Consider the following 115,343-nt stretch of genomic DNA (forward strand, 5'->3'; position numbering starts at 1 on the left):
CGGGCCGCGGTGTGCGGCACCGCGGCCCGACGGTTGGAAAGGACACCCCATGCGCATCCTCCTCGCCTGGACGGATGAGACCTCACCGAACCTCGGCGTCCGCGCCCTCGGGCGCGGGTCGAAAGACCTGCTCCGCCGCATCTGGCCGCAGGCGGAGTTCGTGTACATGAACTACGGCTCGAAGCCCGAGGCCGTCACGTGGTCCCCGCGTGGTCTCGTCCGCGAGTGGGTGACCGGCCGCCGCGGCATGCGCGACTGGCTCGACGGGTTCGACCTCTACTGGGACACCCGGTCCGGCGACAGCTTCTCGGACATCTACGGCCTCCCGCGGCACACGACGATGTCGATGATCCACGAGTTCGCGGCGCGTCGACACGTCCCGACGGTCCTGGCGCCGCAGACGATCGGCCCCTTCGGTTCGCGCCGGTCGCGGCTGCTCGCTCGGCGTGACGTGCACCGCTCCCGGCTCGTGCTCGCCCGCGATCCCTTGAGCGCCGCAGCGTCGGCGACGCTCGGGCGACCCGTCGACCTCACGACGACGGACCTCGTGTTCGGCATCGACCAGCCCGTGGCCGAGCGGGGTCACGACGTCCTGCTCAACGTCTCGGGACTGCTCTGGCGGTCGACCCGTCACGGAGACCCCGAGGCGTACCGACGCCAGATCCGCGCGGTGATCGACGGACTTCTCGTCCGCGGCCGCTCCGTCACCCTGTTCCCCCACGTCCTCGACTCCGCCGACCCCGACAACGACGTCCCGGTGGCGACCGAGCTGCACGCGGAGTACGAAGGGCGCCTGGGGCTGGTCGTGCCGCGCGACCTCGAGCACGCCCGGGCGGTCATCGCCGGGGCATCCCTCGTCATCGGGGCGCGCATGCACGCCTGCCTGAACGCCCTGTCGACGGGAACCCCCGCGATCGCGATGGCCTACTCCCGCAAGTTCGCGCCCCTCATGGGTGAGCTCGGCTGGCCGCACGTCGTGGACGCGAGCGGCTCCGAGGAGGTCGCCGACCGGATCCTCGCCGCCGTCGACGACCCGTCCCTGGCCGACCAGGCACGGCAGGCGCAGCAGCGGGGGCAGCGGCTCCTCGCCGACGTACAGCACCTCGTCGAGGCGACCCGATGATGTCGCCCCTCACCTTCGTGACCGTCGTCTTCGAGGCCGAGGTCCCGCTTCTCGAACTACAGGCCCGCTCGATGGCCCGCTATCTCGACCCCGCCAGCGTCGAGGAGATGCTCATCCTCGACAACAGCGTCCTCGGACTGAGCGGGCCCTCCCGTCGCCGCCTCCTGCGGGAGTACGGAGCTCTGCAGGACAGGGTGCGCATCGTGCGCACGCGGGAGCTGATCGACCCCGGCGCCACCGGGGGCTGGCGGAGCCAACAGGCAGCCAAACTCGCGATCGCCCGGCGGATCCGGACTCCTCATTACGTGGTCCTCGATGCGAAGAACCATTTCACGCGCGCGGCGAGCGCCGCGGATTTCGTCGACCTCACCGGTCGCGCGTTCGGACGCTCGCATCCGTACACGACGCATCCGCTCCGCGAGTCACTCGTGAGGACCCTCACCTACCTCGGCGCAGATGCGCACCAGACCGAACGGGCGGTCGCCGCGTTCCCGCCCACCGCCACGCCCTTCGTCTTCGACACCGACACCGTCCGCGCTGTCATGGACGACATCGAGCGGCGGTCGGGCCGCACGTTCCCGGAGGAGTTCGAGCGCCGCAAGCTGCTCGAGTTCTTCCTCTACGCGGGCTGGATCGATACGCGGGGTCCGGGCCTGGCCGCGCTGCGCAACAACCGGTCGCTCCCGGCACCCGCAGTGTGGCCGAAGGCGGCATCCATCGACGGCGTCCGCGCCGCGATCGCGGAGCACCGCCGAGAGGACGCGGCCGTGTTCGCCGTGCACCGCCAGGTGCTCGCCGCAGCAGACCCCGCCACCCTCGCCCGCATCGCCGAGGCGTGGACCACCTTCGGCCTGTTCCCGGATGCCGCCGCCGCAGGCACGTTCATCCGGCGCTTCCGCCGACGGTATCTCCCGGCGATCGTGTGGACCCGCGGAATGGAGCGCGTCCGTCGCGCCGTGGGTCACCGGAAGCGCGCGCCGAGGCTCACCTCACCCGTCGTCAGGTCGGAGACGCCCGCGATCTGAGCGGGGACGGGTACCGCGATCGAGGTCTGCCGCGAAGCCGTCGCCGATCGCAGCGAGTAGTCGTCGTGAACCGGGGATGCCGCTTGCTCGACCAGCACCGACCGCTTGTCCCGCCCGGTGGCGGACGTGAAGTCGGCGAGCGTCGCGAAGCCTTCGGAGGATCCGGCCGCGCCGCGCGAGTAGATCGCGAACCAGCGGGTCGCCGTGGGCGATGCGCGGTGATAGAAGTTGCCCTCCGCTCGCGTCACCATCTGCCCGCCCACGAGGGACCGCGAGAAGTCGTCGACGCACACCAGGCACGTTCCCTTCGGTTCAGCGGAGACGTTGTTGGCGATCACGATGTTCTTGCTCATCCACGGGATGGTTGGATTCTTCGAGCGTCGCGCGTCCTGAGTGACGGCGATATTCCGTTCGTTCCCGACCGCGGTGTTGTTCCAGATCGACGCGGAACCCGCGTTCACGATGTAGATCCCGTTGATCCCGTTGTCAGCCACGAGATTGTCCGCGATGACGGCGCGCTCGGAGAGCTCGAAGACGAGGCCGTTACCCGTGTTGCGGAGACTGTCATTGCCGGCGAACACCACGCCGTCATTCGACTCATCGAACCACGGTCCTTGTCCGTAATTGTCCGCGAAGACGCTGTCGACCACCCTCACACCCGAGGAGCTGTGGATCTTCAATGCACCCGAGACGGGCGCCCTATTGAATCGTTCTCGATTGTTCCCCGAGGACAGCATCCCGCGGATCTCGAGCCCGTCAGCCTGGGCTGCGCCTGCACCGAGGAGCCCATTGCCGATGACCGACACATGCGAGAGCGTGGTCTGCGTGGACCAGGTGTAAAGCCCCGTGGTCGAATTGTCCCGAATGGTGACGTTCGACAGCGTGACGCCCTTCGCCGCGATGATGACGGTGCCCATGTCCGGAACGCTCGTGGCGTACCTGCGAACGCCAATTCCCTGGACGACCGAACCTTCGGAGCGGACGGAAAGAGCACTGACGAGGGTGCTCGCCTCCACCCTCCTCCCGTTCGGGTCCGACCCCACGACGAGCTGGTCCGCCGCAGGGTCGACGAAGAAGCTGCCCGGAGTCACTTTGGATCGCGATGACACCTGTGTCAGCTGCTTCCCGTCGATCCACAGTTGATCCGGATGAGCCGCCATCGGATGAGCGGGGTCGATGAACTTCCATCCCTCCGCAGCACCATCAGGTGCCCCTCGAACGAACGTCGGGCTGGCATCCAGCTGCTGGGTCCATCCGGAGCGAACCCACACATCGCCGGATGCGCGGAAGCCTGTCACTGTCTCCGCGCCGTCCAGCCAGACTGCTTCGGAGCCGTAGGGCTGAAGGGTGACGCGCTTTTGAGGCGGGACGATGACGCTCTCGTGGTAAACGCCGCCGCGGAGTGCGACGGTTCCTCCATTGCGAACCTTCCGCAGAGCAGCGGTTATCGTACGGACCGGTGCCGCAGCCGTACCGACCGCGGAGTCGTTCCCCTTGGGCGAGACGATTACCGCGTTCGCCGGCACCTCGTAAGCGACGGAGCCTGGAGCGCTCGCCCCGGCTGCTGACCGCGCGCCGGCGATCACTTGTCCGGCCCCAGGCACGGGCCCCGGTGCAGGGATGGGCTCCGGCGCAGGGGTCGGCCTCGGCGGCACGACCCCGGGCGCCGAGATCTTCAGATCGTCCACTCCCAGCGGGAGCGTCGCGCTCGATGACGACGTATACAACGAGAAGTCCGCCCCTCCGGCGCCTGCGATCCGCTTCGCGGATGAGTCGGAGTACGTCAGGGTTCGCCCCGCAGCGTCCGCGGAGCCTGCCACCCGGGCGGAGGCGACGAGGGCGACTGTCGTCGACCCGATCGCCTGGATACGGACATCGACAGTTCCGCCTGGCCGGACCCTCTCCCGCAAGCGCCCCGACGAGAAGGTACCGACTGTGACTCCGGACCGCTTTTGGACGCTCAGTTCGACGACACCCCCCACCATGATGCGGACCCCGACGACGTAAGCGCCGCCTGACGTCGCGCGAACACCGTGGGAGAGGTACAGACCGGTGCCCGATGTCGGCACGCTGGGAACCGAAAGCGAGAAGGTGGAGTCGACATCCCGCATCGTGCCGCCGAGGGACATTCGTGCTGTGCGTCCGGGTTGCGGGCTCGAGATCCACCCCCGGCCATCACGAACGGATGCCACGGCTCCGGGCCCCGTCGTCCAGGAACCCCCGAGGTCGGAGATGCCCCATCCCTTCCCGACGGATCGCGCCATGGCGTCCTTCACGTACACCGCGGTCGCGGCCGCGGCGGGCTCACCGGACCCACTCGCGACAGCCATGCCGAGGAGGAGAGCCAGGAGCAGTGCACCCGTTCTTGTGGGCCGGGAGCGTCGGGACATGAGGTCTCTCTTCGAGCAGGGGTGTCGGGGCCGTCAGCAGGGCAGGTCGGGTGAACCTGCTGGGGAGAATCCGCTGACGGTATCAGGGCACTTAGACCGACTCTCTCCGCATGAGAACTCCCTCATCAGGGGATCATCACTCGAGGGGTTCCGGCACCGACCGATACGCCAGCGCACCGGCGTCTCGAGACCGGCGTTCGCTGTCGTGAAGGGCTCTGCGCCGGTAGAGTGGGAGGACTCTGGGGGAGGGGGAGCCATGGCGGACACAACGCCTCGGTCCGGTCATTGGCTGCTGAACGCGCTGCGGAAGTTCTGGTGGGGGATCGCCGTCTTCGCCGTCGTCGGCGGCGTATCGGCGTTCGGCGTGTCCGCGCTCGAAACCCCTCAGTACCAGTCGACGTCCTCGCTCTACTTCGCGCTCAACCAGGGGGCGAGCGCGTCCGATCTCAATCAGGGTTCGACGTACACGCAGAATCAGATGCTGTCGATCGCTCAGCTCGCGACGACGTCGCGGGTCCTCGAGCCGGTCATCCAAGAGCTCGGAATCGACACGACTCCACGTGACCTGGCTCGCTCCATCGACGTGACGATCCCGCAGGACACCGTGATCCTGCGCATCACTTCCACCACCACGAACGCCGAGCGGGCGGCGGCTCTCTCGAACGCGATCGCCGCCGAACTCGCCGACGTTGTGCTGGAGATCTCCCCGAAGGGGGCCGCGGGCGCCCCCACGATCGTGGCCGAAACCATCGACGAGGCTGTCGTGCCCACCTCGCAGTCGTCGCCGAACAAGCCGCGCGACGCATTGGTCGGGCTGCTCGTCGGTGGCATCCTCGGGATCGCCGTCTCCCTGATCATCAGCGCAGCCGACACACGCGTCCGTAACGAGGACATCCTGGCGCGCGTGAGCGGCACACCCGTCCTCGGCGTCATCACCCGAGCCCCTCTTCTCTCTCATCGCGCCGCCGGCATCGCTCAGGAGCCCTTGGGCCGATCAGCGGAGGAGTTCCGCCGCCTGAGGTCTGCGCTCACCTATGCCAATGTCGGCTCTCGCGTCTCGACACTTCTCGTCACGTCCAGTTCTCCCGGAGAGGGCAAGTCGACAGTCGCCGTGAACCTCGCGTTGACTCTCGCTGACCTCAATCATCGGGTCCTGCTCATCGACGCCGATCTCAGACGCCCGCAAGTGCACACGTTCTTCGGCATCGAAGATGCGGTCGGATTGACGTCCGTCCTGTTGAAGGTGCACGACTTCGACACCGCGAAATACCCCTTCCGGTCATCGACCCTCGACGTCCTTCCGTCAGGCGGCACTCCCCCGAATCCTGCGGAGATCCTCGCCTCTGAAGCGCTGGCGAATCTCCTGGAACAGTCGGCCAGTCGCTACGACTTCGTCGTCGTGGACGCCCCTCCGGTACTGAACGTGGCGGACGCGAGCCTCCTCGCCCCCTCCGTCGATGGCGTGCTGTTCGTCGCCGACGCGACGAAGACCCGCAGGCCGAATGCGGCGAAAGCGATCAAACTGCTCGAGGGCGCCGGAGCCCGCGTCCTCGGAAGCATTCTGAACCGCGCCCGGCACGACAAGAAGGCCGGCGAGTACTACGGTCCGGTCAGCCCGGTCCGCGCCGCAGGCGTCGAGAAGTCCGGCTGAGGACCAGTCGCGCCGACCGGCTGATGCGCGCGGTCAGGTGGCGAGGTGTTCGTGGTGTTCTGCGAACTGCGACAGCTGCCCGTGCAGCGCTCTGGCCTGAGCCTGAACGATGCTCAGCACCTTGTGATGATCACGAGGACGCCGGTTGTGCGCATCAGCGATGTCGAGATCGAAGTTGGTCGCACCCCCGCGCCGGCGCGACCAGCGGCGGCGAGGCGAAATCTGCTCTGCACGGACGCTGCCGCGATGTCGGTCGAGTGACTCGGCGAAGGCAGCCAGAACATCGTCGGCGTTCACCCCTGTCTGAACCGGGACATAGTTGGGCTCGATGCGAGCGAGTGCGACGGCCTCACGGAGTGTGAAGGTACGAGACCGCATCGTCGGGTCGAGGAGCGCAACCTCCGCGCGCTCCGCTCGAGTGGCAGTGATCACGAGTCCGGCCGTCTGCAGAGCATCGCCGTCGAGCTGCACGGCGCCTCGGTCCGCCCGTCGCGACCGCGCACCAAGGGGCGAGCCAAGGCCCAGCTGAAGCACCGCCTCACAGGGGGGATGTCCCCCCACGGCAGCCACACCCGCGCTCGATGATCGCCACCGCTCCGGGCCGACTTCCTTCTGTGCAGCTCGGAACTCATGCTCCATCAGTCGCGATCGGCAGACGTTGGCGTGGCAGACGAAAAGTACTTCTGCGCTCATCCGGCCCTCCTCGTGAGCCCTCGGTCGCATCGCGACTGCTCGTGAGACATGCGGCTCACGCGGTCACCCCCGTTTCGACTGACGCGCAGGGCCCTGAACGGCGGCGCGGCTCGAGATCTCGCTGACCTCTCTGAAGTAGGTGTTGTCGTCCATGAGGTTCTCTGCGCTGTCCAGCCCGACGATCGTGCCGTCCGCGATCACCATGACCCGATCGCAGATCGCGAGCGTCGACAGACGATGAGCGACCAAGAACACCACGGTGTCCCCCGCCAGGTCCTGCAGCGATCTTTGGACGGATTCCTCCGACTTGACGTCCAGAGCGCTCGTCGGCTCATCGAGGATCATGACCGCCGGGCGAGCGGCGAGGGCACGCGCGAGGCAGATCCGCTGCTTCTGACCACCGGAGACCAGGGACGCCCTGGCTCCGACGATGGTGTCGTAACCCTGGGGAAGTCGGAGGATGTCCTCGTGAAGGTGAGCGCGGCGCGCGGCATCCTCGACGGCCGCGTCGTCGACGTCCTCACGGAAGAACCGGATGTTCTCGCGCACCGTCCCGTAGAAGAGCTGAGGCGACTGCGGGACGTACGTCACCATCCGTCGCCAGTCCTCGCGATCGATGTCAGACGCATCGATACCGTTGACCGAGAATGTCCCCTCTGTGGGCTCCCGGAGCCGGAGGAGGAGCTGCACCAAGGTCGACTTTCCGGAACCCGAGGGACCCACGATGCCGATCGTCTCACCACGCCTCACAGAGAAGGAGACGTCACGGAGCACATCCGCGCCCCCCTCGTAGTGGAACCCGACGCCGCTCATCGTCAAGTCACCGATGTGATCTGCGCCCCGTCGACCAGGATTCTGCGGCTGTGACTCGTAACGCTCGATCGCATCAGCCAGGTGATGCACGAAGGGTAGCTTCTCGTCGACGGAGGAGATCACCGTCTGTACTCGCTGTCCATAAGTGACGGCGCGGACCAGGATCAGAACGACGGCTCCCAGCGTCGCGACGTTGCCGGCTCCGACGAGTGCGACCACACCGAGCGCCAGGACCAGGACCAGAAGCGCCACGCTCTGGTACAAGGACGGAACCGCTGCTGAGAGGAAGCGCACGCGCTGGGACGGGATCTGCACCGCTCGCAGCTGGGCGTAGAACCGACCTCGGTAAGCGGCGCCGGCTCCGAACACCTCCGTCTCTTCGGCAAGCGCTGCGGCTTCTTGCGTGGTCTTCGCGTACTCGATGTTCTCCGAGCTCAGGACGGTCGCGCTTTTGCGCAAGGAGTTCGAAAGCGGGCGGAGGGCGGCGAAGAGCACCAACGACACGACGGTGATCACCACAGCCGCGACGGGGCTCATCACGACCGCAGACACGAGCAGACTGGCGAACATCAACGCAGCGGAGATGATGCCGGCGATGAGGACGATCGTTTCGGACGTCGCGCGCACCTGGTTCAGCATGACGGATTGGAAGCCACCGTCGCGCTCGGACGCCTTCGACCGCCACGCAGCGCCGACGAAGGCATCGAAGAGCCGAGTCCGCAGGTCCACCATCGCCTGCCCGCCCATGACGGCGGGCAAGTAGACGACCCAAAGCTGCAGGATGCCGCGCAGAACCGCCAGGGCGATGCCCAGTCCCAAAGCCACAGGAGTCGCCAAATCCCAGGTGATTCCACCGAGGCCCACGCGCACGTCGCGATCGTCGGCGAGAGCGAGGGCGAGGGCCGCTATCAGCGTGAGCAGCACAGCCTCGAGGAGCCCCGCGACGACGGAGGCGGCGGAGATGAGGGCGATCTTTCCCCGAGATTTCGAGAAGAACGGGGCGATGCGTCGCCACGCCGCCAGCGATTCCCTCGCGGTCGCCATCGGGGACCTTCTGGATTTACTTTCCGGACGTCGCGACACTTCTTCTCCCCTTTGCGGACGTGCCGAGAGCGGCACCATCCATGATCATGAACTTCGGACGCGGCGCTTCGTCTGATGGTGTGGGCCGTCCACTCGCCGTGATTTGCCCGACGGTCACACCGACGATGAACCAGAGCAGGATCCCGTACTGAGTGATGAACGCGACCGCGAACAGACCCGGAACCTGCGCGACGATCGCCACGAGCCCCGGCGACAGAGCTCTGGACCGCACCGCGAGGACGACGGCGGCGGCGTAGACCGCGAAGAGAGCCGCCGTCGGCAGATAGCCGTATCGCAGCAGGAGAGCGATGAACGCATTGTCGATGGATGCCCGGAAGTTGCCCAGATAGACATCGCCGACGACGAGGCTCTCCCACTCGGAAGCACCGCCGATGAGTCGCACCTGACTCAGCAGAACCGTCAGACCACCGCGATAGTCCGCGCTCCCCCCCGCCTCACCGCCCGCGTCGGCGAAGACGGTGTCGAGGAACGGAACCAGGATCGCCGCCGCGACGATGAGGAGACCGCCCACCGCCCACCGCGTCGCTGCGCCCACGGTACGAAGGAGGATGAGCGAGAGAACCACCGTCAGGACGAAGGTGACGATGCCGATCCTGCTGAAGGTCAGGACGACCGCGAGGCCGACGATCGCCAGACCCAACGCCTTCATCCATGCCTTCGCCCGCGACGCCAGCACGAACGCCGCTGACATGGCGAGTGCGCCACCCAACGCGATGGAGTGTCCGAAAGCGCCCTCGACGCGCACGAATCCCGCGCGTGGCTGGAGCTCTGCCCATGTCTCCTTGAGCGGCTCGGAACCGGGGATGGCCACGAACAGATTCGTCCCCGTCACAAATTCGACGATGGCCAGCGCCGCCACGCCCACCGCTACCCCAGCCACCCACGCGGTGACGGTAGCCGAACCGACACGCTCGTAGACGATCCGCCCCCAGAAATAGGGCAGGACCAGCTCCAGGATCCCCGAGACCGCATACGTCAGTTCCACCTGCTTCGCCGCGAAGAGCAGCACGACGAGCCCGGTGAAGAGGAGCATGAAAGCGTCGGGCCCCGACAACCGGAATCGTCCGCTGTGGAGGGCGACGAAGAGGACTGTCAGGAGGGTGATCGCGGACATGAAGAAGCCGACGTTCACACCCACCCACACGGGCAGGAAGAACACAGAGAGGATCCACACGACGAAGCTGAGTCGCGCCGCGCGGATGAGGAAAACGGCGGCGAGGCCCGCGGCGATGCACGCCGCCAGCCCCGCGGAGATGACTATCGCGCTCGGCATGTGCTCCCCTCTCCCGTGTTCGGTCCTGCCTGCCGAGCGGGCTTCCGCAGCCCGGCCGGCCTCCGTTGCGTCAGTCGATCGGCGAGATGCGGAACTCATCGAAGGAGACGGTCATCGCACTGGTCGATGACGACGCACGCGAGGCACGCAGACCGGCTGGTGCCGCCGCCTGCAGCGCTGCGTCCGTATCTGAAGCGACGAGCTGCCACGCGGTGGGCTCCGTCGCCCCCTTCTGCCACAGCTTCGCCCGGAGCCCGGTTGTGCCCGACGCTCCGGAGGCCTCCACCTTGAGCGAGAAGCTGTCCCCCGCCTTGTAGGTGAGACCGGTGGTCGTCGTCGTCTGGAGGACGGTCGAGCCGCGCTGAGCGACGAGCCAGATCTTGCCGTCCGATCGGAGCCACGCGCTCACCGCGTAGAAGTTGCTGCCGGATCGCCGCGGAACGATCCCGGCGTAACCCGATCCGCTCGCAGACGACACGTCGACCGTGAAGTCGGCAGTGGCTGTGAAGTTGCGGACCGGTGTCTGGGACAGCAGCGCGGTGCGCGTACTCCCGGCGTTGAGAGCGAACCTCCCGACTCCGCCGCCCACGCTTGCCGCGCTCACTGCGCCGTCGCTGATCGTCCAGCTGCCGCCGAGGTCGGACGATCCCCATCCGTTCGACGCAGTCCGTTCGAACGCGTCGCGCGCGAGCACGTGGGCCGGAGCAGGGGCAGTGACCGTCACGGTCCTCTTCACCGAGTTAGTCGCCCCGTCGTCATCGGTGACGGTCAGGGTCACCTCGTAGCTTCCCGCTGCCGAGAAGGAGTGCGAGGTCTTCGCGCCGAGTCCGTCCTCGGACGCGTCACCCCACGCCCAGGAATATGTGGCGATCGAACCATCCGGATCCGACGATGCTGAAGCGTCGACAGACAGGGTCAGATCCGAGGCGGACGAAGAGAAACTCGCGACCGGTGCCTGATTCGGTGCGGGCGAGCTGGTGGTCACCGTCTTTGTGGCGGTGTGGGACGCACCGTCGTCGTCGACGACCGTCAGAGTGATCATCCGGTCACCCGCCGACTCGTAGATGTGCGACGCTGTCTTTCCCGTCGAAGCCGGGGAGCCATCTCCCCAGTTCCACGAGTACGAAGCGATCGATCCGTCGGCATCCGACGACGACGATGCGTCCACAGAAGCCGTCAGATTTGCGACCGAAGACGAGAAGGCGGCGACCGGTGCTTGATTGGGTGCAGGCTCACTCTGAGTGTCGCGGACCGTCAGGTTGTCGAACTTCACCGTCCCGGGGACGGTCGCCGTTCCCGCCATCGCATAGTGCAGGAGGGGCGCACCGGCCTCTTGCATGCCCGCCGTGGAGTCAGTCGTTTCCAACTGCCACGCCGTCGGCTCAGAAGCGTCCTGCTTCCATACCTTCGCGCGGATGGACGTGGGATTGGTGCCGGTGACATCGACTCGGAGCGAGAAGCTGTCTCCTGCCTTCCAGGTGAGACCACTGATCAGCTTCGACGTGATGACTGTGGTGCCGCGTTGTGCAACGAGCCACACCGCCCCTGTGTCTCGATGCCACACCCGGAGGTTGTAGAAGTTCGATCCGATACGACGAGCGCCGAGGCCGACGTAGCCGGCGCCCGCGGAGGGGGCATTGACCAGCGTGTAGTCGGCCCTGCTCTCGGAGTCGCGCACCGTCGACGTCAGCGCCAGAGTGCGTGTCTGGCCGGCCGGCAGGGTCAGCTGTCCCTTGCCGTCCTGGACCGAGGCTACCGATGCGCTGCCGCTGAGGAGCGACCATGTGCCGCCGACATCAGCGGTTCCCCATCCGGACGAGGCGGTGCGACCGAAGGCGTCCGCTGCCACGAACGCAGCCGCCGGAACCTTGGCGACCGAGACGGAACGCTCCGACGTCGACGTACCTCCGAGGCTGTCGGTCACCGTGAGGGTGATCGTGTAATCACCGTCCTCCTCATAGACGTGCGACGCGGTCACGCCGGTCGAGTGCGCGGACCCATCCCCCCAATTCCAGTCGTAGATGAGGGTTGCGTCGTCGGATGCCGAAGTCGTAGAGGCATCCGTCGTCACTTCGAGTTCGTCGGACGCGGACGTGAACTTCGCGACCGGCGCCGCGTGGGTGACCGTGATGTCTTCGGCGCGCTGCGTGGAGCCGCCACGCTCGTCGGTCACGGTGAGCGTCACCCGGTACGTGCCGGCGGCAGCGAAGCGATGCGAGACCGTCGCACCGGAATCGGAGGTGTCGTCCCCGAAATTCCACTGGTAGGTCAGAGGGTCCCCGTCGGGATCGGTCGCCGTACCGGCGAAGGCGACGGTCAGACCTGTCGCGTCGGCGGTGAACGCCGCATCCCGCGGCTCTCCGTTCGGGGGCTGCAGCCCGGAGCCGGTGCGGAAGTGATCCGTCACCTGCGCGGCGGTCAGCGCCGTCGGATACACGGCGGCTTCATCGAGGGAACCGGTCCAGTACGTCGCTCCTTCCCAGCCGTTGTCGCCGCCGATCCGCCAGTATCCGCTGTAGTTCTGGGCAGTCGCGATGTCGTTCTGGTCGACCAGCTGGCCGTCCAGGTAGAGACGCATACCGGCGGACGACTGCGTGGCCACGACGTGGTGCCACTCGCCGTCGTTGAACCCCGGACCGCTCTGGATGATGCCGGCCCATCCGTTCCACACGCCGAACTTGATCGCTCCGTTACCGCTCATGTAGACGTGGCGGTCGTAACTTCCGCTTTCGCCCGTGCGGCTGCTGCCGAAGCCGATCAGCTTGCCACCGTCGGTGCTCGTCGTCTTGAACCACGTCTCCATCGAGTACGTGGTCGGGTTGAAGACCTGCTTGTCGCCCGTGACGCCGGTCTGCCCGTTGGGGCTCAGCGTGATCGAGGAGCCCGCGCCGGTGGCGAGCGCGCTCGGAGCTCCCTTGGTCACCCCACCGAAGTAAGTACCCGGGTAGATGTAACCCGCACCGCTCGAATCCGCCGCGGCGGAACCGGACGTCTCATCGAGGCGCCAGTAGACCGACGGGTTGAGCGCGTAGACGGACTTGCCGTACGTGTCGGACGGTGCCGCAGCGGGCGTCGTCCCGCGGCCGCTCGCGGCGTAGTGGCGAGCCACGGCGTCGAGGCTCAGCGCCGTCGGGTAGACCGCGACGTCGGCGATGGTGCCCGACAGGTAGTTGCTGCTGCCACGGTTGGGCCACCCGCCGGTGTTGTCGCCACCGACCTTCCAGTAGCCGTTGTACCCCTGCGCGGACGTGATGTCCGATCGGCCGCCGACGAGGGCGCCATCGACGTAGAGCCGCATCCCCTCGGGCGACAGGCTGGCCACCACGTGGTGCCAGGCGCCGTCGTTGTAGCCGGGCCCGCTCTCGAGCGTCTGGACGCTGTTCGGGTACACGCCGAACGTCAACCGACCATCGTTGCTGAGGTAGACGTGCCGGTCGTAGCTGCCGGAGGTCCCGCCGGCGTTGTTCCCGAATCCGACGATCTTGCCGCCGGACGTGCTGGTGGTCTTGAACCAAGCCTCCACGGAGAAGGTGTTCGGGCCCGCCTCGGACGTGGCGGTCGAGGCGAAGGAGCTGTCCCCGCCGGCGAACTGCGTCGCCTTCGTGGGCGTGGCCTGGTTCTGTCCCGTGACGCCGCGCGTCGCGCCGTTCACGGTGAGGTCGTCGCTCCCGGCCCAGTCGAAGCCGGCGGTGCCGGAGTCCTCGCCCAGGGGCCAGTAGTGGGTCGCGCTGTCCTCGATGACCGCCGTGGCGTACGCCGATGCGGATGCGGACGTGATCGTGACGGTCGCGGGAGAGCTCTGGACGGTGTTGCCGTTGCCGTCGCGAGCCACCACCGTGTAGGTGTAGGTCTGCCCGGCGACGACGTCGGTGTCCTTCATCACGATGCCCGGCCGCTGCCACCACGTCGAGGCGACGGTGGTCGTCGCGACGGGGGTGGAGCGCCCGCTGCGGCGGAGCTCGTAGGTGAGGTTCATGTCATCGCGGTCCCAGTTCGCCTGGATCTGCACGCGGGCTTCGCCGGCCGCGATCGATCGCGCGCTCGGCGTCCAGCTCGCAGTCGCGATGCGCGGACCCTGCTTGGCTCCCGTCGACGGCTTCGTCGAGAAGCGCACGATGCCCTGGTACCGCTGGTTGTTGACGCTGCCGAACTCACCGGCGACGGAGATGTAGTCGCCGGTTCCCGTGATCGAGAGGCCCGCCTGCCCGAGCCCGGAGGTGTTGCCCACGGTGAAGTCGGGGTACCAGGCGTACGCGGACGGGGACGGTGTACCCGCCCAGTTCTTGTAGATCGAGCTCTCGCTCGGCGTGCGGGGCAGCGTGCCGCGAGCATCGGCCGTGTACGCCTCGAGGTAACGGAACTGTCGGGTCGGCTGCTCGGGCCAGAGGCTGACCGTGTCGCACTGATGGGTGTGGCTCGTCGAATAGACGACTTTGCCCGTCGACCAGACGCCGTAGTGGTCACCGTGGCAGTCCGCGAGCCAGCGGAGGTTCCCCGCGCCGGCGTCGACCGCGAACGTGCCTTCGATGTTGCCGGTCGCCGCGTCGGCGAAGGTCCATCCGGTCCCGTAGACGCCACCAGCATCCGTAGCCAGCGTGAAGATGCCGCTCTTCCCGGCGTTGCCACCCTCGGCCCACCCGTTCTTGATGATGGACGTCACCGCCCACGGGACGGTCGCTCCCGTCGCGGGGTCGAGCGCGCCGATGCCGCGCTGCTCGCCACCGACGCCGTTGACGGTGTAGAAGCGACCGCCGATGATCACTTTCTGGTTGCCCGGCTCCATGACCATCGCGTCGACCTGGAGGTCGGTGGTGGGCGCCCAGGACATCAATGCGCCGTTGCTCGCGCTGAAGGCGGCGAGGTTGGCGCGCGCGACGCCGTTGCCCTGCGTGAAGCGGCCGCCGACGTAGACGGTGCTGCCCGTCGCGGCGACGGCGTAGACGCCGGTCCCGCCGACCGACGGAGCGAATCCGGGCACGAGAGCGCCTGTCGTGGCGTCGAGGGCGGCGAAGTTGAAGCGGGTCGAGCCGTTGACGGAGTTGAAGGACCCGCCGATGTAGATCCGGCTGCCGTCGGGCGAGGCGGTGATGGCCTTGATGACACCGTTGACCTGCGGGGCGAACGGCTTCAAGGCGCCCGTGGTGATGTCGTAGGCGAGGATGTTGGACCGCGGCGTCAGGCTCGTGCCGGGAGCGGCGAGCGGTGCCCGGGCGTTCGTGAACGAACCCGCGGCGTAGACCGTGTTGCCGACCATCGTCTGCGCCCACACGTAACCGTCGTCGATCTGCACCGTCGGGAGCGCGTCGGCGGTGGCGACGTCGGCGTCGCGCTGCAGGAGCGGAGCCGGGTCGGGCGAGAGGGGTTCCGCGGCGTGGGCGGCCGGCGACACTGCCAGCATCCCGGTACCGATCAGCACCGCAGCCGCGAGGATGCTAACGGCGCGCGTCAGCTTCGACGGCTTCCGAGTCGTTGCGTTGTGGATCATCAGTCCGTCTTTCCCGAGAATTCGGCGACGGGCTCCCCGGCCGAGTAGTTGACGCTCACGGTCACGGAGCGATCCGCCGCCGGGTCGAGCATGAAGACATACGAACCGGAGGCGGAGTCGCCCGGCTCGAGGTCGCCGGCGAGAGGCGTGTTGGGCCCGGCGGTGGTGCCGATGCCGTATTCGCCGTCGGCGGCGGTGAGGGTGACGACCGCGGAGTCGAGGTCGGCCGTCTCGCGCGAGTCGTTGCGCGCGGTGAGCTTCACGACCACAGCGGGGCCGGACACCTCGCCCGGGGTCGCCGCCGTCACAGAGGTGGCCGAGACCGAGTCCAGTTCGATCACCAGACCCGTCGACAGTTCGATCGGCTCGTCGATCGGGCCGGTCTCGACCTCGGCGGCGGGAGCCTTCGTCGGCGCATCCGCCTCGACGGACGGCGTCGGTGCCGGCGCATCCGGGTCGATCGGCGTGGGAGAAGGACTCTCCGACTCCTGTACGGCGATCGGCCGTACCGCCGCCTCTACGGCGCTGCAGCCGGCGAGCAGCACCATCCCCGAGAGCGCGATAAGCGTCCCCCATCGCAGCCGGCGTATGCCACGCCCAGCATCAATCGTCCCCACGCGGATCCGACCCCCAAAGTCGTTTCTCGTTCCCCAACGAGAGATCCCGCCCCCAGCAGGATCGTGCACAACATACGTCCCCCCGCTCTTCAGCGCAAGTGCGATCTTCGCGGGCGCTCCGCGGCGGCCTCGTATGATGACCCCGGGGGGCGACGATGCGAGTCATGTTCGATGCGTTCTGGTGGAGCCGGGGACCCGGGGCGAACCGGACCGTGCAGCGGGAGTTCATCCGCACCTGGGCCGAGGTGTTCCCCGGCGACGAGCTCATCCTCGCGCTGCGGCGGGATGCCGACGCCTCGGACGTCCCCGCGGGCGCCGAGGTCGTGCGCACGAGGCTCTGGCCGCACGCCGTCTCGAACCGCTGGGAGCTCCCGCGGCTGTCCCGCGCCGCGCGCGCCGACGTGAGCGTCGTGCACAACTACGCTCCCCGGTCGGGACGCTCCGTCGTGTTCGTCCACGACGCGATGTTCCACGACAACCCCGAGTGGTTCTCGCGCCGCGAGCGGCTGTATTTCGCCCCCATGCTGCCGTGGGCCCGCCGCGCCGCGGTGGTGTCGACGTCGACCGAGACCGAGGCCCGCCGGATCGCGCGCCTCGCGCCGCGCCTCGCGCCGGTCGCGGTGGGGCTGGGGGTGCCCACGGCTCTGACGGATGCCGCTCCGCGCCGCCCGCGCGCCGTCCCGGAGGGCGCGGAGTTCGCCGTCACGGTCGGGCGCTTGAACGTCCGCAAGAATCTCGCCGCGGTCATCGACGGCGCCCGTCTCGCCGCCTCGGTCACGCCGCGGACGCCGCTGTACATCGTCGGCGGCTCCGCCCACTCCGGGGTGAGCACGGAACTGCCCGAGGGGCTCCGCACCGCCGTCGCCGAGGGACGGGTCGTGTTCCTCGGCTCCCTCGACGACGATGAGGTCGCCTGGCTCTACACGCACGCGGCCCTGGCGATCAGTCTGAGCCTCGACGAGGGGTTCGGGCTTCCCGCCGTGGAGGCGGCGTGGTTCGGTGCGCCGCTCCTCGTCAGCGACATCCCCGTCTTCCGCGAGACCGTCGGCACCTACGCCCGCTTCGTGTCGCCGACGGCGACCGCCGGGGACGTCGCGGCCGCGATCGACGGCACCTGGGGAGGACGAGCGGATGCCGCGGCCCGCGACGCGGTCGTCGCGCGACACACGTGGCGGTCGGCCGTGGAGCGCCTGCGCGGCGCGGCCCGCAGCCGCTAGCCGCGGCCCTTCGCGGGTGCGCCGGCGAGGGCGCGTCGTCCGTCGCGGATGCCGCGTGCGAGGGCGCGCCACGGACGGATGGAGCGCAGCTGCGCGCGTCCGCCCTGCATCAGGATCAACCACGACACCCGGAGGGTCGCCCGCGACCACCGTCGGACCGTCTCCGCGTCGCCGTGCTTGGCGGCGTAGAGGAGTCGGTTCCGGATGTTGAAGTAGTAGTACGTCTCCGACTTCGCGCGCCCCCGCACGGCGTCGAGATGGGTCTGGCCCTCGTCGTGGACCGCGGTGACGGGGAGGGTGCGCAGCGAACCGCCGAGGTCCAGCACACGCCGCGAGAGGTCGACGTCCTCCCAGTACAGGAAGTACTCCTCGTCGAATCCGCCGACCCGCGACCAGAGCTCCGCGGACATCGCGAAGCAGGCGCCGGTCGCCCACTCGTGGCGGGGCCTTCCGGCCCGTTCGGCGCGGCGCCGGGCGCCGGCGATCGACCCGTCGTCGAGGTAGAGATCGCTGCCGCCGAACCACACGCCGCCCGCTCCGTCGAGGATCGTCGGCGAGACGAGCGCGAGCGGGTCGTCGGCGGCCGCCTGCACGAGTTGCGCCAGGCTCTCGCGGTCGATCGTGGCGTCGGGGTTGAGCGCGACGACGACCTCGGCGCCGCGTTCGAGCGCGAGAGCCGCTCCGGCGTTCGTCCCGCCGCCGAACCCGGCGTTGCGTTCGAGCAGCACCGGCACCCAGCCGTGGCGCCGGCAGGCCGCGTCGATGCGCGCGCGTTCGTCCGTCGAACTGAAGCAGTCGACCACGACGACGAATCCGTCCCCGGGCGGCTGCACCGTCGCGGCGTTCGGCTCGAGGATCGCGCTGGCGCCGTAGTTCACGATCACCACCGCCGCGCGGGGCGTCACGGCGCCAGGACCCCTGCGGCCGGTACGGCGGGCTCGTCGGGGGTCGCGACGTCGAGCGCGCGGATCTCGCGGTGCCACTTCACGGCGGCCGCGGCGAGGAAGACCGCGTTCGCGACGAGCAGCAGCGTGTAGGCGGCCAGGAAGAGCGGCGGGGCGCCCCACAGCACGAACACGAGGCACAGCAGGCCGAAGTCCGTCGGCACGAGGACGAGCGAGCGCAGCGCCGTGCCGCCGCCGCGGGCGTGCGTCGACGGGACGCCCTTCTTGCCCTTGAGCAGGTCGTTGAGCAGCATCCCGAAGAAGGTCACGACCGCCACGACGCAGTAGGCCAGTGGCACCACGAGCCACAGGGTGTCGCGTGCGTCGGTGTGCCACCACAGCGCGACGAGGACGCACAGGTGGAGGGATGCCGTCTTGAAGGCGTCCACGAAGTGGTCGAGCCACTCCCCGGCGAGGCTGCCCCCGCCGCGCAGGCGGGCGAGCTGACCGTCGGCCGAATCCCACGCGTAGCCGAGGACCAGGAGTGCCGCGACGAGGCATCCGGTCCACCACTGCGCGGGCGCGACCACCAGCAGGACGAGCGCGCCGAAGGTGTGCAGCGCGCTGATGCCGGTCGCACCGTCGGGAGTGATCCCCCACTGGTGCGCGGCGGCGGCCAGGGCCCTGCCGATGCGCCGGTTGATGTACACCGAGTACGCCGGCGCGCCCCGTGCGTGGCCCTTCTGCGCCGCGGCCAGCCGACCGTACGAGTCCCCGAATGCGCTCATCGCTGTATGCTCCGTCCCCCGACTAGATGCATCGTCCCCGGTCTGAGCATAGGGGATGCGTCAACCTGCCAGACTGTCGGCTATGTCGACCGGTGACCGCCCGCGCGTGATGCAGTCCTTCGGCGCCCCCCGGCCCACATCCAACCCGTACGTCCACATGCTGGACGCCGCCCTGGCCGCCGACCCCGGGCTGGAGCACCTGCGCTTCGACCGGCGGACGGCCCTGTTCGGCCGCTACGACGCCCTGCACTTCCACTGGCCCGAGACGCTCTTCGGCGGCGCGACCCCGCTCAAGCGATTCGTCCGGCGGCTCTTCGGAACCGTGCTGATCGCACGCCTGCGCCTCACGCGGGTGGCGATCGTCCGCACGCTCCACAACGTGGAGTTGCCCGACGTCGACTCGCGATGGGAGCGTCTGTTGCTGCGCTGGGTCGACCGCCGCGCGGACTTCCACATCCGTCTCAACGAGTCCTCGCCGGTGCGCGCGGGCGTCCCGTCCGCCGTCATCCCCCACGGGCACTACCGCGACTGGTTCGCCGACGTCGATCCCGTTCCGGCGGAGCCGCGCACGCTCGGGTTCGTAGGGCTGGTCCGCCGGTACAAGGGCGTCGAATCCCTCATCGCCGCCTTCCGCGCGACCGCGGCGGGGCTCGCCGACTGGAGGCTCCGGATCTCCGGCAACCCGTCGAACCGCGAGCTCGCCGACGAGATCCGCACGCTGGCATCCGCCGACGACCGGATCTCGCTCGACCTCCGCTACCTGTCCGAGGACGACTTCGCGCGCGCGGTCATGTCGACCGTCGGCATCGTCCTGCCGTACCGGTTCATGCACAACTCGGGAACGGCGCTCGCGGCGCTCTCGCTCGGCCGCCCCGTGCTCGTCCCGCGCAACGAGGTCAACACGGCGCTCGCCGACGAGGTCGGGCCGGGCTGGGTCTCGATGTTCGACGGCGACCTCACCGCCGGCGACCTCGAGGAGTTCGCGCAGACCGCGGCGACACCGCCCGCCGCCGGCCCGGACCTCGACGATCGCGGCTGGTCACTCGTCGGCATCCGTCATCGCGAGGCCTACCTCCGCGCCATCCGCTCCCGGCGGAGCGGAGCGTGAGCGGGACGGCGTCATTCGTCCTGATCGCGGTGCCGTCCTACCGGCGGCCCGAACGCCTCGGCAGGCTGCTCGCGGCGCTCGGCGGTCACCGCAACGACGTGGCGCCCCTGCGCGTCGAGGTCCTCGTCATCGACAACGACCCCGAGGGCAGCGCGGCCGGTGTCGCGGATGCCGCGAAGGCGGCGTACGTGCCCGAGCCGCGTCCCGGACTCGCCGCCGTCCGCAACCGTGCGATCGACGAGGCCCTCGCCCGCGGCGCGGACGCCCTCGTCTTCATCGACGACGACGAGGTCCCCGAGCCGGGCTGGCTGCGGACCCTCGTCGCACCGTGGGCGGCGGGCGAGGCGGACCTGGTGTCGGGCCGCGTGGAATCGACCTTCGACTCCCCGCCGTCCGCGTGGATCACGGCGGGCGGGTTCTTCCGGCGCGTGCGGTTCGCCGATGGTGAGCGGATGCCGGTGGCTCCGACCAACAACCTCCTGATCAGCTGCGCGATCCTCCGGACCACCGGCATCCGCTTCGATGAGGGCTTCGGTCGTACGGGCGGCGAGGACATCCACTTCACGTCCGCGCTCCACCGTCGCGGCGCGCGGATCCTCGCGGCACCGGACGCCCTCGTCATCGATCACGTCCCCGACGAGCGTGCGACGGCGTCGTGGGTCCTGCGGCGAGCCTTCCGCGTGGGCACGACGACCGCCCGCGGCGACATCGTCCTGACGGGCGGCGCCGCTCGCCGCCTGACCCGCCGCGTCCGGTGGGTCCTCGTCGGCACCGCCCGAGCGCTGGCGGGCGCCGGCCGATGGCTCGTCGGCGCCGTCTCCCGATCGGTCTCGCACCGCGCCCGCGGTGCACGGCTCATCGCCCGCGGGGCGGGGATGGCCGCGGGCGGCGCGGGATTCCGTTACCTCGAGTACCGGCCGCGGAACGAGTCGTGACGCCCCACCTCGCCGTGGTGTAGTCTCCCCCCATCGGGCTTTGGGGGCCCGGTTCGAGTTGGGGCTCGATCTGTCTGCTTGCTGGGGAGCTTGCGATGACTGTGCGTATCGGTTACGCCGCGGGGGCGTTCGACCTGTTCCACGTGGGACACCTGAACATCCTTCGGCATGCCAGGGACAACTGCGATCTGCTCATCGCCGGGGTGGTCAGCGACGAGATGCTGCACCAGGTGAAGGGTGTCGATCCGTTCATCCCGACGTCGGAACGCGCCGACATCGTGCGCGGCATCCGCTTCGTCGACCACGTCCACATCGAGACGGTGCCGAACAAGCTCGACGTGTGGCGGGAGGTCGGTTTCACGCACTTCTTCAAGGGTGACGACTGGCGCGGCACCGAGAAGGGCGACCGCCTCGAGCGCGAGTTCGCGGAGGTCGGCGTCGAGGTCGTCTACTTCCCGTACACCGTCCACACCTCGAGCACGCAGCTGCGTCGTGCGCTCGAGGTCGCCTCTTCCGATCGCGAGCTCGTCCGTTCCGAGTCGGCGTGAGCGTGGCAGCGTCTGACGACGCTGCATCCTCGACGGGGCCCGACGACATCATCGAGCTCTTCGTCGGACAGGTGATCGCTCTGTTCCCGCTCCGGATGAAGAGCGGGCAGATCCCGGGCCGGCCGCAGCCGACCGTGCGGCGGATCTTCCCGCGCTCCCCCGAGCCCGGCACCCCCGTGGACGGCGGTCCGCCGATGCGGGCGCGCACGTACTCGCTGTTCGTCGATGCGCCCGGTCACGGCATCCTGACCGTCGGTGACCATCGCGTCGAGGTCGTCATCCTGCCGCTCGACGTGTCGACGCCGCGCCAGGCGACGGTGTTCCGCATCTCCGCCATCGCCGGTCGGACGATCGACGTCACCGGCGTCGTGATCCAGCCGCCGACGGATGCCGCGGGCTGAGAGACGTCCGACCCGAACGGACGACGAGAGCCGCACCCCGGTGGAGGGGATGCGGCTCTCGGCCTAAATCCTGCGGGTCAGCGACCGCCGCGGCGGCCGGCGCCGTTCTGGCGCACGACCGAGCCGACGGTGAGCGACCCGCCCCCGGTGGCGCGACGGCCGGTGCGGCGCGCGCCGCCGGCCGGAGCGGCCTTCGGGGCGCCGTGCGAAGCGGCCTGGCCGTGACCGGCCGTGCGCGCGGGCTGAGCATCGCGACGCGGCGCGTCGGAGGTGCGACGCGACGCCTCCGCGCTGCGACCCTGGCCGCGCCCGCGGCCCCCGCCTTGACCCTGGCGACCGCGGTCGCCCTGGCCCTCGCGGGCGGCGCGCTTGCGCTGCGCGTTGGCGCCCTGGCTCTGCCCACCACCGCGGACCTGCGGCTGCTCGGGGGCCGGCGTGACGTGGGGGGCGACCTCGCCGACGAGCTCGACGACCGACGCGGATGCCGCGGTCACGGTCTCGGGCGTGACCGAGATCGACGCCTTGCGCAGCAGCTCGTCGACGTCGCGACGCTGCTCGGGGAGGACGATCGTGACGACGGCGCCCTCGGCGCCGGCGCGCGCGGTGCGACCCGAGCGGTGCAGGTACGCCTTGTGCTCCATGGGCGGGTCGACGTGGACGACGAGCTCGACGTTGTCGACGTGCACACCGCGGGCGGCGACGTCGGTCGCGACGAGCACGCGGGCGGTGCCGGCCGAGAAGGCGGCGAGGTTGCGGTCGCGCTGCGGCTGCGAGAGGTTGCCGTGCAGGTCGACCGAGGGGATCCCCTGCGACGTCAGCTGCTTGGCGAGTTTCTTCGCGGCGTGCTTGGTGCGCAGGAACAGGATGCGGCGGCCCGTGCCCGAGGCGAGGAAGCGCACGAGCTCCTTCTTCTCGTCGGAGCCGGGCACGTGGAAGACGTGGTGGGTCATCGCGGCGACGGGCGAGTGCGCTTCGTCGACGGAGTGCAGCACCTCGTTCTGCAGGAAGCGGTTCACGAGCTTGTCGACGCCGTTGTCCAGCGTCGCGCTGAACAGCATGCGCTGCGCCCCCTGCGGGGTCGCGTTCAGAATGCGGGTGACACCCGGCAGGAAGCCGAGGTCGGCCATGTGGTCGGCCTCGTCGATGACGGTGATCTCGACCGCATCCAGGCTCACGAGCTTCTGCTGCATGAGGTCCTCGAGGCGGCCGGGGCAGGCCACGACGATGTCGGCGCCGGCGCGGATGGCCTCGACCTGACGGTTCTGGTTCACACCGCCGAAGACCGTGGCGGTCTTCATGCCGTAGGCCGCGGCGAGCGGCGCGAGGGTGCGGTCGATCTGGGTCGCGAGCTCGCGCGTCGGAGCGAGGACGAGACCGAGGATGCGGCCGCGGCGGCGGGTGCCGCCGGCGAGACCCTGGCCGAGGCGCGCGACCATCGGGATCGAGAACGCGAGCGTCTTGCCCGAGCCGGTGCGGCCGCGGCCGAGGACGTCGCGCCCGGCGAGGGTGTCGGGCAGGGTGTCGACCTGGATGGGGAAGGGGCTGGTCTTGCCCTCCGCGGCGAGCGCGGCGATGAGGGGAGCGGGCACGCCGAGCGTGCCGAACGTGGGTTCAGTCATGAGAGAGCTAACTCGGGCGTGATCGCCCGGATCGGTGTCCCGGGTGCGAGTGCGCAGACGGGTTCGCCGTGAGAAGGAGTCGCCGGCGACGATCGATGGATCGGCAGCGGATGATGCGTTCTACGACGCGAGGGGCACCAGGGAAGGATGCCGCAACCCGCCCAGTCTAGCAGTCGGGGCCTCCGGCGGCCCTCAGAGCTCCCCCGCCGGGACCGCGAACGTGTCGCACGCGGTGCTGCCGCCCTCGTACCCGGCCATGAACCACCGCTGTCGCTGCTCGCTCGATCCGTGCGTCCAGCTCTCGGGATTCACCTGCCCGGACTGCTGCTGGATGTGGTCGTCGCCGACGGCGGCGGCTGCGTTCAGCGCATCGTCGATCTGCGCCTGCGTGGGTTCGAGGAGGAACGGCCGACCCTCGGCATCCGTCTGGTCGGGAGCGGCGGCGGTCCAGGCGCCCGCGAAGCAGTCGGCCTGGAGCTCGGTGCGGACGGCGTTGCTGTCCTCGCCGGTGCCGTCGCGCGGGTACTCCTCGAAGACGCCGAGGAGGTTCTGCACGTGGTGCCCGTACTCGTGGGCGAGCACGTACAGCTGGGCGAGGTCGCCGCCCTCGGCGCCGAGCTGTCCGCGCAGGATGCTCCAGAACGTGGGATCGATGTAGACGGTGCGATCGGTCGGGCAGTAGAACGGACCGGTCTGATTGGATGCCGTGCCGCACGGCGTCTGCGCCTGCTGCTCCACGAGCACGAGCTGCGGCTTCTCGTAGCCGTCGAGCTCGCTCTGCCAGTACGTGTTGATGACCTCTTCGCCGGCGTCCAGGCGGCAGTCGTCGTTCGCGTTGGCGTCCGCCCCGCTGTCGCAGTTCTCCACGACGCCCTGGTCGGGGGACGTGCCACCCCCGACGCCTCCGCCGAGGAAGCCGCTGAAGTCCTGCCCCGTGAACATGAACAGCAGCAGCACGACGACGGCTCCCGCGCCGCCGGCACCGCCGGCGATCACGGCGCCGCGGCCGCCGCGGCGGGTCGCGCGCGAGCCCCGTACGTCCGCATCCGGGTTGAAGGTCATACCGGAACGGTACGCCCGCCGATCCCGCGCGCGGAACGGGTTGCGGCGACGGCCTCGACCGTGCTCGGATTCGCGGCACCGCCCTCATCGGACACAATGGGAGCGAGCGAGGAGATCACCGTGGACGCACACGCCGACCAGCCGACACCCGGCGACTACGCCGAGTCGCGCACCATCGCGATCCCCGACGACCCGATGACGGATGCCCCGGGGTTCGCCGCGGTCGATCCGAGCCCCGAGTGGTGGCTCGCCCTGCCCGCCGGATCCCGGCTCGTCGGTCTCGTCGTCTCGCGCCCCGACATGCCGAGCATCGTCGCGCAGCGCGAGGCGCTCGCGAAGTTCGGGGTGCCGATCGCCGGGTTCCGGCATCCCGCCCCCGAGACCGGCGAGACGTGGGAGGACCGGCTCACGCGACTGTTCGGCCGCCTCGGCGCCGGGGACGTCCTCGTCGTCACGGACGTGAAGGCGCTCGGGCGCGACGCGCACGAGGAGACCCGGACGATCGCGGAGCTGCGCCGCCGGTCGGTCATCGTGAAGGTGCTCGACCGGGGCTGATCCGCCCTCTCAAGACGAGGCGCAGAGGCGTGTCGCGTCGCTCGTCGCGCCGTTCTCGCGCCGCACGCTGACATCGATGCAGACCTGCGTGTCGCCGTCGAGCGGGACGACGACGCTCGTCTCCGCGACGTTCTCGGCGGCCGCCTCGCCGCCGTCGAGCCGCACCCGCTGCCAGACGTAGGTGTCGCCCTCCTGCGGATCGGGGTTGACCCAGCGGAAGATCACCTCGCCGCCTCGGATCGTGCTGGCGCTCTTCTCCGGCGCGGCGATGAAGTCCGCCACCGGGTCCTGCGGCTCAGGGGCGGTCGTCGCCGTCTCCTGCGGGTCCGCCACCTCGGCGGGCGGCGCCAGTGCCGAGGCGACGAGCACCGCACCGACCACGACGACCGCGACGACGGCCGCCGCGATGATGCCGATCCACAGCCCCTTGCGCGAGCGCGCCGGCGGCGCGGTCGTGGCAGTCACGGGCGCAGGTCCCGTCGCCGCGGGGGTGGCCGCTGTGCGCTGGGGGGCACGCAGCATCGTGCCCTCGTCGACCTCGCTCGTCACCGGCGCGGCCGGCGGGATGGCGGTCGGCGGTCGCAGCACGGTGGCGTCCGCCCCCGTGTCGGCGGGCGCGCCGCCGGGCGCCCAACCCGAGGTGTCGCGCTGGACCGTCGCGTCGGGGCCCGTCCCGAAACCGGCGGCGAGAGCCGAACGCTCCCACGTGGGGCCTGCGGCCGGAGCGGTGTGCGGATCGATGCTGACGATGCCCCGCACGCGCGTGAGCTCGCCATCCTCCTCCTGCTCCTCGACGGGCGGCGCATCGTCGAGGATGTCGATCGGGGTGACCGAGTGCGCGAGCTCGATCTGCACCTTCTGCAGCGCGCGGGCGAAGGCGACGGCCGACTCGAACCGGTCCACCGGGCGCTTGGCCATCGCCCGCTCGAGCACGTGGAAGAGCGACGCGGGCGCGTCGGGTCGCTCCAGACGCGCGAGCGGCTCGGATTCGATGCGGCGGATCAGGTCGGCGCCGCCGTTGCGACCGCCGGGCACCTCGAAGGGCGAGCGGCCGGCGAGCAGGTTGTAGACGGTGGCGCCCAGCGCCCACACGTCGGACTGCACCGTGAACTCGGGGGTGTCGGCGAACGACTCCGGCGGCGACCACGGGATCGACATCCCCGCGGAAGGATCGCGGCCGTCGGCGGTCGTCGCGATGCCGAAGTCGGTCAGCGCGGGACGGTTGTATTCGGTGACGAGGATGTTGGCCGGTTTGATGTCGCGGTGCAGGATGCCGGCGCGGTGGGCCGTCTCGACTGCGGCGGCGACCTGGATGCCGACACGCAGCGCCTCGGCGACCGAGATGGGCGCCGAGCGGGCGCGCACCTGCAGGTTCGGCTTGGAGCAGTACTCCATGACGAGGTACGACCGGCCGTCCTCGGCCACCCCGGCCTGGTAGATCGTGACGATGGCGGGATGCGTCGAGAGCATCGCCATGACGTTCGCCTCGGCTTGGAACTGCTCGACCGCGCCGCTGGTCATCTTCTCGGCGAGGAGCACCTTCACCGCCACGCGGCGGCGCGGCAGGGCCTGCTCGTACAGGTACACGTCGGCGAAGCCGCCGGAGCCGAGGACCTGGACGTACGAGAAACCGGGGAGCTGCGGCGGTGCGGCGGGAGCGCGCTTCGCACTCACGGCAGGTCCTCGAAGGTCAGCGTGACACCGTCGCCCAGGTCGAGCACGTCGGCGTCGATGACCATGGTCGGCTCGTTGGGGTGCAGCCGCACGGGGTCGTGTCCGCCGCGCAGCAGGACGGTGCCGTTGGTGCTCGCCAGGTCGACGGCGAGCACGTGCTCACCCTCGGCGCGGATCTCGACGTGGTTGCGCGAGATGTCGTGCTGCGGTCCGTCGACCGCGACGAGCGTGGGCAGCTCGTTCTCGGCGGGGCGGGTCGAGCGCGGACGGCGACCGACGATGACCGTGCGCTCGAGCTCGATGACCCGCCCGTCGGCGAGGCGGATGCGTCCGCGCGACGGACTGCGCGGCGGGACGTCCTCGATCGAGTCGAAGGCGGATGCCGCGCGCATCGCGCGGGCTTCGGCGACCGACACCGTCGCGCCGTCGTGATCGCCGAGCTCGGCGGTACCGGGCAGCGGCGGGGCCGGCAGGTGGGGCGGCACGAACGGCGGCAGCGCGGGCACCGGCGCGGTCCCCTGCGCGGCGGTGCGCGGGCTCGCGATGGTCGCTCCGAGCACGGGGTCCTCGTCGATCCCGGCGATGGTCTCGCCTCCGTCGGGGGCCCGGGTCGCCTCGGGGATGCCGGGGGTCGACACCGGCGATCCGCCGAGGGTGTGCACGGGAGGCACCCCGGTCACCAGCCCGGGAGCGGCCGGCGGCGCGGGCGGGGAGTCCTTCGCGAGCGTGCGCGAGGAGGCGATGGTCTCGCCGACGTCCTCGGCCACGGCGTCGTGGTCCGGCTCCGCGGGGCCCGGCTTCGCGGGCTCCGGCGCTGCGGCGTGCGGTTCGGGCGCGGCCGATTCTGTGGGCTCCGATTCCGCGGCGGTCGGGTCGGGCTCCGGTTCCGGCTCCGCGGCTCCCGGCTCCGCGGCATCCGACTCCGCGACGTCGCTCTCGGGCACATCCGCCGCCGACGAGGCCACCTCCGCAGGCTCGGCCACCGGCGACGCGGGGGCCTCGACGGGCGCGGCCGCCGGGGCGGCCTCGCGCGCGACGAGGTCGAAGACGATCTGGGCCGCGGGCACGACCCCCGACTCGATGGGCAGCAGGTCGGCATCCGATCCCGCACCGATGTCGACGCTCACCCGGACGGCGCGCGGCAGGAACCGCTCGGTCCAGGTCGCGACACCCGCTCCCGACACCTCCTCGACGTCGTCCGCCGTCTCGACGACGAGCGAGACGGGGCCGCGCACCGCGACGCGGACGCCGTCACCCTCGGCGACCGCGAGGCCGAACGGCGGGATCGCGGCGAGCGAGGTGCCGAACGCGCCGGTGAGCGAGTCGAGCACGGCGCCGATGCCGCCGCCCTCGAGACGGCGCCACACGCCCTCGACGGCGTGCGGCGTGACCGCGGGGGGCAGCACGGCGAGCGCCGACCCGGTCACCGCCGCACGCCACGCCTCGGCACTGCCGTCGGGCCGATACCGCACTGCGCGCATCAGGCGTCTCCTCCTGCCGCTGCACGCGGCCGTGTGTCCTCGTCGGCGTCCGACGACCCGAGGCCGGGCGTCGTCTCCCCCTCATCCTGCCCCGCGACGCGCACGGCATCGACCACGACGGCCGTGATGTTGTCGCGTCCGCCGTGCAGCATCGCCTCGTGGACGAGGCGGGTCGCGGCATCCTGCGGATCGATGACGTCGCGCAGGATGCCGGTGATGCGCTCCTCGGGCACCTCGCCCGAGAGCCCGTCCGAGCAGACCAGGATGCGGTCCCCCGCCTCGGCCGCGAGCAGCCAGAAGTCCGCCTCGCCGCCGCTGCCGCCGCCGATCGCGCGCGTGATCTCGTTGCGGCGGGGATCACGACCGGCGGCGTCGCCGGTCAGTTCGCCCGCGTCGATGAGCTCCTGCACGACGGAGTGGTCCACGCTGATCTGCTCGAGCTCGCCGTCCGCGAAGCGGTACGTGCGCGAATCGCCCACGTTGACCGCGAGCCAGTAGCCGTGCCCGCCGACCTCGGTGATCGCGACGCCGCTGAGGGTCGTGCCCGCCGCGCGCCCCGCATACCCGATGCGCTCGACGGCGACGCGGGCACGCGACAGGGCGGCCCGCATCCCCTCGATGCCGACGGAGTCCCGCCCGACGAGGGCGCGGAACGCGGCGACGACCGCCCCGCTCGCGGCGGCGCCGGCGTCGTGGCCGCCCATGCCGTCGGCGACGAGGAACAGGGGGTACTCCGCGAGGTGCGAGTCCTCGTTGACGCGGCGACGCAGCCCCGGGTGGGTCGCCGCTCCGACGCGGACGTCGATCGCCGTCACCGGGCGCTCTCCACCGTGAGCCGCCGGTCGCCGAGTTCGAGGACGTCGCCCGACCACACGCGCGCCCGTCGCCCCGGCATGAGGCGCTGCGGCTGGCCAGCCCGCACGATGACGACCCCATTGAGGGAATGCCGGTCGACGACCCACGTGCCCTCGTCGTCGGCGCCGATCTCGAAGTGCGTCTTCGACAGCGAGAGCGTCTCGTCGCGCACCGCGGTGCTGCGCCGTCCCGGCTGCTGACCGGGGCCGCGGCCGAACAGGGTGGGCTCGTAGACGGTGTGCCGGGTGCCGTCATCCCACCCGAGGATCGCGATCACCGGGGGCGCGACCCGCTCGGCCGGCGCCGGCCGGCCGTCTCGGTGCGGCACGCCGGGAACCGTGGAGATCACGTCGACGGGGAGGGTGCGCGGGATGCGACGGTTCGCGGGGACGGGTGCCGGGGCCCACGAGGGCGGCGGCAGAGGGCCCGATGCCGGCCCGGCGACGGGCCGGACGGCGCCCGAGGGGGCGGGCGGCACCGCGGCCGCGAGCACCGCCGGAGCGGGAGCGGGAGCGGGCGCCGGGAGCGGCGCGGGCCGCACGTCCGCCGGGGACTGCTCGACGGGGGCCGACGGGCGCGGGGCGGGTGCCACGTCGACGACGACCGCGCCCGAGGCGAGGTCGTGCCACCCGCGCCGCCAGCGCGAGGAGTCGAACAGCGGCGAGAAGAACCCGACGACGACGCTCGCCGTGAGGCCCCAGAGGAGGTTGCGACCGAGCGCGCGTCCGAATCCGAGTTCAGCGTCGTCGGAAGCGTGGGCCAACCGGACCCCCATGAAGCGCATTCCGAGGGAGCCGCGACCGCCCTGCATCCCGGTGTGCACGAGGAACCAGGCCGTGCTGACGACGGCGAGCACGGGCAGCAGCCAGAGGATCGGGACCGCGGTCACCGTCGACAGGGCGAACACGACGCCGACGGCGACGCCGTTCACGGCGGCGGCGATCGCGGAGTCGATGACGACGGCGAGGATGCGGTGGCGCATCGTCGCGGGCACGCGGGCGGTCATGGCCGTCGCGCCGTTCGCCGGATCCCACCCCGTCGCAGCGACCGCAGACTCAGGCGGGCGCGCAGCCGCTGCCAGAACGTGGCACCGCCCGCCATGCCCGCGACGATCTCGTCGACCTCGCGCCAGAACGCGTCGACGTCCTCCGGCGTGGGGTTGCCGGGGCCGTACACCTCGGCGTCGGCGCGCTGGGCGAGGGTCGCGACGCGGGGACCGTCGAAGGTCTCCCCCACGGCGCGGGCGCTCTCGGCGCGCGTGGACCCCGGCGGCACCGCGACGCGGTAGTCGACGGCGCGGTCGACGAGCTCGTCCCACCCGCCCGACACCCGGTCGGCGGTGCGCTCGGCGCGCAGGCGGCGGGTGCGGCGGGCGGCCTTCACCCCGCCGATCACGAGGAACGGCGACAGCAGCAGGAGGAGGGTGCCGAGACCGATCCCGGTCCACAGAAGCACCGGTCCGAGCCAGTCGAGCCCCGGAGGCTCCTCCTCGTCCTGGTCGCGCTCCTCGGCGAGCGCCGGCGGCAACTCCGCCGGCTCCTGCGCGGGCGGCGGCGGCTGCAGGACCTGCGGCTTCGGGTTGGCGCGCGGCTTCGTGTTCTGCTGGCTCGGCTCGTTGTCCTCGTCGGGGGTCGGATCGAAGGTCACCCATCCGGCATCCTCGAACGCGATCTCGACCCAGGCGTGCATGTTGTCGCCGGTGGCGGTGAAGACCCCGCTCCCGTCCTGCTCGCCCTCGTCGGGGTACCAGCCCATGACCACCCGCGCGGGCATCCCGAGCTGCAGGGCCATGAGCGCCATCGTCACGGCGTACTGCTCGTCGTCGCCGATCATCTGCTCGTTCGAGACGAGCATCGTGATCCGTGCGGCGCCGTGACCGGAGGGCGAGTAGACGTCGTCGGCCAGACCGTGACTGAAGTACCCCTCGGTCTGCAGGTAGCTCTCGAGCGCCCGCGCCCGCTCGATCGGCGTCTCGGCCTCCTCCGTGGCGTCCGAGGCGAGCTCGCTGAGGGACTGCGGGATGCCGGTCTGCCGCGGCATCTTCAGCGGGGCGAACTGCTGGTCCGCCAGCTGCTCGTCGGTCGGCTGCTCGGGCACGGTCGTGTCGATCGTGTACTGGTCGCCGGAGTGGACCCCGGAGGTGACGACGGCGGTTCCGGTGCCGTCGTTGAAGTGCGCGCCGCGGCGCAGGTCGTTCGCCCGATCACCGGCGAAGGTGATCTCGTGGGCGGAACCGACCGACGGCAGCCAGACGCCGTCGAGGTTCTCGATGTCGACGCGCACGGTCGATTCGTCGCCCTTCGCCTGCGGCGACATGTTGGACCGGACGGGGGTGAAGGCGCTCGACGAGCCCGCGCCGTCCTCGGCGACGTTGTAGACGATGCCGTCGTAGGCGTCCATCGTCGCAAGCCGAACCCGAGCGTCCTCAGGCAGGCCGCTCACGGTGAACAGGGGTTCGCTCTCGAAGTCGCGGACGTAGCCGCGCCAGGACTGCAGGGGGCTCGCGTAGTCGTGGATGTCGAAGGGCGGCACGACGAAGTCGCGCAGGATGTAGCGCTGCGTGGGCGGGGCGGCGGTCGCCGCGACGGCCGCCCCCGCTCCGGTCGCGAGGGCGACGACGACCCCGCCCGAGACGAGGCGGCGCAGGCGTGCGGCACGCGAGGCATCCGCCCCGGGGGTCGCGGCCTCGACCGCGGTGCGCTCCGGGCTCCACAGGGTGCGCAGCGCCAACCAGACGACGGCGACGATGACGAACAGGGCACCCTGAACGATCGGGGCGACGGTCTGCGCCGTGCCGAGCAGGATCTCGCCGGCGATGAAGGCGGATGCCGGGATCAGCGCCCACGCGGGCCGACGCAGCCGCAGCGCGAGCGATGCGGTCAGCAACGACGCCACGAGCGTCATGAGGAACGGGACGATCAGGTGGCCGTCGTCGGGCGCGACGGGGGGCACCGTGGTCAGCAGGTCCTTCCACGCCGTCACGATGCCGAAGGCGAGCTGACGCCACGTCTCGAGGGTCGGGATGACGCCGAGGAACGTCGTGGCGGGCAGGGCCAGCGCGCCCCCGAGCAGGAAGTACACGGCGACGGTCGCACCCGCGAGGGTCAGCACCCCCCAGCGCCACCTCGCGCCGACCCACGCGAGGGCGATGCCGACGACGAGGGCGCCGACGGCGGCGACGAGGTAGGTCGCGCCCTCGAACGTCGCCGCGAAGCCGACGATGCCGACGGTGAGGAGGAGGACGACCGCACCGACGTCGGCGACGAGGCGACGCCACGTCGACCCGGGGAGCAGGAGGAAGCGCAGCCGGTTCACGACAGGACCTTGCGGATCGCGTTCGGGAGCTGGTCCAGCTCGCCCAGGGCCATGACGTCGGCGTCGCCCACGCGGCGCAGTGCCGGGGCGTCGAGGCGGCTGTCGGCGATGATCGCGAGCGTGCGCACGCCGAACGGCACGCGCGAGCAGGCGAGCCGGAGCTGCCCCGCGTCGACCGTGGACCCGCAGATGAGGACGGCCACGGCGGCATCCGGGGAATGCGCGGCCAGGATGCCGGCGAGCGCGACGATCCCGCCCTCGCGGGGCTTGCTGGGCTCGATGGCCGCGAGGGAGTCGAGGTAGCGGCGTCCCGTCTCGGCGCGGATCTTGCCCGCCGAGGTGCGGACGTCGAGGGTGCGGGAGTCGCGCAGCGCGCGCAGGCCGATCGAGCCGGCGACCGAGATCGCGGTCTCGAACTCCTCCGGGTCGCGGTACTCGCCGGGGTGGGTGGAGAGGGCGACGACGAAGTGGGAGCGCCGGGTCTGCTCGTACTCGCGAACCATCAGGGTGCCGGTGCGCGCCGTCGACTTCCAGTGCACGTGGCGCAGGTCGTCGCCGGGCTGGTAGTCGCGCAGCGCGTGGAACGACACGTCGTCGCGCGCGAGGTGCTGGTCGGGCAGGCCCTCGAGGTCGCGCATCTGGCCGAGCGAGAGACCCTCGAGCGGCAGCGTGCGGGGGTGGACGAACAGGTCGACGGCCTGCCGGCGATCGTGGGTGCGCTCGAACAGGCCCAACGGGTCGCCACGGAGCACACTGACGGGTCCGACCGCGAGCACGCCGCGGGCGGTCGTGGGGATGGCGAAGAGCTCCTCGTGCTCGGCGCCCGCGGCCAGGCGCGGGACCTGGAACAGACCGCGGCCGGCGCCGACGGGCAGGACGACCTCCGAGGGGAGCAGCGATCGCGAGGTGCGGTTCGCGAGGGTCAGCGCGCCGACGGCGCGCTCCCCCACGACGACGCGGGTGCGGGTGAGGTCGAGGTCGACGTCGTAGGCGGTGCGGCCGAAGAGGAAGACGGCGCAGAGCAGCGCGAGGATCGTGGCCACCACCGCGGCGACGAACGCCTCCTGCCATCCGAGGGCGAACGCGGTGATCCACAGGACGACCGCGGCCGCGATGACCACCCAGCCGGTGACCTGGATCACATCCGCGATGACCGCGATGCGTGCCCCGGCGCGGCGCGCCCACACCCCGGCATCCTCCCGCACCTTCTCCCACCGCGTCGCCTGACGGGGGGCGAGCTGGGGCGCGTCGGTGGTCTCGTCCGGGGCGTCTGCGGGCACGCCGGAGGGGCCGGGCGCGTCGGGCGCCGCGGCCACCGTTTCCGGCGTCATCGTCATCAGGCCGACGCCCTCGCGAGGGGTGCCTCGACCTGGCCCAGCGCGCGCTCGATGACCGACTCCGAGGTCGTGCCGGCGAACTCGGCCTCGGGGTCGAGGACGAGACGGTGGGTCCAGACGGGTGCGGCGAGCGCCTTCACGTCGTCGGGGATGACGTAGTGACGTCCCTGGGATGCCGCGACGACGCGCGCGATCCGCATCATCGAGATCGCGCCGCGCACCGAGACGCCGAGCTTCGTGGCATCCGATTCACGGGTCGCCTCGACGAGCTGGGCGGCGTACCGCGCGACGGCCGGGTCGACGTGGACGGATGCCGCCAGGTCGGCCATGTCGGCGACGGCCTTGGTCGTGATGACGGGGCTCAGCTTGCCGGACGGGTTGCGGTCGACCTCGCCGGCGAGGATCCGCTCGGCGACGGCGAGCGACGGGTAGCCGATCGAGGTCTTGATCATGAAGCGGTCGAGCTGCGCCTCGGGCAGCTTGTAGGTGCCCGCCTGCTCGATCGGGTTCTGCGTCGCGATGACGAGGAACGGGCGGCCGACCTCGTGCGGCACACCGTCGACGGTGACCCGCGACTCCTCCATCACCTCGAGGAGCGCCGACTGCGTCTTCGGCGAGGCGCGGTTGATCTCGTCCGCAAGCACGATCGACGCGAAGACGGGTCCCTTGTGGAACTCGAACTTGTGGTTCTGCTGGTCGTAGATCGTGACACCCGTCACGTCGGAGGGCAGCAGGTCGGGCGTGAACTGGATGCGGGTCGACGTGCCCTGCACGCTGGCGGCGAGCGCCTTCGCGAGGCTGGTCTTGCCGGTACCGGGCGCGTCCTCGAGGAGCACGTGTCCCTCGGCGAGCATCGCCGCGAGGACGAGGCCGACGACCTCGCGCTTGCCCATCAGCGCCTGGTCGACGTTGTCGACGAGACGCGTGAACGTGTCGCGGAACCAGGCCGCCTGTTCGGGGGTCATGCTCATTCGTAGTCCTTGCTCTCGAAGGGGGTCACGGCCGCGGCCAGAAGGTCTTCTCGGTGTCGACGCCGTCGCCCCAACCCTGGATGTCAACCCACACGTTGTAGCCGTCGCGGCCGGCGTAGCAGCCCAGTTGCTGCGAGCCCCTGCCGTCGAAGTTGATCGTGTAGGTCGAGAAGGCCCCATCGCGGTCGTTGACGCACGACACCCGGTGCGAACCGATGTTGAGGTTCTCCCAGTTGACGGTGTAGTACCGACAACCGTTCACGCAGCTGCCCGCGGCTCCGCCCTGCGTGACCCACACGCGCGGCTGAGGTGGCGGCGGCGCGTCCACCGTCGTCGCACTGTCCCGCGCCGTCGTGGTCTGGCTGCCCTCGGCGCTCGTTCGCACCTCGAGGGTCCGCGTCTGGCTGTATCCGACGTCGTATCTTTCCGTGCCCGATGCCGCGACGGTACGCCAGCCGCGACCGTCGCCGGTCCGGATCTCCGTCGTCACGGGACGTCCGTTCGCCGCCGGCGAGGTCCACTCCATCGTGATGGTGCGACCGTCGCCGGTGCGGGTGGCCTTCGCGGTCGGTTTGCCGATCTGGCCGTACGGCCGCACCTGGTTGGATGCCGCCGAGGCAGGCCCCTCGTACGTCGTGCCGTCGGCGGTGGCCACCGCACGGATCCGGATCGTGTAGGCGCCGTTGTTGTTGACCGCCCCGTTGCCGATCGTCCCCGACGTCCCCGAGCCGCCGCCGGCGACCCAGTCAGCCCGCCAGCCGTTACCGTTCACGCTGTACTGGTACTGGATCTCGTTCGCGTTCGCGCCGTTGGACGCGCCGGGCTCCCACTGCACGACGACCTGGTTGTCACCCTCGCGCGCCGCGACGTTCGTCGGTGCCCCCGGCGGGGTGAACGCGCGTCGCGGCGCGGACTGCGGGCTTCGATCGCCCCATCCCGCCTTGTTCTGCGCACGGACGTCGTAGGTGTAGTCGGACTGCGACGTGTCGACGACGACCGCCTGGCTGGTCTGTCCGGCGGGTACGGCGATCGTGTCGACGACGTTGCCGCCGCGGATTACGCGGAGCTCGTACCCGCCGATCGCGTCGCCGTTCTCAGCGGGCCGGTTCCAGGACACGCGCATCTGCGCGCGGTTCCCCACCGGCTCGAGGCGAGCCACTGTGGGAGCGCCCGAGGCCGACGGAGGGGCGGCCGGGATCTCACCGGCGGACCACTGAGAGAAGTCCGACGGCTCCGGAGCACGGTTGTGAGCGCGCACCCGCACCTGGTACTCGGTGCCGTTCTGCAGGCCCTCCCAGCGGTGCGTGTTGCCCGTGAGGCCGGTCTTCTGCGCGACGCCCGATGGCGGCGCAGGGGAGATCTCGAGGGTGTAGCTCTCCACCGGCGAGCCCTCGGTGCGCGGGGTCTTCCACGCGATGTCGAGGCTGCGGTCGCCGAACTGCAGCGTCGGCGGCGCCGGCTGGTCGGGCCGCACGTCGGGCCGCGCGGTCTCGGACGGCACCGACGGGTCGGACTCGCCGACGCTGTTCGTCGCGGTCACGACGAAGTTGTACTCGACGTTGTTCGTCAGGCCGTCCAGCGTGCAGGTCGTGGACGGGCACTCGCGGGTGTAGCCGCCCGCCGTCGACGTGACGGTGTATCCCTCGATTCGACGACCGTTGTCGACCGGCGGCGTCCAGCTGAGGACGACCGTTCGACTCTCCACGGCGGTCACCGTCGGCCTGCCGGGCGCATCGGGACGGCCCTGTACCGTGATGCGGATGCGGCCGTCGACCCGGCGGTCGGCATCCTGCGTCGCGTCCTGCACCGTGTAGCGGACGACGACGTTGCCGACGAACTCACTGCCCGTCGTCACTCGGACCGTGCCACCCGAGACATCGACGCTGGTCACCTCACCCGTCTCGATCTGCGTGTTCACGATCTCGAGCGGTGCGTCAGGGAAGGGATTGACATCGTTCTCGAGGACGTTGAGGGACACGGTCTCGCCCTGGTCGGCCTGCGGGACGACATCGTCGTTCACCGAGGGCAACTCGCGCGTCGACGCGGTCACCGTCACCTGGATGTTGGCCTCCACGGGCTCGGTCTCGTTGTCGGTCACGCGGACGGCGAGCGAGAAGCGCGTGCCCTTCGCGACGTCGGGCTGGGCGGACACCTGCAACGACTGACCGTCGACCGAGGCGCTCACACCAGCCGGCGGGTCGGAGGCGAGCGCGAACGTGAGGTTGTCCATGTCGCCCGGATCGGGGTCAGTGACGAGCTCCCGCAGACCGAGCGTGGCCGGGTCCTCGCCCGGCGCAACCGAGACGGACGCACCGATCATGGTCGGGGGCTCGTTGTCGGGTGGGGTCACCGTGATCGGGATGGTGAGCGTGGCCTTGCGGCCGTCCGCGTCATCGGGTCCATTGCCGTCGGTGACTTCGAAGGTCAACGCGTCCGCTCCGAAGTAGCGGTCGGCCGAGGTGTAGACGAGCGTCGACTCATCTTTGACGAGTCCCGCACCGTTGCTGTGTGCGGCAGTCACCTTCTCGGTCTCCGTGATGACCACGTCGCGCCCCCCGGACGCACGGACGTAGTCCGACAGCGGAAGCTCGATCATCTCGCCGCTCTTGACGGTGACGCCCTCCGCCGAGATCAGCGTCGGCGGAAGATCGGCGAGTGCCGGGACGTGGATGAAGGCTGCGGCGACCTGGTCGTCCTCGTCCGTCACGAGGTAGGTGATGAGCTGACGCTCGTCACCTACAGAGAGACTCACCCGACCGCCTGAGAGGACACGCGCGTTCTCTCCGCCCTCGCCGAGCGCGACCTCCAGCGCCGAACGGGTGCCGTCGGGGTCGTCGTCGTTCTCGAGCACGTCGACGACGACGGTGCCGTCCTCGGCCACGTCCTCCGCCCGCACCCGATCGTCGCGAGCGATCGGCCGGGCCAACGGCACGTCCGGGTCGACGGTGATCTGCACCGAGGTCGTCGCGCGAAGTCCGCGTTCGTCGGCGATCGTGTACAGCACGCTGGTCTGCATCGGCTCGTCGGGCGCCGCAATGAGGAGCTGTTGTCCTGACACCTCCGCGCTCAGTCCCGGGACGTCCGCGACTTTCACCGCATTCTCCGCGAATCCGAACTTGTCACCGTCAGGGTCGGAGTCGTTCTGGAGCGCGTCGACGGCGACGGTGCGGCCGGGCCGCATCGTGATGGTGTCGCGCACGGCGTACGGCGCCTGATTGGTCGACTCGGCCGGCGCGATGCCAACCTCGATGATCGCCGTCGCCTCCTTACCGAGGTTGTCACGGACGCGGTACTGGAAGCGGTCGACACCGACCGACTCCTCGAATGCGGTGTAGGTGAACGAGTCGGCGTCGATGGCCGACACACGGCCCTTCTTCGGAGAGGATGCGAGACCGACGAGCTCCACCGAGTCGCCATCGGCGTCGATCCCGTCGAGATCGATCGCCACTTGCACACCCGAGCCGCTGAGGGTGCGGACCGTCACGTCGCGGGGGCGCGGCGCGGCGTTCGCGTCGTCGTCACGCGGGAGGATGCGGATGGTGACGTAACCGGCATCCCGCTGGCCCGTCGAATCCTCGACCTCGTAGGTCGCGTTGACCGTCTTGGGCTCGGGACCCGCGCGGAAGCGGAGAGTGTCCTCGGAGACGAAGAGGTCGCCGTCGGCCTCATCGATGAGCGGCGGCACGAGTTCGGGCGAGATGTGGATCTCGTCGCCGTTCGGGTGGAAGTCGTTCTCCATCACGGGGATGGTCACGACATCGCCGACGCGGACGACGACCTCGTCGTCGACGGCGATCGGCGGGCGTAGTTTCTCGGGGGCGGGCACCGGGATCACGATGACCTCGCCCGTGGCTGACTGCGATCCGTTGGAGATGGTGTAGGTCAGCCGCACCTGCTTGTCCAGGGACGCCTGGTCGCTGACGCGGATCGTCTCGTGTCCCAGCACCGCCGCGGCGATTCCGCTGTCCTCGTCGACGGTGACCGACTGGACCACGAGGATGCCGCCGGCCGGGTCCGTGTCGTTGCCCAGCACGTTGACGAGCACATCGCCGCCTGCGGGGAGGAGTGCGACATCACGCACCGCAATCGGCGCGACGTCGGCATCCTCGTCCGGAAGGACGTCGATGCGCACGATGCCGGGAGCGGAGTTCGCGCCCGCAGAGGCGAGGTACGTGGCGTAGTAGGTGCCGGTGTTCGGAGCCTCGAACGTGAACGACTTGTCGGGATAATCACGGGTCACCGTGCCGCCGTCGACGTCGTCCACTCGCGTCAGCCGGAGCTGCTCGCTTCCGGTACTGGTGTCGTTGGTCAGCGGTCGCACTGTGACGGGACGGTCGGGTCGTGTCACGACGTGGTCCGCGTTGGTCACGGGGATCGTCGTTCCGAGGGGCCGGATGTCGATCCTCGCCACCCCCGTGGTGGAGTCACTGCCGTCGGACACGACCACGGGCACGTCCTTGCGCCCTTGCATGCCCCCGATCGCCCGGTAGGTGATCTGCCCGTCGGAGGTGAACTCGGCCTCATCCCCGCCGTCCGGGGTGACATCGCGCAGGAAGATGTCGTCGCCATCGGGGTCGATCCAGTCGCTGAGGACGTTGAAGGACACGACACCGCTCTGCTCGACGGTGATCGCGGTCCTGCGCTTCTGCGTGGGCGCCGAGTTCTCGCTCAGCGGCCGGACCTCGAGGTCGACACGCGCCGTGTCCTTGCCGCCGCGACCGTCCGACACCTCGTACCGGAACGAGGTCGTCCCCGCGGCATCCTCGGGCAGCGCGATCTGAAGAGCCGTGCCGTTGTAGATGGGCGTGATCTCACCCATCGACGGGTCGCCTGTGACCTTCGCGACGAGCACATCGCCGTCCGCGTCGAGGTCGTTCTCGAGCAGGGGGAGCACCGTGGTGCGGCCCGGACGCACCCCGTAGCGGTCGTTCTCCGCGACCGGCGGAGTGTTCTTCTCGGTGCGTTCGGGGAGCGTCGACTGGACTGTCTCCTCGGTCGTTTCCTCCTCTTCCTCACCCTCGCCCTCGGGCGGCGTGAGGTCCTCCCAGTTGTCGACCTGCTGGAGCGCGTCGCTGGCCATCCAGGCGGACCCGCCGAAGATGTCGTTGAGGACCACGACGTCGCGGTTCACGCGGAAGCGGAGTTGGCTCGAGCGGTCGATCCCCTCGACCGTCTTGGTCACATCGTCCTCGTCGCCGACGCAGTCGCGGACGAAGGAGCCGGAGCCCGACCAGGCCCCGTACGCGCACCCCGCGACGTAGACCGGCTGCGCGGGAGCGCCGCCGTCACCGGCATCCGTCGTGACCGGATCGCCGCCCGCGAGCGGGACGCGCACCAGCTGGGTGGGAGTCGCGAGCGTGACGGTGTCGGTCACGTTCGAGGGCTGCTGCAGGATCGCCTCGTCGGGCACCTGGGTGACGAGGCCGTCGCTCGTGTACAGCGTCGAGGACGTGCGGTCGAGGACGACGCTCACGCCGCCGACGGACGTGATCGCCAGCTCGTCGTTCTTCTCGATGCCCTCGAGCTCGCGCTCGGCGGTCTGGACGAACACGCCCTGCGCGTCGGGCGCATAGGCGTACAGCACACCCTTCTCGGCGGAGACGGCGTAGACGAGGCCGGCCGTGCTGACCGTGACCGCGGCACCCCGGCCGAGCTCGGCGATCGGATCACCGGCTTCCTTGCCGACGGCGGCGAGCGAGGTGAACGGCGCGGCACGCAGCGCTCCGCCCTCGTCCATCGTCGCGACGGTCGGGCCGCCCAACACGACCTGGGCGTTCGAGGGCAGGTCGGCCTTGTCGGAGAGCACGACACGAGCCGGGTCGATCGCGGTCGCGGTGTTCTCGGTCTGGTCGGTGACCAGGACGCGGTTGCCCGCCTGCTGGATGTCGTACTCCTGCGACAGCGTGCGGAGGCCGCCGTCGAGGAGGCGCGACTCGTTGTTGAAGTGCCCGACCAGCAGGCTCGTCTGCTTCGTCAGCCAGACGCCGCCGTCGTTCAGTTCGACCTCGGTCGTCGGCTCGCCGTCGTAGGTGAGCGCGAGTACACCGATGGCGACCACGGCGGCGGTCACGGCGCCGATCGATGCCATCGTGCGGGGCCGCGAACGGAGCCAGGCGAAGGACTTCATGAGCGTTCTGACTCCCCCCGGGCAGACGAGTTCGCAGGACCGACGGCCTCCGATCGATCGACCGGAAGGCACGGCGTGTGGACGGTATAAAGCCTAAGCGAGGGACCAATTTCGGACGAGCGCGTGACGTGGGGAGTTCTCCCCACTTATGCTCTTCGGTTCGGTCGGCTCAGACCGCGCCGACGTAGCGGGCCAGGTGCTCGCCCGTCAGCGTGCTGCGGTCGGCGACCAGCGCCGCCGGTGTCCCCTCGAACACGATGCGACCGCCGTCGCGACCGGCGCCGGGACCCAGGTCGATGATGTGGTCGGCGTGCGTCATGACGGCCTGGTGGTGCTCGATGACGATGACGGAGTTGCCGGCATCCACCAATCGGTCGAGCAGGGCGAGCAGGTTGTCGACGTCCGCGAGGTGAAGCCCCGTCGTCGGCTCGTCGAGGACGTAGACCGCCCCCTTCTTCGCCATGGCGATCGCGAGCTTCAACCGCTGCCGCTCACCGCCCGAGAGCGTGTTGAGCGCTTGACCGAGAGTGATGTAGCCGAGACCGACGTCGATCATGCGACCGAGCGTCGTCTTGGCCGGTCCGGTCGTGAACCCGTGCGCCTCCTCGGCGGACATCGCCAGGACCTCGGCGATGTTCCTGCCGTCGAGGGTGTACTCGAGCACCGCTTCGCTGAAGCCGGACCCTTCGCAGACCTCGCACCGCGTCTCGACGCTCTGCGTGTAGCCGAGGTTCGTGATGATGACCCCGAGCCCCTTGCAGGCCGGGCACGCACCCTCGGAGTTCGCGCTGAACAGCGAGGCCTTCACCCCGTTCGCCTTCGCGAACGCCGTGCGGATCGCATCGAGCACGCCCGTGTAGGTCGCCGGGCTGGAGCGGCGCGACCCCTTGATCGGCGACTGGTCGACGACGACGACGTCGTCGAACGACGGGACGTTGCCGTGGATGAGGGAGGACTTGCCCGACCCGGCCACGCCGGTCACGACCGTCAAGACACCGAGCGGGATGTCGACGTCCACCCCCGTGAGGTTGTGCTGGGTGGCGCCGCGGATCTGCAGCGCACCGGTCGCCGGGCGGGTCGAGGTCTTCAGCGCTGCCCGGTGATCGAGGTGCCGTCCCGTGAGGGTGTCGGATGCCCGGAGCCCGGCGACGTCCCCCTCGTACATGATCCGCCCGCCGCGCGATCCCGCATGCGGGCCGAGGTCGACGACGTGGTCGGCGATCGCGATGACCTCGGGCTTGTGCTCGACGACGAGGACGGTGTTGCCCTTGTCGCGCAGCAGGAGGAGCAGGTCGTTCATGCGCTGGATGTCGTGGGGATGGAGTCCCGCGGTGGGCTCATCGAACACATAGGTGACATCGGTCAGCGCGGAGCCGAGGTGACGGATCATCTTCGTCCGCTGCGCTTCGCCGCCGGACAGGGTCCCCGACGAGCGGTCGAGCGACAGGTACCCGAGGCCGATGTCGACGAACGACGCGATGACCTTGCGCAGCCCCGACAGGAGCGGCCCGACGGTCGTCGCATCGATCGTGTCGAGCCACGCGGCGAGGTCGGTGATCTGCATCGCGGCGGCGTCGGCGATGTTCACGCCGCCGATCCGGCAGGAGCGTGCGCCTTCGTTCAGTCGGCTGCCGCCGCACTCGGGGCAGGGGAGGAACTTGACGGCGCGATCCACGAACGCACGGATGTGGGGTTGCAGCGCCTCCCGATCCTTCTGCAGGAACGACTTCGTGATCTTCGGGACCAGACCCTCGTAGGTCATGTTCATGTTCTGGAGCTTGACCTTGGTCGGCTCCTTGTACAGGAAGTCGGCGCGTTCCTGCTCGGTGTACTGCGCGATGGGCTTGGCCGCGTCGAGGAACCCCGACTCGGTGAAGATCCGCACCATCCAGCCGTCCACGTTGTAGCCCGGGACGGTGATCGCGCCCTCGGCGAGCGCCTTCGAGCTGTCGAAGAGCTCGTCGAGGTCGACGTCGCTCACCTCCCCGAGCCCCTCGCACCGGGAGCACATGCCGCCGGTGACGACGTCGGACCCCGGCACGGTCGGGATGTTGAACGAGAACGCCTGCGGCGACCCCACCCGCGGCTCGCCGAGGCGGCTGAAGAGCAATCGGAGCATCGCGTACGCGTCGGTCGCGGTGCCGACGGTCGAGCGCGCGTTGGCCCCCATCCGCTCCTGGTCGACGATGATCGCGGGGCTGATGTTCTCGAGGCCGTCGACCTCGGGACGGGACAGCTGGGCCATGAACTGCTGGACGAACGTGGGGTACGTCTCGTTGATGAGGCGCTGCGACTCGGTCGCGATGGTGCCGAACACGAGCGAGGACTTGCCCGACCCGCTCACCCCCGTGAAGACGGTGAGGCGGCGCTTGGGGATCTCGACGTCGACGCCCTTGAGGTTGTTCTCCCGCGCACCGATGACGCGGATGACGTCGTGCGCGTCGGCGATGGGAGGATCGGATGCCGGCCCGTCGACGTCGGTGATCTCGTGCTCCGCCATGTCCGCCTCTCCGCCAACCCTCACCACATGATCCTCGCGCGGCGCGCCGTCGGGCAACCGTCAGCGCTCGGCGCGGTGGCATCCGCTCACGTGGTCGTCGACCATGCCCGTCGACTGCATGAGGGCGTACATCGTCGTCGACCCGACGAAGCGGAACCCGCGCCCCCGCAGCGCTGTCGACATCGCGTCGGACTCCGCCGTCGTGGCGGGGACCTCGGCGAAGGTCTCCGGTCGCCGATGGGATGCCGGGGCGAACGACCACATGAACGCGTCGAGCTCGCCCGGGGCCATCTCTGTGACGAGCCGCGCGTTGCCGATCGTCGCGAGGATCTTCGCGCGATTGCGGATGATGCTCGCGTCGGCCATGAGCCGGTCGACGTCGGCCTCGTCGAACGCGGCGACGGTCACCGGGTCGAACTCCGCGAACACCTCACGGAACCTCGGGCGCTTGCGGAGGATCGTGATCCACGAGAGGCCCGCCTGGAACCCCTCGAGGCTCATCTTCTCGAACAACGCCCGGTCGCCGTGCAGCGGACGCCCCCACTCCTCGTCGTGGTAGCGGCGGTACTCGGCGTCGTCGCCGACCCAGCCGCAACGAAGGAGGCCGTCGGGCCCGACACGCAGTTCCACGCGTGCCAGGCTACCGACGGCCTCCGACGCTCACTTCTTCTTGAGCGACTTCTCCGGCACGGGTGCCTCACGGCGAGCCGCGAGGTCGGCGTAGTGCGCCCGCGCCTCGTCCTGCCGCTGCCGCTCGATGCCGGAGGCGATCGGTGCGCGCACGTGCTCGGGCGCGAACCCGAACGCGTCGACGAGGTCCTGCGCGTGCGGACGCAGCCGCGCGCAGAGGCGGTCGATGTACTTCGACACCGCGGCGGCGCGCTGGGTCGACAGACGCCCGTTGATGAGGTGCCAGGCCAGGTGCTTCTCGATGAGGTGCAGACCGAAGAGGTCGCGCAGCCAGGTGAGGACCTGCCGCGTGCCGTCGTCCTCGGTGGCCTTCACCGCATCCGAGAACGCCTCCCACTGCAGCAGTTCGCCGTGCGCCCGCGCGGCCTCGATGAGCTCGGCCTGGTGCGTGTTGAACAGCGCCGCAGCCTCGGCCGCGGGGAGCTTGGATGCCGGGCGCAGCGCGCCGGCGATGTCGGCGACCATCTGCTCGACGCGTCCCGCGAGCAGTTCGTGCTGCTGCTCGGCCCGGAGCCCCAGCTCGACCGAGCGCGCAGTCGAGCCGAAGTCGGCGACCGTCTGCCCGAGGCTGCGGAGCCCTGCGCCGTGGAAGACCTTGCCCGCCGTCTGGCCGACGGCGAACTTCGCGAGGGTCGCGGCATCCGCCCCCTTGAACTGCTTCGCGAAATCGGCGAGCAGGCGCTTGCCGACCAGCTGTAGCAGCACGTTGTTGTCACCCTCGAAGGTCACGTAGACGTCGAGGTCGGAGCGCAGCCCCACGAGACGGTTCTCGGCCATGAAGCCCGACCCGCCGCAGGCCTCGCGCGCCTCCTGGATGGTCTGCAGCGCGTTCCAGGTGCTGAGCGGCTTGAGCGCGGCCGCCAGGGTCTCGAGGTTCTCGCGCTCGGCGGGGGTGTCGGACGTGCCGCCGAAGACGCCGTCGAAGGTGCGCAGCAGTTCGTCGTGCGCGAAGTACTGGGCGACGTTCTGCGCGAGGAGCGGGAGGAGGCGGCGCTGGTGCTTGCCGTAGTCGAGGAGGACGACCTCGTCGGTGCCGGCGCCGGAGTCGAACTGCCGGCGCTGGTTGCCGTAGGTGACGGCGATGTAGAGCGCGAGCGACGAGGCGATCGTGGCGGCGCCGTCGAGGGAGACGCGGCCCTGGACGAGGGCGCCGAGCATCGTGAAGAACCGGCGGCCCGTGCTCTCGATGGGGCTCGAGTAGGTGCCGTCGGGAGCGACGTCGCCGTAGCGGTTGAGGAGGTTCGTCCGCGGCACGCGGACGTGGTCGAACGCGAGCCGGCCGTTGTCGATGCCGTTGAGGCCGCCCTTGACCCCGTCGTCCTCGCTCTGGACGCCCGGGAGCAGTTCGCCGTCGGGCGTGCGGATCGGCACGAAGAAGCAGTGCACGCCGTGGTTCACGCCCTTCGTGATGAGCTGTGCGAAGACGGTCGCCGCCTGTCCGTGCTTCGCGGCGTTGCCCAGGTAGTCCTTCCACGCCGCGCGGAACGGCGTGTGGATGACGAACTCCTCGGTCTCGGGGTCGTAGGTCGCCGTCGTTCCGATCGCGGCGACATCCGATCCGTGGCCGATCTCGGTCATGGCGAAGGCGCCGGGGAGCTCCGCGTCGCGGATCGCCGGAATCCAGGTGTCGTGGTGCTCCTTCGTGCCGAGCTGCAGCACGGCCGAACCGAACAGCCCCCACTGCACGCCGGACTTGATCTGCATGCTCGGGTCCGCGAGAACGAGCTCCTCGAACCCGGCGAGGTTGGCCCCGTTGTCCTCCTCGCCGCCGTACTCCTTCGGCAGGGCGCGGGTCGAGCCGCCGTTCTTCGCCAGCAGTCGCACCTGATCCATGACCCGCTCGCGGTGCTCGGCGACGCTCTGGCCGTCGATGCGCCAGTAGGCCGGGTCCTTGATGAGCTCGCGCACCGTGAGGCGTGTGTCTCCCCAGGTGCCGCGGAGCATCGCGCCCACGGCGTCGATGTCGATGCGGGGCTCGTGCGCTTCGTCGGCGGTGTGGGGCGCGGTGGGGGCGCCGCCGGCGGGGGTGCGCTTGTCGGCGGCGGGGGTGGAGGAGCGGACGACGGTGTCGGTCATCACTGGCCTTTCTGAGGACGCGGGATCGGCGACGGGACAGGGAAGTTCGACCACAACGGTAGGAGTCCTCCAATGTTGGACCAACTGCGTTGTCCCTCTCGCACAACGCCGTCGGCGGACGTCATGACGCGCCGTTGTGCCGCGCCTACATCGGGCGATGTCGGAGCCCCACGGCAGACTTCGCAGAGGAGGCCCGATGATCACGCTCGCCCGCTGGGATGCCGCCGACCGCGGTCTGCTCACCCTGCTCAACGCGCCCGCGATGACTGCGCACCTCGGCGGCCCCGAGAGCGAGGAGCAGCTGGACGATCGGCACGACCGGTATCTGCGGACGTGGTCCGGCCGGCCGGGGGCGATGTACCGCATCGACGTCGACGGTGCGCCCGCCGGCGGGATCGGGTTCTGGCCCGTGGATGAGGACGGGACGCCCGCCTTCGAGGCGGGCTGGAGCGTCCTCCCGGAGTTCCAGGGGCAGGGCGTCGCGACGGGAGCGCTGCGACTGCTGATCGCCGAGGTGCGTCGGGACGGCAGCAGGACCCTCCTCATGGCCTACCCGGGCATCGACAATGTGCCGTCGAACGCGCTCTGCGCCCGCGCAGGTTTCGAGGAGCGCGGCACCGGGTCGGAGCCGTGGCGCGGCGGCATCCTCACCTTCCGGCGGTGGGCACTGGACATGTCGCCGCTGGATCTGACCGGGCGCACCCCCGACGTCGACGAACGGTTCGCAGGTGACACCCTCGACGCCGACCGGTGGTGGCCGCACTACCTGCCGCACTGGTCGTCCCGCGAGCGGACGGCGGCCCGATACCGCGTCTCGAACGGGCTCGAGCTGCGCATCGACGCCGACACCGAACCGTGGGGGCCCGAGTGGGACGGGCAGGTGCGCGTCTCGCACCTGCAGACCGGCCAACGTGCCGGCGTGGTGGGATCGGATGCCGGGCAGCACCGCTTCCGCGACGGGCTCGTCGTGCGGGAGGCACAGGACGAGTGCCGACTGTGGCTGCCGCGCTTCGGAGTGATTGCGGCGCAGATGTCGGCGGTGCGGCATCCTGATGCGATGGTCGCCTTCTGGCCCATCGGGTTCGAGGACCGCCCCGAGGAATCCGGCGAGATCTGCATCGCCGAGATCTTCGGGTCCGAGATCGACGACACCGGCGGTTGGGTCGGCATCGGCGTCAAGGCGCAGCACGACCCGCGGCTGCGCGACGATGTCGAGAAGGTCCGCGTCGACGGCGATCTGACCGCGCCGCACGAGTACGCCGTCGAGTGGTCGGCCGACCGGCTCCGGTTCTTCATCGACGGGCGCTGGGTGAAGACGGTCACCCAGCGGATCGACTACCCGGTGCAGCTCATGCTCGACCTCTACGAACTGCCGCGGCGGGACGGTCGCCGCGACGCGTCGAGCCATCCGATCGAGTTCCGCGTGGATCGCGTGCGGACGTTCCCGCCACGCTGAGCCCTGCGGCGTGCAGGTGTCGTCGACCCACCTGTACCACGCGACCTCGATGATCCGGACGTTCCTGGATGCCGGGATGGCCGAGGCCACGGTGTCGGCACGGACCTTCACCGCACCGCTCGTCGACCCGCTCTCGCCCGCAGGCTGGTCGGACGACGTCTCGCCGCAGCCGCGGACGACGACCATCGCGACGCTCGACTTCGGCGACGGCCGCATGGGCCTCTACGACTTCGTCGACAACCAGTGGTGGAACCCGATCTTGTCGCGACGGGTCGTCCTCCGCGGCTCGCACGGCGAACTCGAGGGCGACACGGTGCGGCGGTTCGAGGGTTCCGAGGTGGTCGTCTCGCCGATCACCTACCGCCGCACGGGCGTCGACCTGAACCTCGAGGGCAACGACGTCGTGTCGGCCTCCTTCGAGGGGCGGATCGTCTACCGCAACCCGTGGGCCGGCACGAGGCTGTCGGAGGACGACATCGCCGTCGCGTCGCTGCTCGAGAGCACCGGACGGTGGGCCCGGGGCGACGGCCCCGAGCCCTATCCGCTCGCCGAGGCGTGCCAGGACCACCTGCTCGGTCTCGCGATCGGCGAATCGGCGCGGACGGGCGCCGACGTCCGGGTCGCGCGCCAGCCCTGGGCCTGACGGTCAGCGGGCCGCGGGCACCTCGGGTTCGCCGAGCGACAGCATGAGGCGGTTGGCCCAGTTGAAGAACGCGGCTCCCCCGATGACGTCGACGATCGACGCGTCGTCGAGCCCGGCATCCCGCAGCCGGTCGACGTCGTCGGGACCGAAACCCAGCGGTGTCGCGGTGAGCGAGACGGATGCCGCGACGACGGCGTTCCAGCGCTCGTCACCGAGGTCGGCGTCGGTGCCCTCGTCGAGCAGCCGCTGGACGTCGTCGCGCCGGCCGGACTCCCGCGTGGCGGCGGCCGAGTGCACGGAGGCGCAGAACACGCAGCCGTTCACCCGGCTGGCCGCGGTCGCCGCGAGTTCCCGCTCGGCGCGGCCGATGCCGCCGTCGACGTTGAAGAAGATGTCGAGGTCGGTGAGCGTCCGCGCCTCGAGGGCGTCGGGGTCGCGGGCCAGCAGTCGGAAGTAGGGCATCTTCGTGCGGGCCGGCTCGACGAGGGCGTCACGCTGACGCTCGGTGAGCTCGGCCTCGGGGACGGGTGCGAGCCAGGGCACCCATCCGAGACCCAGCTGCGTGAAGCGGTCGGGGCGGGCGAGGGCGGGATACTCCGTGACGGTCAACGCGCGGCTCCTTCGAGGGTCTGGGCGGTGGTGTGAGCGGATGCGGACGCGCCGAGCACGCGCAGACCCCACGCCAGCCGCAGCTGGAACGCGAGGAAGGCGACGAGCTGCGACAGGCTCACGATCGCGTCGGCGGACCACCCGGCATCCGTCAGCGCGCGCAGCGCCTGCGGCGACGCCTCGCGCGGACGGAACACCAGCAGGTGCGTGTGGGCGAGGGCCGCGGCGAGCCGGCCGCCGACGGCAGCGGATGCCGGGCGCCAGGCGACGGCCGGGGTGCTCTCGCCGGCGAGTCCGGGCTCGCGGTAGGCGCCGACGGGTCCGCGCTGCGCGGCGTCGGCCGCGAGGTCCGCGATGGCGTCGGCGAGGGCGGCGTCCTCCTCGCGGAGCAGATCGTCGTAGAACGCCGTCGCCGCGTCGAACCGGTGGATCCGCGCGGTGAAGGCGGCGATCGCGTAGCGCTCGGCGAGCGGGAAGTCCCCCGGCTGCGCGGGCTCGAGGAGCGCCTCGAAACTGCGCTGCGCGTTCGCGCGCGCCTGCGGTCGCAGCGCGCGGGTCTCGGCGAGCGGACTGCCGGGCGTGATGCCGGCGAGCAGGTCGATGATGTCGGCGGTCATGCGTACTCCTTCCGGGCCGCGGCCCGATGGTGGTCTCGGATGTCGTCGGCGGCGTCGGGGCCGGTCGCCCAGCCGAGCCGGGGGGCCACCTGCGTGCCCAGAAGCTCGATGGAACGGAGGGTGAGCTCGTGGGTCGCGGCGACCGAGTGGACCTGGAAGGTGACGTCGGTCGCCTGCGCGATGATCGGGTCGGCGGCGAGCGAGGCGACGACCTCGTCGACGGTGCCGATGTGGGTGTCGGAGAGCCGGATCAACTCGGCGAGCGGCAGGTCGGCCGCGTACGCACCGATCAACTGTGCGGCGACGGCGCGCAGCCCGCGCTCGGCCAGCGCGAAGGCCTCGTCGCGCCGGTCGGGGTCGACGACGAACGCGGTGCGCGAGGCGAGGATGCGGGGCGCCGCCCCCTCGGGCAGCGCGTCGAGGTAGGCGTCGACGATGGGCTGCTGGATGTCGCCGATGGTCGCGTCGGGCGCCTCGGGCGTCCGCGGCTGCGTGCGCGAGAGCATGAGGCCATCGCCCGCCGCGCCCGCCCGAGCACCCCCGGCGGGCGAGAACGTCGCCTGCCAGATACGGTCGGCGAGACCGCCGGCGGGCGGGTAGGCGACCGACTCCGTGCCGCGGATGCCGTCACCGCGCAGCGTCGACCGGAACACGTCGAGGTGCTCCGCGTGCAGGGCGGCGCGGTCGGCGGCATCCTTCCCGAAAGCGGCGAACGAGCCGGGCGTCCCCCCGGAGGCGACGCCGAGCTGCAGACGACCGCCGCTCAGGGCGTCGAGCACGGCGGCGTCCTCGGCCGCGCGGACCGGGTCCTCGATGGGGAGGGTCAGGACGGCGGTGCCGAGGCCGATGCGGCTCGTGCGCTCGGCCGCCGCGGCGAGGAAGACGAGCGGCGAGGGCAGCCCGCCCTCGTGCGCGCCGAAGTGGTGCTGGGCGACCCAGGCCGACGCGAAGCCGGACCGCTCGGCGTGCTGGATCTGCTCCAGCCCGAACCGGTACCGGTCGGCGGCGGGGGCGTCCTCGAGCAGACGGCTGAAGAAGCCCAGTCGGGGCGTCGTCATGTGGTGTCCTTCCGGAGGGCGGAGCCGGGGACGGCGTCGAGCAGCCCCCGGGTGTACTCGTGCTGCGGCGAGCCGAAGACCTCGTCGACGGTGCCGTGCTCGACCTGGACGCCGCGGCGGAGGACCGAGACGGTGTCGGAGATCTGCCGGACGACGGCGAGGTCGTGCGAGATGAAGACGTAGCTGAGACCGAGCTCCTCCTGCAGGCTCGCGAGGAGACGGAGGATCTGCGCCTGCACCGTCACGTCGAGGGCCGAGACCGCCTCGTCGAGGACGACCAGCCGCGGCTCGAGGATGAGCGCCCGCGCGATCGCGACGCGCTGGCGCTGACCGCCCGACAGTTCCCGGGGCCGGCGCGCGGCGATCTCGGGCGCGAGGGCGACCTGCGCGAGGGCGTGCGCGGCGCGGCTGCGGTGCTCGGCGGCGGAGCCCAGGCCGAAGTTCCGCAGCGGCTCCTCGAGGATCGTGCCGATGCGCTGGCGCGGATCGAGCGACGCGTACGGGTTCTGGTAGACGAGCTGCGCGGTGCGGCGGTGCCCCCGGCGTTGCCGCCCGGGGCGGAGCGCGGTCACCTCGACGCCGTCGACCGTGATCGTGCCGCGCTCCGGCGCACCGAATCCGGCGAGCGCGCGGCCGATCGTGGTCTTGCCCGACCCCGACTCCCCGACGATCGCGTGGGTGGTCCCCGGCGCGACCGTGAACGAGACGTCGTCGACGGCGACGAGCGGCGGCTGCCCGGCACCGCGGCCGAACTCGTGCCGCAGTCCCGAGACGGTCACGAGCGGCGCGACGGAAACGGATACCGGGGCCCGGCGCTCGACGACGTGTCCGAGGGACGGGGCGTCGGCCAGCAGGCGACGCGTGTAGTCGGACTCCGGCGCCGCGAGGACGGAGCGTGCGGGCCCGGATTCCTGCACGGCGCCGTCCTTCATGACGACGATCGTGTCGGCGCGGTCCGCCGCGACGGCGAGGTCGTGCGTGATGAAGAGCACGCCGGTGCCGGTGTCGGCGCGCAGCCGGTCGAGCAGGTCGAGGACCGTACGCTGGACGGTGACGTCGAGCGCGCTCGTCGGCTCGTCGGCGATGATCAGCTCGGGATCGAGGGCGAGCGCCGCGGCGATGAGCACCCGCTGGCGCATGCCGCCGGAGAGCTCGTGCGGGTACTGGCGGTACCGCGTCGCGGGGTCGTCGATCTCGACCCGCTCGAGCAGGTCGATGACGCGCGCACGGATCTTCGCAGCATCCCGCCAGCCGTGGATGCGCAGCACCTCCCCGATGCTGGCGCCGATCGTGGCGACGGGGTTGAGCGAGTTGCCGGGGTCCTGCGGGACGAGCGCGACGCGCGTGCCGCGGATGGCGCGCCAGCGGCGGTCGGAGAGACCGACGAGCGCGGTGTCGCCCTCGTCGCCGTGGAGCGTGATCGTCCCGCCGTCGATGCGTCCGTTGCCGGCGAGCAGCCCGATCGCCGCCTGCGCGACGGTCGACTTGCCCGAGCCGGACTCGCCCACGAGCGCGGTGACCTGTCCGCGGGCCACGTCGAGCGAGACGCTGCGGACGGCGTCGACGTCGCCGCGTTCGGTGCGGTAGCGGACGACGAGGTCGCGGATGCCGAGCAGTGCACCGGTCATGGGCGTTCCCCTCCCCGGAGGGCCTGACTGAGACGGTTGGTGGCGAGGACGACGGCCACGACGACGAGGCCCGGCAGCACGGTGAGCCACCACGCGGTGGCGACGTAGTTGCGCCCCTCGGAGATGAGCAGCCCCCATTCCGGGGTGGGCGGGGGCGCCCCGTAGCCGAGGAACCCGAGGGTCGAGATCTGCAGGATGGCCGACCCCAGCTGCAGGGCGGCGAGCGCCAGGACGGGCGTGAGCGAGTTCGGCACGATGTGGCGCCACAGGACGGATGACGCGGTTCCCCCCGACCCGTACGCCGCTTCGACGAAGTCCGCCACCCGCACACTGACGACCTGTGCGCGCGCCAGCCGGGCGAACACGGCGACGGAGGTGACCCCGACCGCGAGCGCCGCGTTGGTGGTGCCGAACCCGAGGAGGATGACGACGCTGAGCGACAGCAGGAGCGCGGGGATCGCGAGCAGCACGTCGACGACCCGCATGAGCACCTCGTCCACGGCGCCGCCCGCCGCGCCCGCCGTGACCCCGATCGCCGTCCCGGCGACGAGTCCGACGAGGACGGCGACGAGGGCGCCCGTGACCGAGTGCGAGGCGCCGTGGATGACACGGGCGAAGACGTCGCGGCCCGTGGCATCCGTCCCGAACCAGTGGGCGGGGCTCGGGCCCTGCAACGCCGCCGCCACCGTCTCGGTCGGGCTCGCGGCGGTGAAAAGTCCCGGGGCGAGCGCCCACGCGACCGCGATCAGGAGGACGAGGGCGGGGACCACGGTGCCGGGGCGGAGCACGCGGCGCGGGGCCGCCGTGCGGGTGCCGGGCCGGGCGAGCGTGAGGGTCATCGCGCGATCCCTTCGGTGAGCGGGGCGGGCGTCGGGACGGCCCCGGCGACGCGGCTGCGCGAGGCGGCGAGCGGGCGTCCGCCGCGGCGCAGACGCGGATCGAGCAGGGGGTACAGGAGATCGACGACCAGGTTGATGACGACGAAGGCGACGGACGAGATGACGACGATCGCCAGGAGGACGGGGGTGTCGCGGTTCGCGACCGCCTGCGCCGTGAGCTGACCGATGCCCGGGCGGCCGAAGACCGCCTCGGTGACGACGGCGCCGCCGACGAGCTCACCGAAGAGGACGCCCGCCATCGTGAGGGCGGGGAGGAGGGCGTTGCGTGCCACGTTGCGCCACAGCAGCCACGACGTGCTCGCGCCGCGCGAGCGCACGACCGCGACGAACGGCTGCTCGGATACCTCGTCGATGCTGCGGGTCAGCACCTGCGCGAGCGGCGCCGCGATGGGCACGGCGAGGGTGAGCACCGGCAGGATGAGCGCTTCGACCGGGTCGGCACCGATGAGCGGCACCCAGCCGAGCTGGAAGGAGAAGACCTGGATGAGGATGATGCCGATCCAGAAGACGGGCATCGAGACGAACAGCGGCGGCAGCTGGCGGAAGACCGCGCGCAGCGGCCGGAACGCGCCGTAGGTGGCGGTGAACGCGATGACGACCGCGAGGAACACCGCGACCGCGAGTCCCAGCACGGCGAGGGTGAGGGTGGACGGCAGCGCGACGGCGACGAGGTCGGCGACGGCCGCGCCGCTCTGGACCGAGTAGCCGAGGTCGCCGCGCAGGAAGGAGGCGACGGTGTCGGCGTACCGCTCGAACAGGGGCCGGTCGGCGCCGTAGGCGGCCCGGATCTCGTCGAGCTGCGCGGGTGTGAGGCCGAGCTCGGGGCTGCCGTACCGCGCGAGCACACCGTCGCCCGGGAGGGCCGCGAGCAGCAGGTACGCGGCGGTGAACGCGAGCAGAAGGACCAGGAGGGCGCCGCCGGCGCGTCGCAGGGCGAAGAGCATGGTCACCTCTCGAGTCGGAACGGGGTGGATGCGGGGAGGGGTCGCCTCCCCGCATCCGGGTCGGTCGTACTTCTTACTGGGCGAGCCAGGTGTTGTAGAACGACGGGCGGCCGATCGACTCGGTCGCGAAGCCGTGGACGGCGTCGACGTAGCCGTAGACCTGCGGTTCCTCGAAGAAGGGCAGGATGTAGGCCTGCTCCGCGAGGCGCTGCTGGGCCGCGGCGGATGCCTCCTGGCGGCCCTTCTCGGTGGGGCTCGAGGCGATCGCCAGCAGCAGCGCGTCGAGCTCCTCATCGGCGACCGTCCCGTCGGGGTACCCGTTCAGCAGCGCGTTGCGGTTGCCGGAGTAGTACTGCGACTTCAGGACGTCGTAATCGGCGCGGCCGACCATGGAGTGGTAAACCTGCAGCTCGCCGGGGACGCCGCGCGCGGCATCCTGCGCCGCCTGGTCACCGGGAAGCAGGGTGATCTCGACGCCGATGTCCTTCAGCTGGTCCTGGATGAGGGTGATCACCTCGCGGGAGCGCGGCTGCGGCAGCGCCTCGTTGACCGTGAGGGAGAGGCGGGTGCCGTCCTTCTCGCGGATCCCGTCGGAGCCGGGCACCCAGCCCGCGTCATCGAGGAGCTTCGTCGCCTGGTCGGGGTCGTAGACGTAGAACTCCGACGTGTCGGTGTACCCGCGCGCCGTGGTCGCGAGGGCGCCGGTGGCGAGGGGGTAGCTGTCGCTGAAGAGGGTGTCGACGATCGCCTGACGATCGATGCCGGCGATGAGCGCCTGGCGCACGGCGAGCTCGGAGGTGATCGGGTCGCGCAGGCGGAAGCTCAGCCCGTTGTTGACGCCGTTCGTCGCCGAGGCGAGCAGGTGCAGGCCGTCGGCGGAGAACTGCGCCTCGTCGGGCGCTTCGATGCCGCGGGCGATGTGCGCCTGGCGCGAGACGACGGTGCCGACCCGCACGCTGTCCTCGGCGGCCACGACGTAGTCGATGCCGTCGAGGTAGGCGCGTCCCTGGTGCTCGAGAGAGGGGGGTGCCCAGTCGTAGTCGTCGCGCGCCGTCAGGCTGATCTTGGTGCCGATCTCCTCGGACGCGACGACGAAGGGGCCGCTGCCGATGATCTCGGTCGCGTTGCCGGGGCCGAACTCCTCGCTCGTGCGGTCGAGCGTCTCGTCGGAGAGGAGGCCCGCGTTGATCGCCGAGGTCGCCTGCGCGAAACCGGGTGCGGGGGCGCTGAAGTGGAAGCGCACCGTGTGCTCGTCGAGGACCTCGCTGCTCTCGTAGTTGGTCACCTGCTCCGAGACGGTGAACTTCCGGTCGGGGTCGCCCAGGCCGAGCAGGTCGAAGTTCTTCGCGACGTTCTCGGCATCGAGCGGCGTGCCGTCGGAGTAGGTGACGTCATCGCGGAGCGTGAACGTGTACTCGGTGGCATCCGCGTTCACCTCGGGCAGCTCGGCGGCGATCCACGGCTCCAGCTCGAGGGTCTCGGGGTCCTGGTAGAGCAGGCGGTCGGTGATGTTGTTGATGACACCGCCGTTCGGGTAGAAACCGCCCGACCCCGGGTACAGCGTGTTCCAGGTCTGCGGTTCGAGGTAGGTCAGGGTGCCACCGGTCTGCGGTTCGCCCGCGGCGGCGTTGGAGCTGGGGGTGGTGCCGGCGCCGGCGCAGCCGGCTAGCGCCGCAACGAGGGCGGCGCCGAGGGTGACGGCCAGGGCGGCGCGGAAGGGACGGGTCATGAGGACTCCAGGACGGATGAGGACGGGTGCAGGCCTCATCCGAGCACGCCCGCTCCGCGGCCGCACGCCGCGTGGTCACGGGAGGTAAGAGTGTTACGTCACATGCCGATCACGCCTTGTCGTGGAGGGTGATCCGGTAGCCGTCCGGGTCGGCGAAGGTGAACGTGCGGCCGAACGGGCCGTCGATCGGCGCGGCGACGATCGTGTGGCCGTCGGCGACGAGGGTGTCGTGGATCGCCTGTACGTCGGTGGCTCGCATCCAGATGGCAGCTCCGACTCCGGGATGCTCGGCCGCCGCAAGGTCGGTTCCGGGCACGAGGTCGCGGAGGGCGAAGGCGATCGGGGCGGTGTCGAACACCACTGCGTGCGGGGGTCCGGCGGGTGAGCGCACGAGTCCGAGGTACTGCTCGTAGAACCGCTGGGAGGCGTCGAGGTCGGTGACCTGCAGGGAGACGAAATCGGGTCCGATGGTGGGCATGAGACATCCTTTCTTTGTGTCAGTTTTCTGACACAAATTGCTGTATGTCAGACTTCTGACATGGTCCATTCGGAAGAGATCGACCTCCCCACATCGCTCGGCTATCTGCTCAAGGAGGCCTCGAGCGCGCTGCGGATCGCGATGGAGGACGTGCTCCGGCCGCTCGGGATGACCGTCACGTCGTACTCCTGCCTGGAGCTGCTGGCGCAGCGACCCGGTCTCTCGAACTCCGAGCTCGCACGGGGAGCCTTCGTCACGCGGCAGAGCATGAACGTGCTGCTGCAGTCCCTCGAGCGCGAAGGCTGGGTGACCCGCGCGACGACCGCCTCCGAGGGGCGGGCGCTGCCGGTGACGTTGACGGATGCCGGGCGGCGGCAGCGCGCGCAGGCGAGTGCCGCGGTCAAGACGGTCGAGGACCGGATGCTCGCCGAGCTGTCCGCGCCGGAGCGTCGCCAGGCGTTCGAGCTGCTGACCCGGATGACGCGCGCCCTCCGCGACGGCTGACCAGGCGTTCGCGGCTCAGGCGTTCGCGGCTCAGGCGTTTGCGGCTCAGGCGTTCGCGGCGATGACGGCGACGACGGCCTCGCCGTAGGCCTCGCGCTTCTTGGCGCCGATGCCGGTGATGCCGTCGAGGTCGCCGACCGAGCGAGGGCGGTGCTCGGCGAGGGCGCGGAGCGTCGCGTCGCCGAACACGATGTACGCGGGGACGCCCTGCTCGCGGGCCTGCTCGGCGCGCCAGGCTCGGAGCGCCTCGAACAGGTCGCGGTCGCCCTCGGGCAACGAGTCGGCCGTCGACGACTTCTTCGCGCGGGTCGCTCCTCCACCGGTGCGGCCGAGGACGTCGCGCCGCAACGGCACCGGCTCCTCGCCCCGCAGCACGGCGGCCCCGGTCTCGCCGACCGTCAGCACCCCGTACTCACCCTGCGCGACGAGGATGCCGCGGGCCAGCAGCTGGCGGACGACGGAGCGCCAGTCCTGCTCGGACAGATCGTTCCCGATCCCGTACGTCGAGAGTTTGTCGTGGCCCTGCTGGCGGATGCGCTCGGTCGAGGCGCCGCGGAGGATGTCGATGAGGTGCCCGGCGCCGAACGCCTGGTTGCGCTCCCGCTGCAGACGGACGATCGTCGACAGGAGCTTCTGCGCCGCGATGAGGCCGTCCCACGTATCGGGTTGGGTGAGGCAGGTGTCGCAGTTGCCACAGGCATCCGAGGACTGGCCGAAGTAGTTCAGCAGGTTCTGGCGCCGGCACGAGACGGTCTCGCAGAGGGCGAGCATCGCGTCGAGGTGCTGCCCCATGCGCATCTTGTAGGTGCGGTCGCCGGGCGACTGGTCGATGAGGCGCCGCTGCTGCACGACGTCGCCGAGACCGTACGCCATCCACGCGACCGCGGGTTCGCCGTCGCGGCCCGCGCGACCGGTCTCCTGGTAGTACCCCTCGACGGACTTCGGCAGGTCGATGTGGGCGACGAAACGGACGTCGGGCTTGTCGATGCCCATGCCGAACGCGATCGTGGCGACCATGACGACACCGTCTTCGCGGAGGAACCGCGACTGGTGCCGGGCGCGGATCGCGGCATCCAATCCCGCGTGGTACGCGAGGGCGTCGACGCCCTGTGTGCGCAGGTACTCGGCCGTCTGCTCGACCGACTTGCGGCTGAGCGCGTAGACGATGCCGGCGGCGCCCTCGGGCTGCGAGCGCACGAACTGCACCAGTTGGCGGCGCATGTCGACCTTGGGCTCGATGCGGTACTGGATGTTCGGGCGGTCGAAGCTCGCGACGAAATGCCGTGCGCCCTGCAGGTGCAGGCGCTGGGTGAGCTCGGTGTGCGTCGCACGGGTCGCGGTCGCGGTGAGCGCCATGCGCGGAACGCCGGGGAACCGCTCGGCCAGGTCGCCGAGCGCGAGGTAGTCGGGGCGGAAGTCGTGGCCCCACTGCGACACGCAGTGCGCCTCGTCGATCGCGATGACGCTGAGCTGCGCGCGCTGCAGGAGCGCGGTCGTCGCGGGGACCGACAGCCGCTCGGGTGCGACGTAGATGAGGTCGAGTTCGCCGTCGAGGAGCGCTTGCTCGACACCCGCGCGCTCGGCCGGGGTCTGCGTCGAGTTCAGGAACGCGGCACGCACACCGTTGGCGATGAGCGCGTCGACCTGGTCGTGCATGAGCGCGATCAGCGGGCTGACGACGAGGCCCGTGCCGGGGCGGACGAGCGCGGGCACCTGGTACGTGATCGACTTGCCGCCGCCGGTCGGCATGAGGACGACCGCGTCGCCGCCGGCGATGACGTGCGAGACGATGTCGCCCTGGTCGCCGCGGAAGGCCGTGTAGCCGAAGACCTCGGTGAGGACCTTGACCGGGTCATCGCCGACGTGGTCGCGTCGCTCGAGACGCAGGACGGATGCCGGGGGTGCGGCGGGGCGTGCGGGCTGGGTTCGCGCGTGCTGGGTTCGCGCCGGCTCGGCGCGCGTCGCGCGGGCGACGGACGCGGCGTAGTCGTCGAACCGCGGGTCAGGCGGAGGCGGCGAGTCGAAGTCGTCCGGTGGCGGAACGTCGTCGGGATCCCACACGAGATCGGCGTAGGGGTCGTTCTGCCATCCGCCGTCACTCACCCGGTCAACCCTAGCCGCGGCATCCGACACGGTCTGCGGGTGTGGAGGGTCTCGGCACGCTTGCGAGGATGGGGAGACCGATTCGCGAGACTGCACCCGGGCGACGAGGATGCGGCGCGCGAACGCAGTCTCGACGCGCTCGTGCAGTCTCGGCGCAGGGGGCGCGGCGCGGGAACGGGGAGGAGCGGGGATGGAACTGAGCAGGTGCACGGCGGCGGATGCCCGTGAGGTCGAGGCCTTCCTGCGCGAGGTCGACCTGACCGTCACGGGACTCGACGCGCCGTCGACCCGGCTGTGGGTCTAGCGCGACGAGTCGGGGCGGATCGTCGGGAGCACCGGGTACGAGCTGAGCGGCGACGGCACGCACGCGCTTGTCCGGAGCGTCGCGGTCGCGGCGGCGTCGCGCACCCGCGGGCGCGGAAGGGAATTGGCCGGTTTCGCGCTCGACCGCGCCGCGGACGAGGGCGCGGCGACAGCGTGGCTGTTCAGCCGCCGGTCGGGCGCGTTCTGGCAATCGCTGGGCTTCGTCGGTGCGGACCTGTCGGAGCTCGCGCGCGTCCTGGCCGACACGCATCAGGTGCGGGCGTTCGTCGCGACCGGGCAGATCGCGCGCGAGGTCGCGTGGACGCGGGTGCTCGGCGGGGCGTGAGTCGGTCGGGCGCTGCGCCGAGGCGTCGCAGATGGTCGGTCGGCGGCGCCGAAGGCGACCATCTGCGACGTCTCGACGAGAGGCGGGACGGATGCCGGGCGGCAGCCGAAAGCGATGTCGGAACCCCCTCCTAGTCTGGGGCTATGTCCAGTTCAGCCGATCGTCGCGATGAGGTCCCGGAGGGGATCCCGTCGACCCTGGACTGGGTGGTGCTGAGCGCGGACATGGCGACCATCCATGCCGCGCAACGGTACGCGTGCATCGTCGAGTTGTGGGATGACGCGATCGCCGACGCGCGCCGTCGGGAGGAACCGGTCGCGTTCGTGGAACGGTCGGTGCGGCTCGAGGTCGCCGCCGCGCTGCGGATCACCGAGCACGCCGCGGGACGGTTGATGGGTGTCGGGCACGCGCTGCTGCGTCGGTACCCGCAAGTGTGGGAGGCGATGAGCCGCGCGGACATCACCGACACCCACGCGACGATCATCGTCGACGGGCTCGACCAGATCGACGACGTGACCGCGGGGCTCGTGTCTGAGGTGCTGAGCCTCGCGGAAGAACTCCCGACCGGGCCGTTCCGGCGCGCGATGAAACGCATCGTCGACCGCGAGCAGGAAGCGACCCTCGCCGAACAGCACGCCGCCGCGGTCGCGCACCGGCATGTGCGGGTGGATGCGGGGGTGGACGGGATGGCGTGGCTCACCGCGCACCTCCCCGCAGTCGAAGTGCACGCGATCGTCGGCAGGGTCACCGCGATCGCGAAGACGCTCGACTCCGCCGACGACGAGCGCACTTTGGATCAGAAGCGGGCGGACGTGTTCGGGGACCTCCTCCTCGACGGCGAAACCGACGCGCTCCCCGAGACCGCGCGAGGCATCCGCCCCACCGTCGCGATCACCGTCCCCGCCCTCACGCTTCTCACCGGCGACGGCCCGGCCGCGCAGGTCGACGGTGTCGGCCCGATCCCCCTCGACCGCGCCCGCGAACTGTGCGGAGCAGCACCCGGGTGGATGCGGGTGCTCACCCACCCCGAAACCGGTGTCGTCCTCTCCGTCGGGCGAGAGCAGTACCGCCCACCGGCCGACCTCCGACGACTGGTCACCTGGCGGGCCGCCCGGTGCATGGCACCCGGATGCGGAATCCCGGCCGACCGGTGCGACCTCGACCACACCGTCGACTGGCACCACGGCGGGACCACCGCCGCCGACAACCTGGCACCACTGTGCCGCGGGCATCACACCCTCAAACACCAATCCGACTGGCAGGTCAGAGCCAAACCCGGCGGCGCACTCGAATGGACCTCCCCCGCAGGCCGGGTCTACCTCGTGACGCCCGAACGCCGCATCCCGCAATTCACCACCGACCCACCCGGACCGCCACCGTTCTAACGATGCCTCACCGCACCGTCCGTGCCTCGACGATGCCCGGTGTGCCGGGATCCGTCTGCTCCGCACCGTCGAAGGCGAAACCGCTCCGGCGATAGAACGCGATCGCGCGGGGATTCTCCTTCGCGACCCACAGGACCGCCGGCCCCGCAGGGATGACGGCATCGAATTGGCTCTGCCACGTCGCGACGTGCAGCGCAGCGATCGCCTCGGCATCCGCCGCGACCGGCTCGCGGATCACGGTGCTCACGCACCGCACCACTTCTCGGCGAGCGTCCCGATGACGTTCGCGTTGCGGTTCGTCGCGACCCCCAGCAACGACGCGGCGCCCAGCGGATCGACCGCACCGTCCTGGTACCCGGGCTGCAGCAGCGCGTGCGCCGCGCGCCCCCGCACCACCATCCGACCGCGCTCGTCCGCACGACCTTCGATCTCCGCGATCTGCGCTGCTGAGAGCTCGCCCTTCAGCAGGTAGACGTAATGGCGCGCGAGCCCGGGGTTCGCATCATCCAGCTCACGCGTCTGCCGTGCGACCTCGCGGAACTCCGCGGTCGAGAACACGATGGTCGGCACCTCGAACCCGCGATTCGCGGCGAAGGCCGCCTCCAATGTCCGCTCGATCCGCTGCCGCGACCGCATCCGCGACTCGAAACGGACGTTGCCCGTGTTGATGTGGGTCGCGACATCCTCGAACCCGACACTCTCGACGACGCGCCGGATGTCGTCCTTCGGGAACACCCGCTTCGCCCCCAGGTTGATCGCACGCAGGAATGCCAGGTAGGTCGCCACGGGGTCAGTCTGCCCGCCCGCACCGACATCGTGACACCTCGGAGCAGGATGGGAGCATGAACGAGCTCACCCGGTGGCTCCGCGCCCAGCCGTCCCTCACCGGATCTCCGCCGCCGCTCGACCCCTCGGACCTCCCGGCCGATCCCATCACCCTCTTCGAGACGTGGATCCGCCACGCCGCCGACGCCGGTGTCGCCGAACCGCGCGCGATGACCCTCGCCACAGCGGATGCCGGTGGTCGCCCCGACGCGCGCACCCTCATCCTCAAGGGGGTCGATGCGGACAGCTGGCAGTTCGCCGGTCCGCGCTCGTCGGCGAAGGGCGCGCAGCTTTCAGAGAACCCCGCCGCCGCGCTGAACCTCTGGTGGCAGCCCGTCATGCGCGCCGTGCGCGTCCGCGGCGCCGTGCGCGAGGCCGCACCCGACGAGAGCGCGGCCGACATCGCCGGCAGTCCGGCCGGTGCGCTCCTCGCGCCCGGCGACTGGGTGCTCTGGCGCCTCGTCCCCGAGCGCATCGAGTTCTGGCAGGGCTCCCCCGACCGACGTCACACCCGCATCGTCTTCACACGCGACGGCGAGGATTGGATCCGCGAGCTCTAGAGCCGCACGACCTCGGTCACCCGCACGACCGCAGCGCCCTCTTCGACGGATGCCTCGAGGTCGACCTCCGCGCGGATCCGCCAATCGTGGTCGCCCGCCGGGTCATCGATGATCTGCTCCACCCGCCACACCCCGTCGGACGCCGACGACTCGTCGATGACGCACAACGCGGGGCTGCGGGCCGCCCCGCCGGTGAGGATCTCGTCGTGATCGTCGAAGTACCGGTCGAGGACGTCGGGCCAGGCGGCATCCGGATCCAGCTCGACCAGCGCATCATCGTCCTGCAGCGCGGCCAACTGCACCCGGCGGAACATCTCGTTGCGCACCAGCACGACGAACGCTCGACGGTTCGTCAGCACCGACGGGGGTGCAGGCGGCACGACGGGAGCCTCGGGGTCGTCCGCCGGGTTCACGAGCGCATTCCACTCGTCGACGAGGCTCGAATCGACCTGGCGCACCAGCTCGCCGAGCCACTCGATCAGGTCGAGCAGGTCGTCGGTGCGCGCCTCCGCCGGCACCGTCTGCCGGATCGCCCGGTACGCATCGGACAGGTACCGCAGCACCAGCCCCTCGCTGCGCCCCAATTGGTAGAACGAGACGAACTCACCGAACGACATCGCCCGCTCGAACATGTCGCGCACGACCGACTTCGGCGACAACTCGAAATCGCGCACCCACGGCTGACTCGACGCGAACGTCTCGTACGCCTGCGCCAGCAGCTCGGCCAGCGGCTTCGGCCACGTCACCGCCTCGAGCAGCTCCATGCGCTCGTCGTACTCGATGCCGTCGCGCTTCATCGCCGCGACCGCCTCGCCGCGCGCCTTGTACTCCTGCTGCGACAGGATCGCGCGCGGATCGTCGAGCGTCGCCTCGATGACACTCACCACGTCGAGCGCGTAATGCCCCGTCCCGGTCTCGCCGTCCTCCGGCGACAGCAGGTCGATCGCGGCGAGCGCGAACGGCGACAGCGGCTGGTTGAGCGCGAAGTTCGGCTGCAGGTCGACGGTGAGACGGATGCCGTCGCCATCCGCCACGACGATGTCCGCCGCCACGAGGGTCCGGAACAGCGCGATCGCCCGGCGGGCCAGCTCGTACTTCCGCCCGCGCGGCTCGTGGTTGTCGAAAACGAGTGACCGCACGTTCGCGAACACGTCGCCGCCGCGACCGATCACGTTGATGAGCATCGCCGAGGTCAGCTTCAGCTGCGGCGACAACGGCTCGGGTTCGGCCGCCACCAACCGCTCGAACGACCCCTCGCCCCAGTTGACGACCCCCGTCGGCGCCTTCTTGCGCACGATCTTCTTGCGTTTCGCCGCATCGTCGCCCGCCTTCGCGAGCGCGACGGCGTTCTCGATCTCCCACTCGGGCGCCATCACCACGACGCTGCCGTGGGTGTCGAACCCGGCCCGACCCGCGCGGCCCGCGATCTGGTGGAACTCGCGCGCCGACAGCTGCCGCATTTTCGTGCCGTCGTACTTCGACAGCGCCGTGATCATCACCGTCCGGATCGGCACGTTGATGCCGACGCCGAGCGTGTCGGTGCCGCAGATGACGCGGAGCAGCCCGCGCTGCGCGAGCGTCTCGACGAGCCGCCGGTAGCGCGGCAGCATCCCGGCGTGATGCACCCCGATGCCCGCGCGGACGAGCCGCGACAGCGTCTTGCCGAACCCGGTCGTGAAGCGGAAGCCGCCGATCGTCTCGGCGATCGCGTCGCGCTGCTCGCGCGTCGTGATCTTCACGCTCGACAGTGCCTGCGCGCGCTCGAGGGCGGCGGCCTGCGAGAAGTGCACGATGTAGACCGGGGCCTCGCCGTTCTCGAGCAGCCCCTCGAGCACCTCGTGCACGGGGCGGCGCGCGTACGAGAAGTCGAGCGGCACCGGGCGCTCCGCGCCGGCGATGTGCGCGACCGGTCGACCCGTGCGCCGCTCGAGGTCGGCCGAGATCGCCGACACGTCGCCGAGCGTCGCCGACATCAGCAGGAACTGCGCCCTCGGCAGGAGCAGCAGCGGCACCTGCCACGCCCAGCCGCGGTCAGGATCGCCGTAGTAGTGGAACTCGTCCATCACGACCTGGTCGATCTCTGCCTCGGGACCGAGCCGCAGCGCGCCGTTCGCCAGGATCTCGGCCGTGCAGCAGATGATCGGCGCGTCGGGGTTCACCGACGAATCGCCCGTGACCATGCCCACGGCATCCGGTCCGAAGATGTCGACGAGGGCGAAGAACTTCTCGCTGACGAGGGCCTTGATCGGAGCCGTGTAGTACGTGCGGCCGCCGCGGGCGAGGGATGCCGCGTGTGCCGCGACCGCGACGAGCGACTTGCCCGTACCGGTCGGGGTCGCGAGGATCACGTGCGACCCGGACGCGAGCTCGAGGACCGCCTCGTCCTGAGCGGGGTAGAGCTCGATGCCGCGCTCGAGCGTCCACTCGAGGAAGCCCTCATACACCGCGTCGGGGGTCGACCCGACGGGGATGCGGTCCCGGAGCGTCGAGGTCATCCCTCGAGTCTGCCTCACGGGCGCCGGGACGGTGTGCCCGGTGCAGGTCGGAGCGACTCCGACCGCCGCCGATCGGGCGCGACCGGGCGTTGCACCCTGCACCCGGCACGCGACGGGTCAGGGCATGTCGGCCTTGGCGGCGAGCACCCGCGCGGCCGCGGCATCCACCTGCGCCGCGAATTGCGGGTCGCTCTGCGCCTTCGCCAACACGGCGTCGTACATGGCGGGGAAGACCGACGGTTTCGCCGACACGAGCACCACGTCGACACCCGCCGCACCGAGGACGGACCACCTCAGAGACCGACGCATGCGCACATTCTGCTCTCCCCCAACCGGGACGTGGCCGGTCGGAGCGATCGCATGGTTGTTCCGTGAGCAGCCCGCAGGGGCGGCGTCAGCCCGCACGACCCCGGTTCCGGCGGATCTGCGGGGCCGGGGCGGACGCGGAGACGGAAACCGCGGCGAGCCGTTCTCCGGAGAGAATGGGGCATCCAGCGCGTCGGCAGCCCTGACCCCGCAGAATCTCCGGAGAACGGCCCGCGGCCCGCTCAGCCGCGGCCGGGGGTGTGCAGCCGGGCGAGGTAGGCGCCCGCCCGCACGGGCGCGCCGGCGCGGTCGGTGAGCGAGACGACGACGGTGACGGCCGTCGCGAGCGGGATGGTCCAGGCCGCCGGTTGCGCGAGCAGCGGCGCTGCGAGCCCCACGCCTCCCACCGCCGCGTGCACGGCGAACGCGACGGCGCACGCGACGCCGCCGGTCACCATGCCCGCCACGGCGCCGCGCGCCGTCAACCGCGACCACCAGATCGACAGCAGCAGCACGGGAGACAGAGCGGATGCCGCGAACACGAACACGACTCCGACCGAGGCGACCAGCCCGGCCGGCGCCGTGAGCAGGGCGATCGCGAGCGGCACGACGGCGACCACGACGGCCGACAGACGGAACGAGCGAACCGAGCCCGAGAACACGTCCTGGCTGATGACCCCCGCGAGCGAGACGGTGAGCCCGGCGGAGGTCGCGAGGAACGCGGCGAACGCGCCGGCGACGACGAGCGCCGTCAGCAGCTCCCCCACGATGCCGGGGAACACCCGCGCGGGCAGCACGAGCGCGACCGTGTCGGCCACACCCGGCTGCGCGAGCTCGGGCGCGACCACCCGCGCGAGCAGCCCGATGACACTCGAGACGGCGTAGAAGACGCTGACCATGACGATGACGAGCACGGTCGTCCGCCGCGCCGACCCGCCGGTCGGGCTCGTGTAGAACCGCACCAGCACGTGCGGCAGGCCCATCGTGCCGAGCAGGAGCGCGAGCAGCAGCGACCCGGCCGCGTACGCGTCGATGCCCGCGGGTCCCGCCTCGGCGGGGAAGACCACGAGGGGCTCGATCTCGCGCGCCCCGCCGTTCACGGCGAAGGTGATGAGCACGGCCGGCACGAGCAGCGCGGTCAGCTTCAACCAGTACTGGAACGCCTGCACGTAGGTGATCGCTCGCATCCCCCCGGCCGCCGCCGCGGCGGCGACGAGCACCGCGACGAGCACGGCGCCGACCCACGGCGGGATGTCGGCGACGACCTGCAGCGTGATCCCCGCCCCGTGCAGCTGCGGCACGATGTACAGCCACCCGATGAGCAGGCAGGCGGCGCTCGTCACCCGCCGTGCGAGGCGCGAGTCCAGCCGCGCCTCGATGAAGTCGGGGATCGTGTACGCGCCGCTCCGCCGCAGCGGGGCCGCCACGAACAGCAGCACCAGCAGGTACCCCGCCGCGTACCCGATCGGGAACCAGAAACCCTCCGCCCCGCTCAGCAGCACGAGGCCCGAGAGCCCGAGGAACGTCCCCGCCGAGAGGTACTCGCCGCTGATCGCCGACGCGTTCCACACGGGGCGGACGGTGCGGGATGCCACGAAGAAGTCGCTCGTCGTGCGCGAGACCCGCAGCCCGTAGGCCCCGATCAGGACGGTCGCGCCCACGACGGCCGCGACGGCGAGCAGGTCGAGCACCGCGTTCATGCGCCCTCGTCGCGGAGCGCGCGCCAGCGGCGCTCGTTGCGGTTCGCCCCGCGCAGGTAGAGCACCGCGAACCCCGCGATCACGGGATAGAACCCGAAGGCGTGCAGCAGCCACGACAGCGGCACCCCCAGCACGACGATCTCGTCCAGTTCGGGGATGAGGGTGATGGCCAGCAGCAGCGCGACGGTCACCGTCACGAACCCGAGCAGCGTCCCGAGCGCGAGCCGCAGCTGCGAGCGCCGCAGGGCGCGTGCGTACGCCGCCTCGGCGTCGTCGACGGGCGCGCCCGGCAGTGCGATGCCGCGGGTGGGCGCTCCGGGCCGCCCCGATCCCGCGGTGACGCGCACCCGCTCGCGGGTCACGACCCCGCCCGCCCGACGAGCGCCTCGCGGACGGCGGGCAGCAGCCGCCGGCTCACCGGCAGCGCGGTCCCGTCGACCCAGACCGTCGGTTCGGCCCCCGCGAGCCGGACCTCGGTGACGGATGCCGCCCGCACGAGGAACGAGCGATGGATGCGGACGAAACCGGCATCCGCCCACCTCGTCTCGAGCTCGGAGATCGGGATGCGGACGAGGTGCCCGGAGGCGGCGTCGGTGTGGAGGCGCGTGTAGTCGCCCTCGGCCCGCACCCAGCGGACGTCGCGGCGGTGCACGAACCGCACCGCCGAGCCGACGGTCACGGGCAGCACCTCGTCGCTCTCGGCGGGGCGATCGCTCTCGGTGATGCGGTCGACGGCGCGACGCAGCCGCTCGACCCGGACGGGCTTGAGCAGGTAGTCGAGCGCCTGCAGTTCGAACGCGTCGACGGCGTGCGCGTCGTCGGCGGTGACGAACACGACCGCCGGCGGGGACGCGAGCCCGCGGAGGGCCGTCGCGAGCTCGAGTCCCGAGAGCCCGGGCATGTGGATGTCGAGGAACGCGGCGGCGACCGGCCGCTCGGTGAGCAGTCGCAGCGCCCCGGCGCCCGACGACGCCGTCAGCACCTCGCCGATCCGGTCGTCGGCGCGCAGCAGGAAGGCCAGCTCGTCGAGCGCCGGCTTCTCGTCGTCGGCGACGAGGACGTCGATCACGGCGCTCATGCCTCTTCCCGGGTGAGGTGGTGCGGCTGCGACTTCGGGATCCGCATGCGCACGAGGGTACCGGCGCCGGGGGCCGTCTCGACGACGAGTCCGCCCTCGGCGCCGTACAGCTGGCGCAGCCGCGTGTCGACGTTGCGCAGTCCCACGTTGCGGCCGTCGGCGGCGCTCGTGAGCAGCGCGTGCAGCTCGTCGGGATCCATGCCCGCCCCGTCGTCCTCGACGGTGATCTCGGTGTGGGTCGCGGCATCCTCCGACGCGATCAGGATCGTGCCGCCGCCCTCCCCCGGCTCGAGCCCGTGCCGGACGGCGTTCTCGACGAGGGGCTGCACCGACAGGAACGGGATGACAGTGGCGAGCGTCTCGGGCGAGATCCGCAGCATCACCGACAGCCGTCCGCCGAAGCGCGCGTGCTCGAGTTCGAGGTAAGAGTGGATGCTGCGCAGCTCCTCGGCGAGCGTCGTGAACTCCCCCTGGCGCCGGAACGAGTACCGCGTGAAGTCGGCGAACTCGAGCACCAGTTCGCGGGCGCGCGGCGGGTCGGTGGAGATGAACGAGGCGATCGCGGTCAGCGCGTTGTAGATGAAGTGCGGCGAGATCTGCGCGCGGAGCGAGCGCAGCTCGGCCTCGGCGAGCGCCGCCCGCGACGCGTCGAGCTCACCGAGCGTGGCCTGCGCCGCGCACCAGTCCGCCACCTCCCCCGCCGCGCGCACGAGCGCCGCCCGGACGGGCGCGGCAAAGGCGACGAGCACGCCCGCGACCCGCCCGTCCACGCGGATCGGCGCGCCGACCGCCTCAAGCCCGTCGCCGCCGTCGGCGCGGGGGAAGATGCGGCGCTTGCCCGTCTCGGTCACCTGCGCCGCGATGCGGCGGGCCGCGGCATCCAATCCCTCGGTCTGACCGTCGCGCGCGACGATCACGTCGCCGACGACGAGCACGACGGCGCGGCTGCCGAGTACCGCCCGCAGGTGCTTCGCGGCGCGGGCGACATCGGGGGTGTCGAGCCCGCCGCGCAGGTAGGGGGCGGCGAGGCTCGCCTGGTGCAGTGCGCGGTAGGTGGCCTCCTCCGCCTCGCTGCCGAGCCCGCCCGCGCCGCGCGCGTAGCGTCGCGCGAGCAGCAGTACGGCCGACAGCACGATGCCGCCGACCACGCCGAGCAGGGCGGCGAGGACGACGGCATCGGTCATGCGACGAGCCTAGATCGCGGGCGTCAGCAGCAGCGGGCGCCCGGGTTGCGGTCCTGGTCGTCCATCTTCTGGCGCCAGAACTGCCGCTCGGTCATCGGTTCCTCCCCGGGGTGCACGCGCCGATGGTGCGCGACGTAGGTCGCGTAGGCCGTGTCGCCCATGAGGGTGGTCATGTACCAGCGGATGCCGCGGCCCGCCCGCACGACGAGGTCGAGCATCGCTCGCATCGGCGAGACCGCGGCATCCGTCCGAGTACTCATTTCCGGGGCCCTCTCAGTGCCGGTTCGCCGCGCGCTCGTCGGCGAGGATCGGCTCCCACTGCTTGTCGAGCTCGCGCTCGGAGGGAGTGGCGATGAAGCCGGCCGGGGCGAAGCGGCGTGAGGGCACCGGCTCGTCCTCGTGGTTCTCGCCGCCGCCGCGGCGGATCGCGGTGATCGTGACCGCCACCGCGGCGATGATCACGATGATCGCGAGGGTCACGAACACGATCGACAGGGTGCCCTGCACGAAGGTGTTGCGGATGACGGCGCCCATGACCTCGGGGGTGCCGAGGGTCGTGTCGCCGGCGGCGAGCGCGTCGCGGTAGCGGAAGTGGTTCGACCAGTATCCGATCGCCGGGTTCGGCGAGAAGATCTTGTACGCCGACGCGGTGATCGTCACGACCGCGGCGAACGCGAGCGGCAGGGCGACGATCCACAGCCACTTCACGAACGACGGGCCGCGCTTGGCGATGATCGCGAGGACCACGGCGAGCGCGATCGCGGCGAGCAGCTGGTTGGCGATGCCGAACAGCGGGAAGAACGTGTTGATGCCGCCGAGCGGGTCGGTGACGCCGAGGATGAGGATCGCTCCCCAGCCGGCGACCATGATCGCCGTCGTGATCCACACGCCCGGACGCCACGAGACGTCGCGGAACTTGGGGACCCAGTGGCCGATCGAGTCCTGCAGCATGAAGCGCGCGACGCGGGTACCGGCATCCACCGCCGTGAGGATGAACAGAGCCTCGAACATGATCGCGAAGTGGTACCAGAACGCCATCATCGCGGGGCCGCCGAGGGCCTGCTGCATGATGTGCGCGAGGCCGAGCGCGAGGGTCGGCGCACCGCCGGTGCGCGAGACGATCGACTCCTCGCCCACCGCGGCCGCCGTGCTCGTGAGCATCTCGGGGGTGAGGTTCACCCCGGTGATGCCGAGCGAGTTCACGAACGCGACCGCACCCTCCACGGTGCCCTGCGTCGCCGCGGCCGACGCGTTCATCGCGTAGTAGATGCCCTGGTCGATCGAGATCGCGGCGACGAGGGCCATGATCGCGACGAAGGACTCCATGATCATGCCGCCGTAGCCGATGAAGCGCGTCTGGCGCTCCTTCTCGACGAGCTTCGGCGTCGTCCCCGACGAGATGAGCGCGTGGAAGCCCGAGAGAGCACCGCACGCGATCGTCACGAAGAGGAAGGGGAAGAGGGGTCCGGCGAACACCGGCCCGGTGCCCTCGAGAGCGAAGTCGGTGACCGCCGGCACGGTGATCTCGGGGCGCACGAGCACGATGGCGCCGGCGAGCATCACGATGACGCCGATCTTCATGAAGGTCGACAGGTAGTCGCGCGGGGCGAGCAGCAGCCAGACCGGGAGGACCGCGGCGATGAAGCCGTAGATGATGATGCCCCAGGCGATCACGGTGCGGTCGAGGTGCAGGAACTCCTGACCCCACGCGGTCTCGGCGACCCAGCCACCGGCGACGATCGCGGCGATCAGGAGGACGAAGCCGATGATCGAGACCTCGGTGACCTTGCCGGGGCGGAGGTACCGCAGGTACAGCCCCATGAACAGGGCGATCGGGATGGTCATCGAGACGGAGAAGACACCCCACGGGCTCTCGCCGAGTGCGTTGACGACGACGAGGGCGAGGATCGCGACGATGATCAGCATGATCAGCAGCGACGCGATGATCGCGGCGGTGCCGCCGATGCGGCCGAGCTCCTGACGGGCCATCTGGCCGATGGTGCGACCGCCGCGGCGCATCGAGAAGAAGAGGACGGTGTAGTCCTGCACGGCGCCGGCGAGGACGACACCCACGATGATCCAGATCGTGCCGGGGAGGAAGCCCATCTGCGCCGCGAGGACGGGACCGACGAGCGGGCCCGCGCCGGCGATGGCGGCGAAGTGGTGACCGTAGAGGACGCGGCGGTCGGTCGGGACGTAGTCCTTGCCGTCCTGCTTGACCTCGGCGGGCGTGGCGCGACGGTCGTCGGGCCGCAGCAGGTGCTTCTCGATGACCTTCGAGTAGAAGCGGTAGCCGATGAGGTAGGTGGCGACGGCCGCGAACACGAACCAGATCGCGTTGACGGTCTCACCGCGGACGATTGCGAGCATCGTCCAGCCGAGACCGCCGGCCAGGGCGATGAGCGCCCAGACGACGATCTTCAGCGGCGTCCAGCGGCCGTCCTTGGTCTTCTGCTCCTCGGTGAGGGCGACGGGGGGAAGGGAGGGATCGGGTTCGAGCGTGGCGGCCTTGCCACGGCGCGACGGTGCAGACATGGGCGACTCCTTCAGGGCGCGTCTTTGCGTACACGACAGGGTAAGAAGAGGGATGCCGCGCCTCCCCGCTCGGACGGGTGCCGCTGCGACGAGCGGCGCGACCGGCGCGACGAACGGCACGGACGGAGGCGCGGGGTCCTGGCGGGAAGGCGCACGGGCCGCATACGGTTGACCCACACGACAGAGGGGGTCCCCGTGGCACACGACGCCGCACCGACGGTCACGCGCAACGACGAGAAGAACCGCTACGAGATCCACGTCGACGGCGCGGTCGCCGGGTACACGCTCATCACGACCGACGACGCCGGTCGCACGGTCATGCCCCACACCAAGGTCGACCCCGCCTACAAGGGCCAGGGTCTCGGCAAGATCCTCGTCTCCGAGGCGCTCGCCGACCTCGCGCGACGCGACGCCGAGGTCGTCCCGACGTGCCCGTTCGTCGCGGGGTACCTCGAGAGCAACGACGTTCCCGGCCTCACCGTCGTCTCACCCGACGCGGAGTGACCGGATGACCCGCCTCGACGCCGATCCCACCGAGACCGTCGACGCCCCGGCATCCTGCGACGGCCCGCGTTCCGTCCTGCTGACCTCGCGCGAGGTGCCCCTCGGCGGGGTGCGGGGCATGCAGGTGCACCGCGCGCTGCCGCAGCGCGAGCTGCCGATGGTGGGCGCCTGGTGCTTCCTCGACCGGTTCGGGCCGCAGGTCACGACGATGCGGGTCGAACCGCACCCGCACATCGGGCTGCAGACGGTGACGTGGCCCTTCGCGGGCGAGACGCGGCACCGCGACACGATCGGCTCCGACGTCGTCATCAAGCGCGGACAGCTGAACATCATGACGAGCGGCGCCGGCATCGCGCACTCCGAGTACTCGATGGGCGACGAGCCGTCCGTCACCGACGCGCTCCAGCTCTGGGTGGCCCTGCCCGAGTCGCGCCGGCACGGCGGGCCGGACTTCGAGCGGCACACCGATCTGCCGATCGTCGAACTCGGCGAGGGCGCGGCGGCCGTCGTCGTGGTCGGCGAGCTCGCCGGCATCCGCTCCCCCGCCACCATGTACACGCCCATCCTCGGCGCGGAGGTCTTCATCCCGGCCGGTGCTCGCATCCGGATCCCGCTGAACCCCGCGTGGGAGCACGCGATCGTCGGGGTCGACGGTGCGCCGCTCGTGCACTCCGCCGACGAGCCCGTCGCCCTCGGCGACAACGACCTGCTCTACCTCGGCGTCGGGCGCGAGCGGATCGAGATCGGCGCGCCCACCGACGTCACGGTGTTCCTGCTCGGCGGCGAGCCGTTCGAGAGCGACATCGTCATGTGGTGGAACTTCGTCGGGCGCAGCCACGAGGAGATCGTCGCCGCGCGTGAGGAGTGGGAGGCGGACACCCCCCGCTTCGGGCACGTCGTCACCCACGGCGACGAGCGCATCCCGGCCCCGCCGCTGCCCACCGTCCGACTGACGAAGCGGCGTCGTCGCGCCTGATTTTGCACGGCCGGGGCCCTCTCGGGCGCGGATAGCCTTGAATCCGTGACCCGCACACTCCTCTCGACGCGCGTGCTGCTGGTGTGCGCCGCGCTCGGAGTCGCGACGGGTCTGCTGGGCGGCGTGGCCGGAGCCATCACCCCGCTCGTGCTCGCCGCAGCCCCCTGGGCCTACGGTCTCGTACTCGGGTCGCACGTGCTGCCCGGGATCATCGCGCAGCAGGTGTTCCGTCTGCCGCTCGTCGCCCTGACGACGCACGTGCTCGCCGCGCTCGTCGCGAGCGCCGTCAACCCGTCGTGGATCTGGCGGTTCCTCGGCACGGCGCTGCTGTTCGGCGCGATCCAGGAGGGCGTCGCCGCCCTCACGCGGTACCGCTCGTGGGGCGCGTGGCGCTTCTTCGCCGCCGCTCTCGTCATCGGGGTCCTCGTCGCCGTCGTCGTGTTCTTCGCGGCGAACCTCGGAAAGCTCCCGGCGTGGGCGCAGATCGCCTACCTCGTCATCGCGCTCGCCGGTCCGGTCGTGTGGACGGCGGCCGGCCTCGGCGTGGGCGAGAGCCTGCGCCGCGCGGGCGTGGCGCGAGGAGTTAGGGCAGGCTAAGCTAAGGCCGACCCGCCCCCCTCGTTTGGACCGTCCGTGAGCCCTGCCGCCTCCGACCCCACCACGGCGCAGGCGCCCCGCGACGACCGGCCGCCCACGCCGCTCCTGCGCGTGCGTGGAGTCGCGATCACCCACGAGGGAGCGGATGCCGCGATCCCGGCATCCGTCACGTTCGACATCGCCCCCGGCGAGGTCGTCCTGCTGCTGGGACCCAGCGGTTCGGGCAAGTCCACCCTCGCCCTCGCGACCAACGGCCTGATCCCGCAGGCGGTGCCGGCGACCCTCACCGGCGAGGTCACCGTGCGGGGGCGCGCCGCGGCCACGACGCCCGTCGCACAGCTCGCGGCGCACGTCGGCATGGTGTTCCAGGACCCGGACGCGCAGCTGATCACGGGCACGGTCTTCGACGACGTCGCCTTCGGCCCCGAGAACCTACGGATGCCGGTGGCCGACGTCCTCGCGCGCACCGAACACGCACTGCGCCAGGTCGGCCTGTGGGAGCGCCGGGGCGAGAACCCGGACCGGCTGTCGGGCGGCGGCAAGCAGCGCCTGGCGATCGCATGCGCGCTGGCGATGGGGTCGGAGCTGCTGGTCCTCGACGAACCCACCGCGAACCTCGACCCGGCCGGCATCGAGGACGTCTACGACGCGCTGCGCGCGGTCGCCGCCGAGGGTCGCTCGATCCTGCTGGTCGAGCACAACCTCGACGCCGCCGTCGGCCTCACCGACCGCGTCGTCGTGCTCGATGCGGAGGGCCGCACGGTCGCCGACGGCACCGTCGACGCCGTGCTGCGCGGGCGCGCCGAGGAGCTCGAGGCGATCGGCGTCTGGCTGCCGGTCTCGACGATGGCCGCCCTCGCCCTGCGGCGAGCCGGGTGGGACCTCCCCCGCACGCCGCTGACCCCTGCGGAGCTGACGGAGGCGCTCGAGGCGGCGGAGGCGCCCGGTCGCGCTCGCGGCGGACCGTTCTCCGGATCGATGGGTCCGTCGGTGTCCGATGACATGCCGACGGCAGCATCCGTCCGGAGTAACGAGCGCACCGCGGTCGAGGTGCGCGGGCTCACCCTCCGGCGCGGGCGGCGCACCGTGCTGCACGGCGTCGATCTGACGGTGCGGGCGGGCGAGTTCGTCGCCGTCGTGGGAGCGAACGGCGCGGGCAAGACCACGCTCGTGCAGGCGATGGCGGGGGTCATCCCGCCGCCGCGCGGCACGGTGCGGGTCGACGGGGTCGACGCGTCGCGCACCGGCCTGCGCGAGTTGTCGCGCCGGATCGGCTTCGTCTTCCAGAACCCCGAGCACCAGTTCATCGCGCACACCGTCTTCGACGAGCTCGCTCACGGCCTGCGCGGACGCGGACTCGGCGAGGCCGAGATCCACGCGCGCACCACCGCGATGCTCGAGCGCTTCGGCCTCGAGGGCAAGGCCGACGTGCACCCGTTCCTGCTGTCGGGCGGCCAGAAGCGGCGCCTCTCGGTCGGGACGGCGCTCATCGCGGGAGCCCCGATCCTCGCCCTCGACGAGCCGACGTTCGGACAGGACCGCGCCCGCGCCGACGAGCTGCTGCGGCTGCTGCGCGACCTCAACGAGGCGGGCACGACGATCGTCGTCGTCACGCACGACATGCAGCTGGTCGCCGAGTACGCACATCGCACGGTCGTCGTCCACGACGGCCGGATCCGAGCGGATGCCGCCACCGCCGACGTGTTCGCCGACGAGACGCTCCTGCGCGAGAGCGGTCTGCGCCGCCCGGCGCTGCACGAGGCGCTGCGGGGCGTGACGCGGCATCCCGGACTCGCCGGCGTGACGTCGCTGCGCGCCCTGGGCGGAGGCGCGTCGTGACCGCCGTCGCCGATCCCTACACCGGCGCCCCCGCCCGGGGCGTGCTCGGCCGCATCGGCCCGCTCGCCAAGCTCGCCGCGCCCCTGCCGGCGATGGTGGCCCTCGTCTTCTCGCGCGATCTGGTCACCCCGCTCGTCTTCCTCGCGATCGCGTACCTCGTGATCCTCACCGGCACCCGCGTATCGGCGCGGGTCGCGGCGCTGCTGCTTCTCGGCATCCCGATCGGAGCGTCCGTGATCGGTCTGTCGCTGGGACTGTGGGTCGACCGGGATCTCGTCGACGGCACCGCGCCGATCCTCTCGGTCGGATCCTGGACCCTCTACTCGGGCGCCGTCGAGGTCGGGCTCGCGACGGGGGCGCGCCTCGCGGCGATCCTCGCGCTCGGGCTCATCGCGGGGCTCACGACCACGGGCCCCGACCTCGTCCGCGCGACCGTGCAGCAGCTGCGGGTGCCGTACCGCATCGGGTACGCCGCGCTCGCGGCGATCCGGTTCGTGCCGCGGTTCGGGTACGAGCTCGAGGTGATCCGGCAGGCGCACCGGGTGCGCGGCGCGCACGGCGGGCGCGGGCCGTTCGCCGCGATCGCCCGCTGGGCGGGTTACGTCGTGCCGCTGCTGGCCGGCGCGATCCGGCACGCCGAGCGGGTGGCGCTCGCGATGGACGCCCGCGCGTTCGGCGCCCACCGCGACCGCACCGAGCGGTACCTGCTGCCGTGGCGGGCGCGCGACACGGTGTTCGTGCTCGTCTTCTGGGTCGCGTCCGCCGCGATCCTCACCGTGCTGTTCCCCTGGGCATGTGACCCCGCGATGGAAGGATGCCGATGGCCCGCGCCAGTGCTCTCGTGAAGCCCGCACACCAGGAATTGCTGCACCTGCGCGTGCTGCGCACCGAGCGGCTCGCGCCCCACTGGATGCGCGTCACGCTCGGTGGCGGCGACGTCGACCGGTTCACCGCGCGCGGCTTCGACCAGTGGTTCCGCCTCTTCCTGCCCATCGGCGGCGAGGCGGGCCTCGAGCGCATCCCCGCGAAGGCGAACACCCTCCTCGGCTACCTGCGTTACCTCCGGATCCCTGAGGGGGAGCGGCCCGTCATGCGCAACTACACCGTGCGCGCATACCGGGCCGCGACGGCGGATGCCGGTGCCGAGATCGACGTCGACTTCGTGCTGCACGGGCACGGCGACGACGCGGGCCCCGCCTCGGGCTGGGCGGAGCGGGCGCAGCCCGGCGAGAGCGTCGTCATCCTCGAGGAAGGGCTCGGGTTCGACCCCGAGCGCGGGGTCGACCAGGTGGTGCTCGTGGCCGACGAGACCGGCGTGCCCGCCGTCGCAGGGGTCCTCGCGTCGCTGCCCTCGACCGCGACGGGCGTCGCGATCCTCGAGGCCCCGACCGCCGACGACGTCCTCCCCCTGGACGCACCGGCGGGCGTCGAGGTGTCCTGGCTCGTGCGCGACGCCGACGCGGCACCCGGCACGGTCGCCCTCGCAGAGCTCGTGCGGCGGCCGGCGGCATCCGGCGCACATCACTTCATCGTGGGCGAGCAGAACCTGCCGACGTCCGCGCGGCGCCACCTCGTCGCGCTGGGGGTCGACAAGTCCGCGATCAGTTTCATCGGCTACTGGCGCAGGACGCCGGCGAAGGAGAAGGTGGGGCGCTGACATGGGCAAGGTGTCGACCGCGTACCTGATGACATGTGCGGCGATCGGGGTTGCGGGCGGGGTGATGCTGGCGTTCGCCTGGTGGCTTTCGACGGCGCTGTTCGCGACCGTGCCGTTCGCCTCGGTCGCGATCGCCGGGCTGTGGATGATGCCGGCGGTCATCGCGCTCCGCCTCATCCGCCGGCCGTTCGCGGGTCTGCTCGTGGGGCTGGTGTCGGGGCTCGTGCTCACGCCGTTCTACACCGCCGGCGCGATCGCGACGACGCTGTTCTGGGCCTTCTTCCCGGAGCTGCCCTTCCTCGTGACGATCTACCGCCGCTGGTCGCGGTGGCTGCACTACGCCGGCGCCGTCGTCGCGGGTGTCGCCTACCCGATCCTCGCGGCGCAGTCGTTCGACCTGTGGGCCATGGCGTTCCCGGTGCTGGTCGTCTTCTTCGTGCTGTGCACGGTGAGCTGCCTCGTCGCCACGTGGGGCGGGATCGTCATCGCCGACCGGCTGGCGGCCGCCGGTGTCGCCCGTCTGGCTCGGCGCGCGGCGCCGCGCTCGGCCTGACACCGGGTCTCGTGCGGCGTGGAACGCCGGTGCTAGGGTGAGGCCACTTCCCGCTCAGGACGGCGACGGCGCCGCCCGGTTACCCGACCGCGGGAGGGCGGATCGCTTTCCCTGAGGAGGTCGGCGTGACCACGACGCCTGTGCATCTGACCCGTCCGGACGGCAAGGGCCTCGCGCGCGGCACCCTGGGCCTGTGGGGCTCGACCGTCATCGGCCTCGCCTCGACCGCGCCGGTGTACTCGCTCGTCGCGACGCTCGGCTACGTCGTCCTCGCCGTCGGGGGGCAGGCGCCGATCGCGTTCGTGATCGCCTTCATCCCGATGCTGCTCATCGCCTTCGCCTACCGCGAGCTCAACAACGACGTGCCCGACTGCGGCACGACGTTCACGTGGGGGACGAAGGCGTTCGGCCCATGGGTGGGCTGGATGGGCGGCTGGGGCGTCGCGATCGCGGGTATGATCGTGCTGGCGAACCTCGCGCAGGTCGCCTCGATCTACTTCTGGGCCCTCCTCGGCCAGGAATTCGAGGAGCCGAACGACTGGCGGATCGTCCTCGTCGCGGTCGCCTTCATCGCCGCGATGACGTACGTGTCGTGGCGCGGCGTCGAGATCGGCGAGCGCCTCCAGAACGTGCTGCTCGGCATCCAGTACCTCGCCCTCATCGTCTTCGTGATCGCGGCGCTCACGCAGTTCTTCTCGGGCTCGGCCCCGAACCCGACGGCGTTCGACTGGCAGTGGCTGAACCCGTTCGCCTTCGGGGAGTGGGGCGGGTTCGTCGAGGCGATCCTGCTCGCGCTGTTCATCTACTGGGGCTGGGACACCTGCCTCGCCCTGAACGAGGAGACGAAGGACCCGAAGCGCATCCCCGGGCTCGCCGCACTCCTCACCTGCGTCCTGCTGCTGGTCACCTACGTCACTGTCACGATCGCGGCGATGATGTACGCGGGCATCGGCGAGGACGGCACGGGCCTCGGCAACGTCGACAACGCCGACGACTTCTTCCTCGCGATCAAGGACGGGCTGCTCGGCCCGTGGGGCTGGCTGCTCGTGGTCGCCGTCCTCATCTCGGCGGTCTCGTCGACGCAGACGACGATTCTCCCGACGGCGCGCGGCACGCTCGCGATGGGCGTGTACCGCGCCCTCCCGGCGAAGTTCAAGGACGTCCACCCCCGCTACAAGACGCCGTCGTTCTCGACCCTCGTCATGGGTGTCGTCGCGAGCGTCTACTACGTCGTCATGACCTCGATCAGCGACGCGATCCTGCAGGACACGATCCTCTCGCTCGGACTCGCGATCGCGTTCTACTACGCCATCACCGGGTACGCCTGCGTCTGGTACTTCCGCAAGGACCTGTTCCGCTCCGCGCGCGACACCTGGTTCAAGGGCGTGTTCCCCCTCCTCGGCGCGCTCATGCTGACCTACGCCTTCATCCAGTCGGCGATCGACATGCTGAACCCCGACTACGGCTACTCGGGCACGCTGCTCGGCGTCGGTTCGACGTTCGTCGTCGGCATCGGGGCGCTCGGCATCGGCGTGATCCTCATGCTCGTGTGGTTCCTCTTCCCGCGCTCGAAGCGGTTCTTCCGCGGCGAGAGCCTCAACCGCGAGACCCCCGTGCTCGTCCCCGACGACACGAGCACCCTCCGCCGCTCCATCGACGGCGGCATCTGACCGCCCGGAAGGACCCCGCATGCGCATCCTCATCATCGGCGCCGGCGGTGTCGGCAGTGCCGCCGCCCGCATCCTCCGCCGCCGCGACTTCTTCGAGGCCGTCGTCATCGCCGACTACGACCCGGCCCGCCCCGAAGCGCTCGTGGCGGAACTCGGCGATGAGCGGTTCGCCGCCGCGCAGGTGGATGCCTCGAGCGCCGAGTCCGTGGCATCCCTGCTGCGCGAGCACTCCGCCACCCATGTGCTGAACGCCGTCGACCCGCGGTTCGTCATGCCGATCTTCGACGGCGCCTTCGCGGCCGGGGCGACGTACCTCGACATGGCGATGAGCCTGTCGCAGCGGCATCCGGAACGCCCCTATGAGGAAGTGGGCGTGAAGCTCGGCGACGCGCAGTTCGCCAAGGAGCAGGAGTGGAAGGAAGCCGGGCGCCTGGCGCTCGTCGGGATCGGCGTCGAGCCGGGCCTGTCGGACGTCTTCGCCCGGTACGCGGAGGACGAGCTGTTCGACGAGATCGACGAGCTGGGCGTGCGCGACGGGGCGAACCTGGTCGTCGCCGGGTACGACTTCGCGCCGTCGTTCTCGATCTGGACGACGATCGAGGAGTGCCTGAACCCGCCCGTGATCTACGAGGAGGGGAAGGGCTGGTACGTCACCGAGCCGTTCAGCGAGCCGGAGGTGTTCGACTTCCCCGAGGGCATCGGTCCGGTCGAGTGCGTCAACGTCGAGCACGAGGAGGTGCTCCTCATGCCGCGGTGGACGAAGGCCAAGCGCGTCACGTTCAAGTACGGGCTCGGCGACGAGTTCATCGAGGTGCTGCGGGTACTCAACAAGCTCGGCCTCGACAAGACCGAGCCGCTGTCGGTGAAGGGTGTGCAGGTCTCGCCTCGCGACGTCGTCGCGGCGGCCCTGCCCGACCCCGCGACGATCGGCGACAAGATGAGCGGCAAGACCTGCGCGGGCGTCTGGGTGACGGGCACCGGCAAGGACGGGAAGCCCCGCTCGACGTACCTGTACCACGTGGCTGACAACGAGGAGACGATGCGCGAGGACAACTCGCAGGCCGTCGTCTGGCAGACCGCGATCAACCCCGTCATCGCGCTCGAGCTGCTCGCCCGCGGCACCTGGTCGGGCAGGGGCGTCCTCGGCCCGGAGGCGTTCGACGCGAAGCCGTTCCTCGACCTGCTCGCGGCACCGAAACCCGAGGGCTACGGCTCGCCGTGGGGCATGCGCGAGCAGCCGCATCCCGTCGCGTCGGAGGCCTGAGCCGCGGGTCGCACGGCGAGGTCCCGATCCGGCCGGGGCGACGACGTCGTCTTCGTGCGCCGGCAGCGCAGCACCGACGGCGTCCCCGTCGCGGTGTTCGAGAACTACCTGCCGTCGGAGTTCGCTGACATCACCCGTGAGCAGCTCGAGGAGCACGGGCTCTACGAGATCCTGCGCGCGCGGGGCGTCACCATCCGGGTCGCGAAGCAGAAGATCGGCGCGCGCAGCGCCCGCGGCGACAGCTTCGAGACGACCCTCGTCGCCAAGTAGGCCCGCCTCACGCCGCCGAGGTCAGTCCGCGAGCCGTTCGAAGGATGCCGTCAGGTCCGCGGCATCCGCGGCGATGACGTCGGCCTCGACCAGGTCGCCGGCACCGGCCACGAGCGCATCCGACCAGGTCTGGAGGATGTCCTCCGCGGCGCCCGAGCCGTAGAAGAGATCCTTCAGCTCCTCGAGCTCGCTCTCGTAGAGCGCGTGGAAGTCCTCGTCGGCGAGAAAACGCGAGGCCAGGGTGTTCGAGCCGCCGCGACCCCCGCCGCCGCCCATCTGCGCGCCCGCGTCGTCACCCGGCAGGGTGGGCCGATCCGCAAGGGCGTCGCCCTCGGGCGCTCCCACATCACCGCGGTCGGGTGCTACCGCGTCGCCGCGGTCGGGCATCGCCATCCCGACCCCGCCGGCACCGCCCGCTCCGACACCGCCCGGCGACGCGCCGAAGGCGAGATTGAGATCCCAGTTGACGACGGTCATCAGGGCGGTGTCGGCGTCGTAGGCGAGGTAGGAGTTGTTCCCCGGCCCGTCGATGTCGTCGAAGTTGTCGACGACATCCTGGAACGCGAGGTAGGTCGCGAACTCCGTGACGTCGAGGTGCTGCGACAGTTCGGCGCTGAACGTCTCGTCGTCGGAGTCGTTGATGAACTCCAGGAAGGAGATCAGCGGGGTGAGGTCGTCGTCGCCCGCCTCCTGATCGAAGACGTCCATGTACGACTCCGGGTCATCGCCGCGGTAGGAGTAGTCCCCGCCCGACTCGGCCTTGTACAGCGCTGTCGCGCCGAGAGTGGAGTCGTTCCAGCTGTCGCCCGGGTTCTCGACGACCAGGCGCAGCGCGGTCGACCCCGCGATCGTGAACCGTGTGGCGGCGGCCTGTTCGCTGGCGAGGCCGGCCAGGTCGAGCAGGTCGAGCGCGACGGCTTCGTTCAAGGCGGTCTCGGAACTGTTCCCCCGGACGACGAACTCGGTGATGCCCTCGTGGTTCTGGCCGTCGACGAACTTGTCGAGCCGGATGATCCACGGGATGCCGCTCGGGTCGTCGTCGCTCGTGACGCTCTTCAACGACGAATTGCCCTTCAGCTTCAGCCCCGCACCCTCATAGACCTCGCCGTCGATCGTGACGGCGGCCTCGATCCATTCCTTGTCCCCGGTGCTCTCGTACGTCTCGAGCAGCTCGGCGAGCGCGTCGTCGTCCACGTCGACCGAGATCGAGTGGACGGTGGAGGAGTCCCAGAAGCTGGCCGTCGAGGTCGAGAGACGTGCGGCATCCGTTTCCCCTCCCTCTCGTCGGTGGTGGGGGCGACGCACCCGGCGAGAACGACGGCACCCGCCGAGACGAGAGCGAGCGAAAGAGCGAGGCGGAGGTGTCGAATGGGCATGCGCCGATCCCACCCCGCCGTCCTTAACCGCGCCTAAGACGCGGCTAACGTCAGCATTCGGGTTCGTCCCCCCGCGCCGCCGAGGTCCTCGGGTCAGCGCTTGCCGGCGATCCGGCGCGAGACGATGTCGCGCATGATCTCGTTCGTGCCGCCGTAGATGCGGTGGACGCGGGCGTCGAGGAAGGCGCGCGCGATCGGGTACTCCATGATGTAGCCGTAGCCGCCGTGCAGCTGGACGCAGGCGTCGAGCACCTCCCACTCGCGCTCGGTGGCCCAGAACTTGACCTGAGCGGCATCCTCGGCGGACAGCTTGTTCTCGCCGTACAGGGTGATCGCGCGGTCGACGTAGGCCCACAGCGCGTCGACGGTCGTGACGAGGTCGGCGAGGGTGAAGCGGGTGTTCTGGAAGTCGATGATCCGCTGACCGAAGGCTTCGCGGTCCTTCGTGTACGCGACCGTCCACTCGACGCCCGCCTGCGCGGCCGCGGCGCCCGCGACACCGATCGACAGGCGCTCGAGCGGCAGGTTCATCATGAGCTGGATGAAGCCCTTGCCCTCTTCGCCGCCGATGAGGTTCGCGTCGGGGACGAAGACGTCGGTGAAGCTGAGCTCGGCCGTGTCGTGGCCGTGGAAGCCCATCTTGTGCAGCTTCTTGCCGTGGTCGAAGCCCGCCATGTCGGCCTCGAGCAGCAGCAGCGAGAAGGCGTCGGGCCGGTTGCCCTCGCCCGTCTTCACGAACACGACGAAGATGTCGGCGGTGGCGCCCGACGAGATGAAGGTCTTCGCGCCGTTGACGATGTAGCCGCCGTCGGTCTTCTTCGCGGTCGTCGAGATGCCGCGCAGGTCCGATCCCGCACCGGGCTCGGTCATCGCGAGCGCACCGATGATCTCACCGGTCGCCATGCGGGGGAGCCAGGTCTCCTTCTGCTCCTGCGTGCCCATGTGCACGAGGTAGGGCACGGCCAGGTCGTCCTGGATGCCGAAGGCGCCGGCGAGCGATCCCGCACCGGCCCGGATGACCTCTTCATTGACGATCGTGCGGAAGCGGTAGTCCTGCAGCATCCCCGCGCCGCCGAACTCCTCCGGCACGCTGAGCCCGATCACACCGGCCTCGCCGGCCGCGCGCATCGTCGCCCGGTCGATCTCGCCGGCGGCATCCCACTGTTCGCGCTTCTCGTTGGTGACGTAGCGCTTGATGAACTCCTTGACGACGTCGCGGAACGCTTCGTGGTCCTCGTCGTAGATGTTCCGCTCCATGTGCGGACCCCCTTCGTGTCGGCGCGACGCTGCGCTCGTGGGCGGCGTCGCCACCCTCCACTGTACGCGCGCCGTGGGATCGGATGCCAGGGTGAGCGCGACTGAGTTCCGCGACGAGCCTCAGCCGTATTCGGGGGCGGGCTCGAGTCCGAAGAACTCCTCGAGGGTGTGGAAGCCGCCGTCGGCGTAGGCGGCGGCCAACTCACGGCCGATGAACCGCAGGTGCCACGGCTCGGCGGAGTAGCCCGTCGTCGCGGTGCGTCCCTCCTCGTAACGGACGATGAAGCCGTACCGCCAGGCGTTCTCGGCGATCCAGTCCGACTGCGGGGTGCCGCCGAAGCCGTCATGGTCGCCGCATCCGGAGTCGCATGCCACGACGTCCACGGCGAGTCCGGTCTGGTGCTCGCTGTGGCCGGGGCGTGCGCTCCGGAGGTCGGCGGCGGCCTTGCCGCGCATCGAGACGTAGCGGTTGTACGTGTCGACCTGGAAGTCGTAGGGGCGGAACCCGCTGCTCACCCCGATGGTGCCCGCCGCGGCTCGCACGTCGGCCGAGAGCTCGTCGAGCGCCGCCGCCGTCTCGTCGAGCAGCCACCCGCCCGCCACGATCCGGGTGTCCTGCGGACGCGCCTGCGGTGTGGGCCAGTAGTCGATCGGATCGAGGGGATGCCGCTTGTTCGCGACCACCCAGAGGCGCCCCGCCTCGTGCAGGTCGACGCAGGGGGCCGCGCCGTCGGCGATCGCCGCGCGGAACGGTTCGGCGCCGCCGAACGCGGCGATCACGTCGCGGTCGGAGCCGTTTTCGAGCGCCGCGGTCACGGCATCCGTCTCGCACAAGGCCGGCTCGGCCTCGGGGGTCTCCGGCGTCGGCGTCGGTGTGCTCGTCGGCACGGACGAGGGCGGAGCGGGGGTGGATGCCGGTTCGGCGACGGCGTCGTCGGGGGCGAGGGCGCGCGGGAGGACGACGACGAGGGCGATGATGAGCGTCGCGACGAGGGCGAGCAGGACGACCGCGCGGCGCTGGCGTCGCCGACGGAGCACCCGCCGCCTCGCGGCGCTCCTCGACTCTGACACGTGATCATTGTCCCAGGCCGGAGAGTGCGTCCTCGATGTTCTACTCTACCGGGCGCGGCATTGACTCTTCCCTCGCAGATGTGTTCGACTGAGGAGATGCGGTGGGAGGGGCAGGACATCTCGACGGTCGATGAGGCCGCCCTGCCCGGGCTCGAGTCGATGGGCGGTCTCGTCCGCTCGGTGACGACGCCGGAGTTCGCCGGGATGACTTTCCACGAGGTGGTCGCGAAGTCCGCGCTGAATCGCGTGCCGAGCGGTTCCGCGATGCCGTTCTCGTGGACCGTGAACCCGTATCGGGGCTGCTCACATCGTTGCGTCTACTGCTTTGCTCGGCAGACGCACACGTATCTCGACCTCGACGCCGGGGCCGACTTCGACTCGCAGATCGTCGTGAAGGTGAACGTGGCGGAGGTGCTCGCGCGGGAGCTCGCCAAGCCGTCGTGGCGGCACGAACCGGTCGCCCTCGGCACGAACACCGATCCCTACCAGCGGGCCGAGGGCCGCTATCGGCTGATGCCGGGCATCATTGACGCCCTCGCCTCGAGCGGCACGCCGTTCTCGATCCTCACGAAGGGCACGCTGCTGCGCCGCGACCTGCCGCAGCTGACGGATGCCGCGACCCGCGTCCCGATCCACATCGCCATGTCGATCGCGATCCCCCACGAACCGTTGCGTCAACTCCTCGAGCCGGGCGCGCCGTCGTTCCAGGCACGGCTCGACACCGTGAAGGCCGCGACGGATGCCGGTTTCTCGGTGACCGTGTTCCTCATGCCGATCGTGCCGCACCTGACCGACGGGATCGACGTGCTCGACGACGCGATCGCGCGGATCGCGGCATCCGGTGCGCGTCGGGTCGTCTTCGGCGCCCTGCACCTGCGGCCGGGCGCGAAGGAGTGGTTCTGGCAGTGGCTGGAACGCGAGTGCCCGGACCTCGTGCCGGCCTACCGCGGTCTCTACCCCGGCGTCTCGGTCTCGGCGCCGAAGGGATACCGCTCCTGGCTGTCCGCGCGGGTGCGTCCGCTGCTGCGTAAGCACGGACTGCACGGCAGGCTCGAAGAGGAGGACACTCCCCCGCGCGGGCTCGGCCCGGTGCGGACCACGGGTCCGGTCATGAAGACGGCGACGCGCGAGCAGGCGGCAGCGATGCTGTTCTGACTCAGTCGTCGGGGATGAGGCGTTTGCCGAGGACGGAGGTCGCGTCGCGCGCGTAGCCGATGCCGTCGTAGAACTCCGCGACCGCGTCGTTGCCCTCGCGGACCATGAGCATGACCTTCGGGCATCCCAGGACCTCGAGCCGGCGCTCCGCCTCGGCCACCAGCATCCGCCCGATCCCCTCGCCGCGCCGGTCGGAAGCCGATGCGAGGTAGTACAACCAGCCGCGGTGCCCGTCGTACCCGGCCATGACCGAGCCGACGACGCGGTCGCCGTCCGCCGCGACCAGAAGGAGGTCGGGCCAGACGGCGCGGGCACGCGCGATGTCGCGGTGCGGGTCGTTCCAGGGGCGGGTCAGGCCGGCGTCGTGCCACAGGGACACGACCGCGTCGACGTCGGGATCACCGAGCGGGCGGATGACGAGCGGCATCCGCCCACCCTAGTGACACCGCTCAGGCGTCGACGTTCGCGGCCTGACGACCCGTGATCTCCTCGAGCACGTCGTCACCGATGCGCGCCTCGTCGAAAGGCGCATCGATCTCGGCGCGCTCGAGCATCTCGGTCATGCGCCGACGACGCTGACGCGTGATCAGCGTGACGACCGTGCCCGCGCGGCCCGCGCGACCGGTGCGGCCCGAGCGGTGCGTGTACGTCTTGTACTCGTCGGGAGCGTCAGCCTGGACGACCAGGTCGATGTCGTCGACGTGGATGCCGCGCGCCGCGACGTCGGTCGCGACGAGCACGTTCACCTTGCCGTCGGTCAGACGCTGCAGGTTGCGGGTGCGCTTGGCCTGGTTGAGGTCGCCGTGGAGGGCGACGGCGGCGATCCCGGCATCCTCGAACTGCTCGACGAGCATCTCGGAGTACGCACGGGTCCGCGTGAAGACGAGCGTCTTGCCGTCGCGGTCGACGAGCGAGGTGAGGATCTCGGCCTTGTCGCGGTGGTCGATCACGAGGACGCGGTGATCGATCGTGCTGGTCTCCTGCGTCTCGCCCGCAACCTCGTAGACGGCCGGGTTCACGAGGAACTCGTCGACCAGAGCAGCGACCTCGCGGTCGAGCGTGGCCGAGAAGAGCAGCTTCTGCGCGTCGTCCTGCACGAGGCGGAGGATCCGCTGCATCGGCTCGAGAAAGCCCAGCTCGCTCATGTGGTCGGCCTCGTCGAGGACGACGATCCCGACCTCGGACAGGTCGAGCTTGCCCTGCTTCTCGAGGTCCTCGATGCGGCCCGGGGTGCCGATGACGATGTCGACGCCCTTTTTCAGCGCGCCGACCTGGCGGCCCTGGGGGACGCCGCCGTAGACCTGCGTCGTGAAGAGGCCGACGCTCTGCGCGAGCTCCTGCACGGTGCGGTCGATCTGCAGCGCGAGCTCGCGCGTCGGCGCGAGGATCAGCGCCTGCGGCGAACGGCCCCACGCGCGGCGCTTGCCGGCCTGGCCCCGCAGCACACGCTCGACGAGCGGAGCACCGAAGGCGATCGTCTTGCCCGAGCCGGTGCGGCCACGGGCGAGGACGTCACGGCCCTCGAGGATCGGACGGACGGTGGCCGCCTGGATCGGGAACGGGCTCGTGGCGCCGAGACCTTCGAGGGTGCGCACGATGTTCTGGCCGAGCCCGAGGTCGGCGAACGACGCCTGCTCGACGGATGCGGCATCCACCGCTTCGGCCTGGAGACGCTCGTGGACGACGTCGACGTGCTCCTGGTGCGCCTTCGACTTCTCGGCGGCGTTCTCCCCACGGCCACTCCACGCGCCGCTGCCGCGCCGCGCGGAGCCTCCGGCCGCGTGGGCCCAATCCGACCGGTTCGCGCGCTCGTCGCGGCGGGGCCGGTCGTCGCGGCGGGGCCGGTCGTCGAACGAGCGCGCGGTGCGGTCGGCGCGGTCGAAGCGCGGGCGCTCGGGGCGGCCAGTACCGCGGAATTCGCGTGCGTCACGGCCGTTTCCGGCGTCACGAGGGGCGCGGGGGTCGGAATCTCCGCGGTCGTTGCCACGGTCGGCGCGGTCGAAGCGGGGGCGCTCGGTCCGGCCGAACCGCGCGCGATCGTCGCGCTCGGGGCGGCCGTAACCGCGGACATCCTGCCCATCCCGACGCGAATCGGCCCCACGGGGGCCCCAACGATCGAAATCTCCGCGGTCGTTGCCGCGCTCGCGGTCGAAACGCGGGCGCTCGCCACCGGCGCGATCGAAACGCGGGCGCTCTGCGCCACCGGCGCGGTCGAAGCGGGGGCGCTCGCCAGCGGCGGCGCGGTCGCCGCGGGCGTGCGAGCGGATGCCGCGGGCCTCGGCCCGGCCGGCGCGGTCCTGCTCGGTCCAGCGGCCCTTCGCGGGTGCCGACTCCTCGGCGGCGCGGAAGCCGCGGTGCTTGGGGCTCTTGCTGCCGGCGGTTCCGGCGGAGGCCTGGCCGGGGCGGCGCTTGGCGTCCTGGTAGGAGGTCTTCTTGCCGTAGCGGGGCTCGAAGTTCTGCGCGCGGCCGCCGGCCGGCTTCTTGTTCTTGGGCATGCGTGTGCTTTCTGGGTTCTCGCACGAAACAGCGCCGTGCGCGCACGCACGGTGAGACCCGGACTTCCGTCGGCCGGGGGCCATTCCAGTTACTGGTTCCGACACCACGGAGCGGGTGTCGAGATCGGCCCCGAGGACTACACAGGATGCCCGCGCACAGCGCGGTGTCCTCCGCCGACGGGTCCACGATACCCGGCCCACCTGGGAACCCGCCGCGCCGATACGCTGACCGCATGGCCGCCGACCCCACCGGAACCCGCTTCACCCTCCACGCCGCCGACGTCTCGGCCGAGATCACCGAGGTCGGTGCCGCGCTCCGGGCGCTGCGCGTCGGCAGCGTCGACCTCGTCCCGGACTACCCCGACGACGCGCCGACACCCGCGGCATCCGGCATCGTCCTGGTCCCCTGGCCCAACCGCATCCGCGACGGCCGCTGGGAGGACGACGGCGAACTCCGCCAGCTCGCGATCACCGAGCCGAAGCTCGGCAACGCGTCGCACGGGCTGCTGCGGTTCGCGTCGTACCGGGTGGAGGAGCAGACGGATGCCGCGCTCACCCTGCGGGCCGACGTCGTGCCGCAGACGGGGTACCCGTACCACCTCGCCACTCGCGTGACCTATCGCCTCGGCGAGCGCGGCATCCGCGTGACCCACGAGATCACGAACATCGGCGACGGCGACGCCCCGGTCGCCCTCGGGACGCACCCGTACTTCCGGATCTCCGACGTCGACACCGCCGACCTGTCGCTGCAGGTCGGGGCGCGGACCTGGTTCCGCCTGGACGATCAGAGCATCCCGGTCGCCGAGGAGCCGCTCGACGACGAGCACGACCTCCGCACGCCCCGGCGCGTCGGCGACCTGTCGCTCGATGTCGCCTTCGCGGGACTCCCCCGCCGCGACGGACGGATCCATGCGCACCTGATCGCCCCGGACGGGCGCCGCCTCACGGTGTGGGCGGGCGAGGGATTCGAGTACGTCCAGGTCTTCACGACCGACCGCTTCCCGGGGCACGACCTGGCCGTCGCGATCGAGCCGATGACGGCGCCGGCCGACGCATTCAACTCCGGCCGGAGCCTGCGACGTCTCGCCCCTGGCGAGAGCTGGACGCTCGAGTGGGGCGCCGACCTCGTCGGCTGACCCTCACTCCTCGCGCCGCGGCTCCTCGTCGGACGCCGCCGACTCCTCGACCGCCGGCGCCTCGACCGCCGGGATCTCGATGTCCGGGGCCTCCTCGATCACGAGCGCCGTGTCGACGGCCGCCGCGCCGGTGACGGCTCCCGCCGAGGCCGCGGCATCCCGCCGCGCGCGACGCGTGAGCGGCTCCTCGGTCGCGGTCGTGGCGGGCACGACGTCGCCGCGCTTGGCGGCGCGACGCTCCTTGGCGCCCTCGACGAGGTTGTAGAGCGCGGGCAGCACGAGCAGGGTCAGCACGGTCGACGACACGAGTCCGCCGATGACGACGATCGCGAGCGGCTGCGAGATGAACCCGCCGTGCCCCGTGATCCCGAGCGCCATCGGCGTGAGCGCGAAGATCGTCGCGAGGGCCGTCATGAGGATCGGCCGCAGTCGGCGCGCACCGCCGGCGAGCACCGCCTCGGGCGTGGACAGACCCTTCTCGCGGTACTGGTTCACGAGGTCGATGAGGACGATCGCGTTCGTGACGACGATGCCGACGAGCATCAGCACGCCGATGAGAGACGCGACGCCCAGCGGCACACCCGAAACGATCTGCAGCAGGATGGCGCCGGTCGCTGCGAACGGCACCGAGACGAGCAGCAGCACCGGCTGCCGCAGCGACTTGAAGGTCGCGACCATGACGATGTAGACGATGAGGATCGCCGCGAGGATCGCGAGTCCCAGCTGCGCGAAGGCGTCCTGCTGCTGCGTCACGACCCCGCCGATCTCGGCGTCGGCACCCTGCGGCAGGTCGACGTCGGCGAGGGCGGTGGTGACGGCCGCGTTCGAGGCGTTCAGGTCGTCGGTGGCCGGGGTGACGGTGACGGATGCGGTGCGCTGACCGCGCTCGCTGGTGATCGACGACGGTCCCTCGGACTGCTCGACGGTCGCCACCTCGTCGAGGCGTACGAGGCCCGACGCGCTCGCGATCTCGAGCGAACGGAGTTCGTCGATCGTCTGCGGGATGTCGGCGGCCTTCAGGTACACGGTGAGCGACGCGTCGTCGATCTCGACGGTGCCGATCTGTCGCGGCTGCATCGTGTTCGACACGAGCCCGCCGACGGCGACCTCCGACAGGCCCAGCTCGGCCGCCTTGTCGCGGTCGACGGCGACCGAGACGAAGGGGAGGGATGCCGAGAGGTTCGAGTCGACCTGCTCGATGCCCTTCGCGTCTCGCAGCGCGGCGACCACCGCGTCGGTCGCGTCGCGCAGCACGCCCGCGTCCGGCGCGGTGACGTCGACCTCGATGTCGGTCGAGCCGAAGCCGCCCTGCGCCGCCGAGACGACGACCTCACCGGCATCCGGCAGGTCGGCGACGGCCTGCTGCACGTCGGTGCGGATCTGCTCCTGGTCGGCGTCGGGGTCGGTCGTGATCGAGTAGGTGATGCCGGTGCCGCCGCCCGAGAACGCGTCGCGGAGGGCGGACCCGCTCGAGCCGATCGAGGTCTGCACCGTCTCGATGCCGTCGACGTCGAGCAGGACCTCCTCGACGCGCTTCGCGGCGGCGTCCTGGGTCTCGAGGCTCGCGGTGTCGCCGACGTTCTGCGTCACGGTGAAGGTGTTCTGTCCCGAATCGCCGAGGAAGTTGACCTTCATGAGCGGGGCGGCCAGGACGGTGCCGCCGAGGACGAGGACCGCGAGCAGCAGCGTCACCACCGAGTGCTTCAGCGTCCAGCGCAGCACCGGCAGATAGGACTTCTGCAGGCGGCTCGGCGGCGCGGCCGGGTCTTCGGGGTCGATCGCCCGACCCGCGGCATCCGTCACCGGCTTGCCCGGCCGCAGGAACCAGTACGCGAGGACGGGCACGATGGTCAGCGCGACGAAGAGCGACGCGAGCATCGCGATGGTGACGGTCAGCGCGAACGGACGGAACAGCTCGCCGGTGAGGTCGCCGACGAAGGCGATCGGCAGGAACACGGCGACGGTCGTGAGGGTGGAGGCCGTGATCGCCGCCGCGACCTCGCGGACGGCGAGGAGGATCGCCTGCAGCTTGTCGGCGCCGCCGACGTAGTGCCGCTTGATGTTCTCGATGACGACGATGGAGTCGTCGACCACACGGCCGATCGCGATCGTGAGGGCGCCGAGGGTCAGGATGTTGAGCGAGTAGCCGAAGGCCTGGATGCCGATGAACGTGATGAGCACGCTCGTCGGGATCGAGATGGCGGTGACGAGGGTCGAGCGCACCGACAGCAGGAAGATCAGGATGACGACGACCGCGAACGCGAGCCCGAGGAGCCCCTCCTGCGCGAGCGCCTCGATGGACTGCTCGATGTAGGGCGCCTGGTCGAAGACGACCGTGATCGTCGCGCCGCTGCCGATGTCGTCCTGCAGCGCGCCGATGGCGTCGCGGACGAGGTGCGAGACGTCGACCGTGTTGGCCGCGGGGAGCTTCGTGATCGACACCGTGAGCGCGGGCTTGCCGTCGACGCGCGAGATCGAGGTCACCGGATCGGTGTCGAGGACGACGTCGGCGACGTCCCCGACGGTGACCTTGCCGACGGCGAACTGGTCGGCGTCCGTGGGGACGAGCGGGAGCGCGGCGATCTCGTCGATGGAGTCGAGCTTCGTGCCGGTCTGCACGGTGAGGGTCTGGTCGCCCTCGTCGATCGTGCCGCCGGGGAACAGGACGCCGTTCTGGTCGAGCGCGTCGGTGATCGCGGTCTGCGTATACCCGTCGGCGGCGAGCGCGGCCTGGTCGGGGGTGATCGTCACCCGCGAGGTCTGCCCGCCGATGATCTGCGCGGCGGCGACTCCGTCGAGGTCCTCGATGTCGGGGACGACGGCGTTCTCGAGCCGTGTCTGGACCTCGGTCGCGTCGTCGTATCCCGTGACGGCGAGCGCGATGACGGGGAGGTCGTCGGTCGAGAAGGCGAGGACGCTCGTGTCGAGACCGTCGGGCAGCGTGTCGTCGATGCGGTTGATGGCCTGCAGGATCTTCTGCTCGGCGGTCGCGAGGTCGGTGCCGTAGGCGAAGGATGCCCGGATGATCGACGCGTTCGTCGTGCTCGTCGACGACGTGGACTCGAGGTCGGGGACGGCCTGGATCGCCTGCTCGATCGGCGTCGAGACGTCGTTGTTGACGACGTCGGGGGATGCGCCGGGGTACGTGGTCAGGATCGACAGCTGCGGCAGCTGGATCGGCGGGATCAGCTCCTGCTTGAGGCTCGTGAGAGCCAGTCCGCCGAAGATCGCCGCGACGATCGTGATGAGCGCGATGAGCGCGCGGTTCTTGAGGCTCAGGACAGCGAGGTTCGACAACGGAGGCCCATTTCCACGGTGCAGGTGAGGGATGCGGGGGTGCGCGTCAGTATTTCACGGCACCCCACCCGCGGGGCTGGGAGGGGTCAGGTGAGGATGAGCGTCCGGATGGCGGATTCGGGCGACACGGTGGTGTCGAGCAGGATGCCGCGACGGTAGCGGTCGAACACGCGCGGGTCGATGTACGAGCTGCGCGCGACCGACGGGGTGTTGCCGAGCGTCTCGGCGGTCACCTTGACCGCGAGGACCTCGGCGCGTTTGAGGTCGGACTTCTTCGTCGAAGGCCCGATGCGGGCGAGGGCGTCGGCGGCGGTGATCGTGCCCCGCAGGGTGCGGAAGTCCTTCGCCGTGAACGTTCCCCCGGTCATCGACCGGACGTAGAGGTTGACGTCCCGGGGCGTGAGGGCGACGCGGCGACGCCCGCGGAGGTAGGCGAGCAGCGGCGAGCTCGGCCTGCCCGCGACGAGCAGCTCCACGGCCGCGGCGAGGTCGGGGTCCTCGACCTCCATCTCCTGGCGCTGGCCGCTCTTGCCCGGGAAGCGCAGCGCGACGACGGTGCCGTCGACGACGGCGTCCCGGCGCAGCAGCGTGGTGAGGCCGCGGCTGCCGTGCTTGACGAGGTAGCGCTCGGCTCCCACGCGCGGCGCGGCGAGGTCGAGCAGCCGGAAGGCGGCGGCGAGCACGCGTTCCTGGTCGATGTCCTCGCGACGGATCGACGTCGTGACGCGTCCGCGCGCCCGCGGCAGCGCCTCGGCGAGCTGCAGCGCCCGGGCGTACTTGCCCTTGTCGCGTCCCGCCGTCCACTGCGGGTGGTAGCGGTACTGCACCCGCCCCGCCTCGTCGACGCCGGTCGCCTGGATGTGCCCGTTCGGGTCGGAGCAGATCCACACGTCCTGCCACGCAGGCGGCAGGACGAGGGCGCGCACCCGGTCGGCCTCCGCCTCCGGGAGGGGGTCGCCGTCCGCATCCACGTACCGGAAGCCGGTCCCTGAGCGCAGCCGGCGATAGCCGACGTCGGTGCCGGGCCGCACCCGCTTGAGCCGTGGCACGTCAGTGCGATCGGAGCATGTCGATGAGGTCGGCCTTGCGGGCGTGGGAGTACCCGCGGATGCCGAGCTCCTTCGCGCGGGCACGGAGGTCCGCCACGGTCCAGTCCTCGTAGTCTCCGGACGCGCCGCCCCGGCGGCCCACGGCGCTGCGGCCGTCGCGCGCGGCGGCGTTGGAGATGCGGGCCGCCTTCTCCTTCGAGGCGCCGTCCTTTCGGAGCTCTTCGTAGAGGTCGGGGTCCTTCAGGCTGTTCGAGCCGCGTCCTGCCGGCATGGTGCATCCGCCTCACGTGATCGATGCGGGCAGGGATCGCCCGCGTCCGGCCACGTTATGTCACCGCCCGCAGCGCCTGTCAAGGCCCTGATCCGCCTGGGAGAACGCTGATAGCAATGTTTACGACGCACACCCGCGTCACCCCCGCTCCGGCGGACAACGGAGACAAACAGAGGGAGCCTCCAATGAACCTTGCACTCATCATCATCATCGTGATCGCCATCGTGCTGGCGATCGTGGGTGGCATCACGGAAGGTCTCCAGTTCCTGCTCTGGGTGGCCATCATCGTGGGTGTCATCGCGCTGATCGCCTTCTTGCTGCGGGTCCTCCGCAAGAACACCTGATCGTCTGACGCGCACCCCCAGGCGCGTCGGCGGCGCTCGCCCCCACGAGCGCATCGAGGCCCCCTCCCGATCTCGGTCGAGGGGGCCTCGTCACGTCCGCTCACGACCGGTCGAGGTGGTGGCGCAGCGCGTCCCGGACGAACGTCGCGCCCGCCGTCCCGCCGTAATTCGCACCGAAGCGGTCGTCGGCGACGTACATGTCGGCGAGGCCGAGCACGTATCCGCGGAGGTCGCCGCCGTCGGCGGCGGGCGTTCCGGGGATGCTCTCGAGCCACGCGATGTGCCGCGCGGCGAGCTCCTGCGCCTCGTCGGAATCGGGACGGATGCCGCGGCCCGCCGCATCGCTCCAGACGGAGGTCAGCTGCGCGCTGCGCTCCATCCAGCCCTTCTTCTCGTCGGCCGACATCCCGCGCCACCACGCGTCGGAGCGCGCGTACGCGTCGGCGCCCCAGCGCTCGGTCACCTCCTCGCGGTGCGCGGTGTGGTCGAAGCCGTCGAACATGTTCTCGGCCATGGGTTCCTCTCCTCTTCTCCTCGCGTCGAGGGTCGATGCGACGGCGGCGATCTGCCGGTCGATGCGCGCGCGTTCGGTCTCGAGCCAGCCCAGGTGGGTGGCCAGCGCCTCGGTCTCGTCGACGTCCTCGGCGAGGACCTCGGCGATGCGGGGCAGACCCAGTCCGAGCTCGCGCAACAGCAGGATGTGCTGCAGGCGGCGCAGGGCGGCGGCGTCGTAGAACCGGTAGCCCCCGGTGCCCGTCCGCGTCGGCGGCAGGAGTCCGACCTGGCCGTAGTGGCGCAGAGTGCGGCTCGTCGTCCCCGCCAGGCGGGCGAGTCCCTGGATCGACCATTCACGCGTCATGACGACCACGCTAGAAGTTGACGCAGCGTCAAGGTCAAGCGCTCGCTGCCCTTCGGTCTCGACAACTCGAGATATATCGTGTTACCGTATCTGCAACGCGATATATCTCGATTCGCGATCGACCGCAGGAGACAACATGACTCTCGAGAAGTGGCTGGTCCAGCCCGGGGAGACCCGCGTCATCGACCTCGACGGCATCCGTCGACTCAAGGTGGGACTCGTCGGCGGACAGATCGACGTCGTCGCCCACGACGAGCCCGGCGTCCGCATCGAAGTGCACTCCGTCACGCAGAAGGAACTGCGCATCGAAGCTCGTGACGGTGCAGTGGAGATCGATCACGCACAGCTGCGCTGGGACAACTTCCTGTCGTCGTTCCGCAACTTCGGCAGCGGCGGACCGCAGGCGGAGGTGAGCATCGCGGTTCCGCGCGAGATCGCCCTCACCCTCGGCGTCGTCAGCGCGAGCGCGCTCGTGACGGGGCTCGTCACCGACGCGAAGCTCAACACCGTGTCGGGTGACATCATCGTCGACGGCCTGACCGGCGACGTGACGGTGAACTCGGTCTCGGGCGACGTGCAGATGCGCGACCTCACCGGCACGCTCAACGCCAACGCGGTCTCGGGCGCGATCACCGCGGCCGGCACGATCCGCACCGCGTACGCCGACACCGTCAGCGGCGCCGTCCTCATCGACTCGGCCGGACCCACCCAGAACGTCTCGTTCAACACGGTCAGCGGCGCCGCGACCCTGCGCCTCGACGAGGCCGTGGCGGCGAAGTACACCCTGCGCGCGGTCAGCGGGAAGCTGAACGTCGACGGCATCGACCGGTCCCAGAGCGGGATCGGCTCGACCTACTCCGGATCGGTGGGCGAGCTCAGCGGCTCGTTCGCGGAGGTCCGCGCCAACACCGTCTCGGGCGACGTCTCCGTCATCCGACGCGTCGCCTCGGCGATCACCGACCCGACCCCCGCGGCAGAGGAGTACTGACATGCCCCCCGTCTTCTCCCACGGCGACCTGCGCCTCTACCTGCTGAGTCTGCTCGACGAGGCGCCGCGCCACGGGTACGACCTCATGCAGGCGCTGTCCGACCGCACCGGCGGCACGTACACCCCCAGCGCCGGCACGATCTACCCCCGTCTCTCGAAGCTCGAGGAGGAGGGTCTCGTCACCAAGACCGTCGACGGCCGCAAGACCGTCTACGAGATCACGGATGCCGGTCGCGCCGAAGTGGCGTCGCGCTCGGGCGACCTCGCGGGCATCGAGGCCGGCCTCGCGGACAGCGTCCGTCTCATCGCCGACGAGGTGCGCGCGGGCGTGCAAGAGGCCATGCGCAGCCTGCGGGCCGACCTGGCCGCGGCATCCGCTGCTCCCCGCCGGGAGGCTGCCTCGACGGCTCCCGATCCCCGGGCCGCCTCGCGCGAGCAGGTGCGGCGGGCCGACGAGCTGCTGGCCGAGTTCCGGGCCGGTCTGCGAGCCGACCTGCGCGGTCACGTCGCCCGCGGCGGCGACCTCGCGGCATCCGTCGTCGACGACCTGAAGACCGCGCTCGACGAGACGGCAGAGGCCGTCCGGCGCGCGATGCGCAGCTGACTCAGCTGCCGGGCCAGAGCTCCTCGGGCCAGTCCTGCCGGTCGCGCCACGGGTCCTCGTCGTCCTTCACGGGCTCCCCCAGGGGGACGACGAGGACGGGGCGCGGCTGCCGATGCGCGAGGCGTGCCGCGACCGACCCCGTGAAGAACTCCCGGATCGAGTCACCGATGCCGCGCTTGCGCGTGCCGACGACGATGAGACGCGCCTCGGTGCGCTCGGCGAGGTCCTTCATCGCCAGCGCCGGGTCGCCCGCCAGCATCTCGAGCGACCACGCGACGTCGATGCCCGACAGCGCCGCCGTGGCCTGGTCGCGCAGCTGGGCCTCGAGCGCCTCGCTCGGGATCGCGTCGAGGTTGATCGGCGCCGTGTGGACGTAGCCGTCGGGATCCTCGTACGAGACGAACCGGGTGATGTCGACGTGGGCGATCAGCAGGGCGGCGCCGTGGAGCCGGGCGTACTGCGCGGCTTCGCGGAGGACGCGGGCCGGCTGCCCGGGCACGATGCCCGCGATCACGGGGCGATGCGGACGGCGGGTCTGCGGCTGCGATACGGCATCGGACATGTCGGATCACCCTTCCTGGATCCCCGCCGCGAGGGCGGTGGGAACGCTCCGTGGTACCCTGAATGCTACTCTTCCCGGCCACTGCCGGACTGTGACTCGTCGGGCTGCCGGACCAAGCCCGCACTCGTGAAATGAGGGGGTTACGCATGGGGCGTGGCCGTCAAAAGGCGAAGAACACCAAGATCGCCCGTGAGCTGAAGTACGACACGTACAGCTTGAACATCAACGCGCTCGAGCGTGAGCTCGGAGCGCCCGGTGACGAGCAGTACGAGGACAAGTGGGCCGACCAGTACGCCGACGAGGACGACGAAGACGACCCGTCGGCCGCGGCCCCGGCATCCTTCGAGAAGGCCTGACCTCTCGCTCGTCCGCTCACCACGAACCGTGGCGCTGTTCCCACTCCTGTTCGACCGTCTTCCGTCGCGCGATCACGACGCCCGCCGGCACGGCGAGCAGTGAGATCGCGAGGAGTATGACCAGCGGCACCGTCCACGACCCCGTCGCATCGTGGATGAGGCCGACCCCGATCGGCATCAGCATCGTCACGCCGTAACCGAGGCTCTGCGCGAACGAGCTCAGCGCGACCGTCGCGTCGTGCGTACGCGTGCGCAGCCCGACGGACGTCAGGACGAGCGGGAACAGCAGCGGCAGGAGGCCCAGGAGCGCGACCCAGAGCCAGGGGGCGGATGCCGGGGCCACCAGCAGTCCGCCGGCGCCGAGCACCCCCGAGGCCGAGGCGACGACGAACAGCGGCAGCACGACCCCCCGCCGGGCGACGAGCACCGGCACGACGAGCGACGCGGGCAGCCCGATCAGCGCGAAGAGCGACAGCAGCGTGCCGGCGACCTGCGGCGTCACGCCCGCCGTGTCGACGAGGATCTTCGGCAGCCACGCGAACGACGTGTAGGCGACGGCGCTCGAGACGAAGAAGGTGACGGCGAGCGCCCAGGCGGTCGGCAACCGCCACATCCGTCCGAACACCCGTGTGCTCACGGGTTCGAGGTCCACCTCGGCCAGGGCGGCGCGGCGGGCGCGCAGCGCGAGCACGATCCAGGGGGCGAGCCCGGCCAGGGCGAAGACCGCCCAGAGCCCCAGCGACGTGCGCCACCCCGCGGCATCCGCCACGGGCACCGCGACCAGCGGAGGCACGAAGGTCGAGATCGCCATCATCGTCGAGTAGACCGTGGTCATCAGGCCGATGCGGTCGGGGAAGTACTTCTTGACCAGCGCGGGCAGGAGCACGTTGCCGACCCCGACCCCGGCGAACACGAGCGCCGAGCCGAGCAGCAGCCCGTACGCGTCGATGGCGGCCGCGCGTGCCGCCAAGCCGAGAGCGACGGCGCCGAGTGCGACGAGCGTGGTCCGCTCGAGCCCGAAGCGACCCTCGAACCCCGAGGCGAGGAGGCCGAACACCGCGAAGCACAGCGGCGGCACGGTGCCGATCAGGCCGAGCACCGCGGCGGGAAGGACGAAGTCCTCGCCGATCGCATCGAACAGCGGCGAGAGCGACGCGACCGCCGAGCGCAGCGAGAACGCGAGCAGGACGATGCCGACGACGGCGAGGATCCGACCACGACGCACGGCGAGGGGATCGGGGGACGTCACCGATTCAGCCTAGGCGGCTCAGGACTCCTGGGTGCCCTCGACCCAGGCGAGGTACTCGTCGCTCACCGTGCCGGTGACGTAGCGACCGTCGAAGCAGCTCATGTCGAGGTCCTCGACGTCGGGCGCACCCTCGAGGATCGCGGCCTTCAGGTCGTCGATCTCCTGGTACACGAGGTAGTCGCAGCCGAGCTCCTCGGCGATCTCGGGGATGGTCCGGTTGTATGCGACGAGCTCGTGACGCGACGGCATGTTGATGCCGTACACGTGGGGGAAGCGGATGGGCGGGGCGGCCGAGGCGAAGGTCACCGAGGTGGCCCCGGCATCCCGTGCCATCTGGATGATCTCGCGCGAGGTGGTGCCCCGCACGATGGAGTCGTCGATGAGGAGGACGTTCTTGCCCCTGAACTCGGTCGACATCGCGTTGAGCTTCTGGCGCACGCTCTTCTTGCGGATCGCCTGGCCCGGCATGATGAACGTCCGGCCGATGTAGCGGTTCTTGTAGAAGCCCTCGCGGTACTCGATGCCGAGCTTGCGCGCGACCTGCATCGCGGCGGGACGCGAGGAGTCCGGGATCGGCATGACGACGTCGATCGAGCCCTCGGGGGTGTACTTCGCGATCGTGTCGGCGAGGCGCTCGCCCATGCGGAGGCGGGCCTCGTAGACCGAGATGCCGTTCATGACCGAGTCGGGACGGGCGAGGTAGACGTACTCGAACGAGCAGGGCACGAGCTTCGGGTTCGGCGCGCACTGCTTCGTGAAGAGGTTGCCGTCGAGATCGATGAAGACCGCCTCGCCGGGCTCGACGTCGCGGACGACCTCGAAGCCGCCGTTCTCGAGGACGAGCGACTCGGAGGCCACGGTCCACTCGTACCGGCCGTTCTCGGCCCGGCGGGTGCCGAGGATCAGCGGACGGATGCCGAACGGGTCGCGGAAGGCGAGCAGACCGTACCCGGCGATCAGGGCGATGGCGGCGTATGAGCCCTCGACGCGCTGGTGCACGCGCGTGACGGCCTCGAAGATCTGCTCGTGGTCGAGCTCGAGCCCCGAGATGACGGCCTGCAGCTCGTTCGCGAGGACATTGACGAGCAGCTCGGTGTCGGAGCTCGTGTTGAGGTGCCGGCGGTCGGTGCGGAAGAGCTCCTCGGTGAGCTCGCGCGTGTTCGTGAGGTTGCCGTTGTGGACGAGGACGATGCCGTACGGGGCGTTCACGTAGAACGGCTGCGCCTCCTCCTCGTTCGAGGCGGTCCCCTTCGTCGCGTACCGCACGTGACCGAGGCCGATCGTGCCGAGGAGCGAGCGCATGTCACGGGTGCGGAACGCCTCGCGCACCATCCCGCGGTTCTTCGCGATGTGGAAGATGCCACTCGACTCCGCTGTCGCGATGCCGGTCGAGTCCTGTCCGCGGTGCTGCAGCAGCAGCAGTGCGTCGTAGACCTCCTGGTTGGCGGGTCCCTGTCCGACGACGCCGACGATTCCGCACATGGGTGTAGCTCAGTCCGTTTCTGCGTAGGAGCCGACGAGACGGACCGCGCCGCCGTCGACGCCCTTCGCGCCCTGCTCGTAGTCGCCGGCCGGCAGTGCCGCATCCGACACCGTCCCGACCTGCCAGGTGTGGATGCCCTCCGCGGAGAGGGTGGATGCCGCGGCGTCGGCGGCCTCGGCCGACACGACGGCGAGGAAGCCGATGCCGAGGTTCCAGGTGCCCTCGGTCTGCTCGAGCGACAGTCCGCCGATGTCGGCGAGGACGCGGAACACGGGCGGCGGCGACCACGTGGCGCGGTCCACGTCGACCCACGTGCCGACGGGCAGCACGCGGGCGAGGTTGGCCGCGATGCCGCCGCCGGTGACGTGGCTGAGGGAGTGGAGGGCGCCCGGGTGCGCGTCGATCGCGCGCAGCAGCGGCGACGTGTAGAGGCGCGTCGGCTCGAGGAGCTCCTCGCCCCACGTGCGACCGAAGTCGGCGGCGTTGTCGCCGTACCCGATGCCGGCGTTCGCGATGATGTGGCGGATCAGCGAGTAGCCGTTGGAGTGGGGACCGCTCGAGGCCAGCGCCAGCACGACGTCGCCCGAACGCACCCGGTCGGCGCCGAGGACGGCATCCGCTTCGACCACTCCCGTCGCCGCTCCCGCGACGTCGTAGTCGTTGACGCCCAGCAGGCCCGGGTGCTCGGCCGTCTCGCCGCCGACGAGCGCCGTGCCGGTCGCGGCGCAGCCGTCGGCGATCCCGCGGACGATGTCGGCGATGCGCTCGGGGAAGACCTTCCCCGTCGCGATGTAGTCCGTCATGAAGAGCGGCTTCGCGCCGACCACGACGATGTCGTCGACGACCATGCCGACGAGGTCCTGGCCGATCGTGTCGTGCTTGTCGAGGGCCTGCGCGATGGCGACCTTCGTGCCGACGCCGTCGGTCGAGGTCGCGAGCAGGGGCTTCGTGTACCCGAGGAGGGCCGAGGCGTCGAAGAGGCCGGCGAAACCGCCGACGCCGCCGAGGACTTCGGGGCCCTGGGTGCGACGGACGGCCGATTTCATCAACTCGACGGCGAGGTCCCCCGCCGCGGTGTCGACGCCGGCAGCGGAGTAGGGATCGGTGGGAGTCGAGGCCACCCGCACAGCCTACCGGCCCCCGGGCGCCGCCTGCTTCCGCCGCGGAGGCGACGCGGAGCGGACGGGGACCACAGGCGAGCCATAGGATGGCGCCATGAGCGGGGCTGAGCGGCCCGAATGGGTGGTGCGGGAGGACGCGAGTACGACGGTACTCGTCGCCTTGTTCGTGCGCCAGGCACTCGGCGTCCGTGCCCCCGAAGAGCTGCCCCACCTGCGGGGAGCCCCTGCGGCACCGCCCGCCGGCGATGACGACGACGCCCGCCTGCTGCAGCGGCAGTGGCTCGCGTACTGGGCGATGGCGGTCGAACCGCAGGCGCACCCCTCTCCCGTGCCTCTCGATCTCGTCGACGGTTACGAGACGCTCGCCGTGCTCCCCGTCGACGGTTTCGACGAGCTGCGCGCCGCCATGGCGCCGCTCGCCGACGATGCCGTCGCCTTCGCGCGGTGGGCCGCCGATCGCTACACGATGCAGGCGCGGGCCGGATCGGCGAGCAGCTACCGGGCCTACGCGAGCGCGATCGCCGAGCACGAGCGCCGCGTCGGCCGTCGGGCGCACTCGTTCGAGCTGAACGTGCAGGTGCTGCCGCTCACGCAGCGCGGCGTCTGGTGGATCGGCTCACTGACGATCGCCGTCACCGACGGCCTGCGCGGCGACGTCGCGGCGTTCGATCCGGCGATCCAGCCGATCATCGCCGAGCTCGCCTGAGGCGGGCTCAGTCCTCGGAGCCCTCGACGCGCTCGCGCTCGATGCGCACGGTGCGGTGCCTCTTGCCGAGTACTCGGTCGAAGACGAGTGCGACGACCGCACCGACCGCGATGCCGGCGGGCACGCACCACAGCAGCAGGAAGCCGAACACCTGGCTCTGCGAGTAGCGCGCTCCCGTGCTCTCGCTGATCGCTCCGTCGCCGAACGCGAACGTCAGGATGAGGGCGACGAGGATGCCGAGGGCCGCTCCGACGGCGAAGAAGGCCGCGAACCGCGGGGTGCGCCTCAGCTCGGCGGACTCGACGTGCGTTTCGGAGTGCTCGGCCATGCTTCCATTGTCCACCCCGTCTCAGGGGAGCGGGTCGCCGACGGTCTCCGGCTGGGCGGCGCGGGCACTGTTGCGCTTGCGCCGCTGGACCGATCCGACGGCGAGGACGACCGTCACGGCCGTGGCGATCCCGACGACGATGAGCGGGACGAGGATGCCGGGGGCCGCGGCATCCTCCTCCTGCTCCTCGACGACCGCGGTGTCGGCGATCGTGGTGCAGTCCGCGGTCACGGTGAGGTCGAGGTCCCCGAGCGTGCCCGCCCAGAGCAGGTCGGAACCGTCGGCGGTCGCGTCGGTCTGCGCGTCGACGCCGTCGAGGTTCATGGTGTCGCCCGATTCCGAGACGGCGACGGCGCGGAGGTCCACCTCGGCGAGCGCAGCTTGGGGGATCAGTTCCGTCCCCTCGGGCTGCACGTCGAACAAGAGGGTGCCCGAGCCGCCGTCGATCACGAGGGTCGGGGCGGACAGCGTCGTCTCCACGCCCGCGGCGCTCGTGTAGGCGACGGTCCCGTCGAAGCTGAGGCTGCCGGAGGGGCGGACCGGCTCGAGCACGCCGGCGCCGCCGTCGAACGTGAGGATGCCGCCCTCCGCCGAGATCGCACCGTCGGTCCGCAGCTCATCGGCGCCGGAATCCCAGACGGCCGTCGCCTCGGAGACGACGCACGTGGGCGCCGCGGCGTTCGCGGGTGCCGTGGGAACGAGGACGACCGCGGCCGCACCGATCAACCCGACGACGAGGGGACGTGTGACGCTCCGGGGGTGCCGTGCCTGCATGGGGATCCTCTCCGCAGGCGATGGTACCGGCGGTGGCGCGGTGCTCAGCGGCCCAGAGGCGCCAGACTCGGATGCTGGGCCACGGCGTCCGGACCGTAGGTCATGAGAACCGTCAGGACGGCAGCGCTCGGAACGTCCGGTCCGTGCAAAAGGAGCGGCGAGGTCGTGTCGAACTGGCACACCAACGACCAGTGCTCGACCTCCGGGTAAACGGCGGTCATTGCGCCGTAGTCGAAGCTCAACCATTGACCGCCGACGAGACAGACCAACCTCTGGTTGGAGACGATCAACCGGACGACCTGATGCTCGCGCCACTGCGCCTGCGCCGCAGCTTCGGCCGCAGAGCGGCGTGCCGCATTTCCGGCCGCGGACAGTGCGACGCCCGCCGCGACGAAGAGGGGGTGACCGTAGAAGAAGCCTCCCGACCGGGAGTACGTCACGTCCTGCCCGTAGAAGCGGGCGTAGCTGGCCGCGGTATCGGAGAAGAAGACCTCGCCCTGCCGGGGGACGACGTCCCACACCTGGATCTGCGGCGGGACGTGCCGAGCCGCGAGCGCCGCCCGCAGCTGCGTGCTCGCTGCCCATGCTCGCGCAAAATGCTCGCGCTGCGCTCGATCGGCGAGCTCAGCGCGGTTGTATCTGCCCGTCGCGTGACGGCGATCCCGGCGCCACTCGCTCACCGTTCTGATGATGCCGACGATGAAGAAGACCAGTGCGACCAAAGGAAGCAGCAGAGCCAGGATCATCAACCCGAATGCCGCGAGGGCGGCGCCCACGTCGCTCGGATCGTCCGAGTCGATGGTGGATGAGATCGCCGAACCCCACGTTCCGAAGCCGATGTAGGCCAGCAGCCCCAGAGTCAACGGCAATGCCCACCTCACATGTCGCCGCCACCGGCCGGACTTCCGCATCCCCTCGAGTTCCGTCACGGTTTCAGTCTTCCATCGCCCGCTGACCCCGCTCCGGCCTTATGCACAAGAGCACTGCCGAGCGCGCGTCAGGGCCGCAGCGGGAGGAGCCCGTCGAGGTTCGCCCGGACGCCCGACGCCCGGACGGTGCCGGCGGTGACGGCGTCGGCCCAGGCGACCTGTCCGGTCGCGAGAGCGATCCAGGTCGCGGCATCCGTCTCGATCACGTTCGGCGGGGTGCCGCGGGTGTGACGCGGTCCCTCGACGACCTGCACCGCGCCGAAGGGCGGCACACGCACCTCGACGGAGTTGCCCGGCGCCTTCTCGACCAGCAGCTGCAGCAGGTAGCGGACCGCCGTCGCCGTCTCGGGACGCGTCGGGGTGCCGGCGGCGACGGCCGCGAGGGCGTCGCGTCCGTCGCCGGTGCTGATCGTGCGGGCCATGGCAGCCACCGTAACGCGCGCAGGCCGGTCGGTAGGCTGGCGGGGTGAAGATCCTGGTCCTCGGCTCGGGCGCGCGCGAGCACGCCATCATCCTCGCCCTCGCCGCCGAAGGCGCCGGGCACGAGATCTTCGCGGCCCCCGGCAACGCCGGCATCGCCGCCGACGCGAGGATCGTCCCCGGGCTCGATCAGAACGACCCCGCGGCCGTTACCGGCTACGCGAACGAGGCGGCGATCGACCTCGTCGTCATCGGCCCCGAAGCCCCCCTCGTCGCCGGCGTCGCCGACGCGCTGCGCGAGCGCGGCATCCCCGTCTTCGGTCCGGGCAAGGCCGCCGCGCAGCTCGAGGGCTCGAAGGGGTTCGCGAAGCGGATCATGGATGCCGCGGGCGTCCCGACCGGTCGCGCGGCGCGCGCGCACACCCGCGACGAGGTCGCCGCGGCGATCGACGAGTTCGGCGCCCCCTACGTCGTGAAGGCCGACGGTCTCGCCGCCGGCAAGGGCGTCATCGTCACGTCCGACCGCGACGCGGCGCTCGCGCACGCCGACACGTACTTGCCGAGCGGTCCCGTCCTCGTGGAGGAGTTCCTCGCCGGCCCCGAGGTCTCGCTCTTCTTCGTCTCCGACGGCGACAGCGTGCGGGCGCTCAGCCCTGCGCAGGACTTCAAGCGCGCGTACGACGGCGACGAGGGCCCGAACACGGGCGGGATGGGCGCCTACTCGCCGCTCCCCTGGCTCGGCGAGCGCTTCGGCGGCGAAGACGCGTTCGTCGCGCAGGTGACCGCCGAGGTGGCCGAGCCCGTCATCCGGCAGCTGGATGCCGAGGGCACCCCGTTCATCGGGCTGCTCTACGCGGGCCTCATCCTCACCGAGTCCGGCGTCAAGGTGATCGAGTTCAACGCCCGCTTCGGCGACCCCGAGACGCAGGTCGTCCTGGCGCGTCTGCGCAGCCCGCTGTCACGCCTGCTGCTGGCGGCGGCCAGCGGCACGCTCGAGTCCGAGCCGGCCCCCGAGTTCTCCCCCGAGGCCGCCGTCACCGTCGTCCTCGCGAGTGAGGGCTACCCGGAGGCGCCGCAGACCGGCCGCGCCATTGAGGGGACGGATGCCGCGGCATCCGTCGACGGCGTGCACCTGGCCCATGCTGCGACCGCCACCGCCGACGGTGCGCTCGTCGCCACCGGCGGGCGCGTGCTCAACGTCGTCGCGGTGGGCGCCGACCTCGCCGACGCGCGCGAGCGGGCGTACACCGCCCTCGAGCGCATCACCCTCGAGGGCGGGCACTACCGCCGCGACATCGCCGCCCGCGCCGCGGGCTGAGCCCCGCAGGCGCCACCGAGCGCTGCGCTCAGCGCTGCGCGAGGTGCGCGGGGCGGCGCAGGAACAGCACGAGCACGACGCCGAGCGCGATCACGGCAGCGGGCAGGAGCATCGCCTGAGCCATCGCGGCGGAGAACCCCTCGGCGACGACGGGAGGCATCCCGCCACCGCCGCCGAAGTCCCCGCCCGTCGCCTCACCGGCACCCGGCAGGTTCGCCTCGAGGCGCGACTGCATGACGGAGGCGATGGCCGCGGAACCGATGACCGACCCGATCGTCCGGGTCGTGTTGTAGATGCCGGACCCGGCACCCGCCTGCTGCGGCGGCAGGTTGCGCGTGGCGGTCGTCGCGAGCGGTCCCCACATGCCCGCGTTGGCGACACCGATGACCGCCGACGGGATCAGCAGCAGCAGGATCGGCGCCTCGGTGTTCATGAGCAGGGAGTACCCGACGAGCCCCGCAGCCATCAGCGTCAGTCCGGGGACCAGCAGCACGCGGGGGTCGACGCGGTCGAGGATGCGGCCCGCGAAGGGGGCGAGCACACCCGAGAGCACCGCCATCGGAATGAGGAGCAGTGCCGACTCGGTCGGCGTCAGCCCGCGGGCGAGCTGGGTGAAGAACGCCATCGGCAGCGCCATGCTCGTCACGGTGAACCCGACGGCGGCGATCGCGAGGTTGGAGATCGCGAAATTGCGGTCGCGGAAGAGCTGGAGCGGCACGAGCGGCTCGCTCGTCGTGCGGCCCTGCGTCCAGATGAAGACCGCGAGGACGACGACGCCGGCGGCGATCATCGCCCACACCCACGCGGCCCAGTCGTAGTGCTCGCCCTCCTGCAGGCCGAAGACGATGAGGAAGAGCGCGACCGCGCTCAGCACGACGCCGAGGACGTCGAACCGGTGCGGGTGCGTCTCGAGCTGCGGCACGAGCCGCCACGCGAGCACGAAGGCGACGACACCCACCGGGATGTTCACGAAGAAGATCCACTCCCACCCGAACCCGTCGACGAGCAGGCCGCCCGCGAGCGGACCGACGAGGGTGGCGACACCGGCGGTCGCGCCCCACAGGCCCATCGCCGCGCCGCGGCGCTCGGCGGGGAAGGTCCGGGTGATGACCGCCATCGTCTGCGGCGTCATCAACGCGGCGCCGAGGCCCTGCGCGGCTCGCGCGATGATCAGGGCCATGAGCGAGCCCGACAGTCCGCACGCGAGCGACGCGAGAGTGAAGATCGCGAGGCCGATCAGGTACATGTTCTTGGGGCCGAACCGGTCGCCGAGACGGCCGGTGACCAGCAGCGGCACGGCGTAGGTCAGCAGGTAGGCGGACGTGACCCACACGACGTTGTCGAGGTTGCTCGTGGTCGGGTCGAGGGCCGCCTTGATGGCGGGGTTCGCGACCGAGACGATCGTCGTGTCGACGAGGATCATGAAGAACCCGATGACGAGCGCCCAGAGCGCGGGCCAGGGGTTCGGAGGGGCGGCGGGTACGCCCGGGGCGCGGACGGTGGACGTGCTCTCGCTCATGCGCGTGCGGCTTCTCTCTGTGCCAGATAGCGGTCGGTGGCGGGGATGTCGACGACACCCCAGACGGTGTCGGGACGACGGATGAACTCGACCGCTTCGTCGAGCCAGGTGATGTCGGCGTCGAGGAGCGCCGCCTGGCGGTGCACCTCGATGAGGAACTGGGGGTGCGATCCGTGCGCGATCGCGCGATCGCGGGCGCTCCGATGGGCGTCCCGGGATGCCGCGAGCAGCTCCCGACGCTGGGCGAGGAGCGCGAGCACCTCGTCGCGGGGCAGGTTGTGCGCTTCGGTCAGGGCGATGCGGAAGCGGCCCGGGTCGTCGACCGACACGAGCTCGCGGCGGATCCAGGCGAGGAGGTCGGCGGCGCCGGCATCCGTCAACGCATACGTCGTGCGCTCGGGACGGTTGCCGTCGCGGCCGCTGCCGACCTCGACGATGCGACCCTGCCGTTCGAGGCGGGCCACCGTGTGGTAGATCGTGCCATGGGTGAGGGCGATCAGCCGGTCGGCGCGGCGCTCGCGCAGCAGGCGCACCATCTCGTACGCGTGCATGTCGTCCTCGTGCAGCAGCGCCAGGAGCATGACGGCGGTCGGCGTGAGCGTCGCCGTCCCGTGCGCCATGGAGCCTCCCGGTGAATTAGTCCATGTGGACTATACGCCGGTCCGACGACACCGGGATCACTGGTCGGGACGCAGCACCGCCCACGCGCGCGACACCTCGTCGCCCGCCATCGAGATCTGCACGCCGACCATCCGGTCGACACGGATCCCGGTCGTCCGTCCCGGCCCGCTGCATCCCTGCGTGAGAGCGATGGGCCCGGACAAGTTCACGGGAGGGTCGTCCTCGCCCACGGCCGGCGACAGGGACAGCGTGATGGTGGCGTCCCGCGGGATGCAGTCGAAGTCGAGCACGTAGTCCTGGTCCCTCACCGCACTACTCGACACGTTCACGACCGTCACGGGGTCGACGCCGACGGCATCGCTCTCGAACACCAGGCGCGAGGCCTCGAGCGGGTCCAGCTCGGGGACGGCGTACGAGGGGTCCACCGATTCCTCGGGTTCGGGCGTCGGGGTCGGGGTCGGCGCGGCCTCGGCCGACCTGGTCGGGGACGACGACGGCGTCGGCGCGGCGTCATCGACCGCGGCGGTCGAGACGCAGCCGCTCAGTCCGAACGACACCGCGAGGGCGGTCAGGGCGAGCAGGGGGCGACGCATCCCGCCACGGTACGCCCTCCGCGCGCCCGACATAATGGGCTGGTGACGGATGCCGCGACCCCCCTGCCCGGATGGACCCACGTGTACTCGGGCAAGGTCCGCGACCTCTACCGACCCTCCGACGGCGCCGATGACGGCCGACTGCTCGTGGTCGCCAGCGACCGTGTCAGCGCGTTCGACCACGTGCTCGAGCCGGCGATCCCCGGCAAGGGCGCCCTCCTCACCTCGCTGTCGCTGTGGTGGTTCGAGCAGCTCGCCGGTGCCGACGGCGGCCGCGCGATCGCCAACCACCTCCTCCCCGGCGAGACGCCGCCGGCCGCGACCGACGGGCGCGGCATGGTCGTCCGTTCGCTCGACATGCTGCCGGTCGAGTGCGTCGTCCGCGGCTACCTGACCGGCTCGGGATGGGTCGAGTACCAGGCCGACGGCACGGTCTGCGGCATCCCCCTCCCCGCCGGCCTCGCCAACGGCGACCGCCTGCCGGAACCGATCTTCACCCCGGCCTACAAGGCCCCGCTCGGCGAGCACGACGAGAACATCTCGTTCGAGCGCACCGTCGAGCTCGTCGGCGCCGAGCGCGCGGGGGAGCTGCGCGACGCGTCGCTCGAGATCTACCGCCGCGCCGCCGCCCTCGCCGAGGCGAAGGGGCTGATCCTGGCCGACACGAAGTTCGAGTTCGGCCTCGACGCCGACGGCGTCCTCACCCTCGCCGACGAGGTGCTCACGAGCGATTCGTCGCGGTATTGGGATGCCGAGACCTGGCGCACCGCCGAGACCCCCGCCGCGCGCATGGCGAGCTTCGACAAGCAGATCGTGCGCGACTGGCTGGCGGCGCATTGGGCCCACGCGCCCGGAGGCTCGGCGCAGCGCAATAGCGATGCGTCGAGCGGGCGTGGGGAGGACAAGCAGGGCACGCCGCCCGTCGTCCCCGACGAGATCGTCGCCCAGACGGCGGCGAAGTACCGCGAGCTGCTCGAACGCCTCACGTCCTGACGGCGTCGCTCCCACGCACTCAGCCGACTCCCAGGTAGCCTGACGCCAGGCATCCCCCCATCATCCGAGGAGTACGCGCATGCCCATCTGGACCCTCCACGGCGACGGCCGTCGCGTCGCCCCCGGTGCCGTCGTCACCCCCCGCGAGCGCCTCGGCTGGGGCAGCACGATCGCCATCGGCGCCCAGCACGTCGTCGCGATGTTCGGCGCCACCTTCCTCGTGCCCCTGCTCACCGGGTTCCCCGTCAGCACGACGCTGCTCTTCTCGGGCTTCGGCACCCTCCTCTTCCTGCTCCTCACCCGGAACCGCCTCCCCAGCTACCTCGGGTCGTCGTTCGCGTTCATCGCGCCGATCACCGCCTTCGGGCCGGGCGAGGGCAAGCCGCTCGACAGCCCCGAGCAGATCGGGCAGGCGCTCGTCGGCGTGTTCGTCGCCGGCCTCCTGCTCGCCGGCATCGGCTTCCTCGTGCAGGCGACGGGGACGCGCTGGCTCGAGAAGCTCATGCCGCCGGTCGTGTCGGGAGCGATCGTCGCTCTCATCGGCCTGAACCTGGCACCCGCCGCCTGGAACAACTTCACGACCGACGCGGTGCTCGCGACGATCACGCTCGTCGCGTGCATCCTGTTCGCGGTGCTGTTCCGCGGCATCCTCGGGCGCGTCTCGATCTTCCTCGGCGTCGTCGTCGGCTACATCGCCGCGCTGATCATGGGGCGGGTCGACTTCACCGGCGTGGCGAAGCTCATCGAGGACCGCGCGTGGTTCGGGTTGCCCGCCTTCCACCTGCCGTCCTTCGGCGACCCGATCGCGTGGGGCCTGCTCCCAATGTTCCTGCCGGTGGTGCTGGTGCTCGTGGCCGAGAACGTCGGACACGTCCGCGGCGTCGCGACCATGACCGGCGACCCCACCGTCAACACGCGGACCGGTCGCGCCCTCGTCGCCGACGGACTCGCGACGACCCTCGCCGGCGCGTTCGGCGGCTCGGGCACGACGACCTACGGCGAGAACATCGGCGTCATGGCGGCCACCCGCATCTACTCCACGGCGGCGTACTGGGTGGCGGGCATCATCGCGGTGCTGCTGTCGTTCTCGCCCGTCGTGGGCGCCGTGCTCTTCACGATCCCGAGCGGCGTGATCGGCGGGGTGACGACCGCCCTCTACGGCCTCATCGGCGTCATCGGCATCAAGATCTGGGTCGACAACCAGGTCGACTTCTCCCGCCCGGTCAACCAGTACACGGTCGCGGTCGCCTTCGTCGTCGCGATCGCGAACTTCACGATGGACCTCGGCCAGCTGCAGTTCGGCGGCATCGTCCTCGGCACTGTCGCGGCCCTCGCGATCTACCACGCTGGCAACGCGATCGCCCGGGCACGCAAGACGGGGGCGGATGACGGCGGTCCCCTCGTCCCGATCGGTCAGCTCGGCGGCGACCCCGACTGAGCCCCGTCGGCGCGGGCGCGGGAACAAACGGGAAGCGGTGACGTTACCGATTCACGTGAATACGCCTACGCCTGCCCGTCTCGCGCCCGACACGTCGATGGGTGCGGTCACGCTCCTGGTCGCAGACCTCGACGGGATGACCCGGTTCTACCGCGACGTCATCACTCTGCAGGTGCTCGATGCGGAGGGCGACACGGTGACGCTCGGTCGCGCGAACCGCCCGATCGTCGTCCTCCGAGCCGAGCCGTCGCTGCGCCACGCCCCCGCAGGTTCCGCGGGACTGTTCCACACCGCGATCCTCTTCGAATCGCAAACGGCGCTCGCGGCGGCCCTGTACTCCCTCGCACGCCACGCGCCCCAGACCTTCACGGGCAGCGCCGACCACCTCGTCAGCCAGGCCTTCTACGCCACCGACCCCGAGGGCAACGGCATCGAGCTCTACTGGGACCGCGACCGGAGCGCCTGGTCGTGGACGCACGGACGGGTGGAGATGGCGACGCTCTTCCTCGACCCGAACGCCTTCATCCGCGAGCACCTGACCGACGCCGCCGCAGCGGGCGCGACCGCCGACGAGGCGGCATCCGTCGGTCACGTCCACCTGTCGGTGGGGGATGTCGAGACCGCCCGGTCGTTCTACGTCGACACCCTCGGGTTCGACGTCACAGCGGAGCTCAGCGGTTCTGCCCTGTTCGTGAGTGCGGGCGGCTACCACCACCACATGGCGATGAACGTCTGGAACTCGCGCGGCGCCGGACCGCGCATGCCCGCGCTCGGCCTCGGCCGCGTCGACCTCGCCCTGCCCGACCGCGACGGTCTCGGCGAACTGAGCGAACGCCTGCGGCACCACGGCGTGCAGGCGGCCGACGACGGTCGGACGGTGACCTTCACCGACCCGTGGCGCAACACGCTGCACGCGACCGCCGTCGCGTGAGCCGCGTCAGGCGGACTCGCGGACGATCAGCTGGGTGTCGAGCAGGGTCTCGCGCGGCGGGTATCCGCCCGACAAGAGGGTGAGGAGGATGTCCGCCATCACCTCGCCCTGCTCGAGCGACGGCTGACGCACCGTCGTCAACGCGGGCGAGACCGACGTGGCGACGGGGGAATCGTCGTAGCCGACGATCGCGACGTCCTCGGGGACGCGGATGCCGGCGCGCGTCAGCTCGGTCAGGACGGCTCCCGCCATCAGGTCGCTCGCGACGAACAGTCCGTCGAACTCGGCACCCGACCGGAGGATCCGCGTGACCGCGGCAGCACCGCCCGCGGCGGTGAAGTCCCCGTCCTCGACCGCGACGGGCGAGAGGCCCGCGGCGTCCAGCGCCTCGTGGAATCCTGTCAGGCGGTCGATGCCGCCCGGCATCGTCGTCGGGCCCGTGACCATGGCGAGCCTGCGCCGACCCCGGTCGAGAAGATGCTGCGTCGCGACACGGCCGCCCTCGACGTTGTCCACGTCGACGTAGAAGTCGCGTTCGCGCTGGCGCACGGGTCGCCCGCCGAACACGACGGGCATCGCGGCGGCGATGCGGTCGATGAACGCGTCACTCGTGTGGTGCGACACGATGATCGCGCCGTCGACCGCTCCGCTGCGGAGGTACTCGGTGGCTTTGTCGTTCGGATCGTCGCTGGCGATGATCAGGTTGAGGACGTACTCCGACTTCGAGATCCGCTTGTTGATCCCGCTGACGATCGCCGCGAAGAACGGGTCGCCGAAGAACCGCGTCGTGTCCTCGGGGACGACGAGCGCGACGGCCATCGTGGCGCGGCTGGCGAGCGAGCGCGCAGCCCGGTTGGGCACGTAGTTGAGCTCATCGATCGCGCGGCGGACAGCGGCGAGCGCGGCGGGGCTGACGGCCGTCGAACCGTTCACGACGCGCGAGACCGTGGAGCGGGACACCCCCGCCGCCGAGGCGACCTCTTCGATCGTCACCGGGGGGTGGAGGACATCGGACACGGTCACCTCGCGGAGTGCAGTCATTCCATCGCTCGGGCGGCGATGACCCGACGATACTCCAGGGCGCTGTCTTTGAACGTCCGTTCCTGCGTGGCGTAATCGACCCGGATGAGACCGAAGCGTTTGTCGTAGCCCCACGCCCACTCGAAGTTGTCCATGAGCGACCAGTAGAAGTAGCCGCGGACGTCGACGCCGGCCTCGGCGGCATCCAGGATCGCCGCGAGGTGACCGCGCAGGAATCCGACACGGTCCGCGTCGTGCACCCGCACAGCGCCGTCCTCGACGACGGTCTCGTCGTCGTAGGCCGCGCCGTTCTCGGTCACGAACAGCGCTGTCCCGGCATCCTTCGCGTACTCGTCCCAGACCCGCTCGAGCAGCACCGTCAACGCCTCGGGTTGCACCTCCCAGTGCATCGCCGTCCGGGGCAGACCGCGCTCGTACCAGTGGATGCCGTCGCCCGCCGGCCACGGCGACCCCACCGCGCGGTCGGTCGGGGCATCGCCGGGCAGCGGCGGGTCCGCGGGCGCCGTGCCGCCGACGAACTCGCCGTGGTAGTAGTTGACGCCCAGCACGTCGAGCCGCCGGGAGATGGTGTCGAGGTCGCCGGGCAGCACCGCCGCCTCGAAGCGCGCGGCCGCGTCCGCGTCGACGTCGCGGATGTCGGCGACGATGTCCTCCGGGTAGCCGCCGCGGAAGATCGGGTCGAGGAACCAGCGGTTGAACTGCCCGTCGATCCGGCGCGCGGCATCCACGTCCTCGGGTCTGGCGGGGTCCGCCGCCTCGGCGACCGTCAGGTTCAGGGTGATGCCGAGGTTCAGCGCGGGGTCGCGACGGCGCAGTTCCTCGACGACGAGACCGTGTCCGCGCAGCAGGTGGTGGGAGGCCAGCATCCCGTCGGCGATGCTGAACCGGCCGGGCGCGTGGATGCCGCCGGTGTAGCTGAGGAACGACGAGCACCAGGGCTCGTTGAGCGTCGTCCAGTCCGTCACGCGGTCGCCGAGCGCGTCGTGGACCGACAGGGCGTATTCGGCGAACCGCTCGCTGGTCTCGCGCGCCGTCCACCCGCCCCGCTCCTCGAGCGCCTGCGGCAGGTCCCAGTGGTACAGCGTGAGCCAGGGACGGATGCCGGCACCCAGCAGCTCGTCGACGAGACGCTCGTAGAAGTCGATACCCTTCGGGTTCACCGCGCCGCCGTCGGGGCGCACGCGCGACCACGACGTGGAGAACCGGTAGGTGTCGAGGCCCAGCTCCTTCATGAGCGCGACGTCGCCGCGGTAGCGGTGGTAGTGGTCGCACGCGACGTCGCCGTTGTCGGCGTTGATGACGGCCCCGGGCACCCGGCTGAAGGCGTCCCAGATCGACGCGGTGCGACCGTCCTCGAAGGCGGCGCCCTCGATCTGGTAGGCGGCGGTCGCCGCCCCGAAGAGGAAGCCGGTCGGGAAGGGGCGGATGCGGGGGGCGGGCACGGGGGCAGAGTACTCCTGCGCGAGGACGTTCACCGGATGACCGTCAGCCCTTGACCGCGCCGGCCATGATGCCGCTGATGAGCTGCTTGCCCGCGACCACGAAGAGCACCAGGAGCGGGAGCGTCGCCAGGATCGCGCCCGTCAGGACGATCGAGTAGTCGACGTAGTAGCCCGACTGCAGCTGGCTGAGCGCCGTCTGCAGCGTGGGGCTCTGCGGCTTGAGCACCAGCAGAGGCCACAGGAAGTCGGTCCATGCCGTCATGAACGTGAACAGGCCGAGGATCGCCATGGCCGGTCGCGCCGCGGGCACACCCACCGTGAGGAAGGTGCGGAACTGCCCCGCGCCGTCGACGCGGGCGGCCTCGATGAGCTCGTCGGGGATGACGTCCACGAGGTACTGCCGCATGAAGAAGACACCGAACGCGGTGACGAGGGTTGGGATGATGACGGCCCCGATGCTGCCGGTCCAGCCCATCTCGCGCATCAGCATGAACAGCGGGATGATGCCGAGCTGCGTGGGGATCGCCATCGTCGCGACGACGAAGACCATGAGGCCGTCACGGCCCTTGAACCGCAGCTTCGCGA

The 115,343-nt window shown here is 70.9% G+C and carries 98 protein-coding genes and 1 pseudogene (1 of these 99 running past the window's edge); 36 read left to right on the forward strand and 63 right to left on the reverse strand.

All coding sequences use genetic code 11. The features are described 5' to 3' along the window. Nucleotides 1–49: 49 nt before the first annotated feature. Both Q9S36_RS18900 and Q9S36_RS18905 read left to right on the forward strand, forming a co-directional pair. Complete coding sequence (locus Q9S36_RS18900; RefSeq protein WP_311286470.1) at nt 50–1,123, forward strand: polysaccharide pyruvyl transferase family protein; 1,074 nt, start codon at nt 50–52, stop codon at nt 1,121–1,123. Continuing rightward, nucleotides 1,120–2,148: a DUF6492 family protein gene (locus tag Q9S36_RS18905; RefSeq protein ID WP_311286471.1), complete on the forward strand. Its 1,029-nt coding sequence runs from the start codon at nt 1,120–1,122 to the stop codon at nt 2,146–2,148. The genes Q9S36_RS18900 and Q9S36_RS18905 overlap by 4 nt, the downstream gene beginning before the upstream one ends. Here Q9S36_RS18905 and Q9S36_RS18910 read toward each other — a convergent pair. Next, a complete protein-coding gene (locus Q9S36_RS18910; protein ID WP_311286472.1) occupies nt 2,085–3,674 on the reverse strand; it encodes a right-handed parallel beta-helix repeat-containing protein in 1,590 nt (529 codons plus the stop codon). The two genes, Q9S36_RS18905 and Q9S36_RS18910, sit on opposite strands and share 64 nt — an antisense overlap. A 1,069-nt stretch (nt 3,675–4,743) precedes the next feature. On the opposite strand from Q9S36_RS18910, the gene Q9S36_RS18915 reads away from it, so the two are divergent. Beyond that, the gene (locus tag Q9S36_RS18915; RefSeq protein ID WP_311286473.1) at nt 4,744–6,189 is read left to right on the forward strand and encodes a polysaccharide biosynthesis tyrosine autokinase; all 1,446 of its coding nucleotides are present in this window, start codon (nt 4,744–4,746) and stop codon (nt 6,187–6,189) included. 33 nt (nt 6,190–6,222) lie between these two features. On the opposite strand, the gene Q9S36_RS18920 is transcribed toward Q9S36_RS18915, so the two are convergent. The 5 genes from Q9S36_RS18920 to Q9S36_RS18940 all read right to left on the reverse strand — a co-directional run bounded on the left by Q9S36_RS18920 (nt 6,223) and on the right by Q9S36_RS18940 (nt 16,105). Further along, a complete protein-coding gene (locus Q9S36_RS18920) occupies nt 6,223–6,912 on the reverse strand; it encodes a hypothetical protein (protein ID WP_311286474.1) in 690 nt (229 codons plus the stop codon). A gap of 33 nt (nt 6,913–6,945) precedes the next feature. After that, a complete protein-coding gene (locus Q9S36_RS18925) occupies nt 6,946–8,817 on the reverse strand; it encodes an ATP-binding cassette domain-containing protein (protein WP_311286475.1) in 1,872 nt (623 codons plus the stop codon). Next, a complete protein-coding gene (locus tag Q9S36_RS18930; RefSeq protein WP_311286476.1) occupies nt 8,756–10,072 on the reverse strand; it encodes a hypothetical protein in 1,317 nt (438 codons plus the stop codon). The genes Q9S36_RS18925 and Q9S36_RS18930 overlap by 62 nt, the downstream gene beginning before the upstream one ends. Nucleotides 10,073–10,142: 70 nt before the next feature. Next, a complete protein-coding gene (locus tag Q9S36_RS18935) occupies nt 10,143–15,557 on the reverse strand; it encodes a PKD domain-containing protein (RefSeq protein ID WP_311286477.1) in 5,415 nt (1,804 codons plus the stop codon). Then, the gene (locus Q9S36_RS18940; protein ID WP_253034995.1) at nt 15,557–16,105 is read right to left on the reverse strand and encodes a hypothetical protein; all 549 of its coding nucleotides are present in this window, start codon (nt 16,103–16,105) and stop codon (nt 15,557–15,559) included. The genes Q9S36_RS18935 and Q9S36_RS18940 overlap by 1 nt, the downstream gene beginning before the upstream one ends. A 233-nt stretch (nt 16,106–16,338) precedes the next feature. On the opposite strand from Q9S36_RS18940, the gene Q9S36_RS18945 reads away from it, so the two are divergent. Continuing rightward, nucleotides 16,339–17,391: a glycosyltransferase gene (locus tag Q9S36_RS18945; RefSeq protein ID WP_311286478.1), complete on the forward strand. Its 1,053-nt coding sequence runs from the start codon at nt 16,339–16,341 to the stop codon at nt 17,389–17,391. Here the strand turns inward: Q9S36_RS18945 and Q9S36_RS18950 are convergent. Both Q9S36_RS18950 and Q9S36_RS18955 read right to left on the reverse strand, forming a co-directional pair. After that, nucleotides 17,388–18,296, reverse strand: coding sequence for a glycosyltransferase family 2 protein (locus Q9S36_RS18950; protein ID WP_311286479.1), 909 nt, complete (start codon nt 18,294–18,296; stop codon nt 17,388–17,390). The genes Q9S36_RS18945 and Q9S36_RS18950 overlap by 4 nt on opposite strands. Beyond that, nucleotides 18,293–19,063, reverse strand: coding sequence for a CDP-alcohol phosphatidyltransferase family protein (locus Q9S36_RS18955; RefSeq protein WP_311286480.1), 771 nt, complete (start codon nt 19,061–19,063; stop codon nt 18,293–18,295). The genes Q9S36_RS18950 and Q9S36_RS18955 overlap by 4 nt, the downstream gene beginning before the upstream one ends. An 82-nt stretch (nt 19,064–19,145) precedes the next feature. Here Q9S36_RS18955 and Q9S36_RS18960 point away from each other — a divergent pair, with 82 nt between their 5' ends. The 4 genes from Q9S36_RS18960 (at nt 19,146) to Q9S36_RS18975 (ending at nt 22,055) form a co-directional block, all read left to right on the forward strand. Further along, nucleotides 19,146–20,171 carry a glycosyltransferase gene (locus Q9S36_RS18960; RefSeq protein ID WP_311286481.1) on the forward strand — a complete coding sequence of 342 codons (1,026 nt, stop codon included), beginning with the start codon at nt 19,146–19,148 and terminating at the stop codon, nt 20,169–20,171. After that, complete coding sequence (locus tag Q9S36_RS18965; protein ID WP_311286482.1) at nt 20,168–21,106, forward strand: glycosyltransferase; 939 nt, start codon at nt 20,168–20,170, stop codon at nt 21,104–21,106. The genes Q9S36_RS18960 and Q9S36_RS18965 overlap by 4 nt, the downstream gene beginning before the upstream one ends. 95 nt (nt 21,107–21,201) lie before the next feature. Continuing rightward, nucleotides 21,202–21,654, forward strand: coding sequence for an adenylyltransferase/cytidyltransferase family protein (locus Q9S36_RS18970; RefSeq protein ID WP_253034989.1), 453 nt, complete (start codon nt 21,202–21,204; stop codon nt 21,652–21,654). Nucleotides 21,655–21,656: 2 nt separating this feature from the next. Further along, entirely contained in the window at nt 21,657–22,055 is a 399-nt protein-coding gene (locus Q9S36_RS18975; RefSeq protein WP_253034988.1) for a hypothetical protein, read from the forward strand. Nucleotides 22,056–22,132: 77 nt separating this feature from the next. Here the strand turns inward: Q9S36_RS18975 and Q9S36_RS18980 are convergent, their stop codons facing one another. Then, a complete protein-coding gene (locus Q9S36_RS18980; protein ID WP_311286483.1) occupies nt 22,133–23,674 on the reverse strand; it encodes a DEAD/DEAH box helicase in 1,542 nt (513 codons plus the stop codon). Between the two features lie 192 nt (nt 23,675–23,866). Next, a complete protein-coding gene (locus tag Q9S36_RS18985) occupies nt 23,867–24,736 on the reverse strand; it encodes a neutral zinc metallopeptidase (RefSeq protein WP_311286484.1) in 870 nt (289 codons plus the stop codon). 120 nt (nt 24,737–24,856) lie between these two features. Between Q9S36_RS18985 and Q9S36_RS18990 the strand changes: the two genes are divergently transcribed. After that, nucleotides 24,857–25,291, forward strand: a complete 435-nt coding sequence (locus Q9S36_RS18990; RefSeq protein WP_217529910.1) for a recombinase family protein — start codon at nt 24,857–24,859, stop codon at nt 25,289–25,291. A gap of 9 nt (nt 25,292–25,300) precedes the next feature. Here Q9S36_RS18990 and Q9S36_RS18995 read toward each other — a convergent pair whose 3' ends face one another. From Q9S36_RS18995 to Q9S36_RS19045, 11 genes are all read right to left on the reverse strand, one after another. Continuing rightward, nucleotides 25,301–26,965 (reverse strand): serine/threonine-protein kinase, encoded by a 1,665-nt coding sequence (locus Q9S36_RS18995; protein ID WP_311286485.1) that lies wholly within the window; start codon nt 26,963–26,965, stop codon nt 25,301–25,303. Beyond that, nucleotides 26,962–28,446 carry an FHA domain-containing protein gene (locus Q9S36_RS19000; RefSeq protein ID WP_311286486.1) on the reverse strand — a complete coding sequence of 495 codons (1,485 nt, stop codon included), beginning with the start codon at nt 28,444–28,446 and terminating at the stop codon, nt 26,962–26,964. The genes Q9S36_RS18995 and Q9S36_RS19000 overlap by 4 nt, the downstream gene beginning before the upstream one ends. Further along, nucleotides 28,446–29,261, reverse strand: a complete 816-nt coding sequence (locus tag Q9S36_RS19005) for a protein phosphatase 2C domain-containing protein (protein ID WP_311286487.1) — start codon at nt 29,259–29,261, stop codon at nt 28,446–28,448. The genes Q9S36_RS19000 and Q9S36_RS19005 overlap by 1 nt, the downstream gene beginning before the upstream one ends. Further along, on the reverse strand, nt 29,258–30,307 hold the full coding sequence (locus Q9S36_RS19010) for an RDD family protein (protein ID WP_311286488.1): 1,050 nt from the start codon (nt 30,305–30,307) through the stop codon (nt 29,258–29,260). Before Q9S36_RS19010 ends, Q9S36_RS19005 begins: the two co-directional genes overlap by 4 nt. Continuing rightward, nucleotides 30,304–32,616 (reverse strand): transglutaminaseTgpA domain-containing protein, encoded by a 2,313-nt coding sequence (locus Q9S36_RS19015; RefSeq protein WP_311286489.1) that lies wholly within the window; start codon nt 32,614–32,616, stop codon nt 30,304–30,306. Before Q9S36_RS19015 ends, Q9S36_RS19010 begins: the two co-directional genes overlap by 4 nt. Further along, on the reverse strand, nt 32,613–33,953 hold the full coding sequence (locus Q9S36_RS19020; RefSeq protein ID WP_311286490.1) for a DUF58 domain-containing protein: 1,341 nt from the start codon (nt 33,951–33,953) through the stop codon (nt 32,613–32,615). The genes Q9S36_RS19015 and Q9S36_RS19020 overlap by 4 nt, the downstream gene beginning before the upstream one ends. Beyond that, nucleotides 33,953–34,924, reverse strand: coding sequence for a MoxR family ATPase (locus Q9S36_RS19025; RefSeq protein WP_064003569.1), 972 nt, complete (start codon nt 34,922–34,924; stop codon nt 33,953–33,955). The genes Q9S36_RS19020 and Q9S36_RS19025 overlap by 1 nt, the downstream gene beginning before the upstream one ends. Nucleotides 34,925–34,949: 25 nt before the next feature. Further along, nucleotides 34,950–41,051: an Ig-like domain-containing protein gene (locus Q9S36_RS19030; RefSeq protein ID WP_311286491.1), complete on the reverse strand. Its 6,102-nt coding sequence runs from the start codon at nt 41,049–41,051 to the stop codon at nt 34,950–34,952. Between the two features lie 169 nt (nt 41,052–41,220). Continuing rightward, the gene (locus Q9S36_RS19035) at nt 41,221–43,551 is read right to left on the reverse strand and encodes an excinuclease ABC subunit UvrA (RefSeq protein WP_311286684.1); all 2,331 of its coding nucleotides are present in this window, start codon (nt 43,549–43,551) and stop codon (nt 41,221–41,223) included. Nucleotides 43,552–43,611: 60 nt separating this feature from the next. Beyond that, entirely contained in the window at nt 43,612–44,181 is a 570-nt protein-coding gene (locus Q9S36_RS19040) for a DNA-3-methyladenine glycosylase I (protein ID WP_253035527.1), read from the reverse strand. Between the two features lie 30 nt (nt 44,182–44,211). Beyond that, complete coding sequence (locus Q9S36_RS19045) at nt 44,212–46,317, reverse strand: acyl-CoA dehydrogenase (protein ID WP_311286492.1); 2,106 nt, start codon at nt 46,315–46,317, stop codon at nt 44,212–44,214. A 196-nt stretch (nt 46,318–46,513) separates the two neighbouring features. On the opposite strand from Q9S36_RS19045, the gene Q9S36_RS19050 reads away from it, so the two are divergent. Together Q9S36_RS19050 and Q9S36_RS19055 are read left to right on the forward strand one after the other, a co-directional pair. Next, a complete protein-coding gene (locus Q9S36_RS19050) occupies nt 46,514–47,773 on the forward strand; it encodes a GNAT family N-acetyltransferase (protein ID WP_311286493.1) in 1,260 nt (419 codons plus the stop codon). Nucleotides 47,774–47,783: 10 nt separating this feature from the next. Further along, nucleotides 47,784–48,416, forward strand: a complete 633-nt coding sequence (locus Q9S36_RS19055; protein WP_311286494.1) for a hypothetical protein — start codon at nt 47,784–47,786, stop codon at nt 48,414–48,416. A 3-nt stretch (nt 48,417–48,419) separates the two neighbouring features. On the opposite strand, the gene Q9S36_RS19060 is transcribed toward Q9S36_RS19055, so the two are convergent. The 8 genes from Q9S36_RS19060 to Q9S36_RS19095 form a co-directional block, all read right to left on the reverse strand. Beyond that, a complete protein-coding gene (locus tag Q9S36_RS19060) occupies nt 48,420–49,025 on the reverse strand; it encodes an alkylhydroperoxidase domain protein (protein ID WP_311286495.1) in 606 nt (201 codons plus the stop codon). Next, nucleotides 49,022–49,642, reverse strand: coding sequence for a CMD domain protein (locus Q9S36_RS19065; RefSeq protein WP_311286496.1), 621 nt, complete (start codon nt 49,640–49,642; stop codon nt 49,022–49,024). Before Q9S36_RS19065 ends, Q9S36_RS19060 begins: the two co-directional genes overlap by 4 nt. Then, nucleotides 49,639–50,700, reverse strand: a complete 1,062-nt coding sequence (locus tag Q9S36_RS19070) for a putative FMN-dependent luciferase-like monooxygenase (RefSeq protein ID WP_311286497.1) — start codon at nt 50,698–50,700, stop codon at nt 49,639–49,641. The genes Q9S36_RS19065 and Q9S36_RS19070 overlap by 4 nt, the downstream gene beginning before the upstream one ends. Next, a complete protein-coding gene (locus tag Q9S36_RS19075) occupies nt 50,697–52,328 on the reverse strand; it encodes an ABC transporter ATP-binding protein (RefSeq protein ID WP_311286498.1) in 1,632 nt (543 codons plus the stop codon). The genes Q9S36_RS19070 and Q9S36_RS19075 overlap by 4 nt, the downstream gene beginning before the upstream one ends. Beyond that, a complete protein-coding gene (locus Q9S36_RS19080) occupies nt 52,325–53,167 on the reverse strand; it encodes an ABC transporter permease (RefSeq protein WP_311286499.1) in 843 nt (280 codons plus the stop codon). The genes Q9S36_RS19075 and Q9S36_RS19080 overlap by 4 nt, the downstream gene beginning before the upstream one ends. Beyond that, nucleotides 53,164–54,171 (reverse strand): ABC transporter permease, encoded by a 1,008-nt coding sequence (locus tag Q9S36_RS19085; protein ID WP_311286685.1) that lies wholly within the window; start codon nt 54,169–54,171, stop codon nt 53,164–53,166. The genes Q9S36_RS19080 and Q9S36_RS19085 overlap by 4 nt, the downstream gene beginning before the upstream one ends. Nucleotides 54,172–54,244: 73 nt before the next feature. Further along, nucleotides 54,245–55,900 (reverse strand): TIGR04028 family ABC transporter substrate-binding protein, encoded by a 1,656-nt coding sequence (locus Q9S36_RS19090; protein WP_311286500.1) that lies wholly within the window; start codon nt 55,898–55,900, stop codon nt 54,245–54,247. Between the two features lie 109 nt (nt 55,901–56,009). Next, on the reverse strand, nt 56,010–56,378 hold the full coding sequence (locus Q9S36_RS19095) for a VOC family protein (RefSeq protein ID WP_311286501.1): 369 nt from the start codon (nt 56,376–56,378) through the stop codon (nt 56,010–56,012). Nucleotides 56,379–56,438: 60 nt separating this feature from the next. Between Q9S36_RS19095 and Q9S36_RS19100 the strand changes: the two genes are divergently transcribed. Next, nucleotides 56,439–56,882, forward strand: coding sequence for a MarR family transcriptional regulator (locus Q9S36_RS19100; protein WP_311286502.1), 444 nt, complete (start codon nt 56,439–56,441; stop codon nt 56,880–56,882). A 45-nt stretch (nt 56,883–56,927) separates the two neighbouring features. Here the strand turns inward: Q9S36_RS19100 and recQ are convergent, their stop codons facing one another. Further along, nucleotides 56,928–58,985, reverse strand: coding sequence for a DNA helicase RecQ (gene recQ, locus Q9S36_RS19105; RefSeq protein WP_311286503.1), 2,058 nt, complete (start codon nt 58,983–58,985; stop codon nt 56,928–56,930). A gap of 322 nt (nt 58,986–59,307) precedes the next feature. Between recQ and Q9S36_RS19110 the strand changes: the two genes are divergently transcribed. Continuing rightward, complete coding sequence (locus Q9S36_RS19110) at nt 59,308–59,634, forward strand: GNAT family N-acetyltransferase (protein WP_311286686.1); 327 nt, start codon at nt 59,308–59,310, stop codon at nt 59,632–59,634. Nucleotides 59,635–59,777: 143 nt separating this feature from the next. Then, nucleotides 59,778–61,019, forward strand: coding sequence for a DUF222 domain-containing protein (locus tag Q9S36_RS19115; RefSeq protein ID WP_311286504.1), 1,242 nt, complete (start codon nt 59,778–59,780; stop codon nt 61,017–61,019). A 7-nt stretch (nt 61,020–61,026) separates the two neighbouring features. Here Q9S36_RS19115 and Q9S36_RS19120 read toward each other — a convergent pair whose 3' ends face one another. Next, a complete protein-coding gene (locus Q9S36_RS19120; protein WP_311286505.1) occupies nt 61,027–61,266 on the reverse strand; it encodes a hypothetical protein in 240 nt (79 codons plus the stop codon). After that, nucleotides 61,263–61,805 (reverse strand): DUF1697 domain-containing protein, encoded by a 543-nt coding sequence (locus tag Q9S36_RS19125; RefSeq protein ID WP_311286506.1) that lies wholly within the window; start codon nt 61,803–61,805, stop codon nt 61,263–61,265. Before Q9S36_RS19125 ends, Q9S36_RS19120 begins: the two co-directional genes overlap by 4 nt. A 56-nt stretch (nt 61,806–61,861) precedes the next feature. On the opposite strand from Q9S36_RS19125, the gene Q9S36_RS19130 reads away from it, so the two are divergent. After that, nucleotides 61,862–62,404, forward strand: a complete 543-nt coding sequence (locus Q9S36_RS19130; protein ID WP_311286507.1) for a pyridoxamine 5'-phosphate oxidase family protein — start codon at nt 61,862–61,864, stop codon at nt 62,402–62,404. Here Q9S36_RS19130 and Q9S36_RS19135 read toward each other — a convergent pair. From Q9S36_RS19135 to Q9S36_RS19170, 8 genes are all read right to left on the reverse strand, one after another. Continuing rightward, nucleotides 62,401–64,899: a DUF3516 domain-containing protein gene (locus Q9S36_RS19135; RefSeq protein ID WP_311286508.1), complete on the reverse strand. Its 2,499-nt coding sequence runs from the start codon at nt 64,897–64,899 to the stop codon at nt 62,401–62,403. The genes Q9S36_RS19130 and Q9S36_RS19135 overlap by 4 nt on opposite strands. Before the next feature lie 117 nt (nt 64,900–65,016). After that, nucleotides 65,017–65,208 (reverse strand): hypothetical protein, encoded by a 192-nt coding sequence (locus Q9S36_RS19140; RefSeq protein ID WP_396653798.1) that lies wholly within the window; start codon nt 65,206–65,208, stop codon nt 65,017–65,019. A gap of 239 nt (nt 65,209–65,447) precedes the next feature. After that, nucleotides 65,448–66,905: a cation acetate symporter gene (locus Q9S36_RS19145; RefSeq protein WP_311286509.1), complete on the reverse strand. Its 1,458-nt coding sequence runs from the start codon at nt 66,903–66,905 to the stop codon at nt 65,448–65,450. Next, nucleotides 66,902–67,267, reverse strand: a complete 366-nt coding sequence (locus tag Q9S36_RS19150; RefSeq protein WP_064003543.1) for a hypothetical protein — start codon at nt 67,265–67,267, stop codon at nt 66,902–66,904. Before Q9S36_RS19150 ends, Q9S36_RS19145 begins: the two co-directional genes overlap by 4 nt. Further along, nucleotides 67,264–67,983: a LytTR family DNA-binding domain-containing protein gene (locus tag Q9S36_RS19155; protein WP_311286510.1), complete on the reverse strand. Its 720-nt coding sequence runs from the start codon at nt 67,981–67,983 to the stop codon at nt 67,264–67,266. The genes Q9S36_RS19150 and Q9S36_RS19155 overlap by 4 nt, the downstream gene beginning before the upstream one ends. Further along, nucleotides 67,980–69,167 (reverse strand): histidine kinase, encoded by a 1,188-nt coding sequence (locus tag Q9S36_RS19160; protein ID WP_311286511.1) that lies wholly within the window; start codon nt 69,165–69,167, stop codon nt 67,980–67,982. Before Q9S36_RS19160 ends, Q9S36_RS19155 begins: the two co-directional genes overlap by 4 nt. Before the next feature lie 23 nt (nt 69,168–69,190). Continuing rightward, nucleotides 69,191–69,427, reverse strand: coding sequence for a YbdD/YjiX family protein (locus tag Q9S36_RS19165; protein ID WP_311286512.1), 237 nt, complete (start codon nt 69,425–69,427; stop codon nt 69,191–69,193). 13 nt (nt 69,428–69,440) lie between these two features. Further along, complete coding sequence (locus Q9S36_RS19170) at nt 69,441–71,702, reverse strand: carbon starvation CstA family protein (protein ID WP_064003541.1); 2,262 nt, start codon at nt 71,700–71,702, stop codon at nt 69,441–69,443. Nucleotides 71,703–71,897: 195 nt separating this feature from the next. Between Q9S36_RS19170 and Q9S36_RS19175 the strand changes: the two genes are divergently transcribed. From Q9S36_RS19175 to Q9S36_RS19220, 10 genes and pseudogenes are all read left to right on the forward strand, one after another. Continuing rightward, on the forward strand, nt 71,898–72,206 hold the full coding sequence (locus tag Q9S36_RS19175; protein WP_217529952.1) for a GNAT family N-acetyltransferase: 309 nt from the start codon (nt 71,898–71,900) through the stop codon (nt 72,204–72,206). A gap of 4 nt (nt 72,207–72,210) precedes the next feature. Then, entirely contained in the window at nt 72,211–73,182 is a 972-nt protein-coding gene (locus Q9S36_RS19180; protein ID WP_311286513.1) for a pirin family protein, read from the forward strand. A 45-nt stretch (nt 73,183–73,227) separates the two neighbouring features. Further along, nucleotides 73,228–73,779, forward strand: coding sequence for an ECF transporter S component (locus tag Q9S36_RS19185; RefSeq protein ID WP_311286514.1), 552 nt, complete (start codon nt 73,228–73,230; stop codon nt 73,777–73,779). Between the two features lie 36 nt (nt 73,780–73,815). Further along, nucleotides 73,816–75,618: an ABC transporter ATP-binding protein gene (locus Q9S36_RS19190; RefSeq protein WP_311286515.1), complete on the forward strand. Its 1,803-nt coding sequence runs from the start codon at nt 73,816–73,818 to the stop codon at nt 75,616–75,618. Then, complete coding sequence (locus Q9S36_RS19195) at nt 75,615–76,463, forward strand: energy-coupling factor transporter transmembrane component T (protein WP_311286516.1); 849 nt, start codon at nt 75,615–75,617, stop codon at nt 76,461–76,463. The genes Q9S36_RS19190 and Q9S36_RS19195 overlap by 4 nt, the downstream gene beginning before the upstream one ends. Next, nucleotides 76,439–77,275, forward strand: a complete 837-nt coding sequence (locus tag Q9S36_RS19200) for a siderophore-interacting protein (RefSeq protein ID WP_311286517.1) — start codon at nt 76,439–76,441, stop codon at nt 77,273–77,275. The genes Q9S36_RS19195 and Q9S36_RS19200 overlap by 25 nt, the downstream gene beginning before the upstream one ends. Nucleotide 77,276: 1 nt before the next feature. Next, on the forward strand, nt 77,277–77,828 hold the full coding sequence (locus Q9S36_RS19205) for an ECF transporter S component (RefSeq protein WP_311286518.1): 552 nt from the start codon (nt 77,277–77,279) through the stop codon (nt 77,826–77,828). Nucleotides 77,829–77,953: 125 nt separating this feature from the next. Continuing rightward, complete coding sequence (locus Q9S36_RS19210) at nt 77,954–79,498, forward strand: APC family permease (RefSeq protein WP_311286520.1); 1,545 nt, start codon at nt 77,954–77,956, stop codon at nt 79,496–79,498. Between the two features lie 19 nt (nt 79,499–79,517). Then, on the forward strand, nt 79,518–80,762 hold the full coding sequence (locus Q9S36_RS19215) for a saccharopine dehydrogenase C-terminal domain-containing protein (protein WP_311286521.1): 1,245 nt from the start codon (nt 79,518–79,520) through the stop codon (nt 80,760–80,762). A gap of 39 nt (nt 80,763–80,801) precedes the next feature. Further along, nucleotides 80,802–81,032: pseudogene (locus Q9S36_RS19220) on the forward strand (UTRA domain-containing protein); the annotation flags it as partial. Nucleotides 81,033–81,053: 21 nt separating this feature from the next. Here Q9S36_RS19220 and Q9S36_RS19225 read toward each other — a convergent pair. The 3 genes from Q9S36_RS19225 to Q9S36_RS19235 all read right to left on the reverse strand — a co-directional run bounded on the left by Q9S36_RS19225 (nt 81,054) and on the right by Q9S36_RS19235 (nt 84,736). Beyond that, nucleotides 81,054–82,337, reverse strand: a complete 1,284-nt coding sequence (locus tag Q9S36_RS19225; RefSeq protein WP_311286522.1) for a CotH kinase family protein — start codon at nt 82,335–82,337, stop codon at nt 81,054–81,056. 164 nt (nt 82,338–82,501) lie between these two features. Next, entirely contained in the window at nt 82,502–83,665 is a 1,164-nt protein-coding gene (locus Q9S36_RS19230) for an acyl-CoA dehydrogenase family protein (protein ID WP_217529244.1), read from the reverse strand. Between the two features lie 120 nt (nt 83,666–83,785). Beyond that, the gene (locus tag Q9S36_RS19235) at nt 83,786–84,736 is read right to left on the reverse strand and encodes a M15 family metallopeptidase (RefSeq protein WP_311286523.1); all 951 of its coding nucleotides are present in this window, start codon (nt 84,734–84,736) and stop codon (nt 83,786–83,788) included. A gap of 96 nt (nt 84,737–84,832) precedes the next feature. On the opposite strand from Q9S36_RS19235, the gene Q9S36_RS19240 reads away from it, so the two are divergent. Further along, nucleotides 84,833–85,891, forward strand: coding sequence for an Rv2578c family radical SAM protein (locus tag Q9S36_RS19240; protein ID WP_311286524.1), 1,059 nt, complete (start codon nt 84,833–84,835; stop codon nt 85,889–85,891). A gap of 1 nt (nt 85,892) precedes the next feature. Here the strand turns inward: Q9S36_RS19240 and Q9S36_RS19245 are convergent, their stop codons facing one another. Then, nucleotides 85,893–86,318 (reverse strand): GNAT family acetyltransferase, encoded by a 426-nt coding sequence (locus Q9S36_RS19245; protein WP_311286525.1) that lies wholly within the window; start codon nt 86,316–86,318, stop codon nt 85,893–85,895. 22 nt (nt 86,319–86,340) lie between these two features. After that, nucleotides 86,341–88,386, reverse strand: coding sequence for a DEAD/DEAH box helicase (locus Q9S36_RS19250; protein WP_311286526.1), 2,046 nt, complete (start codon nt 88,384–88,386; stop codon nt 86,341–86,343). Nucleotides 88,387–88,619: 233 nt separating this feature from the next. Here Q9S36_RS19250 and Q9S36_RS19255 point away from each other — a divergent pair, with 233 nt between their 5' ends. Then, nucleotides 88,620–89,522, forward strand: coding sequence for an aldose 1-epimerase family protein (locus Q9S36_RS19255; RefSeq protein WP_311286527.1), 903 nt, complete (start codon nt 88,620–88,622; stop codon nt 89,520–89,522). Nucleotides 89,523–89,525: 3 nt separating this feature from the next. On the opposite strand, the gene Q9S36_RS19260 is transcribed toward Q9S36_RS19255, so the two are convergent. The 3 genes from Q9S36_RS19260 to Q9S36_RS19270 form a co-directional block, all read right to left on the reverse strand. Continuing rightward, on the reverse strand, nt 89,526–92,819 hold the full coding sequence (locus tag Q9S36_RS19260; RefSeq protein ID WP_311286528.1) for an efflux RND transporter permease subunit: 3,294 nt from the start codon (nt 92,817–92,819) through the stop codon (nt 89,526–89,528). Nucleotides 92,820–92,905: 86 nt separating this feature from the next. Then, on the reverse strand, nt 92,906–93,868 hold the full coding sequence (locus Q9S36_RS19265; RefSeq protein WP_311286529.1) for a DNA topoisomerase IB: 963 nt from the start codon (nt 93,866–93,868) through the stop codon (nt 92,906–92,908). A gap of 1 nt (nt 93,869) precedes the next feature. Continuing rightward, the gene (locus Q9S36_RS19270; protein WP_311286530.1) at nt 93,870–94,139 is read right to left on the reverse strand and encodes a Rho termination factor N-terminal domain-containing protein; all 270 of its coding nucleotides are present in this window, start codon (nt 94,137–94,139) and stop codon (nt 93,870–93,872) included. A 185-nt stretch (nt 94,140–94,324) separates the two neighbouring features. On the opposite strand from Q9S36_RS19270, the gene Q9S36_RS19275 reads away from it, so the two are divergent. Then, nucleotides 94,325–94,483, forward strand: a complete 159-nt coding sequence (locus Q9S36_RS19275; protein ID WP_164499361.1) for a hypothetical protein — start codon at nt 94,325–94,327, stop codon at nt 94,481–94,483. Nucleotides 94,484–94,583: 100 nt separating this feature from the next. Here the strand turns inward: Q9S36_RS19275 and Q9S36_RS19280 are convergent, their stop codons facing one another. Next, nucleotides 94,584–95,342: a MerR family transcriptional regulator gene (locus Q9S36_RS19280; RefSeq protein WP_311286531.1), complete on the reverse strand. Its 759-nt coding sequence runs from the start codon at nt 95,340–95,342 to the stop codon at nt 94,584–94,586. Between the two features lie 136 nt (nt 95,343–95,478). On the opposite strand from Q9S36_RS19280, the gene Q9S36_RS19285 reads away from it, so the two are divergent. Next, on the forward strand, nt 95,479–96,330 hold the full coding sequence (locus Q9S36_RS19285; protein WP_311286532.1) for a DUF4097 family beta strand repeat-containing protein: 852 nt from the start codon (nt 95,479–95,481) through the stop codon (nt 96,328–96,330). Between the two features lies 1 nt (nt 96,331). After that, nucleotides 96,332–96,934, forward strand: a complete 603-nt coding sequence (locus tag Q9S36_RS19290) for a PadR family transcriptional regulator (RefSeq protein WP_311286533.1) — start codon at nt 96,332–96,334, stop codon at nt 96,932–96,934. Between the two features lies 1 nt (nt 96,935). On the opposite strand, the gene Q9S36_RS19295 is transcribed toward Q9S36_RS19290, so the two are convergent. After that, nucleotides 96,936–97,496 carry a universal stress protein gene (locus Q9S36_RS19295; protein ID WP_217529093.1) on the reverse strand — a complete coding sequence of 187 codons (561 nt, stop codon included), beginning with the start codon at nt 97,494–97,496 and terminating at the stop codon, nt 96,936–96,938. A 146-nt stretch (nt 97,497–97,642) separates the two neighbouring features. Between Q9S36_RS19295 and Q9S36_RS19300 the strand changes: the two genes are divergently transcribed. After that, nucleotides 97,643–97,852, forward strand: a complete 210-nt coding sequence (locus Q9S36_RS19300; protein ID WP_311286534.1) for a DUF3073 family protein — start codon at nt 97,643–97,645, stop codon at nt 97,850–97,852. A 16-nt stretch (nt 97,853–97,868) separates the two neighbouring features. Here Q9S36_RS19300 and Q9S36_RS19305 read toward each other — a convergent pair whose 3' ends face one another. From Q9S36_RS19305 to purM, 3 genes are read right to left on the reverse strand one after another with little or no spacing between them, the layout of a single operon-like run. Continuing rightward, on the reverse strand, nt 97,869–99,101 hold the full coding sequence (locus tag Q9S36_RS19305; protein WP_311286535.1) for an MFS transporter: 1,233 nt from the start codon (nt 99,099–99,101) through the stop codon (nt 97,869–97,871). 18 nt (nt 99,102–99,119) lie between these two features. Next, nucleotides 99,120–100,583 (reverse strand): amidophosphoribosyltransferase, encoded by a 1,464-nt coding sequence (purF, locus tag Q9S36_RS19310; protein WP_253034849.1) that lies wholly within the window; start codon nt 100,581–100,583, stop codon nt 99,120–99,122. Between the two features lie 9 nt (nt 100,584–100,592). Then, the gene (purM, locus tag Q9S36_RS19315; RefSeq protein WP_311286536.1) at nt 100,593–101,711 is read right to left on the reverse strand and encodes a phosphoribosylformylglycinamidine cyclo-ligase; all 1,119 of its coding nucleotides are present in this window, start codon (nt 101,709–101,711) and stop codon (nt 100,593–100,595) included. Between the two features lie 88 nt (nt 101,712–101,799). Between purM and Q9S36_RS19320 the strand changes: the two genes are divergently transcribed. Then, nucleotides 101,800–102,411: a zinc-binding alcohol dehydrogenase gene (locus tag Q9S36_RS19320; RefSeq protein WP_311286537.1), complete on the forward strand. Its 612-nt coding sequence runs from the start codon at nt 101,800–101,802 to the stop codon at nt 102,409–102,411. A 7-nt stretch (nt 102,412–102,418) separates the two neighbouring features. Here the strand turns inward: Q9S36_RS19320 and Q9S36_RS19325 are convergent, their stop codons facing one another. The 4 genes from Q9S36_RS19325 to Q9S36_RS19340 all read right to left on the reverse strand — a co-directional run bounded on the left by Q9S36_RS19325 (nt 102,419) and on the right by Q9S36_RS19340 (nt 104,864). Continuing rightward, a complete protein-coding gene (locus tag Q9S36_RS19325; protein ID WP_217529083.1) occupies nt 102,419–102,739 on the reverse strand; it encodes a potassium transporter Trk in 321 nt (106 codons plus the stop codon). Nucleotides 102,740–102,760: 21 nt separating this feature from the next. Next, the gene (locus Q9S36_RS19330; RefSeq protein ID WP_311286538.1) at nt 102,761–103,513 is read right to left on the reverse strand and encodes an HtaA domain-containing protein; all 753 of its coding nucleotides are present in this window, start codon (nt 103,511–103,513) and stop codon (nt 102,761–102,763) included. A gap of 44 nt (nt 103,514–103,557) precedes the next feature. Then, the gene (locus Q9S36_RS19335) at nt 103,558–104,442 is read right to left on the reverse strand and encodes a hypothetical protein (protein ID WP_311286539.1); all 885 of its coding nucleotides are present in this window, start codon (nt 104,440–104,442) and stop codon (nt 103,558–103,560) included. Between the two features lie 68 nt (nt 104,443–104,510). Beyond that, complete coding sequence (locus tag Q9S36_RS19340) at nt 104,511–104,864, reverse strand: sterol carrier family protein (protein WP_311286540.1); 354 nt, start codon at nt 104,862–104,864, stop codon at nt 104,511–104,513. Between the two features lie 44 nt (nt 104,865–104,908). Here Q9S36_RS19340 and purD point away from each other — a divergent pair, with 44 nt between their 5' ends. Continuing rightward, nucleotides 104,909–106,180 carry a phosphoribosylamine--glycine ligase gene (purD, locus tag Q9S36_RS19345; protein WP_311286541.1) on the forward strand — a complete coding sequence of 424 codons (1,272 nt, stop codon included), beginning with the start codon at nt 104,909–104,911 and terminating at the stop codon, nt 106,178–106,180. Nucleotides 106,181–106,208: 28 nt separating this feature from the next. Here the strand turns inward: purD and Q9S36_RS19350 are convergent, their stop codons facing one another. The 3 genes from Q9S36_RS19350 to Q9S36_RS19360 are packed head-to-tail and all read right to left on the reverse strand — an operon-like array spanning nt 106,209 to nt 108,913. Then, nucleotides 106,209–107,699, reverse strand: a complete 1,491-nt coding sequence (locus tag Q9S36_RS19350) for a DHA2 family efflux MFS transporter permease subunit (protein WP_253034854.1) — start codon at nt 107,697–107,699, stop codon at nt 106,209–106,211. Then, on the reverse strand, nt 107,696–108,319 hold the full coding sequence (locus Q9S36_RS19355; protein ID WP_311286542.1) for a PadR family transcriptional regulator: 624 nt from the start codon (nt 108,317–108,319) through the stop codon (nt 107,696–107,698). Before Q9S36_RS19355 ends, Q9S36_RS19350 begins: the two co-directional genes overlap by 4 nt. Nucleotides 108,320–108,376: 57 nt before the next feature. Beyond that, nucleotides 108,377–108,913 (reverse strand): hypothetical protein, encoded by a 537-nt coding sequence (locus Q9S36_RS19360; protein ID WP_311286543.1) that lies wholly within the window; start codon nt 108,911–108,913, stop codon nt 108,377–108,379. A 42-nt stretch (nt 108,914–108,955) separates the two neighbouring features. Here Q9S36_RS19360 and Q9S36_RS19365 point away from each other — a divergent pair, with 42 nt between their 5' ends. The 3 genes from Q9S36_RS19365 (at nt 108,956) to Q9S36_RS19375 (ending at nt 112,275) form a co-directional block, all read left to right on the forward strand. Further along, the gene (locus tag Q9S36_RS19365) at nt 108,956–109,906 is read left to right on the forward strand and encodes a phosphoribosylaminoimidazolesuccinocarboxamide synthase (protein WP_253034857.1); all 951 of its coding nucleotides are present in this window, start codon (nt 108,956–108,958) and stop codon (nt 109,904–109,906) included. Nucleotides 109,907–109,985: 79 nt separating this feature from the next. Next, nucleotides 109,986–111,344, forward strand: a complete 1,359-nt coding sequence (locus Q9S36_RS19370; protein WP_311286544.1) for a solute carrier family 23 protein — start codon at nt 109,986–109,988, stop codon at nt 111,342–111,344. 97 nt (nt 111,345–111,441) lie between these two features. Then, nucleotides 111,442–112,275 (forward strand): VOC family protein, encoded by an 834-nt coding sequence (locus tag Q9S36_RS19375; RefSeq protein WP_253034886.1) that lies wholly within the window; start codon nt 111,442–111,444, stop codon nt 112,273–112,275. Nucleotides 112,276–112,281: 6 nt separating this feature from the next. Here the strand turns inward: Q9S36_RS19375 and Q9S36_RS19380 are convergent, their stop codons facing one another. The 3 genes in view from Q9S36_RS19380 to Q9S36_RS19390 are tightly spaced (at most 43 nt apart) and all read right to left on the reverse strand, a layout consistent with a single transcriptional unit that may run on beyond the window. Next, nucleotides 112,282–113,316, reverse strand: a complete 1,035-nt coding sequence (locus tag Q9S36_RS19380; RefSeq protein WP_311286545.1) for a LacI family DNA-binding transcriptional regulator — start codon at nt 113,314–113,316, stop codon at nt 112,282–112,284. Continuing rightward, nucleotides 113,313–114,758, reverse strand: coding sequence for a GH1 family beta-glucosidase (locus tag Q9S36_RS19385; protein ID WP_311286546.1), 1,446 nt, complete (start codon nt 114,756–114,758; stop codon nt 113,313–113,315). Before Q9S36_RS19385 ends, Q9S36_RS19380 begins: the two co-directional genes overlap by 4 nt. Nucleotides 114,759–114,801: 43 nt before the next feature. Then, nucleotides 114,802–115,343, reverse strand: the 3' portion of a protein-coding gene (locus Q9S36_RS19390) for a carbohydrate ABC transporter permease (RefSeq protein WP_311286547.1). The gene runs 385 nt beyond the window's last position; 542 of the gene's 927 nt are visible here — the last part of the coding sequence; its start codon lies off the right edge, out of view; it ends in the stop codon at nt 114,802–114,804.

The sequence above is a fragment of the Microbacterium sp. ARD31 genome (genome assembly GCF_031844425.1).

Coding starts and splice junctions, on each gene's coding strand:
- Q9S36_RS18900 (WP_311286470.1), top strand. CDS start 50: ATGCGCATCCTCCTCGCCTGGACGGATGAGACCTCACCGAACCTCGGC.
- Q9S36_RS18905 (WP_311286471.1), top strand. CDS start 1,120: ATGATGTCGCCCCTCACCTTCGTGACCGTCGTCTTCGAGGCCGAGGTC.
- Q9S36_RS18920 (WP_311286474.1), bottom strand. CDS start 6,912: ATGCGACCGAGGGCTCACGAGGAGGGCCGGATGAGCGCAGAAGTACTT.
- Q9S36_RS18925 (WP_311286475.1), bottom strand. CDS start 8,817: ATGGTGCCGCTCTCGGCACGTCCGCAAAGGGGAGAAGAAGTGTCGCGA.
- Q9S36_RS18930 (WP_311286476.1), bottom strand. CDS start 10,072: ATGCCGAGCGCGATAGTCATCTCCGCGGGGCTGGCGGCGTGCATCGCC.
- Q9S36_RS18935 (WP_311286477.1), bottom strand. CDS start 15,557: ATGATCCACAACGCAACGACTCGGAAGCCGTCGAAGCTGACGCGCGCC.
- Q9S36_RS18940 (WP_253034995.1), bottom strand. CDS start 16,105: ATGGTGCTGCTCGCCGGCTGCAGCGCCGTAGAGGCGGCGGTACGGCCG.
- Q9S36_RS18945 (WP_311286478.1), top strand. CDS start 16,339: ATGTTCGATGCGTTCTGGTGGAGCCGGGGACCCGGGGCGAACCGGACC.
- Q9S36_RS18955 (WP_311286480.1), bottom strand. CDS start 19,063: ATGAGCGCATTCGGGGACTCGTACGGTCGGCTGGCCGCGGCGCAGAAG.
- Q9S36_RS18960 (WP_311286481.1), top strand. CDS start 19,146: ATGTCGACCGGTGACCGCCCGCGCGTGATGCAGTCCTTCGGCGCCCCC.
- Q9S36_RS18970 (WP_253034989.1), top strand. CDS start 21,202: ATGACTGTGCGTATCGGTTACGCCGCGGGGGCGTTCGACCTGTTCCAC.
- Q9S36_RS18980 (WP_311286483.1), bottom strand. CDS start 23,674: ATGACTGAACCCACGTTCGGCACGCTCGGCGTGCCCGCTCCCCTCATC.
- Q9S36_RS18985 (WP_311286484.1), bottom strand. CDS start 24,736: ATGACCTTCAACCCGGATGCGGACGTACGGGGCTCGCGCGCGACCCGC.
- Q9S36_RS19000 (WP_311286486.1), bottom strand. CDS start 28,446: ATGCGCGCAGTGCGGTATCGGCCCGACGGCAGTGCCGAGGCGTGGCGT.
- Q9S36_RS19010 (WP_311286488.1), bottom strand. CDS start 30,307: ATGACCGCCCGCGTGCCCGCGACGATGCGCCACCGCATCCTCGCCGTC.
- Q9S36_RS19020 (WP_311286490.1), bottom strand. CDS start 33,953: ATGACGATGACGCCGGAAACGGTGGCCGCGGCGCCCGACGCGCCCGGC.
- Q9S36_RS19025 (WP_064003569.1), bottom strand. CDS start 34,924: ATGAGCATGACCCCCGAACAGGCGGCCTGGTTCCGCGACACGTTCACG.
- Q9S36_RS19030 (WP_311286491.1), bottom strand. CDS start 41,051: ATGAAGTCCTTCGCCTGGCTCCGTTCGCGGCCCCGCACGATGGCATCG.
- Q9S36_RS19035 (WP_311286684.1), bottom strand. CDS start 43,551: ATGGCGGAGCACGAGATCACCGACGTCGACGGGCCGGCATCCGATCCT.
- Q9S36_RS19045 (WP_311286492.1), bottom strand. CDS start 46,317: ATGACCGACACCGTCGTCCGCTCCTCCACCCCCGCCGCCGACAAGCGC.
- Q9S36_RS19050 (WP_311286493.1), top strand. CDS start 46,514: ATGATCACGCTCGCCCGCTGGGATGCCGCCGACCGCGGTCTGCTCACC.
- Q9S36_RS19065 (WP_311286496.1), bottom strand. CDS start 49,642: ATGACCGCCGACATCATCGACCTGCTCGCCGGCATCACGCCCGGCAGT.
- Q9S36_RS19070 (WP_311286497.1), bottom strand. CDS start 50,700: ATGACGACGCCCCGACTGGGCTTCTTCAGCCGTCTGCTCGAGGACGCC.
- Q9S36_RS19075 (WP_311286498.1), bottom strand. CDS start 52,328: ATGACCGGTGCACTGCTCGGCATCCGCGACCTCGTCGTCCGCTACCGC.
- Q9S36_RS19080 (WP_311286499.1), bottom strand. CDS start 53,167: ATGACCCTCACGCTCGCCCGGCCCGGCACCCGCACGGCGGCCCCGCGC.
- Q9S36_RS19085 (WP_311286685.1), bottom strand. CDS start 54,171: ATGCTCTTCGCCCTGCGACGCGCCGGCGGCGCCCTCCTGGTCCTTCTG.
- Q9S36_RS19090 (WP_311286500.1), bottom strand. CDS start 55,900: ATGACCCGTCCCTTCCGCGCCGCCCTGGCCGTCACCCTCGGCGCCGCC.
- Q9S36_RS19095 (WP_311286501.1), bottom strand. CDS start 56,378: ATGCCCACCATCGGACCCGATTTCGTCTCCCTGCAGGTCACCGACCTC.
- Q9S36_RS19100 (WP_311286502.1), top strand. CDS start 56,439: ATGGTCCATTCGGAAGAGATCGACCTCCCCACATCGCTCGGCTATCTG.
- Q9S36_RS19115 (WP_311286504.1), top strand. CDS start 59,778: ATGTCCAGTTCAGCCGATCGTCGCGATGAGGTCCCGGAGGGGATCCCG.
- Q9S36_RS19130 (WP_311286507.1), top strand. CDS start 61,862: ATGAACGAGCTCACCCGGTGGCTCCGCGCCCAGCCGTCCCTCACCGGA.
- Q9S36_RS19135 (WP_311286508.1), bottom strand. CDS start 64,899: ATGACCTCGACGCTCCGGGACCGCATCCCCGTCGGGTCGACCCCCGAC.
- Q9S36_RS19140 (WP_396653798.1), bottom strand. CDS start 65,208: ATGCGTCGGTCTCTGAGGTGGTCCGTCCTCGGTGCGGCGGGTGTCGAC.
- Q9S36_RS19145 (WP_311286509.1), bottom strand. CDS start 66,905: ATGAACGCGGTGCTCGACCTGCTCGCCGTCGCGGCCGTCGTGGGCGCG.
- Q9S36_RS19155 (WP_311286510.1), bottom strand. CDS start 67,983: ATGAGCGCCGTGATCGACGTCCTCGTCGCCGACGACGAGAAGCCGGCG.
- Q9S36_RS19160 (WP_311286511.1), bottom strand. CDS start 69,167: ATGACCGATGCCGTCGTCCTCGCCGCCCTGCTCGGCGTGGTCGGCGGC.
- Q9S36_RS19165 (WP_311286512.1), bottom strand. CDS start 69,427: ATGAGTACTCGGACGGATGCCGCGGTCTCGCCGATGCGAGCGATGCTC.
- Q9S36_RS19170 (WP_064003541.1), bottom strand. CDS start 71,702: ATGTCTGCACCGTCGCGCCGTGGCAAGGCCGCCACGCTCGAACCCGAT.
- Q9S36_RS19180 (WP_311286513.1), top strand. CDS start 72,211: ATGACCCGCCTCGACGCCGATCCCACCGAGACCGTCGACGCCCCGGCA.
- Q9S36_RS19200 (WP_311286517.1), top strand. CDS start 76,439: ATGGCCCGCGCCAGTGCTCTCGTGAAGCCCGCACACCAGGAATTGCTG.
- Q9S36_RS19205 (WP_311286518.1), top strand. CDS start 77,277: ATGGGCAAGGTGTCGACCGCGTACCTGATGACATGTGCGGCGATCGGG.
- Q9S36_RS19215 (WP_311286521.1), top strand. CDS start 79,518: ATGCGCATCCTCATCATCGGCGCCGGCGGTGTCGGCAGTGCCGCCGCC.
- Q9S36_RS19230 (WP_217529244.1), bottom strand. CDS start 83,665: ATGGAGCGGAACATCTACGACGAGGACCACGAAGCGTTCCGCGACGTC.
- Q9S36_RS19240 (WP_311286524.1), top strand. CDS start 84,833: ATGCGGTGGGAGGGGCAGGACATCTCGACGGTCGATGAGGCCGCCCTG.
- Q9S36_RS19245 (WP_311286525.1), bottom strand. CDS start 86,318: ATGCCGCTCGTCATCCGCCCGCTCGGTGATCCCGACGTCGACGCGGTC.
- Q9S36_RS19250 (WP_311286526.1), bottom strand. CDS start 88,386: ATGCCCAAGAACAAGAAGCCGGCCGGCGGCCGCGCGCAGAACTTCGAG.
- Q9S36_RS19255 (WP_311286527.1), top strand. CDS start 88,620: ATGGCCGCCGACCCCACCGGAACCCGCTTCACCCTCCACGCCGCCGAC.
- Q9S36_RS19270 (WP_311286530.1), bottom strand. CDS start 94,139: ATGCCGGCAGGACGCGGCTCGAACAGCCTGAAGGACCCCGACCTCTAC.
- Q9S36_RS19275 (WP_164499361.1), top strand. CDS start 94,325: ATGAACCTTGCACTCATCATCATCATCGTGATCGCCATCGTGCTGGCG.
- Q9S36_RS19280 (WP_311286531.1), bottom strand. CDS start 95,342: ATGACGCGTGAATGGTCGATCCAGGGACTCGCCCGCCTGGCGGGGACG.
- Q9S36_RS19285 (WP_311286532.1), top strand. CDS start 95,479: ATGACTCTCGAGAAGTGGCTGGTCCAGCCCGGGGAGACCCGCGTCATC.
- Q9S36_RS19290 (WP_311286533.1), top strand. CDS start 96,332: ATGCCCCCCGTCTTCTCCCACGGCGACCTGCGCCTCTACCTGCTGAGT.
- Q9S36_RS19295 (WP_217529093.1), bottom strand. CDS start 97,496: ATGTCCGATGCCGTATCGCAGCCGCAGACCCGCCGTCCGCATCGCCCC.
- Q9S36_RS19300 (WP_311286534.1), top strand. CDS start 97,643: ATGGGGCGTGGCCGTCAAAAGGCGAAGAACACCAAGATCGCCCGTGAG.
- purF (WP_253034849.1), bottom strand. CDS start 100,583: ATGTGCGGAATCGTCGGCGTCGTCGGACAGGGACCCGCCAACCAGGAG.
- Q9S36_RS19320 (WP_311286537.1), top strand. CDS start 101,800: ATGAGCGGGGCTGAGCGGCCCGAATGGGTGGTGCGGGAGGACGCGAGT.
- Q9S36_RS19325 (WP_217529083.1), bottom strand. CDS start 102,739: ATGGCCGAGCACTCCGAAACGCACGTCGAGTCCGCCGAGCTGAGGCGC.
- Q9S36_RS19330 (WP_311286538.1), bottom strand. CDS start 103,513: ATGCAGGCACGGCACCCCCGGAGCGTCACACGTCCCCTCGTCGTCGGG.
- Q9S36_RS19340 (WP_311286540.1), bottom strand. CDS start 104,864: ATGGCCCGCACGATCAGCACCGGCGACGGACGCGACGCCCTCGCGGCC.
- Q9S36_RS19350 (WP_253034854.1), bottom strand. CDS start 107,699: ATGAGCGAGAGCACGTCCACCGTCCGCGCCCCGGGCGTACCCGCCGCC.
- Q9S36_RS19355 (WP_311286542.1), bottom strand. CDS start 108,319: ATGGCGCACGGGACGGCGACGCTCACGCCGACCGCCGTCATGCTCCTG.
- Q9S36_RS19360 (WP_311286543.1), bottom strand. CDS start 108,913: ATGCGTCGCCCCCTGCTCGCCCTGACCGCCCTCGCGGTGTCGTTCGGA.
- Q9S36_RS19370 (WP_311286544.1), top strand. CDS start 109,986: ATGCCCATCTGGACCCTCCACGGCGACGGCCGTCGCGTCGCCCCCGGT.
- Q9S36_RS19375 (WP_253034886.1), top strand. CDS start 111,442: ATGGGTGCGGTCACGCTCCTGGTCGCAGACCTCGACGGGATGACCCGG.
- Q9S36_RS19380 (WP_311286545.1), bottom strand. CDS start 113,316: ATGACTGCACTCCGCGAGGTGACCGTGTCCGATGTCCTCCACCCCCCG.